Source organism: Bacillus sp. EKM202B, assembly GCF_011066025.1.
Taxonomy (GTDB): domain Bacteria; phylum Bacillota; class Bacilli; order Bacillales; family Bacillaceae_G; genus Bacillus_A; species Bacillus_A toyonensis.
This window is the reverse complement of the sequence record NZ_JAAMNK010000004.1, coordinates 173,014-254,488: the sequence shown is the minus strand read 5'-3', so window position 1 is coordinate 254,488 and position 81,475 is coordinate 173,014. Positions and strand designations below refer to the sequence as shown.

80 protein-coding genes and 2 pseudogenes (1 of these 82 cut by a window edge) are annotated in these 81,475 nt (G+C 34.3%); 69 read left to right on the top strand and 13 right to left on the bottom strand.

What is annotated here, in order from left to right:
- From G9F74_RS08130 to G9F74_RS07980, 31 genes and pseudogenes are all read left to right on the top strand, one after another.
- A pseudogene (locus G9F74_RS08130) lies at positions 1 to 219 on the top strand (lysozyme family protein); the annotation flags it as partial.
- Positions 220 to 474: 255 nt separating this feature from the next.
- On the top strand, positions 475 to 1,296 hold the full coding sequence (locus tag G9F74_RS08125; protein ID WP_097895797.1) for a M23 family metallopeptidase: 822 nt from the start codon (positions 475 to 477) through the stop codon (positions 1,294 to 1,296).
- Between the two features lie 68 nt (positions 1,297 to 1,364).
- The gene (locus tag G9F74_RS08120) at positions 1,365 to 2,360 is read left to right on the top strand and encodes a GH25 family lysozyme (protein WP_016108931.1); all 996 of its coding nucleotides are present in this window, start codon (positions 1,365 to 1,367) and stop codon (positions 2,358 to 2,360) included.
- A 171-nt stretch (positions 2,361 to 2,531) separates the two neighbouring features.
- Positions 2,532 to 2,762, top strand: a complete 231-nt coding sequence (locus G9F74_RS08115) for a BhlA/UviB family holin-like peptide (protein WP_073990767.1) — start codon at positions 2,532 to 2,534, stop codon at positions 2,760 to 2,762.
- Between the two features lie 341 nt (positions 2,763 to 3,103).
- Positions 3,104 to 3,844 (top strand): YveK family protein, encoded by a 741-nt coding sequence (locus G9F74_RS08110; RefSeq protein ID WP_001031073.1) that lies wholly within the window; start codon positions 3,104 to 3,106, stop codon positions 3,842 to 3,844.
- Positions 3,793 to 4,455, top strand: coding sequence for a CpsD/CapB family tyrosine-protein kinase (locus tag G9F74_RS08105; protein ID WP_000323603.1), 663 nt, complete (start codon positions 3,793 to 3,795; stop codon positions 4,453 to 4,455). The genes G9F74_RS08110 and G9F74_RS08105 overlap by 52 nt, the downstream gene beginning before the upstream one ends.
- A gap of 295 nt (positions 4,456 to 4,750) precedes the next feature.
- The gene (locus G9F74_RS08100) at positions 4,751 to 6,577 is read left to right on the top strand and encodes a polysaccharide biosynthesis protein (RefSeq protein ID WP_000222377.1); all 1,827 of its coding nucleotides are present in this window, start codon (positions 4,751 to 4,753) and stop codon (positions 6,575 to 6,577) included.
- Positions 6,578 to 6,610: 33 nt separating this feature from the next.
- Positions 6,611 to 7,768, top strand: a complete 1,158-nt coding sequence (locus tag G9F74_RS08095; RefSeq protein WP_016108930.1) for a glycosyltransferase family 4 protein — start codon at positions 6,611 to 6,613, stop codon at positions 7,766 to 7,768.
- Positions 7,753 to 8,862 (top strand): glycosyltransferase family 1 protein, encoded by a 1,110-nt coding sequence (locus G9F74_RS08090; protein WP_016108929.1) that lies wholly within the window; start codon positions 7,753 to 7,755, stop codon positions 8,860 to 8,862. The genes G9F74_RS08095 and G9F74_RS08090 overlap by 16 nt, the downstream gene beginning before the upstream one ends.
- A gap of 5 nt (positions 8,863 to 8,867) precedes the next feature.
- The gene (locus G9F74_RS08085) at positions 8,868 to 9,761 is read left to right on the top strand and encodes a glycosyltransferase family 2 protein (RefSeq protein ID WP_016108928.1); all 894 of its coding nucleotides are present in this window, start codon (positions 8,868 to 8,870) and stop codon (positions 9,759 to 9,761) included.
- A 35-nt stretch (positions 9,762 to 9,796) separates the two neighbouring features.
- Positions 9,797 to 10,858, top strand: a complete 1,062-nt coding sequence (locus G9F74_RS08080; protein ID WP_000154273.1) for an EpsG family protein — start codon at positions 9,797 to 9,799, stop codon at positions 10,856 to 10,858.
- A gap of 35 nt (positions 10,859 to 10,893) precedes the next feature.
- Positions 10,894 to 12,066: a glycosyltransferase family 1 protein gene (locus G9F74_RS08075; RefSeq protein ID WP_098180139.1), complete on the top strand. Its 1,173-nt coding sequence runs from the start codon at positions 10,894 to 10,896 to the stop codon at positions 12,064 to 12,066.
- Between the two features lie 119 nt (positions 12,067 to 12,185).
- Positions 12,186 to 13,394 carry a glycosyltransferase gene (locus G9F74_RS08070; protein ID WP_016108927.1) on the top strand — a complete coding sequence of 403 codons (1,209 nt, stop codon included), beginning with the start codon at positions 12,186 to 12,188 and terminating at the stop codon, positions 13,392 to 13,394.
- A gap of 63 nt (positions 13,395 to 13,457) precedes the next feature.
- Positions 13,458 to 14,426 carry a polysaccharide pyruvyl transferase family protein gene (locus G9F74_RS08065; RefSeq protein ID WP_000370972.1) on the top strand — a complete coding sequence of 323 codons (969 nt, stop codon included), beginning with the start codon at positions 13,458 to 13,460 and terminating at the stop codon, positions 14,424 to 14,426.
- A 43-nt stretch (positions 14,427 to 14,469) separates the two neighbouring features.
- Positions 14,470 to 15,738: a hypothetical protein gene (locus tag G9F74_RS08060; RefSeq protein WP_016108926.1), complete on the top strand. Its 1,269-nt coding sequence runs from the start codon at positions 14,470 to 14,472 to the stop codon at positions 15,736 to 15,738.
- An 18-nt stretch (positions 15,739 to 15,756) separates the two neighbouring features.
- A complete protein-coding gene (locus G9F74_RS08055) occupies positions 15,757 to 17,316 on the top strand; it encodes a lipopolysaccharide biosynthesis protein (RefSeq protein ID WP_016108925.1) in 1,560 nt (519 codons plus the stop codon).
- Positions 17,317 to 17,654: 338 nt separating this feature from the next.
- Positions 17,655 to 19,889, top strand: coding sequence for a right-handed parallel beta-helix repeat-containing protein (locus G9F74_RS08050; protein WP_000269322.1), 2,235 nt, complete (start codon positions 17,655 to 17,657; stop codon positions 19,887 to 19,889).
- 611 nt (positions 19,890 to 20,500) lie between these two features.
- Positions 20,501 to 21,112, top strand: a complete 612-nt coding sequence (locus G9F74_RS08045; protein ID WP_016108924.1) for a sugar transferase — start codon at positions 20,501 to 20,503, stop codon at positions 21,110 to 21,112.
- Positions 21,109 to 22,071, top strand: coding sequence for an ATP-grasp domain-containing protein (locus tag G9F74_RS08040; RefSeq protein WP_002044431.1), 963 nt, complete (start codon positions 21,109 to 21,111; stop codon positions 22,069 to 22,071). The genes G9F74_RS08045 and G9F74_RS08040 overlap by 4 nt, the downstream gene beginning before the upstream one ends.
- 1 nt (position 22,072) lies before the next feature.
- Entirely contained in the window at positions 22,073 to 22,768 is a 696-nt protein-coding gene (locus G9F74_RS08035; RefSeq protein ID WP_016108923.1) for an HAD family hydrolase, read from the top strand.
- A gap of 30 nt (positions 22,769 to 22,798) precedes the next feature.
- On the top strand, positions 22,799 to 23,962 hold the full coding sequence (locus G9F74_RS08030) for an aminotransferase class I/II-fold pyridoxal phosphate-dependent enzyme (protein ID WP_000557691.1): 1,164 nt from the start codon (positions 22,799 to 22,801) through the stop codon (positions 23,960 to 23,962).
- Between the two features lie 291 nt (positions 23,963 to 24,253).
- Positions 24,254 to 26,191 carry a lasso peptide isopeptide bond-forming cyclase gene (locus G9F74_RS08025; protein WP_016108922.1) on the top strand — a complete coding sequence of 646 codons (1,938 nt, stop codon included), beginning with the start codon at positions 24,254 to 24,256 and terminating at the stop codon, positions 26,189 to 26,191.
- A 15-nt stretch (positions 26,192 to 26,206) separates the two neighbouring features.
- Positions 26,207 to 26,332 carry a paeninodin family lasso peptide gene (locus G9F74_RS08020; protein ID WP_000712621.1) on the top strand — a complete coding sequence of 42 codons (126 nt, stop codon included), beginning with the start codon at positions 26,207 to 26,209 and terminating at the stop codon, positions 26,330 to 26,332.
- A 76-nt stretch (positions 26,333 to 26,408) separates the two neighbouring features.
- Positions 26,409 to 27,380, top strand: a complete 972-nt coding sequence (locus G9F74_RS08015; RefSeq protein ID WP_016108921.1) for a hypothetical protein — start codon at positions 26,409 to 26,411, stop codon at positions 27,378 to 27,380.
- Complete coding sequence (locus G9F74_RS08010; RefSeq protein ID WP_000260275.1) at positions 27,343 to 27,651, top strand: lasso peptide biosynthesis PqqD family chaperone; 309 nt, start codon at positions 27,343 to 27,345, stop codon at positions 27,649 to 27,651. Before G9F74_RS08015 ends, G9F74_RS08010 begins: the two co-directional genes overlap by 38 nt.
- A gap of 36 nt (positions 27,652 to 27,687) precedes the next feature.
- Positions 27,688 to 28,161 (top strand): lasso peptide biosynthesis B2 protein, encoded by a 474-nt coding sequence (locus G9F74_RS08005; RefSeq protein ID WP_001028388.1) that lies wholly within the window; start codon positions 27,688 to 27,690, stop codon positions 28,159 to 28,161.
- A gap of 1 nt (position 28,162) precedes the next feature.
- On the top strand, positions 28,163 to 29,365 hold the full coding sequence (locus G9F74_RS08000; protein ID WP_016108920.1) for a nucleotidyltransferase domain-containing protein: 1,203 nt from the start codon (positions 28,163 to 28,165) through the stop codon (positions 29,363 to 29,365).
- A complete protein-coding gene (locus G9F74_RS07995; RefSeq protein ID WP_001106588.1) occupies positions 29,362 to 31,161 on the top strand; it encodes an ABC transporter ATP-binding protein in 1,800 nt (599 codons plus the stop codon). Before G9F74_RS08000 ends, G9F74_RS07995 begins: the two co-directional genes overlap by 4 nt.
- Before the next feature lie 227 nt (positions 31,162 to 31,388).
- Positions 31,389 to 31,712: a PadR family transcriptional regulator gene (locus tag G9F74_RS07990; protein WP_001102631.1), complete on the top strand. Its 324-nt coding sequence runs from the start codon at positions 31,389 to 31,391 to the stop codon at positions 31,710 to 31,712.
- Positions 31,705 to 32,247, top strand: a complete 543-nt coding sequence (locus G9F74_RS07985) for a DUF1700 domain-containing protein (RefSeq protein ID WP_016108919.1) — start codon at positions 31,705 to 31,707, stop codon at positions 32,245 to 32,247. Before G9F74_RS07990 ends, G9F74_RS07985 begins: the two co-directional genes overlap by 8 nt.
- Positions 32,248 to 33,051, top strand: coding sequence for a DUF4097 family beta strand repeat-containing protein (locus G9F74_RS07980; RefSeq protein WP_000976110.1), 804 nt, complete (start codon positions 32,248 to 32,250; stop codon positions 33,049 to 33,051).
- Between the two features lie 114 nt (positions 33,052 to 33,165).
- Here the strand turns inward: G9F74_RS07980 and lexA are convergent, their stop codons facing one another.
- The gene (gene lexA / locus G9F74_RS07975; RefSeq protein WP_000413736.1) at positions 33,166 to 33,786 is read right to left on the bottom strand and encodes a transcriptional repressor LexA; all 621 of its coding nucleotides are present in this window, start codon (positions 33,784 to 33,786) and stop codon (positions 33,166 to 33,168) included.
- Between the two features lie 141 nt (positions 33,787 to 33,927).
- Here lexA and G9F74_RS07970 point away from each other — a divergent pair, with 141 nt between their 5' ends.
- Both G9F74_RS07970 and G9F74_RS07965 read left to right on the top strand, forming a co-directional pair.
- The gene (locus G9F74_RS07970) at positions 33,928 to 34,584 is read left to right on the top strand and encodes a YneB family resolvase-like protein (protein ID WP_000991792.1); all 657 of its coding nucleotides are present in this window, start codon (positions 33,928 to 33,930) and stop codon (positions 34,582 to 34,584) included.
- 45 nt (positions 34,585 to 34,629) lie between these two features.
- Positions 34,630 to 34,869, top strand: coding sequence for a DUF896 domain-containing protein (locus tag G9F74_RS07965; RefSeq protein ID WP_000931861.1), 240 nt, complete (start codon positions 34,630 to 34,632; stop codon positions 34,867 to 34,869).
- A gap of 30 nt (positions 34,870 to 34,899) precedes the next feature.
- Here G9F74_RS07965 and G9F74_RS07960 read toward each other — a convergent pair whose 3' ends face one another.
- Entirely contained in the window at positions 34,900 to 36,483 is a 1,584-nt protein-coding gene (locus tag G9F74_RS07960; protein ID WP_001075251.1) for a bifunctional metallophosphatase/5'-nucleotidase, read from the bottom strand.
- 185 nt (positions 36,484 to 36,668) lie between these two features.
- On the opposite strand from G9F74_RS07960, the gene G9F74_RS07955 reads away from it, so the two are divergent.
- The 14 genes from G9F74_RS07955 (at position 36,669) to G9F74_RS07890 (ending at position 51,191) form a co-directional block, all read left to right on the top strand.
- Positions 36,669 to 37,607, top strand: a complete 939-nt coding sequence (locus G9F74_RS07955) for a phosphate/phosphite/phosphonate ABC transporter substrate-binding protein (RefSeq protein WP_000915069.1) — start codon at positions 36,669 to 36,671, stop codon at positions 37,605 to 37,607.
- A 95-nt stretch (positions 37,608 to 37,702) separates the two neighbouring features.
- On the top strand, positions 37,703 to 38,476 hold the full coding sequence (gene phnC / locus G9F74_RS07950) for a phosphonate ABC transporter ATP-binding protein (RefSeq protein WP_000569223.1): 774 nt from the start codon (positions 37,703 to 37,705) through the stop codon (positions 38,474 to 38,476).
- Positions 38,473 to 39,267: a phosphonate ABC transporter, permease protein PhnE gene (gene phnE / locus G9F74_RS07945; RefSeq protein WP_001000771.1), complete on the top strand. Its 795-nt coding sequence runs from the start codon at positions 38,473 to 38,475 to the stop codon at positions 39,265 to 39,267. The genes phnC and phnE (G9F74_RS07945) overlap by 4 nt, the downstream gene beginning before the upstream one ends.
- Complete coding sequence (phnE, locus tag G9F74_RS07940; protein WP_000047884.1) at positions 39,267 to 40,070, top strand: phosphonate ABC transporter, permease protein PhnE; 804 nt, start codon at positions 39,267 to 39,269, stop codon at positions 40,068 to 40,070. Before phnE (G9F74_RS07945) ends, phnE (G9F74_RS07940) begins: the two co-directional genes overlap by 1 nt.
- Before the next feature lie 289 nt (positions 40,071 to 40,359).
- Positions 40,360 to 42,360, top strand: coding sequence for a transketolase (tkt, locus tag G9F74_RS07935; RefSeq protein WP_000019759.1), 2,001 nt, complete (start codon positions 40,360 to 40,362; stop codon positions 42,358 to 42,360).
- 156 nt (positions 42,361 to 42,516) lie between these two features.
- Positions 42,517 to 42,957 carry a sporulation inhibitor of replication protein SirA gene (gene sirA, locus G9F74_RS07930; protein ID WP_000860637.1) on the top strand — a complete coding sequence of 147 codons (441 nt, stop codon included), beginning with the start codon at positions 42,517 to 42,519 and terminating at the stop codon, positions 42,955 to 42,957.
- 78 nt (positions 42,958 to 43,035) lie between these two features.
- Complete coding sequence (locus tag G9F74_RS07925) at positions 43,036 to 43,257, top strand: YneF family protein (protein WP_001123316.1); 222 nt, start codon at positions 43,036 to 43,038, stop codon at positions 43,255 to 43,257.
- 124 nt (positions 43,258 to 43,381) lie between these two features.
- A complete protein-coding gene (locus tag G9F74_RS07920) occupies positions 43,382 to 45,133 on the top strand; it encodes an ABC transporter transmembrane domain-containing protein (protein WP_000862305.1) in 1,752 nt (583 codons plus the stop codon).
- The gene (locus G9F74_RS07915) at positions 45,133 to 46,896 is read left to right on the top strand and encodes an ABC transporter ATP-binding protein (protein WP_016108918.1); all 1,764 of its coding nucleotides are present in this window, start codon (positions 45,133 to 45,135) and stop codon (positions 46,894 to 46,896) included. The genes G9F74_RS07920 and G9F74_RS07915 overlap by 1 nt, the downstream gene beginning before the upstream one ends.
- A 134-nt stretch (positions 46,897 to 47,030) precedes the next feature.
- Positions 47,031 to 48,074: a GH25 family lysozyme gene (locus tag G9F74_RS07910; protein ID WP_001181410.1), complete on the top strand. Its 1,044-nt coding sequence runs from the start codon at positions 47,031 to 47,033 to the stop codon at positions 48,072 to 48,074.
- 276 nt (positions 48,075 to 48,350) lie between these two features.
- On the top strand, positions 48,351 to 49,358 hold the full coding sequence (locus G9F74_RS07905; RefSeq protein ID WP_000386795.1) for a nuclease-related domain-containing protein: 1,008 nt from the start codon (positions 48,351 to 48,353) through the stop codon (positions 49,356 to 49,358).
- 70 nt (positions 49,359 to 49,428) lie between these two features.
- Positions 49,429 to 49,932 (top strand): hypothetical protein, encoded by a 504-nt coding sequence (locus tag G9F74_RS07900; RefSeq protein WP_002109353.1) that lies wholly within the window; start codon positions 49,429 to 49,431, stop codon positions 49,930 to 49,932.
- A gap of 248 nt (positions 49,933 to 50,180) precedes the next feature.
- Positions 50,181 to 50,327 carry a BC1881 family protein gene (locus G9F74_RS07895; RefSeq protein WP_000849372.1) on the top strand — a complete coding sequence of 49 codons (147 nt, stop codon included), beginning with the start codon at positions 50,181 to 50,183 and terminating at the stop codon, positions 50,325 to 50,327.
- Positions 50,328 to 50,435: 108 nt separating this feature from the next.
- On the top strand, positions 50,436 to 51,191 hold the full coding sequence (locus G9F74_RS07890) for a sulfite exporter TauE/SafE family protein (protein ID WP_016108917.1): 756 nt from the start codon (positions 50,436 to 50,438) through the stop codon (positions 51,189 to 51,191).
- Between the two features lie 318 nt (positions 51,192 to 51,509).
- On the opposite strand, the gene G9F74_RS07885 is transcribed toward G9F74_RS07890, so the two are convergent.
- Positions 51,510 to 51,710, bottom strand: a complete 201-nt coding sequence (locus tag G9F74_RS07885; RefSeq protein WP_016108916.1) for a DUF3903 domain-containing protein — start codon at positions 51,708 to 51,710, stop codon at positions 51,510 to 51,512.
- 141 nt (positions 51,711 to 51,851) lie between these two features.
- Between G9F74_RS07885 and G9F74_RS07880 the strand changes: the two genes are divergently transcribed.
- Entirely contained in the window at positions 51,852 to 52,265 is a 414-nt protein-coding gene (locus G9F74_RS07880; RefSeq protein ID WP_000442987.1) for an NUDIX hydrolase, read from the top strand.
- An 11-nt stretch (positions 52,266 to 52,276) separates the two neighbouring features.
- Here the strand turns inward: G9F74_RS07880 and G9F74_RS07875 are convergent, their stop codons facing one another.
- Entirely contained in the window at positions 52,277 to 52,954 is a 678-nt protein-coding gene (locus tag G9F74_RS07875) for an LrgB family protein (RefSeq protein ID WP_000578968.1), read from the bottom strand.
- Positions 52,951 to 53,316, bottom strand: coding sequence for a CidA/LrgA family holin-like protein (locus G9F74_RS07870; protein WP_000872363.1), 366 nt, complete (start codon positions 53,314 to 53,316; stop codon positions 52,951 to 52,953). The genes G9F74_RS07875 and G9F74_RS07870 overlap by 4 nt, the downstream gene beginning before the upstream one ends.
- A 152-nt stretch (positions 53,317 to 53,468) precedes the next feature.
- Here G9F74_RS07870 and alsR point away from each other — a divergent pair, with 152 nt between their 5' ends.
- Positions 53,469 to 54,368 (top strand): acetoin biosynthesis transcriptional regulator AlsR, encoded by a 900-nt coding sequence (gene alsR, locus G9F74_RS07865; RefSeq protein WP_000423218.1) that lies wholly within the window; start codon positions 53,469 to 53,471, stop codon positions 54,366 to 54,368.
- A 92-nt stretch (positions 54,369 to 54,460) separates the two neighbouring features.
- Here the strand turns inward: alsR and G9F74_RS07860 are convergent, their stop codons facing one another.
- Positions 54,461 to 55,060, bottom strand: a complete 600-nt coding sequence (locus G9F74_RS07860) for a hypothetical protein (protein ID WP_001222411.1) — start codon at positions 55,058 to 55,060, stop codon at positions 54,461 to 54,463.
- Between the two features lie 174 nt (positions 55,061 to 55,234).
- On the opposite strand from G9F74_RS07860, the gene G9F74_RS07855 reads away from it, so the two are divergent.
- From G9F74_RS07855 to G9F74_RS07845, 3 genes are all read left to right on the top strand, one after another.
- Complete coding sequence (locus G9F74_RS07855) at positions 55,235 to 55,810, top strand: FtsX-like permease family protein (protein ID WP_000050641.1); 576 nt, start codon at positions 55,235 to 55,237, stop codon at positions 55,808 to 55,810.
- 90 nt (positions 55,811 to 55,900) lie between these two features.
- The gene (locus G9F74_RS07850) at positions 55,901 to 56,812 is read left to right on the top strand and encodes an ABC transporter ATP-binding protein (RefSeq protein WP_000180632.1); all 912 of its coding nucleotides are present in this window, start codon (positions 55,901 to 55,903) and stop codon (positions 56,810 to 56,812) included.
- Positions 56,805 to 57,749, top strand: a complete 945-nt coding sequence (locus G9F74_RS07845) for an ABC transporter permease (protein WP_000482778.1) — start codon at positions 56,805 to 56,807, stop codon at positions 57,747 to 57,749. Before G9F74_RS07850 ends, G9F74_RS07845 begins: the two co-directional genes overlap by 8 nt.
- Positions 57,750 to 57,786: 37 nt before the next feature.
- Here the strand turns inward: G9F74_RS07845 and G9F74_RS07840 are convergent, their stop codons facing one another.
- Both G9F74_RS07840 and G9F74_RS07835 read right to left on the bottom strand, forming a co-directional pair.
- Positions 57,787 to 58,932, bottom strand: coding sequence for a M20 peptidase aminoacylase family protein (locus G9F74_RS07840; RefSeq protein WP_000146709.1), 1,146 nt, complete (start codon positions 58,930 to 58,932; stop codon positions 57,787 to 57,789).
- 156 nt (positions 58,933 to 59,088) lie between these two features.
- Positions 59,089 to 59,997, bottom strand: a complete 909-nt coding sequence (locus tag G9F74_RS07835) for an EamA family transporter (protein WP_000947022.1) — start codon at positions 59,995 to 59,997, stop codon at positions 59,089 to 59,091.
- Positions 59,998 to 60,314: 317 nt separating this feature from the next.
- Here G9F74_RS07835 and G9F74_RS30395 point away from each other — a divergent pair, with 317 nt between their 5' ends.
- From G9F74_RS30395 to G9F74_RS07825, 3 genes are all read left to right on the top strand, one after another.
- Complete coding sequence (locus G9F74_RS30395; RefSeq protein WP_073990665.1) at positions 60,315 to 60,464, top strand: peptidase T; 150 nt, start codon at positions 60,315 to 60,317, stop codon at positions 60,462 to 60,464.
- A gap of 16 nt (positions 60,465 to 60,480) precedes the next feature.
- On the top strand, positions 60,481 to 61,188 hold the full coding sequence (ccdA, locus tag G9F74_RS07830) for a cytochrome c-type biogenesis protein CcdA (protein WP_001152675.1): 708 nt from the start codon (positions 60,481 to 60,483) through the stop codon (positions 61,186 to 61,188).
- Positions 61,189 to 61,278: 90 nt separating this feature from the next.
- Positions 61,279 to 61,785: a CcdC family protein gene (locus tag G9F74_RS07825; protein WP_016108915.1), complete on the top strand. Its 507-nt coding sequence runs from the start codon at positions 61,279 to 61,281 to the stop codon at positions 61,783 to 61,785.
- A gap of 70 nt (positions 61,786 to 61,855) precedes the next feature.
- On the opposite strand, the gene G9F74_RS07820 is transcribed toward G9F74_RS07825, so the two are convergent.
- Both G9F74_RS07820 and G9F74_RS07815 read right to left on the bottom strand, forming a co-directional pair.
- Positions 61,856 to 62,287, bottom strand: a complete 432-nt coding sequence (locus G9F74_RS07820; protein ID WP_016108914.1) for a DUF2621 domain-containing protein — start codon at positions 62,285 to 62,287, stop codon at positions 61,856 to 61,858.
- A gap of 104 nt (positions 62,288 to 62,391) precedes the next feature.
- Positions 62,392 to 62,688, bottom strand: coding sequence for a hypothetical protein (locus tag G9F74_RS07815; protein WP_000262403.1), 297 nt, complete (start codon positions 62,686 to 62,688; stop codon positions 62,392 to 62,394).
- 245 nt (positions 62,689 to 62,933) lie between these two features.
- Here G9F74_RS07815 and G9F74_RS07810 point away from each other — a divergent pair, with 245 nt between their 5' ends.
- Together G9F74_RS07810 and G9F74_RS07805 are read left to right on the top strand one after the other, a co-directional pair.
- On the top strand, positions 62,934 to 63,521 hold the full coding sequence (locus tag G9F74_RS07810; RefSeq protein WP_016108913.1) for an AAA family ATPase: 588 nt from the start codon (positions 62,934 to 62,936) through the stop codon (positions 63,519 to 63,521).
- Complete coding sequence (locus G9F74_RS07805) at positions 63,518 to 64,078, top strand: DJ-1/PfpI family protein (RefSeq protein ID WP_000722219.1); 561 nt, start codon at positions 63,518 to 63,520, stop codon at positions 64,076 to 64,078. The genes G9F74_RS07810 and G9F74_RS07805 overlap by 4 nt, the downstream gene beginning before the upstream one ends.
- Before the next feature lie 25 nt (positions 64,079 to 64,103).
- On the opposite strand, the gene G9F74_RS07800 is transcribed toward G9F74_RS07805, so the two are convergent.
- Complete coding sequence (locus tag G9F74_RS07800) at positions 64,104 to 65,051, bottom strand: class I SAM-dependent methyltransferase (protein WP_001129129.1); 948 nt, start codon at positions 65,049 to 65,051, stop codon at positions 64,104 to 64,106.
- A gap of 195 nt (positions 65,052 to 65,246) precedes the next feature.
- Between G9F74_RS07800 and hutP the strand changes: the two genes are divergently transcribed.
- From hutP to G9F74_RS07745, 11 genes and pseudogenes are all read left to right on the top strand, one after another.
- Positions 65,247 to 65,687 carry a histidine utilization transcription antiterminator HutP gene (gene hutP / locus G9F74_RS07795; protein ID WP_000926519.1) on the top strand — a complete coding sequence of 147 codons (441 nt, stop codon included), beginning with the start codon at positions 65,247 to 65,249 and terminating at the stop codon, positions 65,685 to 65,687.
- Positions 65,688 to 65,790: 103 nt separating this feature from the next.
- The gene (gene hutH, locus G9F74_RS07790; RefSeq protein WP_016108912.1) at positions 65,791 to 67,308 is read left to right on the top strand and encodes a histidine ammonia-lyase; all 1,518 of its coding nucleotides are present in this window, start codon (positions 65,791 to 65,793) and stop codon (positions 67,306 to 67,308) included.
- 23 nt (positions 67,309 to 67,331) lie between these two features.
- Positions 67,332 to 68,990 (top strand): urocanate hydratase, encoded by a 1,659-nt coding sequence (hutU, locus tag G9F74_RS07785; protein WP_000416716.1) that lies wholly within the window; start codon positions 67,332 to 67,334, stop codon positions 68,988 to 68,990.
- Between the two features lie 12 nt (positions 68,991 to 69,002).
- The gene (hutI, locus tag G9F74_RS07780) at positions 69,003 to 70,274 is read left to right on the top strand and encodes an imidazolonepropionase (RefSeq protein WP_000887554.1); all 1,272 of its coding nucleotides are present in this window, start codon (positions 69,003 to 69,005) and stop codon (positions 70,272 to 70,274) included.
- Entirely contained in the window at positions 70,253 to 71,224 is a 972-nt protein-coding gene (gene hutG / locus G9F74_RS07775) for a formimidoylglutamase (protein ID WP_000399847.1), read from the top strand. Before hutI ends, hutG begins: the two co-directional genes overlap by 22 nt.
- Positions 71,225 to 71,504: 280 nt before the next feature.
- Positions 71,505 to 71,966 (top strand): CarD family transcriptional regulator, encoded by a 462-nt coding sequence (locus G9F74_RS07770; protein ID WP_000486323.1) that lies wholly within the window; start codon positions 71,505 to 71,507, stop codon positions 71,964 to 71,966.
- 564 nt (positions 71,967 to 72,530) lie between these two features.
- On the top strand, positions 72,531 to 73,658 hold the full coding sequence (locus G9F74_RS07765; RefSeq protein WP_000204424.1) for an alkene reductase: 1,128 nt from the start codon (positions 72,531 to 72,533) through the stop codon (positions 73,656 to 73,658).
- 67 nt (positions 73,659 to 73,725) lie between these two features.
- Positions 73,726 to 75,300, top strand: coding sequence for an FMN-binding glutamate synthase family protein (locus G9F74_RS07760; protein ID WP_000005175.1), 1,575 nt, complete (start codon positions 73,726 to 73,728; stop codon positions 75,298 to 75,300).
- Between the two features lie 79 nt (positions 75,301 to 75,379).
- Positions 75,380 to 76,741: pseudogene (locus tag G9F74_RS07755) on the top strand (IS3 family transposase).
- A gap of 385 nt (positions 76,742 to 77,126) precedes the next feature.
- On the top strand, positions 77,127 to 78,065 hold the full coding sequence (locus G9F74_RS07750) for a ring-cleaving dioxygenase (protein WP_000412734.1): 939 nt from the start codon (positions 77,127 to 77,129) through the stop codon (positions 78,063 to 78,065).
- 24 nt (positions 78,066 to 78,089) lie between these two features.
- Positions 78,090 to 78,701, top strand: a complete 612-nt coding sequence (locus G9F74_RS07745) for an alpha/beta hydrolase (protein WP_000975464.1) — start codon at positions 78,090 to 78,092, stop codon at positions 78,699 to 78,701.
- A 53-nt stretch (positions 78,702 to 78,754) separates the two neighbouring features.
- Here G9F74_RS07745 and G9F74_RS07740 read toward each other — a convergent pair whose 3' ends face one another.
- Positions 78,755 to 80,287 carry a BA3702 family sensor histidine kinase gene (locus tag G9F74_RS07740; RefSeq protein WP_016108908.1) on the bottom strand — a complete coding sequence of 511 codons (1,533 nt, stop codon included), beginning with the start codon at positions 80,285 to 80,287 and terminating at the stop codon, positions 78,755 to 78,757.
- A 235-nt stretch (positions 80,288 to 80,522) separates the two neighbouring features.
- On the opposite strand from G9F74_RS07740, the gene G9F74_RS07735 reads away from it, so the two are divergent.
- Positions 80,523 to 80,894 carry a VOC family protein gene (locus G9F74_RS07735; protein WP_000844356.1) on the top strand — a complete coding sequence of 124 codons (372 nt, stop codon included), beginning with the start codon at positions 80,523 to 80,525 and terminating at the stop codon, positions 80,892 to 80,894.
- 19 nt (positions 80,895 to 80,913) lie between these two features.
- Here the strand turns inward: G9F74_RS07735 and G9F74_RS07730 are convergent, their stop codons facing one another.
- On the bottom strand, positions 80,914 to 81,475 hold the 3' portion of the coding sequence (locus G9F74_RS07730; RefSeq protein ID WP_000617799.1) for a YitT family protein. It continues 248 nt past the right edge of the window; the window shows 562 of its 810 coding nt (coding positions 249-810); its start codon lies off the right edge, out of view; its stop codon occupies positions 80,914 to 80,916.

Genomic DNA, 81,475 nt, shown 5'->3' with positions numbered 1-81,475 from the left:
GTAAAAGCGGAGCATTATTATTGGAGACCTTTCAAAGCAATATCAAAATATCCAGAAGGATATGGAGTAAACTTTTACGATGGAATTAACGGTTCATATAAAGGCCGTATCACTTCAAAAGAACCCCTTACAGTATTCTTCCGTAAAGAAGGCTGGATTGATATTGGTGGGAATAGTTGGGCACCTGAGGAACACTTTGATATTGTAGATATTCGATAAAAAAACAACTCTACTAAGAGTTGTTTTTTATACTTAAACTGTAATGTAGGAAAGAAGAATTAGTCATATAAAATAATAGTTTTTCAAGAGTCTTTGGTAATCTTAATAATATTTAACTTATGGTTAAAAGAATAATATTTTGATGGTAGATAACAATGGAGAAATTCTCTGTTTTGTTCGTTTTAAGGTTGGAAAACCTACAATATATCTAAAAATAATAAATATAGACAATATAAAATAGAAAGGAAGATTCATATGGCAACATTTATTTATCCAACAAATACAACGAGAGTAACAAGTGGTTTTAGAGGTGACAGACCAGATCATCATGGGGTAGATCTTGCTGAAGCAGGCTATCATCCGATTTATGCAGCGGCTAGTGGGAAAGTTAGTCGTTCGTATTTTTCATCTAGTTACGGTGAATGTATTATGATTGTTCATAATATTAATGGAGTTACATGGGAAACTGTATACGCTCACATGCGAAGTGGTTCTCGTACAGTTAAAGAAGGCGATTCTGTTACACAAGGACAAACAATTGGGGTTATGGGAGAAACGGGACAGGCTTATGGTCAGCACTTACATTTTGAAATGCATAAAGGCGGCTGGAATATTAATAAGAGTAATGCTGTGAATCCATTAGACTACTTGGGGAAAGGTGGCGCTGTTGGTACACAGCAACCAGAAGGAATTGGGTTCGCAAAGTCAATATACTGGGAAGGTTATGGTATTAACTATCATGATAGACCACATGGCAACTATCAGGGAAGCTTTACAACAGCAGCAGAAGTATTATACTGGGGTGCGTACTGGGGAGAAGATAATGATGTGTGGTTAGATTTAGGTAGAAGCCGTTGGGTAAAAGCGGAGCATTATTATTGGAGACCTTTCAAAGCAATATCAAAATATCCAGAAGGATATGGAGTAAACTTTTATGATGGAATTAACGGCTCATACAAAGGACGTATTACTTCAAAAGAACCTCTTACAGTATTCTTCCGTAAAGAAGGCTGGATTGATATCGGTGGGAATAGTTGGGCACCTGAGGAACACTTTGACATTGTAGATATTCGATAAAAAAACAACTCTATTAAGAGTTGTTTTTTTATTCACAAATTTTGATATAGGAAAGAAGAGGAATAGAAATGAAGAAAATTGCAGATTTATCTCATCACAATGGTTCAATAAATTGGGCGGCAGCTAGTAAAGAGCTTGAACTTGCTATTATACGTGTACAATATGGATCAAGGACAATTGATACACGTTATAAAGAGTATGTACAAGGTTGTAAAGACTATGGTGTCCCATTTGCACACTATGCTTATGGATGTTATGTAAGTGTTCAGGATGCTATTGTAGAAGCGAATGATTTTATGGCGCGCGCTGACAAAGAAGCGAAATTTTTAGTATTAGATGTGGAAGATGATACATTAGCAAGTTGTGGAGCAGTTAACTTAGCGAAAGCTTCACAGGCATTTATTGATACATGCCGTGCAGTTGGCTGGAAAATAGGTCTATATGTATCACATCACATGTATACAAGCTATGGACTAAATACTGTGAATGCGGATTTCCTTTGGATTCCACGTTATGGAAATAAACCAGCCTATAACTGTGATTTATGGCAGTATACGGAAAGTGGTAGTCTTGCGGGCGTATCTGGTAATGTAGATTTAAATTACTTAAACGGAGAAAAATCTCTTGAATGGTTTACAGGTAAAGGTGGCGTTGTTGGTACACCGCAACCAGAAGGGATTGGGTTCGCAAAGTCAATATACTGGGAAGGTTATGGTATTAACTATCATGATAGACCACATGGCAACTATCAGGGGAACTTTACAACAGCAGCAGAAGTATTGTACTGGAATGCGTACTGGGGAGAAGATAATGATGTGTGGTTAGATTTAGGTAGAAGCCGTTGGGTAAAAGCGGAGCATTATTATTGGAGACCTTTCAAAGCAATATCAAAATACCCAGAAGGATATGGAGTAAACTTTTATGATGGAATTAACGGCTCATACAAAGGACGTATTACTTCAAAAGAACCCCTTACAGTATTCTTCCGTAAAGAAGGCTGGATTGATATTGGTGGGAATCGTTGGACACCTGAGGAACACTTTGACATTGTAGATATTCGATAAAAATTCCAGTAGTAACTGTTTTTGTATTTTATAAAGTTATGACATAAAAGATAGCTTTAGCAAGAATTATAAGACAGAGATAGCTATAAGGACATATTGGTGTTAAAAGATGATAAAAGATTAGAGTCACTCGAATGAGTAATTATTTAGATTAGAAAAGGAGTGAGAATAATAGAAGAGCAGATCTTAAATTCAATGATTCAACAAGGAGCATTCGCAGCGTTATTTGTGTGGATGCTTATTACTACACAAAAAAAGAATGAACAGCGCGAAGAACAATATCAAAAAGTTATTGAAAAAAACCAACAAGTCATTGAAGAACAAGCAAAAGCGTTTAGTTCGTTGGCGAAGGATTTATCAGATGTTAAACAAAAAATTTTGGGACATGGTGATATGAAATAAAGCATCATGTTAAACTATTTATTCCGCAAGCAAGTTCACCAATGAGAACGTAATCGAAATACATCTCTATACTAAGAAAAAAAGCCCTGATACTACGATATCAGGGCTTTTTCGTCATTTATCTACAATGAATTGCAGTGAATATTGTCGTAATTTATGAGGTGTAATTAAGAAGTCATTTAACAAGAATAATTTATGTTGACTCGTTCTGTATAAAGAACTAAAATGGCATTAATTAGAAATGTTTGTATATTTAAAAAATAAAACATATTACTTTTATTTCTGTTTTTTATGGGAATGTCAACTGGAATCTCATTGGTATTAAATGAGGGGGAGAAGTAATGAATAAGGAAATAAATTTAAAAAATCTATTTACTGTTATATGGAAAAGGGTATGGATACTACTGTTGTTTACGACTCTCACAACCGTAGGAGGAGCGATGTATAGTATGTATATGAAAACACCTTTGTATGCCTCCTCAGCAAGGGTTATTGTTCAAGCTAATGCTGAAACGATGAATACATTGAAAGCGATGGTAAATGAGCCTGTAATATTAGAAAAAGTAGCGGCTGAATTAAATATTAACAGATCTGCAGGTGCATTAAGTGGACAAATAAGTATAGAAAGTGTACAAGGCTCTCAGATTATGAGAATAAATGTAGTGGATATTGATCCTGTACTTGCACATAAAATTGCAAATACGACAGCGGCTGTTTATAAGAAAGAAGTAGCAAATATACTAAATTTTAATAATGTGAGTATATTACCAGAAGACCCAGTTCAAAAACATTCGATGCCTATAAATATAAATCACCTTAAGACGATACTAATTGCGTTCTCTGTAGGTATGGTGCTCAGTATCGGTTTTATTTTTTTATTGGATTCATTTGATGATAGAATCAAATCGGAACGACGAATTGAGCAATTGTTAGATGTCCCTGTTTTGGGCGGGATTTCTAAAATGAATAGGAAAAATACGGAAGACAAATTCAGTAAAAAAAATACAGTGGTACTGGGGGATGGAACGGAGTGGCCTACAAAAATAGACGAAAAACAAATAAAGTTAAAGGAGAAAGTATAATTGCTTATACAGCTCCAAGATCGAAAATTTCGGAGCAGTATCGTTCGCTTCGAACAAACCTTCAATTATCTTCGTCTATTCATAAAAGCAGAACTATAGTTATTACTTCTCCAAGGTATGGTGAAGGAAAATCAACGATTACAGTTAATTTAGCAGTCTCAATAGCACAAAAAGGTGAAAAAGTATTGATAGTAGATGCAAATTTACGAAAACCCACGATTCAGGAAATGTTTGGAGTAGAAAATACAGTTGGATTAACTGATATATTGAACGGAAAAACAAATTTAGAAGGCGCTGTAAAAAAAACAGAGATGGAACGTCTTGATATATTAACTAGCGGTCCAGTACCATTCAATCCATCTGAAGTACTTGGTTCAGGTGAGATGGATATGTTAATTCAAAAGGCAATGGAACGGTATGACATCATATTATTTGATTCTTCCCCTGTATTAGAAGTAACAGATACGAGTGTATTAGTTGATAAGTGTGAAGGAGTACTTTTGGTGATCCGATATAATCGTACTGTGAGCGAAGATGCGCTTGAAACGAAAAGAGCGCTAAGTTTTACGAAAAGCAGAATATTGGGTGCAATTTTGAATGGGAAAGTATAAAGGGGATTAGAATAATAAATTTAACCTTCTTACATAAAAATGTTCGTTATAAAGAAAGAATAATAGAATTGTGATGTGGTGATGTCTCCTGACCGCTATCAATGGAGGCACTCGATTATGCTGTGGGTTGTGAAAGCAACCTTAGATGCGAGTCATCAAAAGTGTAATGTGAGGAAGGGTTAGATGCCCATATTTTATTAAAGTTTCTAGCTATGTACTTTTAATAAAGAGTATATAGTTAGAAACTTTAACTTTGAAAGAGTTCAGTAAGGAATTGATTAAAGGAGGAAGTTATATGACGTATCGCCGGAGGATATCGTTATTACTTTTAATGGATTCACTGATTGTATTAAGTGCAGTTTTTTTTAGTTATTTTTTTGTAAATGCTAGCTTTAGTGTTATCACTTTATCATCAGTTATTAGCTCTATCACTCTATTAGTTAGTCATCATTTATTTGCTTTTGTTTATAAATTGTATAAAAAAGCTTTGGAATATGCAAGTATAGGAGAGTTGCTAATTATATGCAAGGTCGTTACATTTTCAATACTTACTACAGCGGTTGTACAGCAAATCATTATGCAAAAAATGTATTTTCGATTGTTAGTTGTAACTTGGATGATTCATATTTTATTAATTGGTGGTTCCCGCTTTATTTGGAGAATGTACAGAGATATTTATTATGTAAAGAAGGGTGATAAAAAAAGAACGTTAATTGTTGGTGCTGGATCAGCTGGGACGATGGTTGCAAGGCAGTTGTTGAAGAATAATACTGCTGAATTAATGCCAGTCGCGTTTATTGATGATAATGTCAAAAAGCATAATCTTGATATTTGGGGGATTCCAGTAATAGGTGGTATGAATCAAATTGATTATGTTATTAAAAAACTGAATATTGAGATAGTTATCTTGGCAATTCCTTCGTTAAACAAGAGAGAGAGAAATGTTATTTTAAAAGATTGTTTAAAAACAAAAGTAAAAACTCAAATCCTTCCCATGTTAGAAGACTTAGTAACAGGTAAGGTTTCAGTAAATGAATTTAGAGATGTTCAAGTAGAAGATTTATTAGGGCGAGATCCTGTAGAGTTAGATGTGGAAATTATTTCAGATTATATAACGGATAAAGTCATTTTAGTTACTGGTGCAGGTGGATCAATTGGTTCGGAAATTTGTAGACAAGTTGCGAAATTTAAACCGAAAAAATTGATTTTATTAGGGCATGGAGAAAACAGTATTTATTCCATAGAAATGGAATTAAATGAAAAATATAACGATATGAGAGGCGTGTTTATTCCAGAAATCGCGGATATACAAGATGAAAAGAAGATGCATTTAATAATGAATAAACATCTTCCAAATGTTGTATATCATGCAGCCGCACATAAACATGTACCATTAATGGAGAACAATCCTGAAGAGGCTGTTAAAAATAATTTGATTGGAACTATGAATATAGCAGAGGCAGCGAGAACACATGGAGTAGGAACGTTTGTTATGATTTCTTCCGATAAAGCGGTGAACCCGACGAGTGTTATGGGTGCAACAAAGAAATTAGCTGAGATGGTCATTCAGCACAAAGATAAAATAAGTCATACAAAGTTTGTTACAGTACGTTTTGGAAATGTATTAGGTAGCCGCGGAAGCGTCATACCTTTATTTAAGAAACAAATTCAAAATGGTGGACCAATTACAGTTACTCATCCTGATATGGTTCGTTATTTTATGACAATTCCGGAGGCATCAAGACTCGTAGTGCAAGCTGGGGCGCTAGCTAAAGGAGGAGAAATTTTTGTGCTGGATATGGGAGAACCAGTAAAAATAGTTGATCTTGCTAAAAATCTCATTCGATTATCAGGAAACTCTTTGGATGAAATAGGAATAGAATTTACCGGTATACGCCCAGGAGAGAAGCTTTTTGAAGAATTACTAAAAGAAGATGAAATGAATGAGAAGCAAGTTCACCCGAGAATTTATGTAGGGCAAGAAATGAATGTTCGTATAGAAGAAATAGAAAAGTTAATTTTGGAATATACAGAGTTAGATGAGATGGAATTAAGAAAGCGATTGTTAAATTTAGTGAATCAGCGAAAAACTTTAAAACTATTAATACCAGTATCAGGTTAATAGCAAAAAATTATTATAAGACGGGTGCGTGGGATGGTGTCTAAAAAAATTCTGTTTTGTGCAACTGTGGATTATCATTTTAAAGCTTTTCATTTACCGTATTTGAAATGGTTTGCAGACCAAGGATGGGAAGTGCATGTTGCAGCGAATGGGAATAAACATCTTCCGTACGTAACTCAAAAATATAATATTCCTCTTCAAAGATCACCGATTAGCGTACAAAACTTTCATGCATATAAAAAACTTACATCAATTATTCATCAAAATAAATATAATATCATTCATTGTCATACGCCTATGGGAGGAGCAATTGCTCGTCTAGCTGCTAGAAAAGTGCGGAGAGAAGGCACAAAGGTTATATATACAGCGCATGGATTTCATTTTTGTAAAGGATCATCATTCATAAATTGGCTCTTATACTATCCAATCGAAAGAATTTTAGCTACTACTACGGATTGTCTTCTAACAATTAATCAAGAAGATTACAGTTTAGCAGTAAAGCATCGATTTCAGGCGGGAAGTATTAAACTCGTTCATGGTGTAGGAGTAGATATAGAACGATATATTCCTGTTAATGAAAGTGAAAAGGAGCAATTAAGACATAAAAATGGTTATAATTCTGAAGATTTTTTAATGTTTTATGCAGCTGAATTTAATAAGAACAAAAACCAAAGCTTCTTAATTCAATCATTGGCACAATTAAAAAATGAAATTCCGCATGCGAAGCTACTACTTGCTGGTGAAGGGCCTTTAATGAAGGAGTGCAAAAATATAGCGGCTCAACTAGGTGTGAGTAGTATGGTGCATTTTCTTGGTTATAGAAATGATATAGCCCCTTTGCTGCAGATGTGTGACCTAGCTGTTGCATCGAGTTACCGGGAAGGTTTACCAGTTAATATTATGGAAGCTATGGCTTGTGGACTTCCAGTTATCGCCACTGACAATCGGGGACATAGGGAGTTAATTATTCATAATAAAAATGGTTGGATTATAGATCGTGATGATATAAAGACGATGTCTGAAAGAATAAATTCTATTTCTAAAAGTATTAAATTACAAGCTCAGTTTGGACGGTGTGGGCGTACTATTATTACAAGTAAATATTCAGTTAACGAAGTGTTAAAAGAGAAAAAAGAAATTTATACAACATATATGGATGAAATGGAGGATTTAAATTGGGCACTCCATTGAGAGTACTACATGTAGTCGTAAATATGAATAGAGGCGGAGCCGAAACTTTAATTATGAATTTGTATCGTAATATAGACCGCTCAAAAGTACAATTTGATTTTTTAACTTGTAAAGAAGGAGTGTTTGATGAAGAAATAGTAAAGTTAGGCGGGGAAATTCATAGAATTCCATATGTTACAGATGTTGGTCATAGGGGCTATATAAAGGCGCTAGATAATTTCTTTAGTACCCATACGCAATATAAAATCGTTCATTCACATATAGATAAAATGAGCGGATTTGTACTTCGTTCAGCTAAAAAAGCAAGGGTGCCAGTTAGGATTGCGCATAGTCATAATACTAGTAGTGAGGGTGGTATTGCTGCAAAAATCTATAAATGGTATGCGGGAAAATCAATAGCCATATGTGCAACACATTTGTTAGCATGTTCAAATGCTGCTGCCAGATGGCTATTTGCGGATAAAGCCGATGTAGCTAGAATCTTAAAAAATGGAATTGATTGTGATAGATTTTTGTTCTGTCCAGACATACGAAAACAAGTAAGAGAAGAATTACAAATTGAGAAAGATACTCTTGTTGTAGGTCATGTTGGAAGATTTGCTCATCAAAAAAATCATGCTTACCTTATAGAATTATTCGCGCAGTTAACTCGATTTAAGCCGGATTCAATTCTTTTATTAGCTGGCGAAGGGCCGCTTCGCGTGGGAATTGAAAATAAAGTAAGGGAATTGAATATGGAGAAGCATATACGGTTTCTCGGGATACGAGACGATATAGAAAAGATACTTCAAGCATTTGATGTATTTGTTTTTCCATCCATACATGAGGGATTGCCACTCACTCTCATAGAGGCGCAAGGAGTTGGTTTGCCTTGTATTATATCTGATACTATTACGAAAGAAGTGGACTTGGGAATGAATTTAGTTGAACATGTTTCTCTAACAGATAAATTTGCTTGGATAGAAAAAATGAAAAATATAGAAACTAGTAATTTTTCGAGGAAAACACCAACTCAAGTAGTATTCGCAAAAGGATACGATATAAAACATACGGCTGAATTAACTCAAGACTATTATTCTGTACTTTCGAGGTGAGTAATTTGAAGAATTTAACGATTTTCACCCCTACTTATAATAGAGCATATTGTCTTGCAAATTGTTATGAGAGTTTAAAACATCAAACATGTAAGGATTTTGTATGGTTAATAATAGATGATGGATCTAGTGATAACACAAAAGAATTGGTGGATAGCTGGATTGCTGAAAAACATATCAAAATTAAGTATCATTGGCAACAAAATCAAGGGATGCATGGTGCTCATAATACAGCATATGAAATGATTGATACGGAGTTAAATGTTTGTATTGATTCTGATGATTATATGCCCGATGAAGCGGTAGAAAAAATCCTTTCTTTTTGGAGTAGCTATGGAAATGAAGAAGTTAGCGGGATAATTGGATTGGATTTGTATACAAATGGACAAATAATTGGTTCAAAGTTACCAGAGAACCTTAAACACTCCACGCTTTTTGATCTTTACAACAAACATGGTGTCACAGGTGATAAAAAATTGGTCTATCGCACAGAATTGACTAAGAAATATCCATACCCAATTTTTAAAAATGAAAAATATGTAGGGTTAGCATACAAATATTACATGTTAGATCAACAGTATGAGATGTTACTAATGAACGAAGCGCTTTGTTATGTGGAATACATGGCTGATGGATCATCAATGAATATGCTAAACCAATATCGTAGAAACCCAAAAGGTTTTGCTTTTTATCGCAAGGAACTTATGAAATTACCATTTACTAATCGACTATTTAAGTATAGGCAAGCTATACATTATGTATCTAGTAGTTTCATATCGAGAAATAGAAGGTTTATACAAGAATCGCCATGTAAAGGACTGACACTTTGCGCACTACCATTTGGGGCTATCCTTTATAGTTACATTACAATGAAAACAAAAATGAAAGTAAACATGTAGAGACTTATTTAGTAATTAAATGAGAGGACAGAATAATGACCATACTTTGGATGAATCTTGCTATAGTATTCATGCTCGCATTTTTTGCAAGGTATTTTGCTATACCAGTGACTAATAGTCTTACATTGATAAAGCCCAATAGGCTGTTGATTATAATGGCGGCTTTATCTCTTGTGTTGGTGGCAGGGCTTCGAAATAATATTGGGGATACTTATTTTTATATGCATGCATATAAAATAACGGAGTTTAATTGGGAATATGTTCAAACTAATAAAGACATGGGCTTTAATATTTTTCAAATGGTTTTGAAAAAATATACGGATAATCCTCAAGTAATGGTTTTTACTACAGCATTGATAACAAATGTACTCATTGTAGCAACACTATATAAATATTCAAGACTAATTGAATTGAGTTTATATGTTTATATTACGTCGGGTATGTATTTAACATCAATGAATGGGATTAGGCAATATTTAGCCGCTGCAATTATTTTTGCTGCTACAAAATATATTTTCGAAGGAAAATGGAAAAAATATACATTAATTGTATTATGTGCATCAACATTTCATGCAAGTGCATTAGTTTTAATGCCAATATACTTTTTTGTAAGAAAAAAAGCCTGGTCAGGAACGACATATTTGCTCCTTTTTTTAGCGGTATGTGTAGTAATAGGTTTTAATCAGTTTTCGGAAATTTTATTTTCGGCTATTGGAAATACTCAATATGGTCAATATAAGGAATTTCATGAAGGTGGTGCCAATATACTTAGGGTTGCTGTGAATATAGTGCCAATTATACTGGCTTACCTTGGGAAAGATAAAATGAGGGCGTTATTCCCTGAAAGTGATTATATTGTAAATATGTCTATATTAGGTCTTGTTTTTATGATTATTTCAACACAGAATTGGATATTTGCTAGATTCTCCATATATTTTGGATTGTATCAGTTAATATTAATTTCTTGGGTTGTGAAGTCATTTACAGATAAAGATCAAAAGTTGATGTATTATGCAGTTCTAGTGTGCTATTTTATTTATTTTGTATATGAACATGTAATTACTTTGGGAATTATCTATAAGAGTAATCTACTTTGATAATAAAGTGCAAAATGCTAGGAGAGGATTGTTGAATGGGGATAGATTCTAAGCCTGAACCTATAAATAAAAAGAAGGTTTTACACATTGTCAGCGCTCTGAATCGCGGGGGAGCTGAAACATTATTAATGAATATATATAGGAAAATAGATAGGGAGCAGCTTCAGTTTGATTTTGTATCCCATCGAAATGAGAAAAATGATTACGAAGATGAAATAATGGCCTTAGGTGGGAGAATATATAAGGTACCTAGTTTAGGACAAATAGGACCTTTTGCCTATGTTAAAGAACTTGTGAAAATTATGTCGGATAATCAATATGAAGTTGTACATGCACATACGGATTATCAAGGTGGTTTCGTTGCTGTAGCGGCAAAAATAGCTGGTATAAAAAAGAGGATTTGTCATTCCCATAGTAATAATTGGCCACAAGACTCTGGAATAAAAGCAAGAGTTATCCTAAAGGTTTTGCAATCTATTATTAAATATGCTGGAACTAATTATTGTGCGTGTAGCGTTGAAGCAGCACGTTTTTTATTTGGTGAAAGGATGCTTCAAAGTCAGAGGATAGAACTGATTAAAAACGGTATAGATATTAATCAATTTACTGATATAGATGCTGGAAGTAGTGTCAGCGTAAGAAGGGAACTTAATATACCGAATACAGCAAAATTAATAGGACATATAGGAAGTTTTTCAGAGTCAAAGAATCATGTTTTTATCCTAAAAGTTTTAAAGCAAATTTTAAAAAGAGATTCAAATTTTGTTGCTATTCTAGTAGGAGATGGTCCGTTAAGGATTTCTATTGAATTAAAAGCAAAGCAATTAGGGATTTTTGAAAACATTAGATTTTTGGGCGTTAGGAAGGATATTCCACGACTCATGAAGAACTTTGATGTTTTTATTTTTCCTTCTTTGTTTGAGGGGTTTGGTATTGTAACTTTAGAAGCGCAATCTGCAGGTGTACCATGTGTTGTAGCAGATACACTACCTAATAATACTGATATGGGGTTAGGGATAATGTCATTTGTTGACTTAGATGAAGAAATTGAAATATGGTGTAAAGAAATTTATAAAGCCTTGTTAAAAGAAAGACCAGACAGGGAATTCATAATTAACAATATATCGAAATTAGGCTTTGATATTAACGATAACATTTACGAGTGGCTATCGTTATATGGAATTGTGTGCAAGGAAGAAGTAGGGTAATCTAATTTGTTTTCATTTTATATGTCTGATGTATAAGGAAAATTGGTAAGCGTAACAGCAAAATACTAATATAAAATGAAGAAGAGAAATCAATAATAGATTTTGTGAGGTATCCTATTATGAAAAAGAAAAGAATATTAATTACATCTTTTGATATGGAAATTGGTGGAGTAGAAAGAAGTTTGATTGGTTTATTAAATACAATTGATTACAGTAAGTATGATATAGATTTAATGTTATTTAAACATGAAGGAGGATTTTTCTCTTTACTACCCAAAGAGCCGAATTTATTAGAAGAATTGCAACAATATACTACTTTTAGAAAATCAATTAAACAGATATTACAAGAAGGGCATTTCTCAATTGGAATTACTAGGATGATAGGAAAAGTTATGGGTGTTATGCATGGAAGGTTTGTAAATAGTAAAGAACCTGGATACTTTGTCATTCAATATGGATGGAGAATATCTCTTCCATTTCTTCCAAAATTGAGAGAAGAGTACGATGTTGCGATAAGTTTTTTATGGCCGCATTATTTTATAGGGGATAAAGTTCGAGCGAAAAGAAAAATTGGGTGGATTCATACTGATTATTCGAACATACAACTTAACAAAGAAATGGAATGTAAAATGTGGAGGGAAATGGATGATATCGTGGCGGTTTCTGAAAGTTGTAGAGATACATTCCTGAATAGTCTAACTTATATTAATAAAGAGGTGCAAGTGATAGAAAATATAATAGATTCTGAATTTGTTTGTGAACAATCCAATGAAGGAGATATTACTCAGGAAATATCAATAAATAGCGCGCGAATCAAGTTAATTACTGTTGCTAGACTTTCGCATGCTAAAGGAATTGATGACGCTATATATGCGCTTAGACAGTTATTAGATCAAGGGTATGATATCGAGTGGTACATAGTTGGATATGGGCCGCAAGAAGCGGAACTTAAATTGTTGATAGATAAACTAGGACTTCAAGATAAATTTGTTTTACTAGGTAAGAAGATTAATCCGTACCCGTACATAAAAGCATGTGATATTTATGTACAACCTTCTAGATACGAAGGGAAGGCAGTAACAGTTCGGGAAGCGCAAATTCTTAAGAAACCAGTATTAATAACTAATTTTTCAACTGCCAAAAGTCAGTTGGAGAACGGCGTAGATGGATATATTTGTCCAATGGGTATAAAGGGAATTGTCGAAGGAATAAAAAAAATGATTGATGATGTTGAATTCAGAAATGAAATTGTTAATAATGTAAGCCAAAAAAATTATGGTAATGAAATAGAAGTGGAAAAGATATATAGGTTAATTGAATTAGAATAGATTAAGCTATAAAACTAAAAAATCTTTTACTATTTATAAAAGATACTTGGGGGAATTATTTTTATGGATAATGTTTTAGTATTAGATACATCAGTAGGTTCTCTTAACAAGGGTGACGATATAATAATGAAGTGTGTAAAGCATCATCTTTCTGATATAACTAAAAATGCATATGTTTTAACATTACCTACTCATGTTTCACCTTTTCATTGGTACCAAGTAGCGAGAAAATCAAATAGGGTAAAGATTTATAGTGATGCGAAATATAAGTTTGTAGGTGGTTCGAATTTGCTAGCAATGGATATGTTTACTCATTTTCCACAGTGGAATATAAATATATTTAATTATGGTCCTTTAAAGGGGAGTATTCTGGTTGGAGTGGGTGCAGGCAAAGGGAATAAAATAAATCCCTATACAAAAATGTTATATAGAAAAGTTTTATCGCATGAATATATACATAGCGTTAGAGATGAAAGAACAAAAAAATTTTTAGAAGAAATGGGGTTTAAAGCTCTAAATACTGGTTGTGCAACTTTGTGGTCTTTTACGCCTGATTTTTGTAGGGGAATTCCGAGTGGAAAATCGGAATCGGTTGTTTTTACATTAACTCATCATTCTAAAGATCGTGAAAAAGATCAATTACTGATAGATATACTTAACAAAAGTTATGAAAATGTCTACTTTTGGATACAAGATGCTGATGATTTTGAATATTTAAAATCTTTAGAGGGTATACAAGGTATAAAAATTATATCTCCTACTATAGAGGCATATGAAAAAATCCTAAATACAGCCGTTGATTATATTGGAACACGTTTACATGGCGGTATATTTGCTATGCGTCATAAAAAACGTGCAATAATTATCTCTATAGATGAAAGAGCTAAGGGGATGGGGGAAACGTATAATTTAAATCTGATTGATAGAGAAGATTTAAATAATCTCGAAAAAATGATAAATGCAGAGTTTATCACGGATGTTCAAGTGAATTTTGATGTAGTAAATCAATGGTTAAAACAGTTCTCTAATTAACAAATGTATTGTGATAAAAATGGCGATTTATTAGGAGGCTCAAATGAATAGTATAATTCTCGATAAAATTGTCGTAAGAAATAATAGAGTTGATTATTATTTTAGTATTAAGGGGGATTTACAAAAGTATTTTAAGACAAGTAATCATATGTTTCTTGAATATAACTATGATGTATCTGACATCCCTTTAAGTATTTTGGCTATTCCGTTTGTTGCGAATGTAGTTCCTCTTGTATGGATTACTAATTCAACAATAGTAATAAATGAATTAGATAAATCTTTTTATATTTGTTTAAATAATATAAAAAATGCATATCAAAACATGTTTCCTGGTGTGAAATTTAAAGGATCCATGGTTGTAGGAGAAATTATTGATAATGTTTACATTCCGGAACTTGAAGCGGCATCTTTATTTAGTGGTGGATTGGATGCACTTACTACATTTATAAGAATAAAAGATAAACACCCTTTGTTAGTTACTGAATATGGATGGCATGAAAATGAAATAGAGGGTAGTAAAGTATGGGAGGCAGATAAAGAAAATGCCGTAAATTTTGTAAAGGATAATGGACTAGAAAATATTTTTATACAATCTAACTATGGGACCTTTATAATTGCAGGGAACATTGACCATGATTTTAGAGAAAAGTTAAACGATACATGGTGGCATGGATTGCATCATGGTCTAGCAATAATATCTGCAGCTATTCCAATAGCTTTTAAACTTAAGATAAAATGTATATACATTGCAAGTTCTAATTCCCCATTATATCAAGTTACTTGTGCATCTGATCCAACTGTGGATAATGAAATAAAATATGCATCTGGAACAGTCTTTCATGATGGATACGAACTTACTAGGCAAGAAAAGATTAAAGTTGTTGTGGACCATTATTCAGGTAGTAAAGAACCTGTTAATATCAGGGTATGTTTTAAAAATGAAGAAAATTGTTGTAAATGTGAAAAATGTTTAAGAACAATTATGGGAATTATTGCTGAAGGGAGAGACCCTCGTGAATATGGTTTTAATATTCCAAGTAATCTTTATCAGTACGTTAAAACTTCTTTAAATAATGAGGTGAAGTTTTTTACTAATACATTCATTGAAATGTATTGGAATTTAATCCAAGTGCGAATGAAACAAAATTGTGATTGTATTACAGATAAAAATTTACTAAATTGGTTTCTAGATTATGATTTCAAGGCGCAACGAAGAAAAGCGTTATTAAAATACAGGATAACAAAGTTTTTCCCGATTTTAAAGAGGAAGATTAGTGCTAAATTTAGTAGAGTGGGTACGCAAAACAACTAAAATATAGAAGGTATTACGATGAGAATACAAAACTCCTTAAAAAATATTTTATTCGGTTTGTCTGGACAAATAATTAGTATTGGTATGGGATTTGTTGTTCGAACTGTTTTTATTTTTACACTCGGTATAGAATATTTAGGTGTGGATGGGCTTTTTACAAGTATACTATTGATGTTTTCCCTAGCTAATTTAGGATTTGATACAGCTATAATATATAGTTTATATAGGCCATTAGCTGAGAAGGATATTTATAAAATACAGGCATTAATGAATTTATATCAAAAAGCATACAGATTAATAGGAGTAGTAGTTTTATTAATTGGGTTATCTCTATTGCCATTTCTTGATCATTTAGTGAATGCAGATACTACGATTAAAGACATTAACATTATCTATCTTTTATTTTTAATAAGTTCAGTGTCATCATATTATTTTGTATATAAGCAATCTATTATTATTGCTGATCAAAGTAACTATATTATTTCTAAAATACACACTTTGTTCATAATTATATCTAATGCATTACAAATTGTTTTATTAATAATTATTAGTGATTACATTGTAGTACTGGTAGCTCAATTAACATTAAAAGTAATTGAGAATGTATATATTGCAAATAAGGCAAATAAATTATATCCATTTTTAAAAGAAAAAAATAATGCGAAATTATCTAAGACAGACAGACATGAGTTTTTTGAGAATTTGTATTCCTTGTTGCTATATAAAATTAGTGGTGTAGTAATTAATGCAACAGATAATATAGTTATATCGAAATTTATTGGGGTTATTTGGGTTGGGTTTTATTCAAATTATTTGTTGATCTTAAATACATTAAATACCTTATTAGGCTATTTGTTTTATTCTATCACTGCTAGTGTTGGAAATTTGAATGTGAAAGAAAATGCAGAAAAAAAATATTTTATTTTTCGTGTAATTAACTTTTTAAATTTTTGGATATATGGATTTTGTACAGTTTGCCTTTGGAATTTGATAAATCCTTTTATAACAATCTGGTTAGGTGAGGAATATGTGTTTAATAAGTATGTATTATTTTTCATATTACTTAATTTTTTCACTTCAGGAATGCAAAATACAACTACAATGTTTAGAGAAACCACAGGTTTATTTAAAAAAGGGAAGTACAGACCTATTATAGCGGCAATTATAAATATTGTAGTTTCTATAATTCTTGCGAAACAAATAGGAATAGCAGGAGTGCTTTTAGGGACTGTTATTAGTAGATTATGTACTTACTTTTGGTATGACCCTTATATTATATTTAAAATGATTTTTAAAAAATCTGTAAAAGTATATTTTATTAGATATATTTTGTTTGTAGTGCTTGTATTATTTTCTATTATAGCAACGGATTTTATTGGTTATATTTTTCACATAAATATATTTATGGACATGGCAATACGTAGTATTTTGTGTCTGATTATTCCGAATCTGATCTTTTGGATGGTATTTAAAGAGGCGGAAGAGTATAGATATTTCCTTAATTTAACCCGGATATTAATAAAAAAAATAAAGCCGAAAATATTAACTCGGAAATTTCCGAATGATAATTATCCATAAATTATAATTTTATTTTTTCCATATCACAGTAAAAAATGCTTTATTTACGGAAGAGATTTTAGGTTGTTCTGAAAATAATAGTAGGTAATAATAGGGGCGTTAGGTATAAAGAGTATAGTGTCTTTTTAATAATATTGTAAGTTTAAATAGTTATAAATAAAAGAGTATTGAAATGAAAACAGCTAGTAAGAATAGACCTTTTTAGAAAGGAATTGTAAAAAGGCTTTCTAAATAATGGATCTCTAAAAACAATAAAAAGTGATATTACTTCTCTTATATCCAATCAATTTACCTTATGAAACATAAGATGTAGAAAAGCAAAAAAGAGGTGTGAATTGATGTGGAGAAGAAGGGATAATCTTGGGAATTTGAATGATTTAGATTTGGTGTCCAAGCCTCCTTTTCATAATGACATTTTAACTTATGATAGTACGCAATTAAAATGGATTCCAAAATCATTTGAAGCTACAAATTCTACAAGTATATATGTATTAGAATTAGATAGATGGGATGTTAAGAATGATGGGACTGATGCTATCAATACTTCCCAAGGTATTAATAATGCTCTAGTATGGGCGGCTCAACAAGGTTATACGGAAGTTGTGTTACCTAGAGGAATATATTTGATTGATAAACAAACACCCATCGAACCACCAAGTCATTTAACTTTGAATCTAAACGGTTCGACATTAAAAATGGAAACAAATAATTTGACTGGATATGCAATTATAAGTTTTCGTAGAAATCAAGTATATTCTAGGATAACAAATGGTATTATCCAAGGAGATAGATATACACATGATTACTCTAGTGGGGGAACACATGAGGCAGGGTACGGCATTGAATTGGGGAGTTTTACTCCACCTGCTGATGGGGGGAACAATACACGGTTTGTATCTTTAGATAATCTAGATATTTTAGATTGTACAGGAGATGCCATTACACTGAACAGTACTTTTGGGCAGATTTCACCTTTTCCTACAGCATTAGCAAGTTCATTTGAACAGGGAGCAATTAATACAACAGATGGTTCATTGGTAAGTAGTACAACAAAGATACGTTCCAATTTGCAAATTGATATGAACCAAGTGGCTATTGTAAAGTATGGTTACTTTGGATTATATGGAAATGGATTTGGAGCATTGGGTTCTGAAATAAAATGCGATTATTATGATGTCATTTTTTACACTTCAAACAATATATTTTTATCTTCAAAAACCAATGTACAATTCTTTGATGAAGTAGAAGTCCCTAATGGAGCAAGTTATGCTAAAGTTGTTTTGCATCAAGGGAATGTTCCTGCTCCTGCAAATTGTTTAATAAATGTTCGGGTACCTTCTTTTTCGCAATATACTTATATAGAAAAATGTAATTTACATGATTGCCGTAGACAAGGGATTAGTGTATGTGGGGCAAAGAATGTATATATTCGAGATAATGATATTCATCACATCGCAGGTACCAATCCACAAAGTGGACTAGATATTGAAGATGGATATGATTTAAATCAATATATATATATTGAAAGAAATAATTTTCATGATAATAAAAATTATAATATTATTGTTGTAAATGGGAAGTTTATCTATATATCGAATAATTCTATTATGAATACCATTACAAATGCTTATGTTGGGTTGTCTATTAATGGTGGTGCAGATAGGGTAATCGTAACAGGGAATAATATCCGATTAACCAAGGTCTCTTTGTTAGGAGATGTTATTTTTTCCAATAATTATGTATACGGAGCGCAAGTAAATGTTCAAGGTGTATATGTAAATCGATCTATTAATATATCGGATAATGTTTTTTCTAATAGTAAAATGATTATTGATACTCCCTTTCCATATGCGGTTAAAGTTGATTCCTGTCGTTTTATAAACGATACAGATAAACTTAATTCCTTGTCATCATTGTATCAGTGGACATTAGAGCTGAAAAATGAACCGCAAACTATCTCAAATTGTATATTTGAAGGACAAGACGTTTTGTATTTAAATTATGTACCAGTAGGAACAGTTAAATCAGGATGGATATTTGAAAATATTATATTTAATAATGTTAAACCCCCAACCCTAGTTGCAGGGACGTATACAAATTGCTTTTTTAAGGATGTAATCTTTTTGGGGATAGCAAGTACAGGAAGCACTTTAGAATTAAAAGGTTGCAAGTTCTTTAGTATAGATAGAAATAACACGTTATTTACAGTGAATAACCTCAAAGCATTCAAGATGATAGATTGTCATATAGAAAAACCAAATGGTACGGTCTTGAATATTCAAAATGTATCTGATGAAATAGTGTTAAGGGGAAATACTATAAAAATTACAAATGATACTCTTCAGAGAGCTATTATTGTTTTGGATGCAGCGTTTACTGGTAAGCAAGTGATAATTCAAAATAATATTATAAATTCCACAAATTTGATGCAAGTTGGGATAGATAATAGAACAACGAGTAGTACACCTCAAGTAGTAATTCAAAATAACGTGTTAAATAATGCGAAAATTACAATTACGGGGAGGGAATTTTTACAAGGAAATATTGTTAATGGTGTAATCGATTCAAATTAATGCATGGTGATAATTAAATTTGAATAGTTTCAAAAAGTTATGAGAAATGAAGTAGAGTGGCTCTTAATAAATATGTCTATAAAGTATTATATAATGGTACATGGAAGGGTTTTGTCCAATGTAATCATTCGAAATAGTCTAATTCCTAATAGATAATATGCTTATTGACTTTTAGTTACTACTATAGAAAAGAGAAAAGCTATTATGTTTTTTATAAACATAATAGCTTTTTGTTATTACGTTAACTGCATACTAAAAAATAGTGAGTAGGAGAATGTTTTAATAATAAATGTTTTTTTATACTATTAAGCGTTGTTTATAAAATTGTTTTTGTGAATATACTTTTTGAGATTTTTACAGTGTGTAATAGTCTCTTGGATAAGCATTTGGAAAATATATTTTGCACCTATGTGTATTGCTTTCTTCTACTTATTAAGTTTTAAAGTTGTGTACTAAAGAAAATGTTTGCAGGTGATAAGTAAAGAAAAATTGAATACAATTCTTTACTTACAACTTGAAAATACTTGATTTCAATCCGTAATGAATACTTTATATATTATTTCACTTTGGAAAAGCATTTGTAATAATTTAAGATGGGGGAATGATTGGTAATGAAGAGACTGTTGGATATCTTTATTTCTTTATTATTATTAATTTGCTTTTTTTTCATTATTCTTTTAGTAGCAATTATAGTTAAAACCCAGATAGGATCACCTATTTTATTTAGACAACAACGTCCAGGGTTACATGGAAAACCCTTTTATCTTTATAAATTTCGTACGATGACCAATGAGCGAGATAATAGCGGGGAGCTCTTACCGGATTACGCTAGATTAACTAAAGTTGGAAAATTCCTGAGGAAATATAGTTTGGACGAATTACCACAATTAATAAATGTGCTAAAAGGTCAATTAAGTTTGGTGGGCCCTCGACCATTATTAATGGAATATATGCCTTTATATTCGCAAGAGCAAGCTAAAAGGCATAATGTTAAACCCGGAATCACTGGATGGGCTCAAATTAATGGAAGAAATAGTATCTCATGGGATGAGAAATTTAAATTAGATGTATGGTATGTTGAGAATCAAAGTTTTCTTTTAGATTTGAAAATTTTATATCTAACTTTTAGTAAGGTTTTAAAATCGGAAGGGATAACAAATAATAAGCATGTGACTATGCCAGTTTTTAAGGGGGGAATCGAGCATGGGGGGGGAATAAAATGAACATTTTGTTTACTAGCTCTGGTAGGAGGGTCACTTTAATTAAAAAATTTAAGGAGGTATTTGAACAAGTAGGAATCAAAGGGAAAATCTTTACTGCAGACTTAAAAGAAACTGCTCCTACCATTTACTTTAGCGATAAGCATTTTATTGTTCCGCGTGTAAATGAAGAAGGATATATAAATGAATTGTTAAAAATATGTAGATCTGAAATGATAAATCTAATAATTCCGTTAATTGATACGGAATTAATCCTTATGGCTAATAATTCGGAGGTTTTTGAAGGTATTGGTGTAAAAGTACTAGTTTCTAGTATGGAATTAAATAAAATTGCTAATAACAAAAAATACACATATAACTTTTTTGTCTCTAATAATATACCAACTCCTAGAGTGTATAGTGATGAAGAGATTGGAAGAAAGGAATATCAATTTCCACTATTAATTAAACCTTATGATGGCAGTTCTAGTAAAGGTGTAACAAAAATAATGAATGAAAAGGAATTGGAATTTTTTAAGGAGTATATACCTAACGCTATGATACAAGAGTACGTTTCAGGAGAGGAATACACTATAGATGTCATGGTAGATTTCTATGGGAATATAAAAACGATCGTTCCTAGATTGCGTATAGAGACACGAGCAGGTGAGGTAAGTAAAGGTGTGACCAAGAAAGATTTTGACATCATCCAAGCAGCAGAAACTGTAATAAAAGCTCTTCCTAATCCTATTGGATGTATTACTTTACAATGTTTTAAAAAGGAGGATGGGCAAATTACGTTTATTGAAATAAACCCTCGTTTTGGAGGAGGAATACCACTATCAATAGAAGCAGGAGCGAATTTTCCACTTTGGACAATTAAAATGTGTCAGGGGGAAGTCTTTATAGATAAAGACTTTAATTGGAGAGAAAATTTAACAATGCTTAGATATGACGAAGCGGTTTTTATGGAGAGTATTTAATATGGTGATTCAAGCAATTGTTTTTGATATGGATGATACTTTATATAAAGAGAAAGATTATGTCGTAAGTGGCTTTAAAGCAGTGGATGATTGGATTAAAGATAACTATGGAAAAATTGGTTTTTATAATATCGCAATTCGATTATTCAATTCAGGTGAAAGAAAGTTTGTGTTTAATAAAACACTTAAAAAGTTAGACATTGATTATGATGAAAAATTGATTAGTAATTTGATAGAACAGTATAGGTTCCATAAACCAGATATTCAATTGTTGGATGAAGCGGATTGGGTACTAAATAATTTGGTTAATACCGTTAAAATAGGACTTATTTCAGATGGATATTTAGTTGCTCAAGAAAGAAAAATAAATGCATTAAAGTTAAAAGAGAGGGTTCATTCAATAATTCTCACTGATAAGCTAGGAAAAGAATGTTGGAAACCAAGCAAAATTCCTTATGAAAAAATAAGTAAGGAATTACAGGTGCCTCATGAGCAATGTGTCTATATAGGAGATAATTTAAGTAAGGATTTTATAACGGCCAAGAAATTGAAATGGTTAACGATCCATATTAGTAGAGAAGATGGAATTTACCATAATCTTATAGTTGAGCAAGCTTATAAAGCACATTATACAATTGATAATTTAAGGAGATTATCTGATATATCTGTATTAAAGCATATGTTTTTAGATACATAGTATTTAAATATGTATAAAGGATGTGTTTACATGCACACAGTTCAGCATAAAAAGCGAATTTACCTTTCCTCTCCGCACATGAGTGGGAATGAACAAAAATATATCCAAAATGCATTTGATACAAACTGGGTTGCTCCTCTTGGGCCAAATGTCGATGGGTTTGAACGAGAACTTGCATCTTTTGTAGGAGTTAGAGGAGGTACTGCAGTTAGTTCAGGTACTGCTGCTATTCATTTAGCTTTGCAGTTATTAGGTATTCAAAAGGGAGATACAGTATTTTGTTCCAGTTTTACTTTTGTAGCGAGTGCAAATCCGATTGTTTATTTGGGAGCGGAACCGGTATTTATTGACTCAGAACCGGAAACCTGGAATATGTCACCGAGTGCATTGGCACATGCATTATATGAAGCTAATAAAATGGGGAATTTGCCTAAGGCTATCATTCTTGTTCATTTATATGGTCAGAGTGCTAAACTAGATGAAATTCTCTCACTTTGTCATCAATATAATGTTCCTATAGTTGAGGATGCAGCAGAATCTCTTGGTTCTACATATAAAGGAAAAGCAAGCGGTACATTCGGGAAATTTGGTGTTTATTCATTTAATGGAAATAAAATTATTACAACTTCAGGTGGTGGAATGCTAGTTTCTAATGATGTAGAAGCATTGGAAAGAGCGAGATTTTTAGCGACACAAGCAAAGGATCCAGCTCCACATTATGAGCATAGTGAGATAGGGTATAATTATCGACTGAGTAATATTTTAGCTGGTATTGGTAGAGGACAATTAGAAGTGTTAGAAGATAGGGTGAGAGCTAGAAGATTTGTATATAAACGGTATTACGAAGCGCTATCTCACATGCCAGGGTTTTATTTTATGCCTGAATTAGAACATACTCGCCCAAATCGTTGGCTTACTACATTGACAATTGATGAAAAGGAATCTGGGATTTCTATTGGGAAATTGTTGAGAATTTTAGCAGAAGAGAACATTGAAGCGCGTCCTATGTGGAAGCCACTTCATATGCAGTCGCTCTTTAAAGAGATGAAGTATTATCCGCATAGCAAAAATGAAGATGTGTCGCAGTACCTATTTCAAAGTGGAATTTGTTTGCCTTCAGGATCTAATATGTTAGCAGAAGATCAACAAAGGGTAATTCAAAGCATTTTAAAAGCTGTAGAATGGAAGAATTAAAAGAAAAGTAAGTGAAAATGGAATTTGAATTAGATTTGTATACGTACCACTAATTGTTCTTTATAATGAATCTTTTCTAGTGTTCAGTTTCAATTTACATAAAAAAAGGGAGGAGTATAGATTTGGAAATGTCTATAATATATAAGTCTGAGAGTAAATTAAAGCATGTAATTGAGAAAGTAATAAAAATAAAAAATTTCGTTCTTTAAAAAGAATGATAAAGGGGTATGTTTAACGAATTTAATATGTAAATAGTAATTGTAGTAACTTTTCATATATTAGGAGGAAGAAATGAGCGCTATAACTGGCATTATTCACTTTAATAATGAACCTATATCAATTGAACATGGCACACGATTAATGAGTGAATTACAAAAGTACCCTGCTGACGATATTCAAATATGGCACAAAGAAAATGCTTTTCTAGGATGTCATGCACAATGGATTACACCAGAGTCAGTTGGTGAACAATTACCCTTTTATAATTATGAAAAGCAATTGGCAATTACAGCAGATGCTATTATTGATAATCGTAATGAGTTATTTGAAAAATTACAAGTGGATTATTCGGATAGAAAAAACATGACAGATAGTGAGTTGATTTTACTCTCTTATCAGAAATGGGGGGAAGCGGCTCCAAAATATTTGGTAGGCGATTTTGCCTTTATGATTTGGGATGAGAAAAAACAAATTCTTTTTGGTGCCAGAGATTTTTCAGGAAGTCGGACCCTTTATTTTTATCGTGGTGAGGAAAAACTTGCTTTTTGTACCATTATAAATCCGTTATTTACTCTACCGTATATTGAGAAAAAATTGAATGAGCAGTGGCTTGCTGAATTTTTAGCTATACCTGTAAATTTCGAATCGGTAGATCCACAGTTAACAGTTTACAAATATATAGAACAAGTGCCTCCATCACACACTATTTTGGTAAAGGAAGGCGAAGTGAAGTTTTCACGATACTATACACCAACTGTTGGGAAAATGCTTAATTTAAAATCAAATGAAGAGTATGAAGAGGCGTTTCGAGAGGTGTATAAAAGTGCAGTGAAGGCACGTTTGCGAACACACCACCAAGTCGGAGCCCATTTGAGTGGAGGGTTAGACTCAGGTTCTGTCGTTAGTTTTGCTGCAAGGGATTTACGGACTGAAAATAAAAAATTACATACGTATAGTTATGTTCCAGTAGAAGGATTTGAAGATTGGACACACAAAGGTAGGATAGCTGACGAAAGACCATTTATTCAATCGACTGTAGAGCATGTAGGGAATATACAGGATTATTATTTAGAATTGCCAGAGAGAAGCCCACTATCGGAAATTGATGATTGGCTGGAAACAATGGAGATGCCATATAAATTTTTTGAGAATACTTTTTGGTTGAGTGGAGTTTATGAAAAAGCATCTCAGCAGGGAATAGGAGTACTTCTTAGTGGTCAAAGAGGTAATTGGACAGTATCATGGGGACCTATTTTAGATTACCAGGCAATGTTATTGAAAAAGCTACATTGGATTCGTTTTTATCGTGAACTATATTTATATAGTAGAAATATAGGAGTAAAAAAATCACGTGTTTTTGAAGTGGTAAGACGAAAGGCATTTCCATTTTTGCATCAGTTACTTTTTTCAGGAAAACAAGATGCAAATTCCGTAATAATTAATCCGGAATTTGCAAGGGAAATGAATGTTTTTGACAGACTTAGAGAACAAGAAATCGATATAACAGGCACCGCTATTTCTAATGCATATGAAATGAAAAGAGAACAGTTTGAAAAACCATATTATTGGAGCATAAATGGCACGTATGAAACGAAATTATCATTACGTTATGCCTTATGGGATCGTGATCCCACAAATGACTTACGATTGATTCAATTTTGTTTGTCAGTCCCAGAAGAACAGTATGTTCAAAATGGTTTAGATAGAGCCCTGATCCGGAGAGCCACAAAGAGCTTCCTTCCTGATAAAGTACGATTGAATCAACGGGTTCGCGGTATTCAAGGTGCAGATGGTGTTTACCGTATGGCTCCTTTTTGGAATGAATTTATTGAGGAAGTTGAAGAACTTAGTGTAGATCCAGTAATCTCTGAATTTCTAAATGTAGAGGTAATTAAGAGAGCTATCTCAAAAATTTGTAAAGAACCTCGACCAGAATATGCATTTGATTTAGATTTTAGAGTTTTAATGCGCAGCTTAATCTTCTATCGATTTATAAAAAAAGCAATATGAAAGGAGGTGATACGTATGAAAAAGGAATGGAAACAACCTGTATTAGAAGTACTTAATATTAATATGACTATGGCTGGGCCTGGGCATAAATATCCAGATGCTGTTCAACCTGACCCAGATGATCCAGTTAAGTACAGTTAAGTCATTGGAAAAATAAAGCTCTTATATAGCTTTATTATATAAGAGCTTTCAAAAAATTGACAATGTGGGGGATAGGATGTTTGATTCTATGGGGAATGTGTTATATCAAGCTTTCGGGTTAAAAATAGTAAGTGAAATTCCATTACCCGAATTGTCTCAGCTGAATGAAAAAAAAGAGGTGGCAGATGTTCAAGTTGAAATAACGGATTTGTCAGAACAGTGGTGTAAATATAGCGCGGAAAAGCAAAAAACAATTGTAGTGGAGGATAATGTAGTTATGTTTCATGTTCCTCAAACTGCAATATTTTCTATACAGGCCGGCGAGAAAATCACCTTTTCACCTATGGCAGACGCAGAAGAAGATAAAATTCGCTTATATATTCTAGGAACTTGTATGGGGGCGCTTTTAATGCAACGTAAAACACTCCCATTGCATGGGAGTGTAATTGCCATAGATGGAAAAGCATACGCATTAATTGGTGATTCAGGAGCTGGAAAATCAACGTTAGCCTCGGCTTTTTTGAATAAAGGATATCAGCTTTTAAGTGATGATGTAGTTGCTGTGTCTCTTTTGAATAAAAATACTGCAATAGTTCATCCTTCTTACGCACAACAAAAATTATGGCAAGAGAGCATAAATGAGTTGGGGATGGAAGTAGCGCAATTGAGCCCTTTGTTTGAAAGAGAAACGAAGTATGCTGTTCCTGTGAATTCTCAATTCTTTCCAGATCAATTACCTCTTGCTGGTGTTATTGAATTAGTAAAAACACAGGGAGAAGATATTGAGACGACCCGTATAGAAGGGCTCGCACGCTTGTATAAATTATACCGTCATACTTTTAGGAGTTCTTTGATTTCTAAATTAGGATTAATGGAATGGCATTTTGAAACTTCAACTCATATTGCAAGTGGAATGGAAATGTTTCAAGTAAGTCGCCCGACTTCAAGATTTACAGCTCATGAGCTTGTGGAAGTTATTTTAAATACTATACAGAAAGGGAGTATGGTTGATGGTTGTCCACTCGAGAAAAATATCATTAAAACATAACGTTGTCCAAAGTAAAGGTAATATAGTAAGCGATATGGATGGAGAAAAAGTTATGTTAAATGTCCAGAAAGGAAAGTACTATAACTTAGGTGAAATAGGCGGAGAAATATGGGAGCTTATTGAAAAGCCAATAATAATTAATCAGCTTGTTACTATGCTAGTATCCAACTATGATATTGAACGAAAAGATTGTGAAGAGCAAGTTCTTTCCTTTTTAGAGTGTTTATTTCAAGAAGGGTTAATTCAAATAAAAGATCAGCCTAATAGATAGATTTGTAATTTCAAAAGAACTGTTAGGAAGGGATTAATGAATATTGTGAAAAGGTTAAGGGTATTTTTATTGCTGAACATGGAAACAAAGCTTTTATTTTTAGAGGCTTTTATTTTTTTAGGATGGGCGCGTGTACTAAAAAGTATTACCTTTTCCAAAGTTGCACCTTCTTTAGGGGATTACATGAACGAAACATCAGTTGCTCAAATTCAGCAACACGAGGATACACTAAAGGAGGTGTCCGAAGCAATTTCTATTATGAGTCGTTATACTTTTTGGGAAAGTCAATGTCTCGTTAAAGCGATAGCTGGGATGAAAATGCTTGAAAAACGTGACATTGAGAGTACTCTTTATTTAGGAACTGCTAAGGATAATAGTGGGGCACTAATTGCACATGCATGGTTACGTAGCGGTTCTTTTTATGTTACTGGATCGGAAGGAATGGAGAAATTCACTGTCGTTGGATCATTTGCAAAGAGGCTAAGTGAGAACACTATTAAAGGAGAGTAAAATGGAGAAAGATTTTGGTCTTAATGTAGAGTTCATGTCTAAGGAATTGAAACTTCTTTTTGCAATTTTGAAGTTAAAAGATGATGAAACAATGCAAACTTACAGCAATGAATGGTTTTCGGATATTGATTGGGAATTATTTCTTGAACAGGCTGTGCATCATCGCGTTTATCCGGTGATATATCAAAAACTTAAACAGGTAGATGAGGAAATAATTCCTTCACATATTGTACAATCCTTGAATAGAAAATATAAAAAAAATACATTTCAAATGCTTTATTTAAGTGCTGAAATGGAACGAATAAATAAAATATGTAATGAAAATGAGATTCGTATGATTTTTCTAAAAGGGCCTGTACTATCTCAGGATTTATATGGAGATATTTCTTTACGAACATCCTGTGATTTGGACGTTCTTATTCCAATTCAAAATTTAGAAAAAGTAGAAATACTACTTTTAGAGCAGGGGTATGTAAAAGACGATTATATTCAAACGATATTAAATGATTGGAAATGGAGGCATCATCATATAACATTTTTTCATCCGACAAAACAGATTAAGCTTGAGATTCATTGGCGGTTAAATCCCGGACCTAGTAAGGAACCTGGGTTTGAAGAGCTTTGGAAGCGAAAGAGAAAAAGCACCCTTACGAGTAATTCCGTATATATGCTAGGGAAGGAAGATTTATTTTTATTTCTTGTATCTCATGGTGCTAGACATGGTTGGTCCAGATTACGCTGGTTAGTAGATATAAAAAAAATTGTCAATCAAGATCTTAATTGGAGTGAGATTCATAAACTAATGAAAACATATCAAATGCTACATTTAGGAGGACAAGCATTAATTTTGTCATCTCAATTGCTAGGTGTACGGATGGATGAAAGAATGATGGAATTAGTAGCTAAAAAACATTCAAAACAGTTAGCGCAAGAAGCCTTGTTTTATTTCAAGCAAATGATAAACTTGCATACCGATCCGGTTCCTGAAGAAGTACTTGCTTATCATAGTCGACATTTATTTTCGTTAATGTCTAATCAGCAAAAAACTTTATTTATTATGAGCCAACTATATCCTTATCCAATTGATGCGAAAACATTGCCGTTACCTAAATTTCTTCATTTTTTATATTTTCCTTTACGTCCGTTTCTATGTATTTGGAGAAAAACGAAGAAGTTTGCTTTGTTATTGGGGGAACATCGATGAATTATATTATATATTTTATGAAGAAATTATATTCTTCAGCAGGAAAAATACTGTATGTGAATTTATTTGGTATGGTGTTAATAAGTTTACTTGAAGGGATAGGTATTATTTTATTACTTCCTATGATAAGTATGACTGGAATAATTAATACAGGTGAGGAGACTTCTTTTATTGCACCTGTCTATAGAATTTTGCAGAATTTCCCTAAAACAACAAGTTTAATTTCTATTTTAGGTATATATGTATTAATAGTGTTAAGTCAAAATATACTGCAAAGAAATATAACGTTAAGAGATGCGAGAACGCAACAAGTTTTTGTACGAAAGTTAAGAGTAGAAACATATAGTATGATTTTAAAAGCAAAGTGGAGATTTTTTTTAGAAAAAAGGAAAACAAATCTAATTAATATATTAACTACAGAATTAGCTCGTGTTAGTTATGGGATTAATTTAATTTTACAATTGCTAGCTACTATTCTATTTACATTCATACAGGTAGGGCTTGCGTTTTTATTATCTCCCCAAGTCACTGTATTTGTTTTGGGCTTTGGCTTATTGTTCTTGGTAGCTTCTCGTGTTTTTATAAAAAAAGCACGGATACTAGGCGGTAAGACCTCAGAATTGGCAAAAGACTATCTTTCTGGTATAACAGATCATTTCAATGGAATTAAAGATATAAAGAGCAATACTTTGGAAGGATCACGTTTGGATTGGTTTCAATCTATAACAAAAAAGATGAGTAGCGAACAAATGGAGTATATGAGAATAAGGTCAAACTCTCAATTGTTTTATAAAATTTCAATGGCTATATTAATTGCATTTTTTATATTTTTGTCAGTAAATATGTTTCAAGCGCAAACGGCCCAGTTACTATTAATCATTCTCATTTTTTCAAGATTATGGCCAAGGTTCATGACGATTCAGTCAAATTTAGAACAACTGGCTGCAAGCATTCCTGCCTTTAAGTCATTATGGGAATTGCAACAGGAGTGTAATGAAGCGGTTGAAATGCAGGATATATACATGCAAAAACATATAAAGCCGATTTGTATAAAACAAGGTATTGAGTGTAAGGATGTTTCTTTTCGTTATAATAAGCAAGAAGCTTTATATGCACTTCAAAACATTAATGTACAAATTCCAATAAATAGTATGACGGCAATTGTAGGACATTCTGGTGCTGGGAAAAGTACATTAATTGATGTGTTAATGGGGTTAATCCAACCAGAAAAAGGTCAAGTGTTAATAGATGGTACCCCTCTTACAACTGATAATTTATTATCATTAAGACAGGCTATTAGCTATGTACCACAAGATCCGTTCTTATTTAATGCTAGTATAAGAGAGAATTTAATGATGATTGACTCGAATGTAAATGAAGAACAAATTTGGGCTGCATTAGAATTTGCGGCAGCAACTGAATTTGTACGAATGCTTCCAAATGGACTTGATACACTGATTGGAGATCGTGGGGTGAGGCTTTCAGGTGGTGAACGTCAGCGACTTGTATTGGCTCGAGCTATTTTAAGAAAACCGTCGATTTTAGTATTAGATGAGGCTACGAGTGCGTTAGATACTGAAAATGAAGTGAAAATCCAATCAGCAATAGAAAGATTGAAAGGAACAATGACTATTGTTGTTATTGCACATCGCTTATCTACTATACGCAATGCAGATCAAGTTATTGTTTTAGGAAAAGGTGAAATTGTTCAAAAAGGTGAATTTAATCAACTAGCTAAAGAAAGAAAAGGTGTATTTCGAAATTTACTAGGGTCACAAATGGAAGTTGGTTCTTAGAGGAGAAAAATTGAATGAAGCTTTGTATGAATGCAGTTCGAATCGAATAAAATCTCGAATAATGGTGAACTACAACAGAATCTTATTCGGGATTTTATTTGCGCGTTTTTAAAGTCAGTGAATACATATAAACAAGTACCTTGCAATAAATAGTACCAAGTGGTATATTATGGATATATCTAGTACCGTGTATTGAACAGTACTAAACTAAGAAAGGAGGATTACATTTGAACGTTCAGTTTAAAAAAGGTGTGTTAGAGCTATGTGTTTTGGCACTTGTGAAACGTAAAGATAGTTACGGTTATGAACTTGTACAGCAAATTTCAAATAAATTTTTAATATCGGAAGGTTCAGTATATCCATTATTACGTCGTTTAACGAAAGAGGGATATTTTCAAACGTATTTAAAAGAGTCCACGGAAGGACCGCCTCGTAAATATTATCAGCTAACAGAGCAAGGAGAGACGCAACTTCATTTGTTAGTAACAGAGTGGAGTGATTTTGCGAAAGGGGTACAAGAAATTATTGAAGGGGTGAATTGGGATGAATAAAGAACAATTCCTTAGAGAATTATCGAATCAGCTTAGAAAGTTACCGGAAGAAGAGAGGAAAGATATTTTATTTGATTATGAAGAGCACTTTCAGTTTGGGATAGAAGAAGGGAAAACTGAATTAGAAATAATAAAAGGACTTGGTTCTCCTAAAGTAATTGCAAAAGAATTACTTGCGATGTATCGTTTCGATGAAATGAAAAAAGATCCATCGACTTCAAATGTTACAAGAGCTGTCATGGCGGCGATTGGACTTAGTTTATTTAATTTTATTATCGTGTTAGGCCCTTTAGTTGCAATTATCGGTTTTATATTTTCTTTTTGGATCGGTGGGATTGCTAGTGTAGTGACACCATTTTTCGTTATCGTAAAAGTATTTATGGGCACTTTTATATGGTTGGATCTTTTCGTTAGTATAACATTTGTTGGAGTAGGTTTGTTGTTATGTATGATAGCGTATTATAGTACGAAGTGGTTTAAAAGATTGTGCGTACGTTATGTGATATGGAACTTCAAAATGATAAAAGGGGAGTAGATGATGAAAAAAATATTGTTAGTAGCTATCGCTTGTATCATTATTGGAGTAATAGGGATTTCACAAACATATGAAAAAGCAGTACAAACTGCAGAAAAAGGCGATAAAGAAGACGTAATTAAAAACGAAACGTTAAAAAATATAGAAGTTAAGTTAGGTGCTGGGGATATTGTCGTCCAAAAATCTCCGGATGCCTCTTTTTATGTAAAGCAAACAGGAGATGTAAGTAAACAAGAAATTCGTATTACTGAAGATGGTGACACATTAAAAGTTATTGGGGAAAGAAAAAAAGATGTTTCGTTTGATTTTTCCTTTTACAATTTCGGATTTCAAACGTCTACATTGACTATATTTGTACCAGAACGTTCTTACCAAGAGATCAAAGTAAATTCAGCAGCTGGACAAATAGAAATAAGTGATGTGAAAAGTGACCGCGTAAATGTTGGAACGCTGGCAGGAGAAGTGGATTTGAAGTATGTAACAGCTAAGAACGTAGAGGGATCTACAAAAGCTGGTGAGGTGAACTTTAAAAAGGTTATGGGGAAAGTAACAGCAAAAACGACTAGTGGGGATGTATATATTATGGATCATGATCCTAAGTATGATGTAGAGGCAAGCTCAACTGCTGGAGATGTAACTATTACTTTATCGGAAAAACCAAAAGATGCAGTAATAACTGGGCAAACTCCTGGTGGAGATGTGACAATTTTTAATGAGGAAAATAAAAACGTAACAATTGGTAATGGGAGTAAAAAGATTAGCGGCAAAACGGCTGCTGGAGATGTTACTATAGAAACACGTTAATAATAGATGAGAAGATAGATTCATTCGAGTTTTTTGGAATGAATTAAAATCTACCAATATATAAAAGAAGATAATTCCCTATATAAATAAGGGAATTATCTTCTTTTATTATTTTTAATGTAAATCACGATATACGCCAATTACTTTTCCAATAACTGACACTTGTTTTAAAATGATAGGTTCTAATGAAGAGTTTTCCGGCTGTAGACGGAAGTGGTCTTTTTCTTTATAGAAACGTTTAACAGTTGCTTCGTTATCCTCTGTTAAGGCAACGACAATTTCACCGTTGTATGCAGATTGTTGTTGGCGGACAACAACTAAATCTCCATCAAAGATACCAGCTTCAATCATGCTATCTCCAGAAATACGTAACATAAATACTTGATCTGATCCAGAAACGATACTAGCTGGAAGTGGGAAGTGCTCTTCTACACTTTCGACTGCTGTAATCGGTAAACCGGCAGTAACTTTTCCGACGATTGGAACTTGAATAACAGATTGTGTTTCTGTATCCATTCGGTCATCGCCTAAAATTTCGATTGCTCGTGGTTTTGTTGGATCGCGTCGGATATAGCCCTTTTCTTCTAGTCGTGATAAATGTCCGTGCACTGTAGAACTAGAAGCGAGGCCGACTGCTTGACCGATTTCACGTACGGAAGGTGGATATCCTTTTTCTTGTACTTTTAGCTTAATAAAGTCGAGAATGTCTTGCTGGCGTTTCGTTAACTTTTCCATGTTTTCTAACACCTCGTTTTCTTTCGTTTTTCTTATTAATAAGTATAACATGCGAAAAAACATTCTACAAACATAAGTTCGAACAAAAGGGAGATTTATGATACACTAGAGAGAAAATATAGCGAGAAAGAAGGGTTCAAAATGAATGCAATTGTTTATGCACGTGTGAGTACAACAAAAGAAGCACAAGAAACATCGTTATTGCGTCAAAAGGATGAATTATTGCATTTAGCTGAGCGCTATGAAATGAATGTGACAAAAGTGATTGAGGAACAGGCTAGTGGCTATACAATTGAACGTGATGGCATATTAGAAGTATTAGATACAATTCGAGATGAACAAGTTGATGCACTTCTAATACAAGATGAAACACGTCTTGGTAGAGGGAATGCGAAGATTGCGTTAATGCATTGTTTACATAAAGAGGGAATAAAAGTATATACACATACGCATAATGGTGAATTACAATTGTCGGATTCTGATTCGATGGTATTAGATATAATTAGTATTGTTGAAGAATATCAAAGAAAGATTCATAACTTGAAAATTAAACGTGGTATGCAACGCGCGGTAGAAAAAGGCTATCGGCCAGAAAATAATTTGAAAAATCGTCATTTAAGCGTAGGGCGAGAGAAAAAAGAAGTGCCAATTGAGGAAATTGTACGTTTGCGCAAGAGTGAACTCACTTTCGAAGAAATTGCGGCAACGCTTCGTGGATTTGGTCATAATGTTTCAAAAGCGACTGTACATCGTAGATACGTAGAGTATACAAAGCAATTGCTTGATAAAGAAGAGTAACTATTGTATGATAATAATCAGTTTTGATTAGAAGGGGGATTCGAGATGCTTAATCACGAACTCGTTGAACGCATTAACTTCTTAGCGAAAAAAGCAAAAGCTGAAGGTTTAACTGAAGAAGAACAACGTGAGCGTCAATCGCTACGAGAACAATATTTAAAAGGATTTCGTCAAAATATGTTAAACGAACTTAAAGGAATTAAAGTCGTTAACGAAGAAGGTACAGATGTTACACCAGCGAAATTAAAAGCTTTAAAAAAGCAAGATAATGCAAAATTAAATTAAAAGATGGGCGAAGCCCATCTTTTTTATTTGTTATTTAATAACTTTCCAGTTGTTATTTCTCGTTGCTTCTATTCTTTTATGCTTCAATATATAGTTAGCAATAAGTTCAGACATATCTGTTGGAATATCTTTTATTACTGGTTTATTTTGAAACATGAAGAAGTTCCCTCCGCCGTTTGCTCGATAATTATTCATAACAACGTCATATTCTTCATTTATATCGAGTGTAGCGCCTTTATACTGTAAAGACTCTACTCTTTCACCAATTGGTTTTGAAATGTTTAATACATACGAAATCCCTTCCCACATATCGTAATTATAATGCGCAGGTTTTGGTTCTATGAATGCAGGATTAACAATTATATCTCCAACTTTATTTAATGTGAAATAAGAAGCAGAAAGTTCGAGAGCATCTTTTATATCGGCTCCAGTCACTCGAATAACTTTTAATGTGTTTGGGTAAATATAATTGGAAACGATATCCCGCATTGTGACATGTTTCGGGAATCCTGGAGATGTATTATGAAACAAACTTGTACAAGAAATAGAAACGTTAGCTATATCCATCTGGATTTTATTTATGAATTCAATAAAAGGATGGTCTTGCAAACGAGTTTGCATAGCATCTGAAATTCGCATGTCTCCATGAATGATGCCAATAGGCTGATCAAGCCATTTTTGTGTTTTCTCTTCATAATCGGCGACCAAGGAAAGAACATCTTTGTCGGCCTCGATTCCTTGCACAGGCAATAATTGTGCGTAACTATTTTTCTTTACCCATTTTTGTTCTGTTTTTTCGAATATTACTTTTACCTTTCCAACGGAGTGTCCATTGCATCCGGTCTGTAAAATTGTTACACCATTATCTAAAGTTTGAGCAATTTCTCGGTGTTGGTGGCCTGTTAGTAAAATATCTATACCATCAATTTCATCATACATTGCGTATCCTTGGTTTTCACCTGTTAAAACTTCAGTCGGTACTCCTGTTTGAAAATCGCGTTCAAATCCCCCGTGATAGGCTACGACTAGTAAATCGGGCTGCTCATGTTTACGGATGTAAGGAACCCACTTTTTTATTGTTTCTAATGCATCTTCAAATAGTAAATCTTTAATATGATGGGCCTGTTCCCAATTCGGGATGTAATGTGTTGTTGCCCCTAAAATAGCAATTTTTATATTTGATTCAATATGTTTTATTATATAGGGTTTCCCGAAATAAGGTTCTTTTATGTTTTTATCTAAAATGTTTGCTGATAAGTACGGGAAGTTTGCAGTTTCTACAGCATGATTTAATATATCCATTCCATAATTAAATTCATGATTGCCGATAATTGCAGCATCATAATTTAAATAGTTGGCCAATAAGGACATTGGATTTTTCTTATCTTTTTCGTATGTAGCGTAATGATAAGTTAAAGGTGTTCCTTGTATGAAATCACCGTTATCAACTAAAAGAACGTTTGTATTTTTGGAACGTTCTTTTTTTATAAGAGTAGAAATTTTAGCTAAACCAATTTCTGCTTTGGAGTTATCTTGGTAGTGAATTGGATACACAGTACCATGTACATCGCTTGTTAATAAAATATTTAAAGTTACAATTTGATTTTGATTCAATACCATTCACCTTTTCTATTGTTATCTTTCAATTAATCATATCAAATATATGAAAAGAATTTTAATCAGAATGTATAGAATGTGTAAAGATTCTGTAAATAAGTAATTGTTTGTAAAAATATGTGATATATTTCTTCATGTTTACGGAAGGTTATTTTATAACAACGAAAAATGGAGGCATTCACATGTTGAAAAAAGTTTTTGCAATGAGCACAACAGTTGTACTAGCAGCGGGGTTATTAAGTGGCTGTGGAACGAAGGAATCAAGTGCAAGTAAAAATGAGGATACGAAAAAAGGTTATGTACCGAAGACGTTAAATGTTCAATTTGTTCCTTCTCAAAATGCAGATACGTTAGAGGCAAAAGCAAAACCATTGGAAAATCTATTAAGTGATAAATTAAACATTCCGGTAAAAGTTAGTATTTCAACGAATTACAATACAATTGTAGAAGCTATGGCATCAAAACAAGTAGATGTAGGATTTTTACCTCCAACAGCGTATGTGTTAGCGCATGAGAAAAAGGCTGCAAACGTAATATTACAGGCGCAACGTTTTGGGGTAGATGATGAAACTGGAGCTCCCACAAAGGACTTAGTAGATTTTTATAAATCAGAGTTTGTTGTTAAGAAAGATTCTAATATTAACAGTGTAAAAGAATTAAAGGGTAAAAAAATTGGTTATCAAGATGTAACATCATCAGCAGGGTATGTATGGCCTGCAGCTGTATTGTTAAAAGAGGGAGTCGATCCGCTAAAGGATGTGAAACCTGTTACATTAAAAGGTCATGATCAGTCACTTATTGCTCTTTTAAATGGTGATGTTGATGCAGCTGTTGTATTCCAAGATGCTCGTAATATTGTAAAAAAAGATTATCCGAATATATTCGATCAAACGAAAATAGTAAAATTTACGGAGAAAATTCCAAACGATACGATTTCTGTACGTTCTGATTTAGATGCGGAGTGGAGCAAGAAATTACAAGATGCTTTCATTGAAATAGGAAAGAATGAAGAAGGGCACAAAATCATTAAAGAGGTATACTCACACGAAGGATATGTGAAATCTGATGATAGTAAATTTGATATCGTTCGTGACTATGGAAAGAAAGTGAAAACACAATAATACATATGGAAATGGCGACTAACTGGAAAGTGTGTGATTTCAGTTAGTTTGCCGTTTTTCAGTTATTGATAATACATAGAAGGTAGGTAAGATGTGTGATAGAGTTTCAAAATGTCTCCAAAGTGTATCCAAATGGTACGAAAGGATTGAAAAACATAAATTTAAAAATTCAAAAAGGTGAATTTGTTGTAATGGTCGGGCTATCTGGGGCTGGAAAATCTACACTCCTCAGATCAGTAAATCGCCTTCATGAGATTACAGAAGGAGAAATTATTATTGAAGGTGAGTCTATTACTGCTGCAAAAGGCAAAGAGTTACGACGCATGCGCCGAGATATTGGTATGATTTTTCAAAGCTTTAACCTTGTAAAGCGATCCACGGTACTGAAGAATGTATTAGCCGGGCGTGTTGGATATCATTCGACATTACGTACAACGTTAGGCTTGTTTCCGAAGGAAGATTTGGAACTTGCATTTCAGGCTTTGAACAGGGTAAATATTTTAGAAAAAGCATATGCACGAGCAGATGAATTATCAGGAGGACAACAGCAACGTGTATCGATTGCTAGAGCATTGGCACAAGAAGCGAAAATTATATTGGCAGATGAGCCTGTTGCTTCGTTAGACCCACTGACAACAAAGCAAGTAATGGATGATTTGAAAAAAATTAATGAAGATTTTGGAATTACGACAATTGTAAACTTACATTCTATTGATTTAGCGAGGCAATATGCTACACGCATTATTGGATTACATGCAGGTGAAATTGTTTTTGATGGTGTAGTAGATGAGGCAACGGATGAAAAATTTGCTGAAATTTATGGGGACGTAGCTCAGAAAAGCTCACTATTAGAGGTGGCAGCTAAATGAATGACGTGACGATATATTCGAAATCGATACCGAAGCCGCCGAGTAAATTGAAACATATGTTAACGGTTATTCTAGTTATTTTACTGTTGTGGGGTAGTAGTGTACAGGTCGACGCATCATTTTCAAAACTAGTAGTTGGTTTTCCAAATATGATGGATTTATTGAAGGAAATGGTGCCACCAGATTGGAGTTATTTTCAAGTTATTACAACAGCAATGTTAGATACAATACGCATGGCGATTATTGGAACGACTTTAGGAGCGATTTTAGCCATTCCACTTGCACTATTTGCAGCAAGTAATGTATTTACTAGTGTATTTTTGTACGGTCCAGCTCGATTGATTTTAAATTTTATACGAACGATACCAGATTTATTATTAGCGGCTATTTTTGTAGCGATTTTTGGAATAGGACCACTTCCAGGTATTTTGGCTCTTACTTGTTTCTCGGTTGGGCTCGTAGCGAAATTATTGTATGAGTCAATTGAATCAATTGATCCAGGTCCATTAGAAGCGATGACAGCTGTAGGAGCGAATAAGGTGCAATGGATTGTTTATGGGGTCATTCCGCAAGTGAAAGCGCACTTTGTTTCCTACGTACTTTATACATTTGAGGTGAATGTACGTGCCGCAGCCGTTCTAGGTTTAGTAGGAGCAGGTGGCATTGGTTTATATTATGATCGTACACTTGGATTTTTACAATATCAACAAACTGCTTCCATTATTATTTATACCCTTGTTGTTGTATTGTTAATTGATTATATAAGTACATTGTTGCGGGAGAAATTATAATGAGTAAAACGACGATAATCGTACCAAAACCGAAGAAACCGAGTGTAAATCGCTGGATTATTTTTATAGCACTAACAGTTATATATGTATGGGCCTTTTCAGGTGTCCCACTCGAGGGAATAAAAAATACAGCGGGAGAAATTACAAAAGCAATTATGACAGGCGTGTTGAACCCAGATTGGTCGTATGTATCTTTGCCTGATGGTGAAGATTTATTACATGGTTTGATTGATACGTTGGCAATTGCAATATTAGGTACATTTATTTCTGCCTTTTTATCTGTTCCATTTGCTTTTTGGGCGGCAACGAATATGAGTAGTGGAAAATTAACTTCAGGTGCTGGGAAATTTGTACTTAGTTTTGTTCGTACATTTCCTGAATTAGTTATGGCTCTTTTATTTATAAAAGCTGTTGGGCCAGGCTCTTTTGCCGGAGTTCTAGCTTTAGGGTTACACTCTATCGGAATGTTAGGGAAACTATATTCGGAAGGAATTGAAAATATAGATAAGGGACCGACCGAGGCGTTAATATCAACAGGTGCAAATCGGTTTCAAATACTTTGGTATGCAGTATTACCACAAGTGTTACCAGATTTTCTATCGTATACGTTATACAGGTTCGAAATTAATGTGCGATCCGCTGCGATTTTAGGTGTAATTGGAGCAGGTGGTATTGGTACGCCATTAATTTTTGCATTAAGTTCACGGAATTGGTCTCGTGTGGGAATTATTTTATTGGGCATCATTCTAATGGTAATTATAATCGATTTTATTTCAAGTTCGATTCGAAAACGGATTGTTTAACGGATTTTAAAAGCATCGAAGTCAGATGCTTTTTTGTCTTTTTAAGTGTTTATTAAAAGAAGTCTGTACGTTTGTATAAATATACAGATAATTCCCTTTCTTTTTAAAATAAAAACAATAAAAAAGTATGTCATATTGAATACCCATACATTCCCGAAATCATTGGTTTTTTTATAAAAAATCAAAAAAACATCAACATATTTGTCGATACATGTTGTATAATCTTGCGTGGGAAGCTATCATATAAATGTATAAAACGTTTACTAATATAAGCGAAGGGAAGAATAGCATGTCACATTCAATCGAACAACTTTCTATCAACACGATTCGCACATTATCCATCGATGCGATTGAAAAAGCAAACTCTGGTCACCCAGGAATGCCAATGGGTGCAGCACCAATGGCTTATACATTATGGACTCAATTTATGAAACATAATCCAAATAACCCAACGTGGTTTAACCGCGATCGTTTCGTATTATCTGCAGGTCATGGTTCAATGTTATTATACAGCCTACTTCACCTATCTGGTTATGATGTAACAATGGATGACTTAAAGAACTTCCGTCAATGGGGAAGTAAAACTCCAGGACATCCTGAGTACGGTCATACTGCAGGTGTAGACGCAACTACTGGTCCACTTGGACAAGGTATTGCAACTGCTGTAGGTATGGCAATGGCTGAAAGACATTTAGCGGCTAAATATAACCGTGATGCGTATAATGTAGTAGATCATCATACATACGCTATTTGTGGTGATGGAGATTTAATGGAAGGCGTTTCTGCTGAAGCATCTTCATTAGCTGCTCATTTACAATTAGGGCGTCTTGTTGTGCTTTACGATTCAAACGATATTTCATTAGATGGCGATTTAAATCGTTCATTCTCTGAAAGTGTAGAAGATCGTTACAAAGCATACGGATGGCAAGTAATCCGTGTTGAGGATGGAAACGATATTGAAGCAATCGCGAAAGCAATTGAAGAAGCGAAAGCTGACGAAAAACGCCCAACGCTAATTGAAGTAAGAACGACAATTGGTTTCGGTTCTCCAAACAAATCAGGAAAATCAGCTTCACACGGTTCTCCACTTGGTGTAGACGAAACAAAATTAACGAAAGAAGCATACGCTTGGACTGCTGAACAAGACTTCCATGTAGCAGAAGAAGTATATGACAACTTCCGTAAAACAGTACAAGATGTTGGTGAAACAGCGCAAGCAGCTTGGAACACGATGTTAGGTGAATATGCACAAGCATATCCAGAATTAGCAAACGAACTGCAAGCAGCAATGAACGGTCTTCTTCCAGAAGGTTGGGAACAAAGCTTACCAACTTATGAATTAGGATCAAAAGCAGCAACACGTAATTCTTCAGGTGCTGTAATTAATGCAATTGCAGAGTCTGTACCATCATTCTTCGGTGGATCTGCTGACCTTGCTGGTTCTAACAAAACATATATGAATAACGAAAAAGACTTTACAAGAGAAGATTACAGCGGTAAAAACATTTGGTACGGTGTACGTGAATTCGCAATGGGTGCAGCAATGAACGGTATTGCACTACATGGTGGTTTAAAAACTTACGGTGGTACGTTCTTCGTATTCTCTGACTACTTACGTCCAGCAATTCGTCTTGCAGCATTAATGCAATTGCCAGTAACGTATGTATTCACACACGACAGTATCGCTGTTGGTGAAGACGGTCCAACACATGAGCCAGTTGAGCAATTAGCAGCGCTTCGTGCAATGCCAAATGTATCTGTTATTCGTCCAGCTGACGGTAACGAATCTGTTGCGGCTTGGAGATTAGCTTTAGAATCTACAAAAACACCAACTGCTTTAGTATTAACTCGTCAAGATCTTCCAACATTAGAAGGCGCAAAAGAAGATACGTATGAAAAAGTTGCAAAAGGTGCATATGTAGTTTCTGCAAGCAAGAAAGAAACAGCTGATGTAATTTTACTTGCATCTGGATCTGAAGTAAGTCTAGCTGTTGAAGCACAAAAAGCGTTAGCAGTAGACGGCGTTGACGCAGCTGTTGTCAGCATGCCATCTATGGATCGCTTTGAAGCTCAAACTGCTGAGTACAAAGAATCTGTATTACCAAAAGCAGTAACAAAACGTTTCGCAATCGAAATGGGTGCTACATTCGGATGGCACCGTTACGTAGGTCTTGAAGGAGATGTGTTAGGTATCGATACATTCGGTGCTTCTGCTCCTGGTGAGAAGATTATGGAAGAGTATGGATTTACTGTAGAGAACGTTGTTCGTAAAGTAAAAGAAATGCTTTAATGATTTTAGAAAAATCTCTCCGGCATGGAGAGGTTTTTCTATGTAAATGAGTTTTTTCGACAGAAAAAGTTTTTTATCTCTCCGCAGTCAGACAATCATTGCAAATTTTCTTCTATATAATGAAGAGAAAAGGTTGTCCAGATTGGGAGGCTGAAAATGAAAACGTATGAATTGTATTTAATTCAAGAGGATATTGCGAAAGCTTATTTTGGTCGTGAATATTTGTTTTTTGATTTATTTGCTCGATTTTCAGAATCTGGGTCCCTTTCGGAGAAAAAAGTGTTATATAAACAAATGATGTATATAACGATGCCATTACAAGTAATGAAAATTCATCATAAATTAGAGCAAGCTTTGCGTGTTCTTGGTAAATATGATAGAACACATCATACGCATACACTTTTTACGGGAGCGGAATATGGCGAAATAATAGTGAAACCACACTATATTCGCATGGATACCTCTGGAAATGTCTCTATGGAAACGACTTTCTTTGAGGTGTTAAGAAAGTGTGAACTAACATTTTTAGCTATGGATTATGAAAATACAAAGTACGGATGGTTGAATCCTTTAAAACAAGTACGAACATATGTGTAAAAAATGTCGAATTCTATCTTGTCTTATTGAAAAGGTTTTAGTACACTGTAAGGTAGACAACATGAAGGAGGAAAATATATGCCAATTTGGTTAGGTATTCTAGTGGGCGTAGTAGCACTAGTAGCAGGCGTGGCGTTAGGATTTTTCATTGCCCGCAAATACATGATGAACTACTTAGAAAAAAATCCACCAATTAATGAACAAATGTTAAAAATGATGATGATGCAAATGGGACAAAAACCTTCCCAAAAGAAAATCAATCAAATGATGAGCGCGATGAGCAAGCAACAAACAAAATAAGCGCTAAAGGGCACTCGATAAGAGTGCCCTTTCCTATTGGATTTTGAAAGTATTTAAAACTTTTAAAAATTCTGTATTTTTGTTAAACTGAAAACATCGCTCATTTTAAGGGAGGAGGATAAATATGAAAGTATTTTTTAATTTAGCTTGGTTTTTTAAACAAGAAAAACGAGCGTACATAATTGGGATTATTATGTTATTTGGTGTCGCGCTTCTTGAACTTGTAGCCCCGAAAGTACTAGGTATTGTAGTAGATGAAATTAATAATGGAACATTAACATCTGAAAAATTGTTGAAGTGGGTTATTCTGTTAGTTGTTGTAGGAATTACTATGTACATATTGCGTTATTTGTGGCGTATTATGATTTTTGGATCTTCTTTAAAATTAGCCCGTCAATTACGAAAGAATTTATATGAACATTTTACAAAGATGAGTCCAACTTTCTATCAATCACGTCGTACAGGCGATTTGATGGCGCATGCGACCAATGATATTCAGGCAATTCAGCAAACTGCTGGATCGGGTGTTTTAACACTTGTTGACTCATTAGCAGTTGGAGGATGTGTACTTGTGGCGATGGGGTTTACAATTAGTTGGAAGTTGACATTATTAAGTTTAATTCCGATGCCAATTGTAGCGATTTCTACAAATTATTATGGAACTTTATTGCATAGAAGATTTCATAAAGCGCAGCAATCGTTTTCTGAAATCAATGATAAAGTACAAGAAAGTATGAGTGGGATGAAGGTGATTCGCTCGCTTGGACAAGAGAAAGAGGATTTGGAAGCATTTCGGAAGAAATCAGAAGATGTCGTACATAAAAATATGTTAGTCGCACGTATTGACTCGTTATTCGATCCAACGATTGCACTTATTGTCGGCTTTTCGTTTTTAATCGCAGTTTGTTACGGATCTTTATTAGTAGTACGGGGCGAATTAACTGTAGGAGAGCTAGTAACGTTTACAACATACTTAGGGACTCTTGTATGGCCAATGTTAGCTTTTGGATGGTTGTTTAATATTATGGAACGTGGACGCGCTTCGTATGATCGTGTGGAGAAAATACTTTCACAAACTTCAGATGTAGTAAATAAGGAAAACGCTATAAATACTATAGCAAGTGGTGATGTTTCATTTGCTATTGATTCATTTTCTTATAAGAAAAATGAACTATTAAACTTAAAAGATATTTATGTTAATTTAAGAAAAGGTGAAACGCTAGGTATTGTGGGACGTACCGGTGCAGGGAAGACGACGTTGTTAAAATGTTTAATTCGAGAATATGATCATTTTAATGGTGAATTAAAAGTTGGTGAGCGGGATATTCGAGATGTAACACTTCATGGTGTACGTTCTGCAATTTCATACGTGCCGCAAGATCATTTTTTATTTTCAGCGAGTATTGGAGAGAACATTGCATTCGGAAAGGTCGATGCTACATATAAAGAAATTGCGCGTGCTGCTGAAATTGCTTGTATTCATAATGATATCGTTCAATTTTCAGAAGGGTATGATACGGTAGTAGGTGAAAGAGGTGTTTCACTATCGGGAGGTCAAAAACAGCGGATTTCAATTGCGCGTGCTTTATTAACGAATGCTGAAATTTTAATTTTAGATGATTGTTTATCAGCTGTCGATGCAAAAACAGAAGAAACTATATTATCCGCATTGAAACGGGAAAGAGCAGAAAAAACGACGATTATTACTGCACACCGTTTAAGTGCAATTCAGCATGCAAACATTATTCTTGTGATTGATGAAGGAGCGGTAGTGCAACGAGGAACACATGAACAATTGATGGGAGAAAATGGTTGGTATAAAGAAATGTACGAAAGCCAGCAACTAGAGGCGTTAGTAGAGAAAGGAGGCGTATGATGGCTGAGAAAAAGCGGAGTGATTTAAGAAGATTACTTTCTTATATGAGACCATATAAAAGGTTATTAGCATTAGCATTTTTATTCCTAGTTGGTGCAACTGTAACTGAAATGATGGGTCCTTTTTTAATTAAACAATTTCTTGATGAACATTTAGTACCGCGTAACTTTGATCAATCAGCACTTGTTACTCTATTTGTAGTGTATATAATTGCACATTTATTAAAAGTATTATTTACGTATTTAGATTTATTGTACTTTCAAAATATAGCTTTTAAGATTGTTCAAGATATGCGAGTTGAAGTGTATGAACACGTTCAAAAATTGTCATTAAGTTTCTTTGATCGTACGCCGATAGGTACACTCGTATCTCGCATAACAAATGATACGGAAGCGATTAAGGATTTTTATGTAAGTGTACTATCAACATTCGTAAAAAATGTAGTGTTTTTAGTAGGGATTTTAGTGGCGATGTTTTTATTAGATGTAAAATTAGCACTATTTTCTCTTATATTAATTCCAATTATGTTTGCTATTATGGTGCTATATCGCCGGAAAAGTGCAGCTTTTTATTTAGAAGTACGTAATCAATTAAGCGTATTAAATGCGAAGTTAAATGAGTCCATTCAAGGAATGAATATTGTTCAAGTATTCAGACAAGAAAAACGTATGAGAAAAGAATTTGAAGAGGTGAATAATAAACATTATAGTGCAGGACGACGCACGTTAAAGTTAGACGCATTACTTTTACGTCCAGCAACGGATTTAGTTCATATTGTAGCAATTGCATTAGTACTTGGTTTATTCGGAATTGACGCTTTAAAGAGTCCCGTTGAAGTAGGAGTTTTATATGCGTTTGTTAACTATATTCATCGTTTCTTCCAACCTGTAAATGAGATGATGATGAAATTATCATTTTTCCAACAGGCACTTGTTTCATCATCACGTGTATTTCATTTAATAGATGAGAAAGATTTAGCGCCGGTTCAAAAAGGGGATGGGAATCCTCAAGTAGTTAATGGAGATATTGAATTTAAAAATGTTACTTTTTCGTATGATGGAAAGCGTGATGTTTTAAAAAATGTATCTTTTCATGTGAAACAAGGGCAAACGGTTGCTTTTGTTGGGCATACTGGTAGCGGAAAAAGTACCATTATGAATTTACTAATGCGATTTTATAATATTAAGTCGGGAAACATTGTAATAGACGGTGTAGATTTAGAGAAATTTGAAGAACAAGAAATTAGAAAGAGAATAGGACTCGTATTGCAAGATGCATTTTTATTTGCAGGAAATGTAAAGCAAAATATTCGTATGTACAATGAAGAAATTACAGATGAAGAAGTAAAAGAAGCTGCGCAATTTGTGCAAGCCAATACGTTTATTGAAAAATTACCAAAGCAGTATGAAACAGAAGTAGTAGAAAGAGGAGCTGCATTTTCTAGTGGTCAACGACAATTAATTGCTTTTGCTAGAACGATAGCAACTAATCCGAAAGTGTTAGTATTAGATGAGGCAACAGCTAATATCGATACAGAAACAGAAGAGGCTATTCAAACAGCGTTGCAGCAAATGAGAAAAGGTAGAACGACGATAGCGATTGCTCACAGGTTATCTACAATTCAAGATGCAGATCAAATATTCGTTATGCATGATGGAGAGATAGTAGAAAGGGGAACACATCAAGAGTTACTGAGTGAGCAAGGGTTGTATTATAATATGTATTTACTACAAAATAAAGGAAGCTTGCAAAAGGCCTTGTAATATACAAGGTCTTTTTTACTTTGTATATAAAATATATTTACTCTTTGTTTTTATAGCATACATGTCGTGTCCATTTAGTAAAGTTGTACATATTGTATGTATACGGAATGAAAAAATTTGATAGGAGATTTTATATGCAAAACAGATCGAGTTCAAATGTTACGTTTATCGATGTGTCTCATTGGGAAGGGAGTATTGATTGGAATGCAGTGAAGGCATCTGGCATTCCAGCAGCATATGCAAAAGCGACAGAAGGTGTAAATTATCTTGATCCTACTTTTGTTCAAAATGTACAAGCGGCACGAAATGCGAATGTATTAATCGGTGCATACCATTTTGCACATCCAGAACAAAATGATGCAATTTCAGAAGCGAAATATTTTGTGAGTATATTACAAAGCAATCAAACAGACTTAATGCCAGTTCTAGATTTAGAGTCACCAACAGATCCGAGTAATAGTAATTTAACTGGTACCGCTATATCTAATTGGGCAAGAAGTTTCATAAATTATGTGAAACAGGCTACTGGAAAAAATGTAATGTTATATACAGGAGTTTGGTATATTAATGAGTTTGGAATTAACGGGTTAAGTGATATTCCACTTTGGATTGCTAGATATTCTAGTACACCGCCTGCTGATGCTGGTGGATGGACAGAGTGGACAGCGTGGCAATACACTGATTCTGGTCAAATTTCAGGTGTAGGAAATTGTGATGTATCAGCAGCAGTTTCATTAGAAGCTTTGCAAGGGAATGGATCGAGTGGTGGAGGGAATGTTTCTCCGCCTAATAATGCAACTCCAGTTTACGGTGTTGCTGTAATTAATGGCGATAATGTAAATTTACGGACTGGACCATCTTTACAATCTAGTGTAATTCGCCAGCTAAATCGAGGTGAATCATATGAAGTTTTGAGCGAACAAGATGGTTGGCTTGCTTTGGGTGGAAATGAATGGATATACTATGATTCGAGTTATATTCAGTATAAACATTATGTGGCGACTATTACTGGTGACAATGTGAATCTACGGGATGCTCCATCATTAAGTGGAAATGTTATAAGACAGTTACATCATGGTGAGGCATATCGAGTATGGTGTAAGCAAGATGGCTGGCTCGGATTAGGTGGAAATGAATGGATATATTATGATTCGAGTTATATTCAGTATGGTGTATAATAAAGTCAACGTAAAAGGTATCTCGCCTGAGATACCTTTTATCCCGCGATTTGCAGGCAGTAAGAATCTCGGCGAATGCGAGGAAGATAGGTGGGAGTTGCCCGTAAAAGGCCGATTGGTGAGGGCTAATAATGAGTGGGTGATAGAACAAAACACTGATTAAAGTGTCACTCTATGAAAAAAGTAATTTTCACAAGTTGTATATTAAAAGCATAGTATAATACAATGGGGATATTTATAAAAAATAATCAAAAATTGAAATAAAGGAGTAAAAATATGGATTATGTGCTAATAGGTGTAATTTTAATATTATTAGCTGCAGTATTCGTACTGTTTTATAAAAATAAACAGTTGGAATCAGAGAGCCAGCAGGTGGAATTTGAAAAAAAGCAAGCGATTGAAACGTATGAAAGTGAAATTGCAGCCACGGTTACAGAACATAAAGAGCAACAAAATACGTTAAAAAATATGGAACAGAAAAAGTATAATGATTTACAAGTTAGTACAGCTAGAGAACTTGAAAATATGCGTATGATGAAAAATCAATTAGCTATGCAACATAGTAAAGAACGTAGTGAAATGCAAGATAAACATAGTAATGAAATACATATGTTTCAAAAGTTAATTGCAGATTTACGAGAGTATACTAAAAATAGCGCTGAAGTAAATACGCATGAAACATTACATTATATGAAGCAAGGATTTTTAGAACAAGAAATCATACAAGAAGATGAATTTCATATTATGCCGAATGTTTTTATTAGAGATAAACTTGGAATAAACGATATTCGAATCCATCATCTTATCTTATATAAAACTGGTATGTATTTACTTGAGACGAGAGAGTGGACAGGAAAATTAATTCATGGTGTAACGAAAGAGAATGCTAGTATATATTCATTTATGCTTGATGAAATAGGTAAGTATCAACAAGAAATTAAAAAAGAAGAGACGCTTGAATGTATTACAGGTGAAGATTCGTTAACTATACAAGTGAAAAATGAAGGGAATCCAGTATATAAAGCGAAGAAACAATCTCAAATTTTATACAATTGTTTGAAAGAATTGCAAGTTGATATTGTAAAAGAAAACGTAAAGCCAATTGTATATTTTTATAATGAGAGTGGTAAAGAAGTACTAGATCTTTCTAATGAGGACACACCTAGATTAAAAGATAGGGAGCAAATCGTAGCGTTTTTCAAAAATGAAGTTTTAACAGGGGAAGTAATATATACAGCGCAAGAGTTACAAAAGATAAGAGAAATGCTTTGCCAGGTGAATTAAAAAGGGGGAGATTTTTCTGGGTGCTCTATTACATGGGATTTTGTATGTTTATTTTTGTTTGTATATAGTCATGTACATTGCGTTTATTTTCGTTATCGATATAGTTCATATGTCATTAAGTGTAAAGAGTATTTTTGTAGTAGTTATGCCATTTATTTTATTAGTCATGATTCAAAGAGTCATCTTACGTGCTTCTACAAGTCGTAATAAAGAAAAGAAACAAATGTTACGTGTAATGATAGTAGGGATCATTCCATTAATAGTGTGTGCTGTACAATTAAGTATGAATGAGTACACTTCCAATTTTAATCGAGATCGGTGGTTAAATGACGAAGAGAAACGGGTACATATGGTAGATGATTTCATGCAAAAATATAAATTAATAGGGAAATCAAATGAAGAAATTACACAATTGTTAGGAACGCCTACTGAAACGAGAAATGAGGAAGAAGGGGTCATCACTTTGTACTATCTTGGGACAGAACGTGGCTTCATTCCAATAGATAGTGAACAGCTTATTTTCCAATTTGATAGAGATGGTAGAGTTTTGACATATAAGGTACAGAGAGGGTAAAGAAACTTAGAGAGAAGCTATATGTTATAGCTTCTTTTTATTTTTCAATATGTTATAGAAAGGGAATATGAATTTTGGATGGAATAAGGAATGAAAGTGGAGGTGATGCATATATATGGATGTATTGGGTTGTTTTTATCTCGCAAAAGCCTGGTTGATGAGGGCTAATAATCAGTGGGGGTGGCCAAAACCCCCACTGATTAAAGTGTCGCTTTATCATATTGTATAAATGAAAAGGAGGTAAGACGGTGAAGACGATACCGACTGAAGTCCTGAGTAAAGAATTGATGGAAAGAGAAGGTGTTATATCTATTACAGTAAAGGAATTTGAAAAGATAGAAGTAGCTGGAGTAGTCGTTGCTGGTCCTGCTGTTATTTTAATTAATCAAGATTGATTACATATTTTCAATATAGAAAAGTAGTGAAAGCATCCGGATAGGATGCTTTTTATTTGTATGGAAGAGGGCGTATAGTAGATAATTGGGATACTGGAGGGAGAGTATGTGGCAATTATTATAACGATGTTATTAATGGGTATTTTATTAGGATTTGTTGGAGCAGGGGGAGCTGGATTTATTATCGCGATACTCACTTTAGTATTTCATATTCCTATTCACGTTGCACTTGCAACATCTTTAACTGCTATGGCATTTACGACGTTATCTGGAGTTATAAGTCATTATCGTGAAGGAAATGTTGTACTTATGATAGGCGGGATTGTTGGTGGATTTGGAGCGCTTGGTTCTTATATCGGTTCAAAGTTTGGTTCGCTTATACCAGCACATCTTCTCCATTGGTTTACAGCTGGGATGTTATTTTTATCAGCAATTTTTATGTTTATTAAATTGATTATGTCTCTAAATAAGCAACAGCCACCCTTATGTGGAAAGAAAAAACTTTCAAAAAACAACTTGATGAAATGTATATGTTTAGGATTAGTTACTGGAATGTTGGCTGGTTCATTCGGGATTGGTTCAGCCCCTTTTATACAACTTGGACTAATGGTTCTTTTAGGATTAACGATACAGCAATCTGTAGGAACGACTATGCTTGTTATATTACCCATTGCAATTGGAGGCGGGATTGGATATAGTTCGGAAGGGTATTTAGATTATATATTGTTATTGCAAGTATTAATTGGGACGATGTTAGGAGCATATATCGGTGCGAAGTTTACAAATTATGCACCACGCATGCTGTTGAGATTTTCAATGATTATGACGCCAGTTTTAGCCGGATGTATGTTATTGATGGAATAAAACTACTATAGCAAGGTATTAATATATTTTACGAATGAATTATATAAGTAATTCATATTTCCCATATAAAAGAATTTGCATTAATATTATGAGTATAAAGTTCGAGTATTCGAAGTACTACTTGAATTATATCCCTATCCCTTTTCTAAAAATGCGAACAAGTTTTGCCCTATTCTATTCAATACTTAATTGCATAGAAATATATTGTTCGATGACCATTATGGAACGTACATAATGGGAAAATCCCGATCCTTAAAGAGGATGCCCCTAATCTTCATGTGAAAATATGATCGGACAAGAAAGCTGGCCAATTGATGGTCAGCTTTCTTTTTGTTCCAAAACTATTTCTTCTTTAACCTCTGTTTGCAATAATAACGTTTTTCCAAAGCGACGTTTACATTCAGCCCGAACTTTTTGAATAGCTAGTAGTTGAGAAGTGGCGGGAACTGTGACGGTAGCTTGGCAAGGTTTTCGATTTTCTTCACAAAAGACACATTCCACAACATATTTAGAAATCATAATTTCATCCTTCCGTTTTTAATTTCTAAGAAGGGACTGCCTATGAAGTTGATGTATTCTTTCGTCACCGTTTTATTTTTTTCCTCTTTTTTCAAGGGGAAAATAAAAAAGAAGGCGAATTTTAGTAGGGGAGGGATGTTTATGGAGAGATGGATAGGTACGGCAGCTATATGTATGAATGACAGAAATGAAATTTTAATGGTGCTGCAAGGCAAAGAAGGGGAAGAAAAAAGGTGGTCTGTACCAAGTGGAGGACTTGAAAAGGGAGAAACACTAGAAGAATGTTGTATCAGGGAAGTTTGGGAGGAAACAGGCTACAATGTGGAAGTTGTAAATAAAATATACGAAAAAGAAGGTATTACATACGGAATTCCAGTGTATGTTCATTATTACTTTGTTAAAAAAATAGGCGGTAGTATGAAAATTCAAGATCCTGATGAGTTAATACATGAAATTGACTGGAAAGGGATACAGGAAGTTGAAAAATTATCGCTAGCTTTTCCGGAGGATTACGAGTTAATATGTCAATATATAAATGAAAAAGCAAGTATGTAAATACTTGCTTTTTAATGTATCCAAGATAAGAAAAGCGGAACGATAACTAAACTAGCACCCGCTGTTAAAAGCATGGATAAACTTGCGATTGTTCCTTCAACAGGGCCGATTTCGAATGCTTTTGATGTACCAGTTCCATTTGCGCTCGTTCCTAACATAATACCTTTTGCGAGCGCGGTTTTAATGCGGCAAATACGTATAAGGGAAGGGCCGAGTAATGCTCCTGTTAAGGCAGTTAAAACGACAAATACAGCTGTTAATTGTGACATGCCACCAATCATTTCTGAAATAGCCATTGCGATTGGTGTCGTTACAATATGCGGTGCTAAACTATGTTCTAGTGACGAATCAATTTGAAAATAATTTGCTAGTAGTGCCGAAGTAATAACTGATAAAAATGAACCAACGATGACGTTAAGTAAGATGGCGATTCCGTGTTTCTTTAATAAATCAAAGTATTTATAGATTGGCCATGCAAAAGCAACTGTTGCAGGTTTTAATAATTCTGTTAGCCATTGACCACCAGATTCATATGTTTCATAAGGTGTGTCTAGTCCAAGCAATAAAGCGATTAAAATAATGGGACAGACAAGGAGAGGAGAAAGTAAGCTCCAATTCCAACGTTGATATATTTTTTTAGATATCCAATATGTCAATAGTGTTAATAGTAAACAAAGAAAGCCGATCATTGCGTTGATCCTTTCCGCTTAAGTAGCAATTCTGTTAATAGTCCTGTTACGAGAGTAACACAAAGTGTACTAATCATAATAATTAAAATGAGATCGATTCCATATTGTGATAGTGTATCTTTGTAACGAATAACAGCGACTGCAGAAGGAATAAAAAATAAAATAAGTTCTTTTAATAAAAAGTCTGCTCCGTCCTGTATCCACTCTTTTTTAACTAGGTTAAATTTTAATGAAATTAATAATAAAAAAATACCGATTATACTTCCTGGAACTGGGAGGTGTGCCTGTTTTGCGATCCATTCACCTGTCCAAGCGAAACAAAATAATAATAAAATTTGTCCACTTAACTTCCACCATTTCATACAGTAACCACCTCTTTCTTTTTTTACATAAAAATTGTAAAAAAGAATTAACAATTTCTACTATACGTTCATTCAAAATATTTGTCTAATATATAAATTATATGTTATTAATATATTAGACGTATTAATTGAAATTGAAAAGGGTGTCCAAAATGGAATTACGGCATTTGCAATATTTTGTTGTTGTGGCAGAAGAGTTACACTTTGGACGAGCGGCTGCTCGTTTACAAATGACACAACCGCCACTTAGTCAACAAATTCAGCAATTAGAAAAAGAAATGGGAGTTCTGTTATTTTCAAGAACGAAGAGAAAGGTTGAATTAACAGAAGCAGGAGAAATGTTTTTAAAAGAAGTAAAAAAAGCGTTTGAGCAAATTGAAAAAGCAGTAGAAGTTGCACAAAGTGCGCAAAGGGGAGAAGTTGGATCACTCTCAATTGGTTTTGTAGGTGCGGCGATATATGATATTTTACCGTCTATCGTCAGGGAGTATAGAAAGAAATTTCCGAGAGTGTCTGTCGCATTACATGAATTATCTACACCAGATCAAGTGCATGCACTTCATGATAATCGTATTGATATTGGATTTTTACGGCCGCCAATTTCAACACAATTATTAGAGTTAGAACCAATTCAAAGGTTATCTTGTACTTTATGTTTGCCAAAGGCACATCCACTTGCAGAGAAAGATGAAATACATATAGAAGATTTACGCGATGAACCGTTTGTTTTTATTACGAGACCAGTATGGCCGGCGTTGTATGATACAATTTTATCTCTTTGTCGAGAGGTTGGCTTTAGTCCTCAAATTGTACAAGAAGCAACAGAATATCAAACAGTTATGGGGCTTGTAGCAGCAGGGATTGGGATTACAGTAATCCCTGTATCGGCAAATAAATTATATAAAACAGAAGTTGTATATAAAGAGTTATATGATTCTAATTTTGTTGCAGAAATGTCGGTAGCTTATAAAAAAATGAATAGTAATCCAGAGCTGTTAGAGTTTTTAAAAATTGCAAGAGAGAAGAAACGAATAGAAGTAGAAGATGAGTAATATTAGTAACGGTAAATAGATTTAATTCGAATATATAAAAGTACACCTTATTAAACAATAAAGCGGAAATGCAGCTTAAGTGCATTTCTGTTTTATTTTTCTTTTTTTAGCTCGATACTGAAAAGATAAACGTGTTCATTTTCTTTTAAGAGTAGATCAATACCTGTTTCTTCATCAATTGTAGGGACGCTTACAGTTTCTTTACTTGTTTGGATTACAGCAGCTAAAATTGTTTTCTGATTATATCTTAAATTTTTTGCAGATTGAATTGTAATAGTTGCAGAACTATTTACACCTAGAGGTGCTTCTTCAGGAGCAAGCGTTGAACCACCGTCAATATTAATATACCATTGACCTTTTTCTTTTACATCTTTATCAAATTGGAAATGTGGTGGTATGAAAGAGAGTTTTATTTTCTTTTCTAGAAAATGTGATGAAGCGATGTTAGTAATCTCTTTTACTTTTTTACCATTTTGATAATAATCAATCGTAGCATTTATTTCATCTTTATCATTATTAAGTGTAACGTTATAAAACATACTATTTCCTTCTTGAATAGGCGTCATTTGTAAAATAGAAGACTGTTCTTTTGTTAACTTGTAAGCTTCTACAGAAGCAACTTCATTATTTTGTATTTGGTTACAACTAGTAAAGAAAAGTAAAGATAAGATAAATAATACGTTTATACGCATAGTATAAACCCTCCTCTTTTTACAATTATAATTTAAATATGAATAAATTCCCATTTTCCTTTCTAGGACTAAAGACTTAGAAAAGATTCAGATTGTAGTGCGATGTTTGTAATGTCATATTTTTATACACTAGTAGTATAGAATGCGTATGTTATAAGGTAGGGGAAGAAATTTATGTCTTTATGTCGGTTAGCGAGAAAAAATATAAGAACATTTGCTGTCAAAAGGATGAAGCAATTCATGTGGATTGCCATGTGTACTGCAATTTTGTTTTTTATGATGTCGCTACAATTTAATGAACTAGCGACTGGGAAAGTAGGGGCAACATTTTTGTTTCAAATGTGTTTTTACACGCTGTTTATTGTATTGATTTTTATATGTATTTTTATTGCGTATAAAATGACGAATTCTCTTCTGCAAGTGAGGAGAGAGGAATTTAAATCTTATGTAGTAGGGAATATGAAAAAAAATGAAATACTATGTTTATTATGTCAGGAGCAATTATTCATTTATGGAGCAGCGTCTGTTTTCGGTCTAGTTCATGGGATGTTATTTTTGAAATTATTCACGATTATCTTTATGAAAATAGCAGGGATACAAGGGATAAATAGTGCACCAATTACAATATATGCAATAGCAGTTGTTAGTATAATTATGATGGCTGTCGTCGTATTATCGATGATGCAATGTTGTCGATTTGTTCGAAGTTTAAAAGACGGAAATTTGTTTCAGTTTGAGAAAAAGGCATGAGAAATCATGCCTTTTTCTATTTTACACATGAAAATAATCGTGTTAGAGTGAAAAGACCTGACAAAGAATGGGAAGGAAAGGTTGTATAGAATGACAAATGAACAATCAATTGTAAAAGTTGAGCGGTTAACGAAGCGAATCGGTTCAAAGACACTTGTAGAAAATATTAGTTTCGAAGTTAAAAAAGGTGAAGTTGTTGGCCTGCTAGGACCAAATGGTGCTGGAAAAACGACTTTAATGAGAATGATGGTCGGTATGATCCGTATGACAGAAGGTGAAGTATGGATTGATGGTCAATCTGTAAAACAGCAATTTGAAAAAACTGCTGCGAAAATTGGTGCAGTAATTGAGACACCGGAATTTTATCCTTTTTTGAGCGGCTACGAAAATTTAACATATTTCGGCCGAATGAATGGGAATGTGACAGAAGAACGTATCGATGAAGTAGTGAAATTGTTAGGAATGGGACAAGTAATTGACCGTAAAGTAAAAGCATATTCACTCGGTATGAGACAACGTTTAGGGATTGCTCAGGCGCTTATTCATAATCCAGATGTATTGGTACTAGATGAACCAACGAATGGACTAGACCCAAGTGGAATACATGAAATGAGAATGTACATAAAGAAAATTGCACATGAACAAGGAAAAGCAGTACTTGTATCTAGTCACTTACTTTCAGAAGTTGAATTAATGTGTGACAGAGTTATTATTATTCAACACGGAGAATATGTAGCGACGCAAAATATTCAGCATAGTCATAGTGAAGAGATGGAGACGATCCGTATACGTGTAGATGATGCAAATAAAGCAGCGGAAATGTTAGAATGTGATGTTGTAATAAAAGGTAATGATCTACTTATCAATGTAAAAGATGAAGAAATCCCAAATGTTATTCGTACTTTGCTTGAGAAAAATATTCAAGTTTATCGTGTATATGAAGAAAGAAAAACGTTAGAAGAGCAATTTTTAGAATTAACAGGGGGAAAAGATATTGTTTAATTTAGTGTATAACGAGCTGTATAAAATATTTAAGCGTAAAAGAACGATTATTCCTTTTGCGGTTATTGCAGTATTAATAATTGGATTAGGATGGGTTACGGTAAAGTATTTAGAACCAGAAACAAAGGGTTGGAAAGCAGATTATACAGAACGTACGGTAGAAATTGAGAAAAAGCTTGGTATGAAAAAAGAAGCTATTTTAGCAGAAAGGTCGGGGGACGAGCTTGTAAAGGAATATCAGCTTAAAATGAAGCATTTAGATACGGATATAGCACCAGCAAGCAGTTCTCCACTTTCTTTCATGAGAGATACAGGTTTTATCGTATTTCCAATTTTGCTTCCATTTATCCTCGTGTATGCAAGTACAATTTTTGCGAATGAATATAGCTGGGGAACATATAAATTTTTAACAATCCGTCCGGCAAGTCGATTTAAAATTTTAACAGCAAAATTTTTAGCAATCGTTATATTTGCAGCTTTATTGTTTATATTTAATATGATTTTCTCCGCTTTAAGTGGACTTGTTATTTATAAATTCCAACAGCCTGCATGGAGTGAATTTATTTTTCAAGATGGAAATATTATAAAACAAAATATTTTTGTGGAAGTAAGTAAATATTACATTTTATCGTGGTTGCCAACTCTTGTGTACGCAGCGTTTGCATTTATGATTTCTGTGTTAACAAGATCTAGTGGGGGCGCAATCGGTATTTCACTGTTTCTTGCTTTATCAGGAAATATTGCGTTACTAGCAGCAACTAGATATAATTGGGTGAAATATTTATTGCCGGCAAACACAGATTTATACGGTATTGCCAAGAATGGAAGTTTTATTGAAGGAGTAACCTTCCCATTTGCTTCATGTATGTTATTGCTGTATTTATTTGTATTTTTAAGTATTTCCTATACAGTATTTTTAAAACGCGATTTAACTTAATAAGAAAAGCCGTTAAGTACCCCTTAACGGCTTTTTTCTATGAGAATTGTTTAAGAGCTTTTTCAGCTAGCAAAGCAAAGTATTTTGCACTTATAGGGAGTGCTCGTTCATCAATTGTAAAAGAAGGATGATGCCACTCATGTGTACCGCTCGTTCCCATAAAGACGAATGAACCTGGTATTTCTTGTTGGTAAAAGGAGAAGTCTTCTCCGGCCATTGATGGGTTAGGAGAAATAATATTTAAATTCATTTTTTCGGCAACTTGAGTAGATAAGTCGGTTAGAGATGTATCGTTATGAACAGCAGGAGGACCTGAATAAAAACGGAATTCTGTTTTTACGCCTAATGCATCAGAAACTCCTTTAATAATACGTTCCATTAAAGCTGGTATCTTTTCTCGTGTTTCATTTTGGAATGTACGAACTGTTCCTTCTAATGTTGCTTTTTCAGGAATAACGTTCCACGTATTTCCTGAATGAATGTTTGTAACACTTACAACGGCATTATGTGAAGAGCTAATATTTCGACTTACAATTGTTTGTAGTGCCATAACAATTTGAGAGGATGCGACGATAGGGTCAACACCAGCATCTGGTACAGCTGCGTGCGTCCCGACACCGTGAATTTCAATTTCAAATCGATCTACTCCAGCCATTAGTGGACCATCTTTAATGCCAATTGTACCTACTGGTAAATCAGGTTTATTATGCATACCGAAAATAGCTTGTACATCATGTAAATGTCCAGCTTCAATAACTTTGCAAGCACCGTTGCTACTTTCTTCAGCTGGTTGGAATATAAAGCGAACCGTTCCATTTAGGGAAGATTCCTTTTCTTTTAATAAGAAAGCTGTACCTAAAATAGCTGCTGTATGAAAATCATGTCCGCAAGCATGCATTTTACCTTGAATTTTTGAAGTGTATGGTAAGTTTGTTTCTTCTTGAATAGGAAGGGCATCAATATCAGCACGAATTGCTATAATTGGACCATTTTGATTACCAGAAATTTCTGCGATAATTCCTGTTTCTAAATTGGAATCAATAATAGTAATATTTGCTTCTTCTAACCAAGTTTTTATCGCTTTTGTTGTTTCAAACTCTTCATATGATAGTTCTGGATACTCATGTAAATGTCGGCGAATGGAAATAAGTTTTTCTGTTAGTTGATTTGGAATAGATGCCACGTATTATGCCCTCTTTCTTAAGCGAAGTATTTACTATAAGTATACAACAATAAAAGAGAGGATTCTCAAATGAAAATCCTCTCTCGTTAATGCCCGAGTGGTGTGAGCTAATAATCAGTGGGGATGAACAAAATCCCCACTGATTAAAGTTTTACTTTATGCTGCCACTTTTTTATGTGTATGATGTTTTTGATAACGTCCACGCCTTGCATATGCAATTTGCGGAATTGCAATACCGATTAAAATAAGTGATACACCTATCCACTGTGAAGATAGTACAGCTTCTTTTAAAACGAATACAGACATAATTGTTGTAACTGGTAGCTCTGCTGCACCAAGAATAGTCGCTAAGCCAGAACCGATTTTTGGAATACCAATTGTAAAGGCAATAGACGGAATAACGATACTAAATATTCCTAATCCTAAGCCGTATTTCCAAAGTCCTTGAGAAATGGCACCGTTCATAATAAATGTTGGTGGGAATACGATCATAACTAAAGTTAAAGCGCCAGCCATTAACAGGACACCACGTGGTAATGAAGGTACTTCAACAGCAACTTTTCCGCTCACAAAAATGTATGTTGCAAATGTAATAGCAGATAATAGCCCTAAAATGATTCCTGTTGTATCGAAAGTACCTGCCGATTTTTCCAGTAAACCACTTGATAAAAATGTACCTACAAGTAAGAAAATAACCGAAATAACTTTTTCCCTTGAAGGTAATGTTTTTGTTACAATAGCTTCAATAATAATACCGACCCAAACGAATTGGAACAAAAGAATAATTGCGATAGAAGCTGGTACAGTTTTTAATGAAGCATAATAAAAAATTCCAGTAAAACTTGCAGATGTTCCTGCAACGAATAAAATTAATGCTTGTTTTAATGGAACGCGATGTCTAGAAAATAGAAGTGTAATAGCCAGCAAAATAATCCAACCGAACAAATATTGGCTGCCAATTACCTCTCCAAGTGAAAATCCTTCTGCATATGCAAGTTTAACAAAAATAGCTAAAATTCCATAACTACACGCTCCTAATAAAACTAAAAGAGAATAACGAAGCATGAAAAATTCCTCCCATCTATGTGAAGTTGTTCCGTAACGAAAATATATCTAGAGGGAAGTATACAAAATTAAAAATGTAGGGTCAAATAAAAGAAAAGTGCGACATTTTATAGAATAATAATAAAAGTATGATATTTATGCATAATCTTGAAATTGTTAATTATAAAAGTATTGTAAAATCAGCTTTGTATTGTATAAAGACAGCATTTGAAAAAATATTTTTTAAATCAATATGTATATAAACGTACGTATACGTGCTAATCATTTGAGAAACTATGTTACCTTTGTTATGTTAATAACAATTAAAGGGTTTCCTAATCCAATTGAGATTTTTCTATATAATAGAAGGAAATGAAAACGTTTTATTAGAAACTGTGAGAAAGAGTGGTTTTTCTTATTACCACGTTGTAAAAGTGAGTTCACGAATTGTTCATAGTATTTTTATGTGTTTTTGCTACAATATGTAAGGAGAGGAGTGGAATTATGCAAGATATTAGTATTTTTTTAGCGTTTGGCGCTGGGTTCTTATCATTTATTTCCCCATGTTGCTTACCGCTTTATCCGGCATTTTTATCGTACATAACAGGTATGTCGGTTTCTGAATTGAAAGAAGAAAATGCAATGCTTCGCAAAAGAAGTATGATACATACAGCGTTTTTCTTACTTGGATTTTCAATTATATTTATTGCAATTGGATTTGGTACAAGTTTTATTGGAGGAATCTTTACAGATTATAAAGATTTAATTAGACAGCTAGGTGGTATATTTATCATCGTGTTCGGTCTTATTATTGTTGGGGTATTTAAGCCGAAGTTTTTAATGCAAGATCGCAAATTTACATTTAAAAATCGTCCGAGTGGCTATTTTGGATCAGTTCTAATTGGATTGGCCTTTGCTGCAGGATGGACGCCATGTACTGGACCTATTTTAGTGTCCGTAATTGGATTAGCAGCAACAAACCCAGAATCAGCAATGATTTATATGATTGCTTACATACTTGGATTTGCTATCCCATTTTTCGTGCTTTCATTCTTTATTACGAAAATGTCTTGGATTAAAAGAAATAGTATGGCCTTTATGAAAGTCGGAGGATACATTATGATTGTCATGGGTATCTTCTTATACTTTAATTGGATGACGAAAATTATCGTATATTTCTCAAGTTTATTTGGTGGTTTTACCGGTTTTTAGTATTATTCTGTGAAAATGTTGGAAATACTAACGGAAAAGCATATAATGAAAGTATATTTTGCATATAGCCACAAAAAAGGATGAGAAAATATGAACATAGTTCTTTTATCAAGTATCGTTGCTGTTTGTATGGCTGTCGGTGCGATGTTTATTCGTTTAAAAGCAGCTAAGAAACCTGCAACATTGAAAAAAATTATACTTCCGCCATTTTTTATGAGTACGGGAGCATTGATGTATCTTTTTCCTGAATTTCGATTAACTCCAGCAGAAATGTTAGAAGCAATTGGTGTTGGTTTGATTTTCTCTATTTTTCTTATTAAAACATCTAAATTTGAAATTAGAGGACAAGAGATTTACTTGAAGCGTTCAAAAGCATTTGTTTTTATATTAATTGGATTACTTGTAGTACGGATTGTATTTAAAACATACTTAAGTCAATCTCTTGATTTAGGACAACTTAGCGGCATGTTCTTCTTACTTGCGTTTGCGATGATTGTATCATGGAGAATTGCGATGTACCGTTCCTTTACGAAATTACAGAAGGAAATGGAAAAAGAAGATGGTTTTTATAATGAAGAAGATATGAAGCTAACTTAAAACTGTATATGTATAAAATAAAAAAGACAGCGTCAAAGGCGCTGTCTTTTTTATCGAAAATAATGTGAAGTTATTTTGCGAGTAAAGACTTGTAGTTTGAATAATCAATCTCTTTTTCTTGTAGTTTTTTTACTAAAAATTTATGATCACGCTTTGGTGTGGCAATAATATATCCTTTAATAATTAAGTCTTGTGTAATTTGAGAGGCATTTTCTTGTAATGCAAGTTCTCCAATTTTACTAGCGATTTTGGATTTGGCAACGTCGCGAAATAGTTCTGGAACAGGACTTACAAGCTCTTCTAGCAATTGTTTTTGTTCGTCAGCCCATAAATGTCTCGTTTTATTTATGTAGTGTTCTTCCCAATCTAAAATGGACATACCATCTTCTTTTGGTAATCGTTTTAAAAATTTTCTGAACATAAAGTATCCACCGATAGACATAAGTCCTAATAAAATGACAGTCCATAATACAATGAACCAACTGAACCATCCTTCGAGCAAGTATATCCCCCCTTAAATGATTTCGATTTTCTTTTATTCATATTATAAACATTGAGATTCATAGAAAGCAAGAACGCTTGGTCATTTTGACCAAGCGTAATCATTTAAACAAAGTATAGTTGTTCAACACATAAATTATTATTATCGTCTTCAACATACTCAATAATAAGTGTGCCAACTTTACGATCTTTATCTTCAGTTGTGAAAATAGAGTAAGAAGTAAAACGTGCTGTTGATAGGCCGCTTATATGTGTAGGTAAAGAAATGTAGTCGTTATCGCGGAAGAATTCCATTAGTTCAATATCTTCAAATTCTTTTCGGTCAACTTGTTTGTTTGTATAGCGGCGTTGAAGTTGTTTTAAAGATTCATTCCAAGAAATTGCTTTTGTGTCGTATACCATTGTTCTATCTCCTTACTGTATGTAATCGTTAAGAACATACGTTCTAATCTAGTATACTCTTTTTATTAGAAAAGGGAAAGCAAAAAATAATGTAAGCTTGGTTTTCCAAGCTTACATTATTTTTGCGTTCGTCATAATCTCTATCTTTTATTATAAGTTACATAAGAATAAGAAACAAGATGATATATATTTTGTTGATAGTTTTCAAAATTATGTATATTATCAATATATTATATGGAAAGGGAATGAGTGGGATGGCATATGTAATTTCACTACAAGGACCGATGACAAGTGGGAAAACAACAGTAGCTAAAAGGCTAGAGCAACATGGGTTATCGGTTATATATGAAAATCCATATCGAATTGTAGAAAAGCGAAAAGAATTAAATTTAGATATGAATTCAAAAGATGGTTTTATAACAAATCAAAAAATGTTCATTGGAGCAAAAATAAAAGAGTTTCAAAATATCCAGGAATCAACGGTGATTTTTGATCGTGGGCCAGAAGATATTGAGTTCTATACACTTTTTTATCCGAAATTAATAGGAAAAGAGTGGGATATAGAAACAGAATTGCAAGATGATTTATGTGAACTAAGAAAATGCCGTTCGGATGCAATTTTTTATTTAGACGTTTCGAAAGAGAATGTATATGATAGAAAAAATAATGATTGGGTAAGAAACCGAAGTACATTTGAAGAACAACTTAAATTAGTAGAAACTGAAAAAGAATGGTATAAACAATTTCCTGTAACTTATGTGGACACGAATGCATTATCAGTGGACGAATTAGAAGCATATTTTATACGATGGCTAAAGGAGAGAGGGCTATGAAGAAAATATTATTATTCGTATACCCAACATTTGCGGAGTTTGAAATAACGGTAGCAACGGCATTGCTGAGAAATAAATATGAAATCATTACAGCAGGTTTAACTAAGGAATTGGTTATAAGTGAAACGGGGTTGCAAGTGCAGCCGCATATAGAATTAAGTGAAGTGCGTGTAGATGAGTATGAAGGGATACTTATTCCAGGTGGAGAAGAAGTACAGTTGAAAGATGCAAAACCTCTTTTTTCAATCATTCATCAATTTTATGAACAAGAAAAATTAGTGGCAGCAATTTGTGCTGGACCGTATGCGTTGGCAAAGGCAGGCTTATTGAAAGGGGGATCTTATACAGCGACCATAGATTATAAAAGATTCGATTGTTTTCCAGTAGAAAATTTCGTGTATAAAGAAGTTGTGCAGCACTCAAATATAATTACAGCACAAGGGCATGCATTTGTACCATTCGGAATAGCGATTGCTTCTTATTTTGGAGTAGCAGACGAACATAATACAAATTTTTATTGTGGTAAAGGCAATGTAGTGATGGAGAAACTTTTATGAGAAAACGTGTAAAAGCTAGCATTTGCTAGCTTTTTTCTTTTTTACATCGATAAATCGCTACCGTTTTCGGATCATGCCATATACCGTTATGAAGTGATAATTCATTTTCTATTTCTTTTTGTAGCCATTCCTTCATTTCGGCGTGAAGATACATATTGTCTGGTATATTCAGTGATGGGAACATGCTAGAAATATAGTTTACGATCGGAGTAGCGTGATGAAAAACGAGTGCATTATGAATAACTGTTTCTGCAACAGTTGGAAAAACAGATTGTAATATCTCCTTACCATTTTCTAAACAAAATGGAGCAACCGCTGCTGATGTTTGCGGTAAATCAAATGCGGCTAACATCTTGTTACACATTTCAACTATACGAGGTAATGAAACGTTAGAATTTGTTGTAGCTAAAAGTGTACCGCCAGGACGAATGACTTTATAAAAGTCTTGAATGGTTCTTTTTACATCTTTCACGTGGTATAACATATGTCTTGCGATTATCCAGTCATAACAATTATCTTCGAATGGAAGTTTACTAGCATCACCCTGTTTCCATTCAATTCTATTACTTTTTTTAGCGGCTTCAGAAAGCATGGCTTTCGATTGATCAAATCCGGTTAATTGGCCTTTATGACCGTTAGTTTGTAAAAGGGAAAGGAATTTTCCACTCGCGCACCCAACTTCTAATATGTTTTCTTTTCCTTGAAGTTGTAAATGTTCAAGGACGACTTCATCTAAATTCACTTGTTTCTCTTCGAAACGTTTATGCGTATGGATACGTGTTTGTAAATGGTTGCTGACGCTGTATTGGCGTTTTACATCATTCATTTTTTCGGATTCCACCTTCGTGCAAAATTGCTGAATCGCATGTGTTAATACATCTGTCTTCTTTAAGCCTTCGTAATGGAGTGCTGCTTCAAACCTTTCAAGTAAATTTTCTTCAATTCGAAAATGAATATCTTTTCGTTTCGCCACTGAAAACTCGCCTCTTTTCATCTGTTAGTGAAAATATAGCATGCCTGGAAATTTTGTGTAAATAATTTGTGTACACAAAATTAGGGGAGGTGAAAAAATGTTTGAATATGAGTTTAAACTATTGACGATTTAACCGTTTTCATTTATTCTTAAATTAAGAAATATTCAAATAATTAAAAGAAATGAGAGAGTCACATGCTTCTTCAAGGAACACATCGAATTGGTCGTATGGCCATGCTGTTGGCACTTGCGGATGAGAATGAAAGCCCTGTATTATCTATTCCAAAAGGTTGGAAATATTGTACAGGGAAAGTGGGTTCTATGAATTCGCAAAAGGTCGTAGCGGCAATGGAAACAGCGGCTAAAAGCAACCGAGTTATTGAAACGGATGTTTACAGAGAAACACATGCACTTTATCATGCAATAATGGAAGCTTTGTACGGAGTGACGAGAGGTCAAATTCAGTTAGCAGACGTTCTTCGTACAGTAGGACTTCGTTTTGCAATTGTGCGCGGTACACCATACGACGGAAAAAAAGAAGGCGAATGGGTTGCTGTTGCACTTTATGGAACGATTGGTGCACCTGTAAAAGGATCTGAGCATGAGGCGATTGGTTTAGGAATTAATCACATATGATTTGCCCATAGTCTATTAGTTAGAAGGGGGCCTTACTTTTTAGGACAGAAGTCTGTCTTAAAAAGATAAGGTCCCCTTTTGCCTTTTTAAGGAGGAAAAAAGAATGATTACGTTAACAGGACATACATTGACAGTTGAAGAAATGAAGAAGTTATTACTTGAAGGGGAAGGTGTAACAGCTTGCCCAACTAGTATGCAAAAGGTGGCGGAGTGCCGCGAAGTAGTTGAGAAAATCGTAGAAGACGGGAAAGTTGTTTACGGTATTACAACTGGATTTGGAAAGTTTAGTGATGTGCTTATTCAAAAGGAGGATGTAAAGGCACTTCAACATAATTTAATTCAGTCACATGCATGCGGGATAGGCGATCCATTCCCTGAAGAAGTATCACGCGGTATGTTAATTTTACGAGCGAACACGATGCTTAAAGGAGTATCTGGCGTTAGACCGCTTGTTGTAAATATGCTTCTTGAGTTTGTAAATCGCAAAATTCACCCAGTCGTTCCGCAACAAGGTTCACTTGGTGCGAGTGGAGACTTAGCACCTTTATCTCATCTTGCGCTCGTATTATTAGGCGAAGGTGAAGTGTTCTATAAAGGGAAAAGAGTCCATGCAATGGTTGCTCTTACAGAAGAAGGTCTTGAACCGATTGAACTTGAAGCGAAAGAAGGGCTTGCATTAATCAATGGTACACAGGCGATGACAGCGCAAGGAGTTCTTTCTTATATAGAAGCAGAAGCAACTGCATATCAAGCGGAATTAATTGCTTCGATGACAATTGAAGGATTACAAGGCATTATTGATGCATTTGATGAAAATGTTCATAAAGCACGTGGTTATAAAGAGCAAGTGGAAGTCGCGAGCAGAATTCGTGACATCCTTCAAGATAGTAAGTTAACAACAAAACAAGGAGAACTACGTGTACAGGATGCATATTCACTTCGCTGTATCCCGCAAGTACACGGTGCTTCTTGGCAAGTTTTAAATTATGTGAAAGAAAAATTAGAAATTGAAATGAATGCAGCAACAGATAATCCGCTTATCTTTGATGGCGGAGAAAAAGTAATTTCGGGTGGTAATTTCCATGGTCAACCGATTGCGTTTGCGATGGACTTCTTAAAAGTAGGAATGGCGGAACTTGCAAATATTTCAGAACGTCGTATTGAGCGTTTAGTAAATCCGCAATTAAATGATTTACCTCCATTTTTAAGTCCAGAACCAGGACTGCAGTCTGGTGCAATGATTATGCAATACGCAGCTGCGTCACTTGTTTCTGAAAATAAAACGTTAGCACATCCGGCGAGTGTTGATTCAATCCCGTCATCAGCTAACCAAGAAGATCACGTAAGTATGGGAACAATCGCTTCACGCCATGCACATCAAATTATTCAAAATGTAAGACGTGTTCTTTCAATTGAGATGATTTGTGCGATGCAAGCAGCGGAATATCGCGGAATTGAAAACATGAGTACAGTGACGAAGAGCTTCTACCATCAAGGCCGTCAGCAAGTACCTTCTATTACAAATGACCGTATATTCTCAACAGATATTGAAAATATTACGCATTGGTTAAAAACGAATGATTTGATAAAAGAAAGATTAGATGTAAACGCAGCACTATAAAATGAGAAAAGGGAGAGATTGAAATGGAAAAAGTAAAACAAACAATTCGCGCGCCAAGAGGTACGGAGTTACAAACGAAAGGGTGGGTTCAAGAAGCTGCACTTCGTATGTTAATGAACAATTTAGATCCTGAAGTTGCTGAAAAACCAGAAGAATTAGTTGTATATGGCGGAATTGGCCGTGCAGCTCGTAACTGGGAAAGCTATCAGGCAATTGTAGATTCATTAAAAACGTTAGAAAGCGATGAAACGTTACTTGTTCAATCAGGGAAACCAGTAGCAATCTTCAAATCACATGAAGATGCACCTCGCGTTCTGTTAGCGAACTCAAACTTAGTACCAAAATGGGCGAACTGGGATCACTTCCGTGAATTAGAGAAAAAAGGTCTTATGATGTACGGACAAATGACAGCGGGTAGTTGGATTTACATTGGAACTCAAGGGATTTTACAAGGAACATATGAAACGTTTGGTGAAGCGGCTCGTCAACATTTCGGTGGTTCATTAAAAGGTACATTAACACTTACTGCTGGTTTAGGTGGGATGGGTGGTGCACAGCCTCTTGCTGTAACGATGAACGGCGGTGTTGTCATTGCTATTGATGTTGATAAGCGCAGCATTGATCGTCGTATTGAAAAGAGATACTGTGATATGTATACAGAATCATTAGAAGAAGCGTTAACTGTTGCGAACGAGTATAAAGAGAAGAAAGAACCGATTTCTATTGGTTTATTAGGAAATGCGGCAGAAATTTTACCAGAACTAGTGAAGCGTAATATTACGCCAGATTTAGTTACGGATCAAACATCTGCTCATGATCCATTAAACGGTTATATTCCAGTAGGTTACACATTAGAAGAAGCAGCGAAACTTCGTGAAGAAGATCCAGAACGTTACGTACAATTATCAAAAGAAAGCATGACAAAACATGTGGAAGCAATGCTTGCGATGCAAGAAAAAGGCGCAATTACATTTGATTATGGAAATAACATTCGCCAAGTTGCTTTCGATGAAGGTTTGAAAAATGCTTTTGATTTCCCGGGATTCGTTCCAGCATTTATTCGTCCATTATTCTGTGAAGGAAAAGGACCATTCCGCTGGGTAGCACTTTCTGGTGATCCAGAAGATATTTATAAAACAGACGAAGTAATTTTACGTGAGTTCGCTGATAATGAACATTTATGTAACTGGATTCGTATGGCTCGTCAGCAAGTTGAGTTCCAAGGTCTTCCATCACGTATTTGTTGGTTAGGTTACGGTGAGCGTGCGAAGTTTGGCCGCATTATTAATGAAATGGTGGCGAATGGTGAATTATCAGCACCGATCGTTATCGGCCGTGACCATTTAGATTGCGGATCAGTAGCATCTCCAAACCGTGAAACGGAATCGATGAAAGACGGTAGTGATGCAGTAGCAGATTGGCCAATTTTAAATGCATTAATTAACAGTGTAAACGGTGCAAGCTGGGTATCTGTTCACCACGGTGGTGGCGTTGGCATGGGGTATTCACTTCACGCTGGAATGGTTATCGTTGCAGATGGAACAGAGGCGGCAGCAAAACGTATTGAGCGCGTATTAACTTCTGACCCTGGAATGGGTGTTGTTCGTCACGTAGATGCTGGATATGACTTAGCTGTTGAAACAGCGAAAGAAAAAGGCGTTAACATTCCAATGATGAAATAAGGAGGAGAAAACATGCTGGACACTTTACTAATAAATATCGGTCAATTACTAACAATGGATCAAGAAGATGGCTTGTTAAGACGGGAAGCGATGAACACGCTTCCTGTTATTGAAAACGGTGTGGTTGGAATTGAAAATGGCGTAATCACTTTCGTTGGAACAGCGGAAGAAGCAAAAGGAATACAAGCGAAAGAAGTTATTGATTGCGGCGGTAAAATGGTTTCTCCTGGTCTTGTTGACCCGCATACTCATCTTGTATTTGGTGGATCTCGTGAAAATGAAATCGCGCTAAAATTACAAGGAGTTCCGTACTTAGAAATTTTAGAACAAGGTGGAGGCATTCTTTCGACTGTAAATGCAACGAAACAAGCATCGAAAGAAGAACTTGTTCAAAAAGCGAAATTCCATTTAGACCGTATGCTATCTTTCGGTGTGACAACTGTAGAAGCGAAGAGTGGTTACGGATTAGATGATGAGACGGAATGGAAACAATTAGAGGCAACTGCACAATTACAAAAAGAGCATCCAATCGATTTAGTTTCAACATTTTTAGGTGCCCATGCAGTTCCGAAAGAGTATAAAGGAAGATCAAAAGAATTTTTACAATGGATGCTAGACCTACTGCCAGAAATGAAAGAGAAGCAATTAGCGGAATTCGTTGATATTTTCTGCGAAACAGGTGTGTTCTCTGTAGAAGAATCAAAAGAGTTTTTATTAAAAGCGAAAGAACTTGGCTTTGACGTGAAAATTCATGCAGATGAAATCGACCCTCTTGGTGGTGCGGAAGCATCAGCTGAAATTGGTGCAGCATCAGCGGACCATTTAGTTGGCGCTTCTGATAAAGGAATTGAAATGCTTGCAAACTCTAATACAGTAGCAACGCTATTACCGGGAACAACTTTCTATTTAAATAAAGAAAGCTTTGCTCGCGGTCGTAAAATGATTGATGAAGGTGTTGCAGTTGCGTTAGCTACAGACTTTAATCCAGGCAGCTGTCCAACTGAAAACATTCAGCTTATTATGAGCATCGCAATGCTCAAACTGAAAATGACACCAGAAGAAGTTTGGAACGCGGTAACAGTTAACTCTTCGTATGCTATTAATCGAGGTGATGTAGCTGGGAAAATTAGAGTTGGTCGCAAGGCAGATTTAGTTTTATGGGATGCTTACAATTTTGCTTACGTACCGTATCATTACGGCGTAAGTCATGTGAATACAGTATGGAAGAATGGTAATATCGCATATACAAGAGGTGAACAATCGTGGAGCACGGCCACTATTTAAAGAAAAATGCAAAGTTTATTGATCGTGAAGTGACGAAATGGAGTGAGATGATTAAAGATTGGGAGGAAGGCGTGGAAATATTCGGTGCTGCCTTAATTGGAGCACCCCTTTCTAAACCATCTATTAGTCATTCAGGAGCAAGTTTTGCTCCAAAAACAATTCGTGCGATGTTAGATGCATATAGCACGTATGCAATTACAGAAGAACACGATATGAAAGAAAGTGTTTTATATGATTGCGGTGATATTACGATGCATGTGACAAATATAAAAGAAAGTCATGACCGAATTGCGAAAACGGTTGGGCATCTAACGAAAGTAAATCCAAACATGATACCAATCGTTCTTGGTGGGGACCATTCGATTAGTTTTCCGAGTATAACAGGATTTGCAAATAGTAAAGGAAAGATCGGTATTATTCAATTTGATGCTCATCATGATTTGCGTAATTTAGATGATGGTGGTCCATCAAATGGTACACCGTTCCGTAGTTTACTAGAAAATGGTGTCATTACAGGAAAACAACTCGTTCAAATTGGAATTCGTAATTTTTCTAATGCACGTGCGTACCATGAATATGCAAAAGAGCACGGTGTGACAGTGTATACAATGAAAGATGTACGAGAGCGAGAAATAAAAGATATTATGACAGAAAGCATTGAAGTATTAAGAAAACAAGGTGTGACTTCTATTTACATTTCTCTTGATATGGATGTACTAGATCAAGCATTCGCGCCAGGTTGTCCAGCAATTGGCCCTGGAGGAATGGATAGCTCAACTTTACTTGATGCGATTGAATTTATTGGCAAAGAACCCCTCGTGCAAGGGATGGATATAGTAGAAATTGATCCAACTCTTGATTTCAGGGATATGACGAGCAGAGTAGCTGCGCAAGTAATTATGAGTTTTCTTTTAGCGCGAGAAACGATTCGTAAGCAAGTTAGTATATAGGTTGGAAATTAAAAGTGAATCTTTAGCTATGTCTTATAAAAACACATTACTACTTATATTGTAGTAATGTGTTTTTGTATTGTAAGAGGTTTGTAAAATTAAAATGGGTGCTTATGAAAAAGTTGGAGGAATTGCGGTTTTGTAGTGTTATTTTGTGGATTAATTAAATTGTTTTGAATGAATTGACACGGGAAATAATTTTATGATAAAATAAAAATTTTGCTAAAAAAATGAATATATGTTAAGCTTGAGAAGGTTACCATATATGGAGGTGGATTATTTGTTTCAAATTGGCGATAACATTGTGTATCCAATGCAGGGAGCAGGTATAATTAAAGCCATAGAAGAGAAAGAAATCGCAGGAAAAAAACAACAATATTATGTTATAAAAATGTCGGCTAATAATATGGAAATAATGATTCCTGAAGGGAAAATATTGAATTCAAATATACGACCAGTTACGGATATCACGGCATTAATACACATAATAGATATTTTTCAGCATGGGGAATCAGATAGATTACTTACGTGGAAACAAAGGTATAAAGTGAACACTGATAAAATAAAAACGGGTAAAATGCAAGAAGGTGCTGAAGTTGTGCGTGATTTAATGCGTATACAAAAAGAAAAAGCACTTAATGCAAGCGAAAAGAAAATGTTAGATAACGCACATGAATTTTTGATTAGTGAACTTGGATTAATTGAAGGTATCACAGAAAATCAAATAAAAAGCTTTTGTTAAGGTTCATTACAAATAATGTATTGCATCCCAAAAAAGGTCTTGAATTTTTTGGGAACATAATTATAGGCAATTAATCATTTCAAAGACATTCAACTCTTTCAAACCACTTTTAAAGCATTAACCTCTTTTGTTATTACTACAATCAAATCCATTTTTATTTTAAATTTCTTTTACGAATGTTCGAAGTTTAATTCAATACTTCGATAAAATAGTTACTTGATTTTTGCAATCCTGATTCACACTGGCACGGACGAGGAGCCGTAAGGATGAAAGAGAGGTAGGGCTTTCATTGTTTTAGGTATATAAGTTATTATTTTTAGAAGAATACGGAACCATTTTCACTTCTATTGATAAGGGATTCTTTATGTTAAAGAGATAGACGAATTGACAGCCATATATGGTCAACTAAAAAGGTTTCCTACTAAGGAAACCTTTTTAATTTTATTTAGAGCATTCTATTTTTTTGATATTCGAATGTTTTGTGGCAAAGTCGTATAAATTGACGCTACTATTTAAAAGTAAGTATGATGCAATTATAGTAAGAATTTTTTAGGGGGAAGAAAAATGACAAGTTCAAATAATAAAACGGCAAGTATTTATGAAGGAACGAATATAAACGCTGGTGGAACTTTTGAAAACGTTGAAGAAACGAAGTTATTTAATCCGATACAAATTGGGTCTTGGTCTCTTCGTAATCGCATAGCGATGGCACCGATGACGAGATGCTTTGCAGACAGTGAAACGGGTGTAGTTGGTGCTGACGTAGTTGAGTATTATCGCAAGCGTGCTGCTGATAGCATTGGGTTAATTATTACAGAAGGAATTGTCATTAGCCCAAGAGCAAAAGGGAACCCAGGGGTACCAGGTATGTATACACAAGCACAAATAGATTCTTGGAAACCTGTTACGGAAGCAGTACATAAAGAAGGCGGGACTATTATTGCTCAAATATGGCATGTTGGACGTATGAGCCATCACGAAATAATTGGCGGTCAATTACCACAAGCACCGTCAGCAATCGCTGCAGAGGGAAATGTTCCGCGTTTCCGTAAACCGTTTGATACACCAGAAGCAATGACAATAGAAGAAATAAAAGAGGTTATTGGTCAATACGCACAAGCAGCGAAAAATGCGATTGAAGCAGGATTCGATGGTGTAGAGATTCACGGTGCGCACGGATATTTAATAGATCAATTTACTTATGAATTTGCGAATAAGCGAACAGATAAATATGGCGGCGATTTAAAGAAAAGGTTAACATTTATGAAAGAAGTAACTGAGGCTGTAATAGAAGCAGTTGGAGCTGATAAAACACTTCTGCGCTTCTCTGCTTTCAAAGGTGATAATCCTACTTATATGTGGGAAAATCCAGAACTTGCAATTGAAACGTTTGTAAATATGTTCAAAGAAGTTGGATTAACGATGATTCACCCTTCAACGATGAATTATACGCAAGTGATTGCTGATGGCAAAAATTTTCATCAATTAGTAAGAAAATATTGGGATGGCACGATTGTTGGGGTTGGTAATTTAAATCCGAAAGAGGCTGAAGAAGCGTTGCAAGAAGGAACGATTGATGTAGCGGCATTCGGAAGACCATTGATCGCTAATCCAGATTTTGTTCATCGAATTAAACATGCTGAAAGTTTAGTTGAATATGACGCGAAAGAGCATCTTGCTACATTAGTGTGAATAAAGATAAAAGGAGAACATATAAAGTGTTCTCCTTTTATTATGGAATTTCATAGGGGGAAGCGGGATGAGTGAAACGCTACTCGTTATTATTAGTATATTGCTTTTTTTGATGTTGCTTTTAATCGTATTTTTTATTATTACATTTTTTATAAAAAAAAGAACGCATCACTCTATATTAAAACTTCATCCATACTTAGGGAGAATGCGCTATTTACTTGAAAAAATAGGGCCGGAATTTCGGCAATATTGGTTTGATCATGATACGGATGGAAAACCTTTTTCACGTTACGATTTTCAAAGTGTTATGTTTTTAGCGAAATATCGTTCTGAAATACTTGGTTTTGGATCGAAACGAGATTTTGGTGCATCGGGCTATTATATTGCGAATACATTGTTTCCAATTTTAACAGATGAATTAAGTGTGAATCTTAGGCAAGAACGTGAGGGGAAAAAATATGTGATTCATAAAGAAGGGTTATTTTCAAGAAGAGAGAAATTGACAGCGGATACAACAAATCTTTGGTTATATGAAGATGACGATGCAATTATAGTCGGTGAAAATCGCAAATACCAATGGGAATTACATGGAATGTTTGGAGCATCAGCGACATCTTACGGTGCGATTGGAGAGAATTATATTTTAGCGAGTGGTTTTGGTGCGAAAATGGCAGGCGGATCGTGGATTAATACTGGAGAAGGTGGCGTAATTCCAGAACATTTACATACAGGTGCGAATATCGTTGCACAAATTGGCCCTGGATTATTTGGATACCGTGATGAGAATGGCAATTTTTCAATGGAGAAATTTATGGAGAAAGCGAAAGAAAATAATATCAAGGCATTCGAATTAAAATTTGGGCAAGGTGCGAAAATACGTGGTGGTCATCTAGAGGGACAAAAAGTAAATGAGAAAATTGCCTCTGTTAGGAATGTACGAGAAGGAGAGACAATTAATTCGCCGAATCGATTTTCATTTTTAAATAATGCAGTGGATACACTTTCTTTTATTCAGCAGTTGCAAGAAAGTGGTGGTAAACCAGTCGGGATGAAAATTGTAATTGGTCAGCAGGAGCCTTTGGAAGATTTAATAAAAACAATGAAAGAATTAAACATTTATCCAGATTTTATTACAATAGACGGTTCAGAAGGCGGATCAGGGGCAACGTATAAATCGATGGCAGATAGTATGGGACTGCCGCTTATTCCAGCATTACTTACATTTATTGATACAGCGAATCATTATAGTGTCCGTGATAAATTCAAAGTGTTTGCTTCTGGGAAGTTAATAACACCGGATAAGGTGGCAATTGCTTTAGCAATTGGAGCGGATGCTGTAAATTCAGCCCGCGGATTTATGATGGCGAGCGGCTGTATTATGGCGCTTCAATGTAATTCCGGACAGTGTCCATCTGGGGTTGCAACGACGAATCCGCACTACCAAAAAGCGTTAGATCCGTATGAGAAGAAATGGCGAGTGATGAATTACATTATTAGTATGAGATATAGTCTGTTTTCATTAGCGGCAGCAGCGGGGGTGAAAAGCCCGCGCCATTTAACGAGGGAGCATATTATATTTAAGGATGAAAGAGGAGGAATTGTACCGCTGTCAGAATTGTTCCCTATAGTAAATAGGAGATAAAATATATGTGTTAAAAGTCATACATTTGATGTGCACCCCAATTGTTAGACACAAAAGACAATTGGAGGTGTGCTTTTTTATGGTTAAATTTTCACCGGAAGAAAAAGTAAATGTGGTAAGAAAGTATTTAGATGGCAGTGATGGAGTGAAAAGACTTGCGAGATCTATAAAAGTTCATCCAAGTGTAATCCAACAGTGGGTTAAGCGATATAAAGCAGTGGGTGAAAAAGCTTTTGAAAAACGCTATACAAGCTATTCCCTTCAGTATAAACTGGATGTACTTAATTATATGGATAAACAAGGGACATCTATTAGAGAAACAGCGGCTATTTTTAATATTCCATCTTATGAAACAGTTCGTAGGTGGAAAGAAGCATATGATTTAAATGGCGTGGATTCCCTGCTTACAAAGAAAAGGGGACGTCCAGCTATGGCTATCAAAAATATAGGACCAAAATTAAATCATAAGGTCGTCGAAGGTTCTATAGAGGCATTACAAGAAGAAAATGAACGGTTACGTCTGGAAAATGATTATTTAAAAAAGTTAAATGCCTTAATTCAGAAAAAGACGAAATTACAGAACAAGACAAAGCGAAAGTAATTTATGAATTAAGGCACAAATACAAGATCATCGATCTTGTGAAAATCGCTGGTATCGCTCGGAGTACATACTATTATTGGATCAAACAAATGAATCGTCCAGACAAATACGAGAAAATTAAAGAACTGATAAAAGAGATCTTTGATGAACATCACGGTAGATATGGCTATCGTCGTATTACGTTAGAATTACAAAATAGAGGATATTTACTAAATCATAAAACAGTCCGTCGTTTAATGAATTCAATTGGATTGAAATGTCTTGTACGGATGAAGAAATACCGTTCGTACCGGGGAAATGTAGGGAAATTCGCTCCTAATATTTTAAAACGTCAATTTCACGCAGAAAAACCTAATGAAAAATGGGTAACAGATGTGACTGAATTTCATTTGCATGGTAAAAGGTTGTATTTATCGCCTGTTTTAGACTTATATAACGGAGAAATTATAGCTATACAATATAGAAGATAAGCCTACATATTCTCTCGTTTCTAGAATGATAGATAAGGCCTTTAAATGTTTAAGCGCTGGTGAAACCCCTATCCTTCATTCAGACCAAGGGTGGCACTATCAAATGAAGCGATACCAACAATCACTAAAAGAGCATGGGGTTGTTCAAAGTATGTCCCGTAAGGGGAATTGTTTAGATAACGCAGTCATAGAAAACTTCTTTGGCTTATTAAAGTCTGAATTATTGTATCTTGAAGAATTCGAGAGTGTGGAACATTTTAAGATAGAATTAGATAATTATATTCATTATTATAATCACAAAAGAATTAAAGCCAAGTTAAAAGGAATGAGCCCGGTACAATACCGGACTCATATTCAAACAGCTGCTTAATTTTTCAGTCTAACTTTTTGGGTTCAGTTCAATTTGTATGACTTTTTTATTCGATAATAAAGTTAATCAAGAGAACAATAATTTAAATAAGGAACTGATTGACAATGAAAAATAAGTAACTTATAATAAATCTTGAGTTCGAGATAAATCGTATTCTAAATAAAGACTTATTATGATTATAAATCGAACAAATATATTTTTGTGAATTATCTCGAATTCGAGATAATTCCAGTGGATCGAATGTTAATGTGTAATTTTAAAGTGTTTATCTCGGATTCGAGATGAAATTATAATAGCGGATTTTACTTTGCAGTATGGACAAAATGAATAATGAATTTGAATGTAAAACAAATTTTTATAATGAAATAAAAAAGGAGTGGCAGAAATGGAAAAGAAAACAATGGGGATTCATCATATTACAGCAATTGTAGGGCATCCACAAGAAAATGTAGACTTTTATGCTGGTGTATTAGGATTACGTTTAGTGAAACAAACAGTGAATTTTGATGATCCAGGTACGTACCATCTTTATTTTGGTAATGAAGGAGGAAAACCTGGAACAATTATTACGTTTTTCCCATGGGCAGGTGCTCGCCAAGGAATTATTGGAGACGGTCAAGTAGGCATTACTTCATATGTCGTACCAAAAGGTGCAATGGAGTTTTGGGAAAGTAGACTAGAAAAGTTTGATGTTTCATATACAAAGATGACTCGATTTGGGGAGCAATATTTAGAATTTGATGATCCACATGGTTTGCATATAGAATTAGTTGAAAGAGAAGAAGGCGAATTAAATAATTGGACTTTTGGAGAAGTTACGCCAGAAGTAGCAATTAAAGGATTTGGCGGTGCTGTTCTTTTATCTGCACAACCTCAAAAAACAGCTGAATTGTTAGAACACGTTATGGGTCTTGAGAAAATTGGAGAAGAGGGTGAATTTGTCCGATTCCGTTCTTCTGCTGATATTGGAAATATTATTGATTTAAAATTATCAACAATTGGACGCGGTCAGATGGGCGTTGGTACAGTTCATCATATTGCTTGGAGAGCGAGCGACGATGCTGATCAACTAGATTGGAGAGAACATGTATCTCGCTTTGGGTACGGTGTAACTCCTGTACAAGATCGAAATTATTTTAATGCAATTTATTTTAGAGAACACGGTGAAATTTTATTTGAAATTGCAACAGATCCTCCTGGTTTTGCTCATGACGAATCGTTAGAGACGATGGGTGAGGAATTAAAGTTACCGGAGCGATATGAACCAAATAGAAAACAGATTGAACAAACACTTTTACCATTTGAAGTGAGAAATTTAGATTAAAGTAATTGAAAGGGGAAAAGGATTATGATGAAACATGTTTTTCAAAAAGGAAAAGATACTTCAAAACCAGTGTTGTTATTACTTCATGGTACGGGCGGTAATGAACTAGATTTATTACCACTTGCAGAAATAATTGATCCGGGAGCTTCGGTATTAAGTGTTCGTGGAAATGTATTAGAGAATGGGATGCCACGTTTCTTCCGTAGATTAGCAGAAGGTATTTTTGATGAAGAAGATTTAATTTTCCGTACGAAGGAGTTAAATGAATTTTTAAACGAAGCGGCAAAAACATATGAATTTGATAGAAATAACATTATAGCTATCGGTTATTCAAATGGAGCGAACATTGCAGCGAGCTTATTATTCCATTATGAAGATGCGTTAAAAGCTGCTGTTCTTCATCATCCAATGGTGCCTAGAAGAGGAATCCAATTGCCTAATTTAGCAGAAACAGCGGTATTTATCGCAGCTGGGACAAATGATCCAATTTGTGCGCCTTCTGAGTCAGAAGAATTGAAGACGTTATTAGAAAATGCAAACGCTAATGTAACAATGCATTGGGAAAATAGAGGGCATCAATTAACAATGGGTGAAGTAGAAAAAGCAAAAGAATGGTATGACAATACAGTATTATAGAAGGAAATAAAAAAGAAGCATTTGCTAATCGTTAGCAGATGCTTCTTTTTTATTTAAGACTGGATTGCAAGATGGGATGAAGAAAGTGGTAATTGAATATCAACGATGGTACCTTTGTTTAGTTCACTTGAAATGTGTAATTTACCATGGTGCTCTTCAATTATTTTGTAACACATCATGAGTCCTAGGCCGGTACCTTTTTCTTTTAAACTATAAAACGGTTCACCTAAACGTGATATACGATCTTCTGGAATGCCACAGCCTTCGTCAATTATACGAATTACGATGAAATTATTGTCTAACGATTTGATTTGAATGAAAATATTACCGCCATTTGGCATCGCTTCTATTGCGTTTTTTAATATGTTAATAAAAACTTGTTTTAATTGATTACCGTCGCATTGAATGTCATGTTTATGGTTAAAATGATCCATAATAATATGGACGCTATGCATGATGGCAGTCGGTAAAAGAAATGTGACTACCTCTTCAATTAAAGTTTGTATGTTGTAAGTTTGAACGGATAAAACTTGAGGTTTAGACATCGCCATAAATTGACTCGTAATGGATTCCATTTGTGATATTTCACTTAGCATAACATCTACATACCATTTATTCTCCTCATTTATTTCAGGAAGTAGCAATGTTAAAAAACCTTTTAGAGAAGTGAGTGGATTTCGAATTTCATGGGCAATTCCAGCTGTCAGTTGTCCAACTACGGCGAGCTTTTCTGATTTCCGTAATAATTTTTCAGTCTCTTTTAGCTCGGTAACGTCCCTTCCCATCACGATAAGGCCTTTACGGGAACCGTCAGGATGATAAAGAGGGACTTTTGATATACTTAAGATGAGGTCGAAATCATCTCTGTGTATAATAAATTCCTCCCCGTGAAGAATTTGTCTTTGTTGCCATGCTAGTTCATCTACTTCTTCACAGTGTAAAAAAGCTTCTCGGTACGCTGCATTATATTGGATGAGTTCACTGTCCTTTTTCCCGTGATAAGGTACATGATGGAAATTAAAGCAGGAAAGTGCATAGTCATTTGCTTCAAGCCAGCGACCTTCATGATCTTTAAATATAACAAACGCAGGCATTGCATTCATTAATGTACGTAATCTTTTCTCGCTTTCTTGTAACATTTTTTCGATTCTTTCTGATTTTTCAAGAGGTTTCATAATCGCATAGACACCTGTTAGACGATGTTGGACAAAAATAGGAACTAGTTTTGTTACGACGTCTAATAAGTAGCCATCTTTATGATAAATAGATAGGATATACTCTTGCTGATTGTCTGCTTCGGTATTCTTTATATATTGTAATACTTGCTCAGAAATATGAGCTTCTAAAATAGAGATAATGTTTTTCCGTTCTAATTCTAAAGAAGTGTAGCCTAGTATTCTTTCTGCAGAAGGATTGATATGTAGAATAATTCCCTCTAAATTCAATGAAATAATACTATCAGGATTATGTTCGAACAGAGATGCGTACATTTCTGCTAAAGAACGATCTTGTATATGGTTTCGCAAACGTCCAGAAATGTTCGGATGACGTTTTCTTAGAGTTGATGAATATTTTTTACGACTCATAATATTTCCTCCGTACAACTAGCATCTAAAAGATTTGTCTAATAATAACTATAATATAGATGTAATGTGTATTTCTATAAAAAATGGAAGTTACAGAAAAAAATTTGTTTTCTTTATTTTTTGCAAAAGGAATATAAGGTGGTAATAAGGGAAGCTTATATTGTTTTATAAAGTTTTTGTAAGTTACAGGGGTGTGTTTTCTTTATAATATTAGAATAGAAGAGGGGGAGAGAAAATGAAAAGTTATATTCAAGGAATCGATCATGTACAAGTAGCTGCACCTGTAGGGTGTGAAGAAGAGGCACGTGCATTTTATGGTAAAAAAATTGGTATGGAAGAAATTCCAAAGCCAGAAGAGTTAAAAAAACGAGGTGGATGTTGGTTTAAGTGTGGGAATCAAGAAATCCATATTGGTGTGGAACAGAATTTTACACCAGCTAAAAAGGCACATCCAGCTTTTTATGTGACTCAAATTAATGAATTTAAGCAAATGCTTATAGAACAAGGGATTGAAGTGATTGATGATCATGCCCGGCCAGATGTGATTAGATTTTATGTGTCTGATCCATTTGGAAATAGAATTGAATTTATGCAAAATAAAGACTAGGTGGCTTCCCACCTAGTCTTTAACCTCTTCTGAAAAGCCCTAATACTTCTACAGTTTCTGTAATATTAACGAACGCATGCGGATCAATTTCAGAAATTGTTAGTTTCATACTTGCTAATTCTTCACGAGAAACGACTGTCATAAGTACACGTTTTTTCTCGCTTGAATAAGCACCTTCTCCATCAAGTAATGTAATACCACGTACAACAGTTGAAAGAAGCTGTTTTTTCATTTTTTCCGCTTCATTTGTTACAATCATAAGTGTAACTTTACGATGTTTCGTATGAACAGCATCAATTACTTTACCAGTTACATAAATTGAAAGTAAACTTGTAAGTGCAACATCCCAAGTGAAGAAGAATCCTGCAATTACTACAACGACTGCATTTAAAACAATAAGGAATCCACCAAGTTTAATGTCACGCTTACGAGATAACAACATACCGATAATATCAAATCCACCAGTGGATCCATTACAATTAAAAACAAGACCAATACCAGCTCCGGCAATAACACCTCCGAAGATAGATGATAAAAGTGGATCTGTTGCTACGATTTTTACTGGAACGTAGTATAATGCA

Coding starts and splice junctions, on each gene's coding strand:
- G9F74_RS07915 (WP_016108918.1), top strand. CDS start 45,133: ATGGCTGAGAAAAAGCGGAGTGATTTAAGAAGATTACTTTCTTATATG.
- G9F74_RS07970 (WP_000991792.1), top strand. CDS start 33,928: ATGAATGCAATTGTTTATGCACGTGTGAGTACAACAAAAGAAGCACAA.
- G9F74_RS07855 (WP_000050641.1), top strand. CDS start 55,235: ATGTCTTTATGTCGGTTAGCGAGAAAAAATATAAGAACATTTGCTGTC.
- hutU (WP_000416716.1), top strand. CDS start 67,332: ATGGAAAAAGTAAAACAAACAATTCGCGCGCCAAGAGGTACGGAGTTA.
- G9F74_RS08070 (WP_016108927.1), top strand. CDS start 12,186: ATGAAAAAGAAAAGAATATTAATTACATCTTTTGATATGGAAATTGGT.
- ccdA (WP_001152675.1), top strand. CDS start 60,481: ATGCAAGATATTAGTATTTTTTTAGCGTTTGGCGCTGGGTTCTTATCA.
- G9F74_RS08075 (WP_098180139.1), top strand. CDS start 10,894: ATGGGGATAGATTCTAAGCCTGAACCTATAAATAAAAAGAAGGTTTTA.
- hutI (WP_000887554.1), top strand. CDS start 69,003: ATGCTGGACACTTTACTAATAAATATCGGTCAATTACTAACAATGGAT.
- G9F74_RS08035 (WP_016108923.1), top strand. CDS start 22,073: ATGGTGATTCAAGCAATTGTTTTTGATATGGATGATACTTTATATAAA.
- G9F74_RS07850 (WP_000180632.1), top strand. CDS start 55,901: ATGACAAATGAACAATCAATTGTAAAAGTTGAGCGGTTAACGAAGCGA.
- G9F74_RS07815 (WP_000262403.1), bottom strand. CDS start 62,688: ATGGTATACGACACAAAAGCAATTTCTTGGAATGAATCTTTAAAACAA.
- G9F74_RS08010 (WP_000260275.1), top strand. CDS start 27,343: ATGGTTGTCCACTCGAGAAAAATATCATTAAAACATAACGTTGTCCAA.
- G9F74_RS07735 (WP_000844356.1), top strand. CDS start 80,523: ATGAAAAGTTATATTCAAGGAATCGATCATGTACAAGTAGCTGCACCT.
- phnE (WP_001000771.1), top strand. CDS start 38,473: ATGAATGACGTGACGATATATTCGAAATCGATACCGAAGCCGCCGAGT.
- G9F74_RS08100 (WP_000222377.1), top strand. CDS start 4,751: ATGACGTATCGCCGGAGGATATCGTTATTACTTTTAATGGATTCACTG.
- lexA (WP_000413736.1), bottom strand. CDS start 33,786: ATGGAAAAGTTAACGAAACGCCAGCAAGACATTCTCGACTTTATTAAG.
- G9F74_RS07810 (WP_016108913.1), top strand. CDS start 62,934: ATGAGTGGGATGGCATATGTAATTTCACTACAAGGACCGATGACAAGT.
- G9F74_RS08095 (WP_016108930.1), top strand. CDS start 6,611: ATGGTGTCTAAAAAAATTCTGTTTTGTGCAACTGTGGATTATCATTTT.
- G9F74_RS08025 (WP_016108922.1), top strand. CDS start 24,254: ATGAGCGCTATAACTGGCATTATTCACTTTAATAATGAACCTATATCA.
- G9F74_RS07740 (WP_016108908.1), bottom strand. CDS start 80,287: ATGAGTCGTAAAAAATATTCATCAACTCTAAGAAAACGTCATCCGAAC.
- G9F74_RS07870 (WP_000872363.1), bottom strand. CDS start 53,316: ATGAAATGGTGGAAGTTAAGTGGACAAATTTTATTATTATTTTGTTTC.
- G9F74_RS08120 (WP_016108931.1), top strand. CDS start 1,365: ATGAAGAAAATTGCAGATTTATCTCATCACAATGGTTCAATAAATTGG.
- G9F74_RS07760 (WP_000005175.1), top strand. CDS start 73,726: ATGAGTGAAACGCTACTCGTTATTATTAGTATATTGCTTTTTTTGATG.
- G9F74_RS07880 (WP_000442987.1), top strand. CDS start 51,852: ATGGAGAGATGGATAGGTACGGCAGCTATATGTATGAATGACAGAAAT.
- G9F74_RS08015 (WP_016108921.1), top strand. CDS start 26,409: ATGTTTGATTCTATGGGGAATGTGTTATATCAAGCTTTCGGGTTAAAA.
- G9F74_RS07965 (WP_000931861.1), top strand. CDS start 34,630: ATGCTTAATCACGAACTCGTTGAACGCATTAACTTCTTAGCGAAAAAA.
- G9F74_RS07835 (WP_000947022.1), bottom strand. CDS start 59,997: ATGCTTCGTTATTCTCTTTTAGTTTTATTAGGAGCGTGTAGTTATGGA.
- G9F74_RS08005 (WP_001028388.1), top strand. CDS start 27,688: ATGAATATTGTGAAAAGGTTAAGGGTATTTTTATTGCTGAACATGGAA.
- G9F74_RS07900 (WP_002109353.1), top strand. CDS start 49,429: ATGTACATTGCGTTTATTTTCGTTATCGATATAGTTCATATGTCATTA.
- G9F74_RS07980 (WP_000976110.1), top strand. CDS start 32,248: ATGATGAAAAAAATATTGTTAGTAGCTATCGCTTGTATCATTATTGGA.
- G9F74_RS08065 (WP_000370972.1), top strand. CDS start 13,458: ATGGATAATGTTTTAGTATTAGATACATCAGTAGGTTCTCTTAACAAG.
- G9F74_RS08045 (WP_016108924.1), top strand. CDS start 20,501: ATGAAGAGACTGTTGGATATCTTTATTTCTTTATTATTATTAATTTGC.
- G9F74_RS07885 (WP_016108916.1), bottom strand. CDS start 51,710: ATGATTTCTAAATATGTTGTGGAATGTGTCTTTTGTGAAGAAAATCGA.
- G9F74_RS07805 (WP_000722219.1), top strand. CDS start 63,518: ATGAAGAAAATATTATTATTCGTATACCCAACATTTGCGGAGTTTGAA.
- G9F74_RS07750 (WP_000412734.1), top strand. CDS start 77,127: ATGGAAAAGAAAACAATGGGGATTCATCATATTACAGCAATTGTAGGG.
- G9F74_RS08020 (WP_000712621.1), top strand. CDS start 26,207: ATGAAAAAGGAATGGAAACAACCTGTATTAGAAGTACTTAATATTAAT.
- G9F74_RS08055 (WP_016108925.1), top strand. CDS start 15,757: ATGAGAATACAAAACTCCTTAAAAAATATTTTATTCGGTTTGTCTGGA.
- phnE (WP_000047884.1), top strand. CDS start 39,267: ATGAGTAAAACGACGATAATCGTACCAAAACCGAAGAAACCGAGTGTA.
- G9F74_RS07985 (WP_016108919.1), top strand. CDS start 31,705: ATGAATAAAGAACAATTCCTTAGAGAATTATCGAATCAGCTTAGAAAG.
- G9F74_RS08040 (WP_002044431.1), top strand. CDS start 21,109: ATGAACATTTTGTTTACTAGCTCTGGTAGGAGGGTCACTTTAATTAAA.
- G9F74_RS07860 (WP_001222411.1), bottom strand. CDS start 55,060: ATGCGTATAAACGTATTATTTATCTTATCTTTACTTTTCTTTACTAGT.
- G9F74_RS08050 (WP_000269322.1), top strand. CDS start 17,655: ATGTGGAGAAGAAGGGATAATCTTGGGAATTTGAATGATTTAGATTTG.
- hutH (WP_016108912.1), top strand. CDS start 65,791: ATGATTACGTTAACAGGACATACATTGACAGTTGAAGAAATGAAGAAG.
- G9F74_RS07765 (WP_000204424.1), top strand. CDS start 72,531: ATGACAAGTTCAAATAATAAAACGGCAAGTATTTATGAAGGAACGAAT.
- G9F74_RS07910 (WP_001181410.1), top strand. CDS start 47,031: ATGCAAAACAGATCGAGTTCAAATGTTACGTTTATCGATGTGTCTCAT.
- G9F74_RS08060 (WP_016108926.1), top strand. CDS start 14,470: ATGAATAGTATAATTCTCGATAAAATTGTCGTAAGAAATAATAGAGTT.
- G9F74_RS07875 (WP_000578968.1), bottom strand. CDS start 52,954: ATGATCGGCTTTCTTTGTTTACTATTAACACTATTGACATATTGGATA.
- hutP (WP_000926519.1), top strand. CDS start 65,247: ATGCTTCTTCAAGGAACACATCGAATTGGTCGTATGGCCATGCTGTTG.
- G9F74_RS07925 (WP_001123316.1), top strand. CDS start 43,036: ATGCCAATTTGGTTAGGTATTCTAGTGGGCGTAGTAGCACTAGTAGCA.
- G9F74_RS07745 (WP_000975464.1), top strand. CDS start 78,090: ATGATGAAACATGTTTTTCAAAAAGGAAAAGATACTTCAAAACCAGTG.
- tkt (WP_000019759.1), top strand. CDS start 40,360: ATGTCACATTCAATCGAACAACTTTCTATCAACACGATTCGCACATTA.
- alsR (WP_000423218.1), top strand. CDS start 53,469: ATGGAATTACGGCATTTGCAATATTTTGTTGTTGTGGCAGAAGAGTTA.
- G9F74_RS07955 (WP_000915069.1), top strand. CDS start 36,669: ATGTTGAAAAAAGTTTTTGCAATGAGCACAACAGTTGTACTAGCAGCG.
- G9F74_RS08080 (WP_000154273.1), top strand. CDS start 9,797: ATGACCATACTTTGGATGAATCTTGCTATAGTATTCATGCTCGCATTT.
- G9F74_RS07905 (WP_000386795.1), top strand. CDS start 48,351: ATGGATTATGTGCTAATAGGTGTAATTTTAATATTATTAGCTGCAGTA.
- G9F74_RS07995 (WP_001106588.1), top strand. CDS start 29,362: ATGAATTATATTATATATTTTATGAAGAAATTATATTCTTCAGCAGGA.
- G9F74_RS08110 (WP_001031073.1), top strand. CDS start 3,104: ATGAATAAGGAAATAAATTTAAAAAATCTATTTACTGTTATATGGAAA.
- G9F74_RS07920 (WP_000862305.1), top strand. CDS start 43,382: ATGAAAGTATTTTTTAATTTAGCTTGGTTTTTTAAACAAGAAAAACGA.
- sirA (WP_000860637.1), top strand. CDS start 42,517: ATGAAAACGTATGAATTGTATTTAATTCAAGAGGATATTGCGAAAGCT.
- G9F74_RS07825 (WP_016108915.1), top strand. CDS start 61,279: ATGAACATAGTTCTTTTATCAAGTATCGTTGCTGTTTGTATGGCTGTC.
- G9F74_RS08000 (WP_016108920.1), top strand. CDS start 28,163: ATGGAGAAAGATTTTGGTCTTAATGTAGAGTTCATGTCTAAGGAATTG.
- G9F74_RS08030 (WP_000557691.1), top strand. CDS start 22,799: ATGCACACAGTTCAGCATAAAAAGCGAATTTACCTTTCCTCTCCGCAC.
- G9F74_RS08125 (WP_097895797.1), top strand. CDS start 475: ATGGCAACATTTATTTATCCAACAAATACAACGAGAGTAACAAGTGGT.